This window comes from Novosphingobium ovatum (genome assembly GCF_009909235.1).
GTDB lineage: Bacteria > Pseudomonadota > Alphaproteobacteria > Sphingomonadales > Sphingomonadaceae > Novosphingobium > Novosphingobium ovatum.
Genome location: NZ_JAAAPO010000002.1, coordinates 229,616 through 344,690 on the forward strand (window position 1 = coordinate 229,616; position 115,075 = coordinate 344,690).

The 115,075-nt window shown below is 65.1% G+C and carries 100 protein-coding genes (2 of these 100 cut by a window edge); 49 read left to right on the forward strand and 51 right to left on the reverse strand.

Going from position 1 to position 115,075, the window contains the following annotated elements:
- Positions 1–850, forward strand: the 3' portion of a protein-coding gene (locus GTZ99_RS05280) for an alpha/beta fold hydrolase (RefSeq protein ID WP_161717243.1). It extends 140 nt beyond the left edge of the window; 850 of the gene's 990 nt are visible here — the last part of the coding sequence; the start codon falls outside the window, past its left edge; the stop codon is at positions 848–850.
- A 29-nt stretch (positions 851–879) separates the two neighbouring features.
- On the opposite strand, the gene GTZ99_RS05285 is transcribed toward GTZ99_RS05280, so the two are convergent.
- Positions 880–1,317 carry a cupin domain-containing protein gene (locus GTZ99_RS05285; RefSeq protein ID WP_161717244.1) on the reverse strand — a complete coding sequence of 146 codons (438 nt, stop codon included), beginning with the start codon at positions 1,315–1,317 and terminating at the stop codon, positions 880–882.
- 287 nt (positions 1,318–1,604) lie between these two features.
- Between GTZ99_RS05285 and GTZ99_RS05290 the strand changes: the two genes are divergently transcribed.
- The 7 genes from GTZ99_RS05290 to GTZ99_RS05320 all read left to right on the forward strand — a co-directional run bounded on the left by GTZ99_RS05290 (position 1,605) and on the right by GTZ99_RS05320 (position 11,881).
- Entirely contained in the window at positions 1,605–1,994 is a 390-nt protein-coding gene (locus GTZ99_RS05290) for a c-type cytochrome (RefSeq protein ID WP_227711114.1), read from the forward strand.
- Positions 1,995–2,403: 409 nt separating this feature from the next.
- Complete coding sequence (locus GTZ99_RS05295) at positions 2,404–4,812, forward strand: TonB-dependent receptor (protein WP_161717246.1); 2,409 nt, start codon at positions 2,404–2,406, stop codon at positions 4,810–4,812.
- A 470-nt stretch (positions 4,813–5,282) separates the two neighbouring features.
- Complete coding sequence (locus GTZ99_RS05300) at positions 5,283–7,805, forward strand: TonB-dependent receptor (RefSeq protein WP_161717247.1); 2,523 nt, start codon at positions 5,283–5,285, stop codon at positions 7,803–7,805.
- 192 nt (positions 7,806–7,997) lie between these two features.
- Positions 7,998–8,288: a DUF1330 domain-containing protein gene (locus GTZ99_RS05305; RefSeq protein ID WP_161717248.1), complete on the forward strand. Its 291-nt coding sequence runs from the start codon at positions 7,998–8,000 to the stop codon at positions 8,286–8,288.
- Between the two features lie 157 nt (positions 8,289–8,445).
- Complete coding sequence (locus GTZ99_RS05310; protein WP_161717249.1) at positions 8,446–9,876, forward strand: MFS transporter; 1,431 nt, start codon at positions 8,446–8,448, stop codon at positions 9,874–9,876.
- Positions 9,877–9,902: 26 nt separating this feature from the next.
- Complete coding sequence (locus GTZ99_RS05315; protein ID WP_161717250.1) at positions 9,903–10,997, forward strand: LLM class flavin-dependent oxidoreductase; 1,095 nt, start codon at positions 9,903–9,905, stop codon at positions 10,995–10,997.
- 23 nt (positions 10,998–11,020) lie between these two features.
- A complete protein-coding gene (locus GTZ99_RS05320) occupies positions 11,021–11,881 on the forward strand; it encodes a DUF1838 family protein (RefSeq protein ID WP_161717251.1) in 861 nt (286 codons plus the stop codon).
- A gap of 19 nt (positions 11,882–11,900) precedes the next feature.
- Here GTZ99_RS05320 and GTZ99_RS05325 read toward each other — a convergent pair whose 3' ends face one another.
- From GTZ99_RS05325 to GTZ99_RS05335, 3 genes are read right to left on the reverse strand one after another with little or no spacing between them, the layout of a single operon-like run.
- Positions 11,901–13,283 carry an MFS transporter gene (locus GTZ99_RS05325; RefSeq protein WP_161717252.1) on the reverse strand — a complete coding sequence of 461 codons (1,383 nt, stop codon included), beginning with the start codon at positions 13,281–13,283 and terminating at the stop codon, positions 11,901–11,903.
- 10 nt (positions 13,284–13,293) lie between these two features.
- Positions 13,294–14,298, reverse strand: a complete 1,005-nt coding sequence (locus GTZ99_RS05330) for a phosphotransferase enzyme family protein (RefSeq protein WP_320076639.1) — start codon at positions 14,296–14,298, stop codon at positions 13,294–13,296.
- A complete protein-coding gene (locus GTZ99_RS05335; RefSeq protein WP_161717254.1) occupies positions 14,282–15,145 on the reverse strand; it encodes an alpha/beta fold hydrolase in 864 nt (287 codons plus the stop codon). The genes GTZ99_RS05330 and GTZ99_RS05335 overlap by 17 nt, the downstream gene beginning before the upstream one ends.
- A 248-nt stretch (positions 15,146–15,393) precedes the next feature.
- Between GTZ99_RS05335 and GTZ99_RS05340 the strand changes: the two genes are divergently transcribed.
- The 3 genes from GTZ99_RS05340 to GTZ99_RS05350 are packed head-to-tail and all read left to right on the forward strand — an operon-like array spanning position 15,394 to position 18,856.
- A complete protein-coding gene (locus tag GTZ99_RS05340) occupies positions 15,394–16,812 on the forward strand; it encodes an MFS transporter (RefSeq protein ID WP_161717255.1) in 1,419 nt (472 codons plus the stop codon).
- Positions 16,809–17,912, forward strand: coding sequence for a Gfo/Idh/MocA family protein (locus tag GTZ99_RS05345; protein ID WP_161717256.1), 1,104 nt, complete (start codon positions 16,809–16,811; stop codon positions 17,910–17,912). The genes GTZ99_RS05340 and GTZ99_RS05345 overlap by 4 nt, the downstream gene beginning before the upstream one ends.
- Positions 17,912–18,856: a formylglycine-generating enzyme family protein gene (locus GTZ99_RS05350; protein WP_201742384.1), complete on the forward strand. Its 945-nt coding sequence runs from the start codon at positions 17,912–17,914 to the stop codon at positions 18,854–18,856. Before GTZ99_RS05345 ends, GTZ99_RS05350 begins: the two co-directional genes overlap by 1 nt.
- Before the next feature lie 38 nt (positions 18,857–18,894).
- Here GTZ99_RS05350 and GTZ99_RS05355 read toward each other — a convergent pair whose 3' ends face one another.
- Entirely contained in the window at positions 18,895–19,830 is a 936-nt protein-coding gene (locus tag GTZ99_RS05355; RefSeq protein WP_161717257.1) for a DUF1838 family protein, read from the reverse strand.
- Between the two features lie 40 nt (positions 19,831–19,870).
- Positions 19,871–20,680 carry an SDR family NAD(P)-dependent oxidoreductase gene (locus GTZ99_RS05360; protein WP_161717258.1) on the reverse strand — a complete coding sequence of 270 codons (810 nt, stop codon included), beginning with the start codon at positions 20,678–20,680 and terminating at the stop codon, positions 19,871–19,873.
- Positions 20,681–20,797: 117 nt separating this feature from the next.
- Between GTZ99_RS05360 and GTZ99_RS05365 the strand changes: the two genes are divergently transcribed.
- Positions 20,798–21,763: a VOC family protein gene (locus GTZ99_RS05365; RefSeq protein ID WP_161717259.1), complete on the forward strand. Its 966-nt coding sequence runs from the start codon at positions 20,798–20,800 to the stop codon at positions 21,761–21,763.
- 27 nt (positions 21,764–21,790) lie between these two features.
- Here GTZ99_RS05365 and GTZ99_RS05370 read toward each other — a convergent pair whose 3' ends face one another.
- From GTZ99_RS05370 to GTZ99_RS05385, 4 genes are read right to left on the reverse strand one after another with little or no spacing between them, the layout of a single operon-like run.
- Entirely contained in the window at positions 21,791–22,426 is a 636-nt protein-coding gene (locus GTZ99_RS05370) for an isochorismatase family protein (RefSeq protein ID WP_161717260.1), read from the reverse strand.
- Positions 22,423–23,055: a 3-isopropylmalate dehydratase small subunit gene (leuD, locus tag GTZ99_RS05375; RefSeq protein ID WP_161717261.1), complete on the reverse strand. Its 633-nt coding sequence runs from the start codon at positions 23,053–23,055 to the stop codon at positions 22,423–22,425. The genes GTZ99_RS05370 and leuD (GTZ99_RS05375) overlap by 4 nt, the downstream gene beginning before the upstream one ends.
- On the reverse strand, positions 23,052–24,476 hold the full coding sequence (gene leuC / locus GTZ99_RS05380) for a 3-isopropylmalate dehydratase large subunit (protein WP_161717262.1): 1,425 nt from the start codon (positions 24,474–24,476) through the stop codon (positions 23,052–23,054). The genes leuD (GTZ99_RS05375) and leuC overlap by 4 nt, the downstream gene beginning before the upstream one ends.
- Positions 24,477–24,511: 35 nt before the next feature.
- Positions 24,512–25,588 carry an alpha/beta fold hydrolase gene (locus GTZ99_RS05385; protein WP_201742385.1) on the reverse strand — a complete coding sequence of 359 codons (1,077 nt, stop codon included), beginning with the start codon at positions 25,586–25,588 and terminating at the stop codon, positions 24,512–24,514.
- A 357-nt stretch (positions 25,589–25,945) separates the two neighbouring features.
- Between GTZ99_RS05385 and GTZ99_RS05390 the strand changes: the two genes are divergently transcribed.
- From GTZ99_RS05390 to GTZ99_RS05405, 4 genes are all read left to right on the forward strand, one after another.
- The gene (locus GTZ99_RS05390; protein ID WP_161717263.1) at positions 25,946–27,400 is read left to right on the forward strand and encodes a flavin monoamine oxidase family protein; all 1,455 of its coding nucleotides are present in this window, start codon (positions 25,946–25,948) and stop codon (positions 27,398–27,400) included.
- A gap of 121 nt (positions 27,401–27,521) precedes the next feature.
- The gene (locus GTZ99_RS05395; protein WP_161717264.1) at positions 27,522–28,436 is read left to right on the forward strand and encodes a polysaccharide deacetylase family protein; all 915 of its coding nucleotides are present in this window, start codon (positions 27,522–27,524) and stop codon (positions 28,434–28,436) included.
- An 11-nt stretch (positions 28,437–28,447) separates the two neighbouring features.
- Positions 28,448–29,599 (forward strand): FAD-dependent oxidoreductase, encoded by a 1,152-nt coding sequence (locus tag GTZ99_RS05400; protein WP_161717265.1) that lies wholly within the window; start codon positions 28,448–28,450, stop codon positions 29,597–29,599.
- On the forward strand, positions 29,596–31,098 hold the full coding sequence (locus tag GTZ99_RS05405) for an aldehyde dehydrogenase family protein (RefSeq protein ID WP_161717266.1): 1,503 nt from the start codon (positions 29,596–29,598) through the stop codon (positions 31,096–31,098). The genes GTZ99_RS05400 and GTZ99_RS05405 overlap by 4 nt, the downstream gene beginning before the upstream one ends.
- 149 nt (positions 31,099–31,247) lie before the next feature.
- Here the strand turns inward: GTZ99_RS05405 and GTZ99_RS05410 are convergent, their stop codons facing one another.
- The 5 genes from GTZ99_RS05410 to GTZ99_RS05430 all read right to left on the reverse strand — a co-directional run bounded on the left by GTZ99_RS05410 (position 31,248) and on the right by GTZ99_RS05430 (position 38,275).
- Positions 31,248–32,030 (reverse strand): IclR family transcriptional regulator domain-containing protein, encoded by a 783-nt coding sequence (locus GTZ99_RS05410; RefSeq protein ID WP_161717267.1) that lies wholly within the window; start codon positions 32,028–32,030, stop codon positions 31,248–31,250.
- Between the two features lie 195 nt (positions 32,031–32,225).
- Complete coding sequence (locus tag GTZ99_RS05415; RefSeq protein WP_161717268.1) at positions 32,226–33,344, reverse strand: zinc-binding dehydrogenase; 1,119 nt, start codon at positions 33,342–33,344, stop codon at positions 32,226–32,228.
- A 15-nt stretch (positions 33,345–33,359) separates the two neighbouring features.
- Positions 33,360–34,214, reverse strand: a complete 855-nt coding sequence (locus GTZ99_RS05420) for an isocitrate lyase/PEP mutase family protein (protein ID WP_161717269.1) — start codon at positions 34,212–34,214, stop codon at positions 33,360–33,362.
- 112 nt (positions 34,215–34,326) lie between these two features.
- Entirely contained in the window at positions 34,327–36,210 is a 1,884-nt protein-coding gene (locus tag GTZ99_RS05425; RefSeq protein WP_161717270.1) for a hydantoinase B/oxoprolinase family protein, read from the reverse strand.
- Positions 36,211–36,226: 16 nt separating this feature from the next.
- Positions 36,227–38,275, reverse strand: a complete 2,049-nt coding sequence (locus tag GTZ99_RS05430; RefSeq protein ID WP_161717271.1) for a hydantoinase/oxoprolinase family protein — start codon at positions 38,273–38,275, stop codon at positions 36,227–36,229.
- 227 nt (positions 38,276–38,502) lie between these two features.
- Here GTZ99_RS05430 and GTZ99_RS05435 point away from each other — a divergent pair, with 227 nt between their 5' ends.
- Positions 38,503–40,008 (forward strand): aldehyde dehydrogenase family protein, encoded by a 1,506-nt coding sequence (locus GTZ99_RS05435; RefSeq protein WP_161717272.1) that lies wholly within the window; start codon positions 38,503–38,505, stop codon positions 40,006–40,008.
- Positions 40,009–40,102: 94 nt separating this feature from the next.
- Here the strand turns inward: GTZ99_RS05435 and GTZ99_RS05440 are convergent, their stop codons facing one another.
- On the reverse strand, positions 40,103–41,500 hold the full coding sequence (locus GTZ99_RS05440) for an MFS transporter (RefSeq protein ID WP_161717273.1): 1,398 nt from the start codon (positions 41,498–41,500) through the stop codon (positions 40,103–40,105).
- Positions 41,497–42,411, reverse strand: coding sequence for an alpha/beta fold hydrolase (locus tag GTZ99_RS05445; RefSeq protein ID WP_161717274.1), 915 nt, complete (start codon positions 42,409–42,411; stop codon positions 41,497–41,499). The genes GTZ99_RS05440 and GTZ99_RS05445 overlap by 4 nt, the downstream gene beginning before the upstream one ends.
- A gap of 107 nt (positions 42,412–42,518) precedes the next feature.
- On the opposite strand from GTZ99_RS05445, the gene GTZ99_RS05450 reads away from it, so the two are divergent.
- Genes GTZ99_RS05450 through GTZ99_RS05465 form a run of 4 tightly spaced genes read left to right on the forward strand, consistent with a single transcriptional unit; the run spans position 42,519 to position 46,981 of the window.
- Positions 42,519–43,865: a M24 family metallopeptidase gene (locus GTZ99_RS05450; protein ID WP_227711115.1), complete on the forward strand. Its 1,347-nt coding sequence runs from the start codon at positions 42,519–42,521 to the stop codon at positions 43,863–43,865.
- Entirely contained in the window at positions 43,862–44,695 is an 834-nt protein-coding gene (locus GTZ99_RS05455) for an LLM class oxidoreductase (protein ID WP_161717275.1), read from the forward strand. Before GTZ99_RS05450 ends, GTZ99_RS05455 begins: the two co-directional genes overlap by 4 nt.
- A gap of 1 nt (position 44,696) precedes the next feature.
- Positions 44,697–45,953, forward strand: a complete 1,257-nt coding sequence (locus GTZ99_RS05460; protein ID WP_161717276.1) for an LLM class flavin-dependent oxidoreductase — start codon at positions 44,697–44,699, stop codon at positions 45,951–45,953.
- Positions 45,953–46,981, forward strand: coding sequence for an alpha/beta fold hydrolase (locus tag GTZ99_RS05465; RefSeq protein WP_227711116.1), 1,029 nt, complete (start codon positions 45,953–45,955; stop codon positions 46,979–46,981). Before GTZ99_RS05460 ends, GTZ99_RS05465 begins: the two co-directional genes overlap by 1 nt.
- 78 nt (positions 46,982–47,059) lie before the next feature.
- On the opposite strand, the gene GTZ99_RS05470 is transcribed toward GTZ99_RS05465, so the two are convergent.
- Positions 47,060–48,355 carry a serine hydrolase domain-containing protein gene (locus GTZ99_RS05470; RefSeq protein WP_161717277.1) on the reverse strand — a complete coding sequence of 432 codons (1,296 nt, stop codon included), beginning with the start codon at positions 48,353–48,355 and terminating at the stop codon, positions 47,060–47,062.
- Positions 48,356–48,642: 287 nt separating this feature from the next.
- Between GTZ99_RS05470 and GTZ99_RS05475 the strand changes: the two genes are divergently transcribed.
- The 5 genes from GTZ99_RS05475 to GTZ99_RS05495 all read left to right on the forward strand — a co-directional run bounded on the left by GTZ99_RS05475 (position 48,643) and on the right by GTZ99_RS05495 (position 53,116).
- Positions 48,643–49,848: an FAD-dependent oxidoreductase gene (locus GTZ99_RS05475; protein ID WP_161717278.1), complete on the forward strand. Its 1,206-nt coding sequence runs from the start codon at positions 48,643–48,645 to the stop codon at positions 49,846–49,848.
- Positions 49,849–49,882: 34 nt separating this feature from the next.
- Entirely contained in the window at positions 49,883–50,629 is a 747-nt protein-coding gene (locus GTZ99_RS05480; protein WP_161717279.1) for a maleate cis-trans isomerase family protein, read from the forward strand.
- Between the two features lie 211 nt (positions 50,630–50,840).
- Entirely contained in the window at positions 50,841–52,055 is a 1,215-nt protein-coding gene (locus GTZ99_RS05485) for a class I SAM-dependent methyltransferase (protein ID WP_161717280.1), read from the forward strand.
- Positions 52,052–52,411 carry a hypothetical protein gene (locus GTZ99_RS05490; RefSeq protein WP_161717281.1) on the forward strand — a complete coding sequence of 120 codons (360 nt, stop codon included), beginning with the start codon at positions 52,052–52,054 and terminating at the stop codon, positions 52,409–52,411. Before GTZ99_RS05485 ends, GTZ99_RS05490 begins: the two co-directional genes overlap by 4 nt.
- Before the next feature lie 27 nt (positions 52,412–52,438).
- On the forward strand, positions 52,439–53,116 hold the full coding sequence (locus tag GTZ99_RS05495; RefSeq protein ID WP_320076640.1) for a hypothetical protein: 678 nt from the start codon (positions 52,439–52,441) through the stop codon (positions 53,114–53,116).
- A 225-nt stretch (positions 53,117–53,341) separates the two neighbouring features.
- Here GTZ99_RS05495 and GTZ99_RS05500 read toward each other — a convergent pair whose 3' ends face one another.
- From GTZ99_RS05500 to GTZ99_RS05540, 9 genes are all read right to left on the reverse strand, one after another.
- Positions 53,342–54,535 carry a CaiB/BaiF CoA transferase family protein gene (locus GTZ99_RS05500; protein ID WP_161717282.1) on the reverse strand — a complete coding sequence of 398 codons (1,194 nt, stop codon included), beginning with the start codon at positions 54,533–54,535 and terminating at the stop codon, positions 53,342–53,344.
- Positions 54,532–55,449, reverse strand: a complete 918-nt coding sequence (locus GTZ99_RS05505) for a hydroxymethylglutaryl-CoA lyase (protein WP_161717283.1) — start codon at positions 55,447–55,449, stop codon at positions 54,532–54,534. Before GTZ99_RS05505 ends, GTZ99_RS05500 begins: the two co-directional genes overlap by 4 nt.
- The gene (leuD, locus tag GTZ99_RS05510) at positions 55,446–56,057 is read right to left on the reverse strand and encodes a 3-isopropylmalate dehydratase small subunit (protein ID WP_161717284.1); all 612 of its coding nucleotides are present in this window, start codon (positions 56,055–56,057) and stop codon (positions 55,446–55,448) included. Before leuD (GTZ99_RS05510) ends, GTZ99_RS05505 begins: the two co-directional genes overlap by 4 nt.
- Positions 56,054–57,439 (reverse strand): 3-isopropylmalate dehydratase large subunit, encoded by a 1,386-nt coding sequence (locus tag GTZ99_RS05515; protein ID WP_320076641.1) that lies wholly within the window; start codon positions 57,437–57,439, stop codon positions 56,054–56,056. The genes leuD (GTZ99_RS05510) and GTZ99_RS05515 overlap by 4 nt, the downstream gene beginning before the upstream one ends.
- On the reverse strand, positions 57,436–58,458 hold the full coding sequence (locus GTZ99_RS05520) for a zinc-binding dehydrogenase (protein WP_161717285.1): 1,023 nt from the start codon (positions 58,456–58,458) through the stop codon (positions 57,436–57,438). Before GTZ99_RS05520 ends, GTZ99_RS05515 begins: the two co-directional genes overlap by 4 nt.
- Positions 58,455–60,089 (reverse strand): FAD-binding oxidoreductase, encoded by a 1,635-nt coding sequence (locus GTZ99_RS05525; protein ID WP_161717286.1) that lies wholly within the window; start codon positions 60,087–60,089, stop codon positions 58,455–58,457. The genes GTZ99_RS05520 and GTZ99_RS05525 overlap by 4 nt, the downstream gene beginning before the upstream one ends.
- 127 nt (positions 60,090–60,216) lie before the next feature.
- Entirely contained in the window at positions 60,217–61,632 is a 1,416-nt protein-coding gene (locus tag GTZ99_RS05530; protein WP_161717287.1) for an FAD-dependent oxidoreductase, read from the reverse strand.
- 7 nt (positions 61,633–61,639) lie between these two features.
- Positions 61,640–61,996, reverse strand: a complete 357-nt coding sequence (locus GTZ99_RS05535) for a hypothetical protein (RefSeq protein WP_161717288.1) — start codon at positions 61,994–61,996, stop codon at positions 61,640–61,642.
- Positions 61,993–63,237, reverse strand: a complete 1,245-nt coding sequence (locus tag GTZ99_RS05540; protein ID WP_201742386.1) for a class I SAM-dependent methyltransferase — start codon at positions 63,235–63,237, stop codon at positions 61,993–61,995. The genes GTZ99_RS05535 and GTZ99_RS05540 overlap by 4 nt, the downstream gene beginning before the upstream one ends.
- Positions 63,238–63,465: 228 nt before the next feature.
- Between GTZ99_RS05540 and GTZ99_RS05545 the strand changes: the two genes are divergently transcribed.
- From GTZ99_RS05545 to GTZ99_RS05575, 7 genes are all read left to right on the forward strand, one after another.
- Positions 63,466–63,774, forward strand: a complete 309-nt coding sequence (locus GTZ99_RS05545; RefSeq protein WP_161717289.1) for an REDY-like protein HapK — start codon at positions 63,466–63,468, stop codon at positions 63,772–63,774.
- Complete coding sequence (locus GTZ99_RS05550; protein ID WP_161717290.1) at positions 63,771–64,598, forward strand: SDR family NAD(P)-dependent oxidoreductase; 828 nt, start codon at positions 63,771–63,773, stop codon at positions 64,596–64,598. The genes GTZ99_RS05545 and GTZ99_RS05550 overlap by 4 nt, the downstream gene beginning before the upstream one ends.
- Positions 64,598–65,959, forward strand: a complete 1,362-nt coding sequence (locus GTZ99_RS05555) for an MmgE/PrpD family protein (protein ID WP_161717291.1) — start codon at positions 64,598–64,600, stop codon at positions 65,957–65,959. The genes GTZ99_RS05550 and GTZ99_RS05555 overlap by 1 nt, the downstream gene beginning before the upstream one ends.
- A gap of 141 nt (positions 65,960–66,100) precedes the next feature.
- Positions 66,101–66,991 (forward strand): VOC family protein, encoded by an 891-nt coding sequence (locus tag GTZ99_RS05560; RefSeq protein ID WP_161717292.1) that lies wholly within the window; start codon positions 66,101–66,103, stop codon positions 66,989–66,991.
- The gene (locus GTZ99_RS05565) at positions 66,988–67,854 is read left to right on the forward strand and encodes an alpha/beta fold hydrolase (protein WP_161717293.1); all 867 of its coding nucleotides are present in this window, start codon (positions 66,988–66,990) and stop codon (positions 67,852–67,854) included. The genes GTZ99_RS05560 and GTZ99_RS05565 overlap by 4 nt, the downstream gene beginning before the upstream one ends.
- Positions 67,855–67,857: 3 nt before the next feature.
- Positions 67,858–68,514: a hypothetical protein gene (locus GTZ99_RS05570; protein WP_161717294.1), complete on the forward strand. Its 657-nt coding sequence runs from the start codon at positions 67,858–67,860 to the stop codon at positions 68,512–68,514.
- 26 nt (positions 68,515–68,540) lie between these two features.
- Positions 68,541–69,266, forward strand: a complete 726-nt coding sequence (locus tag GTZ99_RS05575) for a DUF3108 domain-containing protein (protein WP_161717295.1) — start codon at positions 68,541–68,543, stop codon at positions 69,264–69,266.
- Positions 69,267–69,286: 20 nt separating this feature from the next.
- Here GTZ99_RS05575 and GTZ99_RS05580 read toward each other — a convergent pair whose 3' ends face one another.
- From GTZ99_RS05580 to GTZ99_RS05595, 4 genes are read right to left on the reverse strand one after another with little or no spacing between them, the layout of a single operon-like run.
- On the reverse strand, positions 69,287–70,090 hold the full coding sequence (locus tag GTZ99_RS05580; protein ID WP_161717296.1) for a cupin domain-containing protein: 804 nt from the start codon (positions 70,088–70,090) through the stop codon (positions 69,287–69,289).
- Positions 70,091–70,095: 5 nt separating this feature from the next.
- Positions 70,096–71,673 (reverse strand): FAD-binding oxidoreductase, encoded by a 1,578-nt coding sequence (locus GTZ99_RS05585; RefSeq protein ID WP_161717297.1) that lies wholly within the window; start codon positions 71,671–71,673, stop codon positions 70,096–70,098.
- 1 nt (position 71,674) lies between these two features.
- Positions 71,675–73,009: an MFS transporter gene (locus GTZ99_RS05590; RefSeq protein WP_161717298.1), complete on the reverse strand. Its 1,335-nt coding sequence runs from the start codon at positions 73,007–73,009 to the stop codon at positions 71,675–71,677.
- Positions 73,006–74,769, reverse strand: a complete 1,764-nt coding sequence (locus GTZ99_RS05595) for an alpha/beta hydrolase (RefSeq protein WP_161717299.1) — start codon at positions 74,767–74,769, stop codon at positions 73,006–73,008. The genes GTZ99_RS05590 and GTZ99_RS05595 overlap by 4 nt, the downstream gene beginning before the upstream one ends.
- A gap of 223 nt (positions 74,770–74,992) precedes the next feature.
- Here GTZ99_RS05595 and GTZ99_RS05600 point away from each other — a divergent pair, with 223 nt between their 5' ends.
- On the forward strand, positions 74,993–76,270 hold the full coding sequence (locus tag GTZ99_RS05600; RefSeq protein ID WP_227711117.1) for an MFS transporter: 1,278 nt from the start codon (positions 74,993–74,995) through the stop codon (positions 76,268–76,270).
- A 197-nt stretch (positions 76,271–76,467) separates the two neighbouring features.
- Positions 76,468–77,205 carry a GntR family transcriptional regulator gene (locus GTZ99_RS05605; RefSeq protein WP_227711118.1) on the forward strand — a complete coding sequence of 246 codons (738 nt, stop codon included), beginning with the start codon at positions 76,468–76,470 and terminating at the stop codon, positions 77,203–77,205.
- Between the two features lie 23 nt (positions 77,206–77,228).
- Here GTZ99_RS05605 and GTZ99_RS05610 read toward each other — a convergent pair whose 3' ends face one another.
- The 7 genes from GTZ99_RS05610 to GTZ99_RS05640 all read right to left on the reverse strand — a co-directional run bounded on the left by GTZ99_RS05610 (position 77,229) and on the right by GTZ99_RS05640 (position 83,864).
- A complete protein-coding gene (locus GTZ99_RS05610; RefSeq protein ID WP_227711119.1) occupies positions 77,229–77,408 on the reverse strand; it encodes a hypothetical protein in 180 nt (59 codons plus the stop codon).
- Between the two features lie 169 nt (positions 77,409–77,577).
- The gene (locus GTZ99_RS05615; protein ID WP_161717301.1) at positions 77,578–78,597 is read right to left on the reverse strand and encodes a zinc-dependent alcohol dehydrogenase family protein; all 1,020 of its coding nucleotides are present in this window, start codon (positions 78,595–78,597) and stop codon (positions 77,578–77,580) included.
- 12 nt (positions 78,598–78,609) lie between these two features.
- The gene (locus GTZ99_RS05620; RefSeq protein WP_161717302.1) at positions 78,610–79,524 is read right to left on the reverse strand and encodes a polysaccharide deacetylase family protein; all 915 of its coding nucleotides are present in this window, start codon (positions 79,522–79,524) and stop codon (positions 78,610–78,612) included.
- Positions 79,521–80,420 carry a polysaccharide deacetylase family protein gene (locus GTZ99_RS05625; RefSeq protein ID WP_161717303.1) on the reverse strand — a complete coding sequence of 300 codons (900 nt, stop codon included), beginning with the start codon at positions 80,418–80,420 and terminating at the stop codon, positions 79,521–79,523. Before GTZ99_RS05625 ends, GTZ99_RS05620 begins: the two co-directional genes overlap by 4 nt.
- On the reverse strand, positions 80,413–81,105 hold the full coding sequence (locus GTZ99_RS05630; protein WP_201742387.1) for an isochorismatase family protein: 693 nt from the start codon (positions 81,103–81,105) through the stop codon (positions 80,413–80,415). The genes GTZ99_RS05625 and GTZ99_RS05630 overlap by 8 nt, the downstream gene beginning before the upstream one ends.
- 261 nt (positions 81,106–81,366) lie before the next feature.
- Positions 81,367–83,574 carry a TonB-dependent receptor gene (locus GTZ99_RS05635; RefSeq protein WP_161717304.1) on the reverse strand — a complete coding sequence of 736 codons (2,208 nt, stop codon included), beginning with the start codon at positions 83,572–83,574 and terminating at the stop codon, positions 81,367–81,369.
- 11 nt (positions 83,575–83,585) lie between these two features.
- Positions 83,586–83,864: a hypothetical protein gene (locus tag GTZ99_RS05640; RefSeq protein WP_161717305.1), complete on the reverse strand. Its 279-nt coding sequence runs from the start codon at positions 83,862–83,864 to the stop codon at positions 83,586–83,588.
- Between the two features lie 272 nt (positions 83,865–84,136).
- On the opposite strand from GTZ99_RS05640, the gene GTZ99_RS05645 reads away from it, so the two are divergent.
- The 7 genes from GTZ99_RS05645 (at position 84,137) to GTZ99_RS05675 (ending at position 91,989) form a co-directional block, all read left to right on the forward strand.
- Positions 84,137–84,826 carry a FadR/GntR family transcriptional regulator gene (locus GTZ99_RS05645; protein ID WP_227711120.1) on the forward strand — a complete coding sequence of 230 codons (690 nt, stop codon included), beginning with the start codon at positions 84,137–84,139 and terminating at the stop codon, positions 84,824–84,826.
- Between the two features lie 124 nt (positions 84,827–84,950).
- The gene (locus GTZ99_RS05650) at positions 84,951–86,282 is read left to right on the forward strand and encodes a DUF6351 family protein (RefSeq protein WP_161717307.1); all 1,332 of its coding nucleotides are present in this window, start codon (positions 84,951–84,953) and stop codon (positions 86,280–86,282) included.
- Between the two features lie 135 nt (positions 86,283–86,417).
- A complete protein-coding gene (locus GTZ99_RS05655) occupies positions 86,418–87,533 on the forward strand; it encodes a CapA family protein (RefSeq protein WP_161717308.1) in 1,116 nt (371 codons plus the stop codon).
- A complete protein-coding gene (locus GTZ99_RS05660; RefSeq protein ID WP_161717309.1) occupies positions 87,530–88,558 on the forward strand; it encodes a hypothetical protein in 1,029 nt (342 codons plus the stop codon). Before GTZ99_RS05655 ends, GTZ99_RS05660 begins: the two co-directional genes overlap by 4 nt.
- 64 nt (positions 88,559–88,622) lie before the next feature.
- Entirely contained in the window at positions 88,623–90,023 is a 1,401-nt protein-coding gene (locus GTZ99_RS05665; protein ID WP_161717310.1) for an aldehyde dehydrogenase, read from the forward strand.
- An 11-nt stretch (positions 90,024–90,034) separates the two neighbouring features.
- Positions 90,035–90,616, forward strand: coding sequence for a DUF3237 domain-containing protein (locus GTZ99_RS05670; protein ID WP_227711121.1), 582 nt, complete (start codon positions 90,035–90,037; stop codon positions 90,614–90,616).
- Entirely contained in the window at positions 90,616–91,989 is a 1,374-nt protein-coding gene (locus tag GTZ99_RS05675; RefSeq protein ID WP_161717311.1) for an MmgE/PrpD family protein, read from the forward strand. The genes GTZ99_RS05670 and GTZ99_RS05675 overlap by 1 nt, the downstream gene beginning before the upstream one ends.
- Positions 91,990–92,003: 14 nt before the next feature.
- Here the strand turns inward: GTZ99_RS05675 and GTZ99_RS05680 are convergent, their stop codons facing one another.
- The 5 genes from GTZ99_RS05680 to GTZ99_RS05700 all read right to left on the reverse strand — a co-directional run bounded on the left by GTZ99_RS05680 (position 92,004) and on the right by GTZ99_RS05700 (position 99,236).
- Positions 92,004–92,780: a hypothetical protein gene (locus GTZ99_RS05680; protein ID WP_227711122.1), complete on the reverse strand. Its 777-nt coding sequence runs from the start codon at positions 92,778–92,780 to the stop codon at positions 92,004–92,006.
- Positions 92,780–94,291, reverse strand: coding sequence for a hypothetical protein (locus GTZ99_RS05685; protein WP_227711123.1), 1,512 nt, complete (start codon positions 94,289–94,291; stop codon positions 92,780–92,782). Before GTZ99_RS05685 ends, GTZ99_RS05680 begins: the two co-directional genes overlap by 1 nt.
- Positions 94,292–94,343: 52 nt before the next feature.
- The gene (locus GTZ99_RS05690; RefSeq protein ID WP_161717312.1) at positions 94,344–96,524 is read right to left on the reverse strand and encodes a TonB-dependent receptor; all 2,181 of its coding nucleotides are present in this window, start codon (positions 96,522–96,524) and stop codon (positions 94,344–94,346) included.
- 169 nt (positions 96,525–96,693) lie between these two features.
- Positions 96,694–97,923 carry an MFS transporter gene (locus tag GTZ99_RS05695; protein WP_161717313.1) on the reverse strand — a complete coding sequence of 410 codons (1,230 nt, stop codon included), beginning with the start codon at positions 97,921–97,923 and terminating at the stop codon, positions 96,694–96,696.
- A complete protein-coding gene (locus GTZ99_RS05700) occupies positions 97,920–99,236 on the reverse strand; it encodes an MFS transporter (protein ID WP_161717314.1) in 1,317 nt (438 codons plus the stop codon). The genes GTZ99_RS05695 and GTZ99_RS05700 overlap by 4 nt, the downstream gene beginning before the upstream one ends.
- A gap of 114 nt (positions 99,237–99,350) precedes the next feature.
- Between GTZ99_RS05700 and GTZ99_RS05705 the strand changes: the two genes are divergently transcribed.
- Both GTZ99_RS05705 and GTZ99_RS05710 read left to right on the forward strand, forming a co-directional pair.
- Positions 99,351–100,532 carry a cytochrome P450 gene (locus tag GTZ99_RS05705; protein ID WP_161717315.1) on the forward strand — a complete coding sequence of 394 codons (1,182 nt, stop codon included), beginning with the start codon at positions 99,351–99,353 and terminating at the stop codon, positions 100,530–100,532.
- 67 nt (positions 100,533–100,599) lie between these two features.
- On the forward strand, positions 100,600–101,601 hold the full coding sequence (locus tag GTZ99_RS05710; RefSeq protein WP_161717316.1) for a LacI family DNA-binding transcriptional regulator: 1,002 nt from the start codon (positions 100,600–100,602) through the stop codon (positions 101,599–101,601).
- 43 nt (positions 101,602–101,644) lie between these two features.
- Here GTZ99_RS05710 and GTZ99_RS05715 read toward each other — a convergent pair whose 3' ends face one another.
- Positions 101,645–102,841 (reverse strand): cytochrome P450, encoded by a 1,197-nt coding sequence (locus GTZ99_RS05715; RefSeq protein ID WP_161717317.1) that lies wholly within the window; start codon positions 102,839–102,841, stop codon positions 101,645–101,647.
- A 141-nt stretch (positions 102,842–102,982) separates the two neighbouring features.
- Between GTZ99_RS05715 and GTZ99_RS05720 the strand changes: the two genes are divergently transcribed.
- Positions 102,983–103,903, forward strand: a complete 921-nt coding sequence (locus GTZ99_RS05720) for a helix-turn-helix domain-containing protein (protein WP_161717318.1) — start codon at positions 102,983–102,985, stop codon at positions 103,901–103,903.
- Between the two features lie 19 nt (positions 103,904–103,922).
- Here GTZ99_RS05720 and GTZ99_RS05725 read toward each other — a convergent pair whose 3' ends face one another.
- The gene (locus GTZ99_RS05725; RefSeq protein ID WP_161717319.1) at positions 103,923–104,375 is read right to left on the reverse strand and encodes a MarR family winged helix-turn-helix transcriptional regulator; all 453 of its coding nucleotides are present in this window, start codon (positions 104,373–104,375) and stop codon (positions 103,923–103,925) included.
- A 174-nt stretch (positions 104,376–104,549) separates the two neighbouring features.
- Between GTZ99_RS05725 and GTZ99_RS05730 the strand changes: the two genes are divergently transcribed.
- Positions 104,550–105,401: a p-hydroxycinnamoyl CoA hydratase/lyase gene (locus tag GTZ99_RS05730; RefSeq protein WP_161717320.1), complete on the forward strand. Its 852-nt coding sequence runs from the start codon at positions 104,550–104,552 to the stop codon at positions 105,399–105,401.
- Positions 105,402–105,437: 36 nt separating this feature from the next.
- The gene (locus GTZ99_RS05735) at positions 105,438–107,549 is read left to right on the forward strand and encodes an acetate--CoA ligase family protein (protein WP_161717321.1); all 2,112 of its coding nucleotides are present in this window, start codon (positions 105,438–105,440) and stop codon (positions 107,547–107,549) included.
- A gap of 70 nt (positions 107,550–107,619) precedes the next feature.
- On the opposite strand, the gene GTZ99_RS05740 is transcribed toward GTZ99_RS05735, so the two are convergent.
- Entirely contained in the window at positions 107,620–108,519 is a 900-nt protein-coding gene (locus tag GTZ99_RS05740) for a helix-turn-helix domain-containing protein (protein ID WP_227711124.1), read from the reverse strand.
- A gap of 93 nt (positions 108,520–108,612) precedes the next feature.
- On the opposite strand from GTZ99_RS05740, the gene pobA reads away from it, so the two are divergent.
- On the forward strand, positions 108,613–109,782 hold the full coding sequence (gene pobA, locus GTZ99_RS05745) for a 4-hydroxybenzoate 3-monooxygenase (RefSeq protein ID WP_161717322.1): 1,170 nt from the start codon (positions 108,613–108,615) through the stop codon (positions 109,780–109,782).
- A 48-nt stretch (positions 109,783–109,830) separates the two neighbouring features.
- Here the strand turns inward: pobA and GTZ99_RS05750 are convergent, their stop codons facing one another.
- Both GTZ99_RS05750 and GTZ99_RS05755 read right to left on the reverse strand, forming a co-directional pair.
- A complete protein-coding gene (locus GTZ99_RS05750) occupies positions 109,831–110,706 on the reverse strand; it encodes an alpha/beta fold hydrolase (protein ID WP_161717323.1) in 876 nt (291 codons plus the stop codon).
- 53 nt (positions 110,707–110,759) lie between these two features.
- On the reverse strand, positions 110,760–111,500 hold the full coding sequence (locus tag GTZ99_RS05755) for a hypothetical protein (protein ID WP_161717324.1): 741 nt from the start codon (positions 111,498–111,500) through the stop codon (positions 110,760–110,762).
- 128 nt (positions 111,501–111,628) lie between these two features.
- On the opposite strand from GTZ99_RS05755, the gene trxB reads away from it, so the two are divergent.
- Positions 111,629–112,591 (forward strand): thioredoxin-disulfide reductase, encoded by a 963-nt coding sequence (gene trxB / locus GTZ99_RS05760; protein WP_161717325.1) that lies wholly within the window; start codon positions 111,629–111,631, stop codon positions 112,589–112,591.
- A 96-nt stretch (positions 112,592–112,687) separates the two neighbouring features.
- Here the strand turns inward: trxB and GTZ99_RS05765 are convergent, their stop codons facing one another.
- The 3 genes from GTZ99_RS05765 to GTZ99_RS05775 all read right to left on the reverse strand — a co-directional run.
- A complete protein-coding gene (locus tag GTZ99_RS05765) occupies positions 112,688–113,464 on the reverse strand; it encodes a hypothetical protein (RefSeq protein ID WP_161717326.1) in 777 nt (258 codons plus the stop codon).
- A 238-nt stretch (positions 113,465–113,702) separates the two neighbouring features.
- Positions 113,703–114,527 carry a hydrolase 1, exosortase A system-associated gene (locus tag GTZ99_RS05770; protein ID WP_227711125.1) on the reverse strand — a complete coding sequence of 275 codons (825 nt, stop codon included), beginning with the start codon at positions 114,525–114,527 and terminating at the stop codon, positions 113,703–113,705.
- A protein-coding gene (locus GTZ99_RS05775) for an alpha/beta hydrolase family protein (RefSeq protein ID WP_320076642.1) crosses the window boundary here: on the reverse strand, positions 114,524–115,075 show its 3' portion. 186 nt of this gene lie beyond the right edge of the window; 552 of the gene's 738 nt are visible here — the last part of the coding sequence; the start codon falls outside the window, past its right edge — the gene reads right to left on this strand; the stop codon is at positions 114,524–114,526. Before GTZ99_RS05775 ends, GTZ99_RS05770 begins: the two co-directional genes overlap by 4 nt.

Here is a 115,075-nt window from a genome sequence, read left to right on the forward strand (position 1 = left end):
ATATATCACGGTGGGCGATCAGGCGCTGCATCTGGTGGACGAAGGGCAGGGGCCGGTGGTGGTGCTGGTCCATGGCTCGTTTGCCTCGGTGCATATGTGGGATGGCTGGGCCGAGGCGCTGAAAGGCCATTACCGCGTCATCCGTTTTGACCGGCCCGGCATGGGGCTGTCGGGGCCAAACCCGCAGGGGCTGTACACGGGCGCGGCTGAGGCCGACTTGATCGCGCGGCTGGCCGATCAGCTCAAGCTGGACAGGTTCACCATCGTTGGCACCAGCAGCGGCGGCGAGGGTGTGGCACATTATGCCGCCACCCATCCCGAACGCCTGACGGGCGTGATCCTGTCGAACATCGCGGCCGGGCCGATCGTCATGCGCCCGCCCCATTACGGCCCGTGGTTCCGCGCGGTGCTGGCCACCGATCCGTGGTTCAAGGGCTGGCACACGCAGGCGTTGTGGCGCGGCGTGTTGACCAGCAATTTTGCCGACCCGGCCAAGGTATCTGACGATCTGGTGCGTGAATGGACCGAGTTGAACAACCGCGCCCAAGGCTGGCCGCGTCAGTTCAAGGTGGGGGGGGCGCCGCCCTTTGCCGGCACGCCCGCTGATCTGGCGGCGATCCGCGCGCCCGCACTGGTGCTGTGGTCGGACAAGGACCCGGAGGTCCCGCTGGAAAAGGACGGTCAGGCTACGCTCAGGACATTGGGCAGCGCGGACAAGGCGTTGGTGGTGATGGCCAATTGCGGCCACATGATGCCCGAGGAATGCAGCGCTCCCAGCGCCACGGCGGCCAAGGCGTTTCTGGACCGCATCACGGCGGCTGCGCCGGGCACGGCCGGGGGCGGACGCTGAGCCACGCCCCGGCCTGGATCACGCGGCGGTCACAACCCGCCCGCCGCGTTGCGCAGGCTTGCGGCGACCTCCTCGGTCAGCCAGACGCCCAGACTGGTACAGGGACCATCCAGCGTGCGCGAGCGGTGGCCGCGCCCGGTGTTGTCCAGCGTCACCAGCACTTCGCCGGGGGTGAATTGGCGCGTCATGCCGTCGGTTGTCTCGATCTCCCAGCCGCCCGCCAGCACGATCGACAGCGCGGGCAGGGTGGAGACATGCCAATCGCCAAATGCGGTGGCGGCGCCATGGGCGATGCCCCACATGCTGGCGGGGTGGACGCCGTGCCATTGCGCCTTGCCATCGGCATCGGTGTCTTTGCGCGCCAGCGGCAGGGCCACCGGTACCAAGGTCGATCCGCCATCCGCTGTGGTGATCACCGCCGTGGCGGGCGCGCCGTCCAGATCGATGGGCAGGGGGGCTATGGTCATGGTGTGGCTCCGTGGATGGGATGTGTCGGGGCGCAGGCTGGCAGCATGGGGCCGCACGGCAACGCGATGCGCCGCGCGCCTCCGACAGGTGGACAGGACGCGATTTCGCTCTGTGCAATTGGCCGGGCAAGCTGTGGTTCATCCGGCAGAATGCAGGATGCATGCGACAGGCAGAGCGATCGGCTGTTTGGAATCGCATTCGCTTTGGGCTATGCGCCCGGGCACAGGTTTTTATGACGCGCGCGCCAGTCAAATGGCGCCGCGCAGGTACGGGGATGAAAGCTGACATGCGTATTGCTGCGATGATTGTGATGGGTGCCGCCGGTTTGCTGGCCGCTTCGCCCGCCATGGCTCAGGGTAAGGCTTCGCCGGCCGATGTGGCCGCCGGCAAGAAGGCGTTCATGAAGTGCATGGCCTGCCATGCGACCACCGCTGGCGCGCCGGCCAAGGTTGGCCCGACGCTGTTTGGCGTGGTGGGCAAGGCTGCGGCCAGCCAGCCGGGTTATCGTTATTCGGCCGCGCTGGCCGGGGCCAAGCTGACTTGGAACAACGCCAATCTGGACAAGTGGCTGGCACGTCCGATGACCATGGTGCCGGGCACGGCGATGGCCTTTGCCGGCGTGTCGGACGCGGCCGAGCGCAAGGCGATCATCGCCTATCTCTCGACGCTGAAGTAAGGCGCGGGCCGCCGCCTCACGGTTGGCGGACGATGACAAAAAGGGCGGTCCCGCGCGGGGCCGCCCTTTTTCGTGCGCCCGGAGCCGTGGTTGCCCGGCACACGTGTTCATGCGCGACATAGGTATTGTTGTCCGACAGTCGATGAGAATGTTGATGTTACAATTTTCCCGCCGGGCGTCTGGCATTTGTCTCACGCTGTCAAATGTGGATGCATGCGTGGCCCGATCATAGTGCAGACGGTCCGCGCATTACGCCTAACCGCGTATGGTGTTTACTGAATTGGCAGCGCCATAGATGGGTCAGCGGCACAATAAATATAAAAAACAATATGTTAAGTAACGCAGGAGGCGCTGGCGCGTCTTTTGGGGTTGCTTTGTCATGTCAACTTTTCACGTGAGGGATACTAACATGGAGCTTCGTTCGTCTTTGACGGCGCTGACCGCGCTGAGCCTTGCCACGGCTTTGGCCTCTGGCACGATTACCCCGGCAGCGGCGCAGACCGCCCCTGCGCCTTCCCCCGCCGCCGATGCGCCCGAACCGGGCACCATCACCGTCACCGCCCGCAAGCGCGGCGAGGACATCCTGAAAGTCCCCGTCACCGTCACGGCCATCACCAGCGAGGCGATCGAGCAGCGCGGTATCGTCTCGATGAACGACATGGCCAACGCGACGCCGGGCATCAACATCAACAACAACTCGTCCGGCCATGCCGACCGCTCGTTCCAGGAAGTGTCGCTGCGCGGCTTTACCCCCTATGGCGTGTTGGGTACCACCACCTCGATGTTCATCGACGGCGTGCCGGTGGGCTCGCCCTCGGCGCTGACCTCGATTTCCGACCCTGAACGGATCGAGGTACTCAAAGGTCCGCAAAGCGCCTATTTCGGCCGCAACACCTTTGCCGGGGCGATCAATCTGGTCAACAAGGAGCCGCGGTCGGGCTGGCACGGCAGCCTGAGTGTGATGGGCGGTACCCATGCCAACTGGCGCGTACAGGGCAGCCTCGAAGGCACGCTGATCGAGGACGTGCTCAGCTTCCGCGCCACCGGCGACCGCTTTTCCAAATCGGGCAGCTGGGTCAATGCCGCCAATCCCTCGCAGACGCTGGGCGATCAGTCGAGCAGCAACTTCTCCTTGTTGGTGGTGGCCAAGCCCGTCAGTGGCCTGACGATCAAGCTGTTTGGCATGCATGTCACCGACCGTGATGGTCCGGCCGCGCAAACCCGTCTGGTGACGCGCAATGTGTACAACAGCAATGGCTCGCTGGCGCTGGCCGGCCAGTCGAACTGCACCACGGCGGCGGGCTATTCGTGGATTTGCGGCACCGCGCCCAATCTGGTCAATGCGGTCAGCGCCAACACCACCGTCAATGCCAATATGCGCAGCTGGATGTCGGGCCTGACCCGCAACCTGTCGGGCAGTGATGCGATCACCGACTACGGCCTGTTGCGCCACACCAAGCACGCCCACGCCAACATCGAATACAAGCTGAGCCCCGAAGTGAGCGCCACGCTTCTGGCGGGCTTCAACGAAGAAAGCTGGTCGACGATGATCGACCTCGACGGCTTTGACACCAGCGGCATCGCCGATCCGGGCATGGCCTCGTTGCAGCCCTATTATGACTGGGCCTATCTGGTTGACCAAAAGAACCGCGATGCCTCGGTTGAGGGGCGGGTTAACCTTACCCATGGCCCGCTGCGCGGCGTGGTGGGTGCCAGCTACATCTTCCAAAAGGCCAATCAGGGGCTGGGTGGCTCGCTGTTTGGGGGTTCCTATTCGATCTATGGTCCCAGCACGTCCAAGACGCTGGGCGCCTATTTCGGCCTGACTTATGACATCACCGATCAGCTCTCGGCCAGCTTTGAAGGGCGGTATCAGGTCGATACCATGGCGACCTATACCTATGGCGTGGCAACCCCCAGCGCGGAAAAGAGCTTCCGCAAGTTCCTGCCGCGCGCCATCGTCAACTATCAGATCGACCCCGACACGATGGTCTATGCCTCGTTCGCGCAGGGCGTGAACCCGTCGACCTTCAACAACATCAGCAGCTGGGACGCGGCCACGCAGACCAAGGCCGCCACGCTGGGGCTGAAGGCCGCCGTCGATCCCGAACGTGTCACCAACTACGAACTGGGTCTCAAGGGCAAGCTGTTGAACGGGGCGATCCGCTATACCGCGGCGGCCTATTATGCCCAGTGGCGCAACCAGGTCGCCTCGATCTCGTTCGTCAGCAATGGCGGGCTTTACAGCGGTAACGCCAATTCCGGCTCGGTCGATCTGTATGGCATCGAGGGGCAGGTGTTCTGGAAGGTCAACGACCTGATCACCATCGATGCGGCCGGTGCGGTCAACGCCTCGCGCTATAATTATTACGCGGTGAACGGCGCGATCACGGCGGCGGGTGTCTATTCGGGCATCACCGATTTCCGTGGCAAGGAAATGCCCAATACCTCGAAGTATTCGTCGAACATCGGCATCACGCTGGGCGGCGATGTCAAGCAGCTGGGCGATGCGAAGTGGTTCTGGCGCACGGACTGGACGTACAAGTCGGGGATGTGGTCGGATCAGGCCAATACCGTCCAGACCCGCGACCTGCACCTGTTCAACACCCGCGTTGGGGTGGATCGTGGTCCGGTCTCGGTCAACGTGTTCGTGAACAACATCTTCAACAACCACACCTATACCAGCATCAGCGGTAACTGGATTCTGGACCCGGCCGGGGTGTTCGGCCTGTTCGCCGGGGCCAATCAGTACTCCTCCACCTTTGTCGGCCTGCCCGATCTGCGGACAATCGGTGTGCAGGTGAAGCTGAAGATCTGATCGGCTTTTTCACCGGATCGAGGGGCTGGCGGCGGCCGGCCCCTCGATTTCCGCCATTTGGCCGATGTTTATGACATAATATGGGGCGGAACCCGGAATTTAGCCGATTACGGGCAGCCGGGACAGGAATCCGACAGGCGAATACGCCGTATTTCCTACGCCAACATGACAAATGAAAGCGCACTTTCTCATGGCCGGTTCACAAAGCGGAATCGTTCGAGGCAACAGGGGAGTACATCATCATCGATCACACGCCGGGGATGGCTGCGGATCAGATGGATCGCACATGTGGCTGTAACGGTCATGGTGGGGCACAGCGGTCGTGGTTGGACGTTCAAGGCGTTGGGATTTTGCACTGCCACTGAAGCCAAAAGATAAAAATCAAAACAAAATCAAACCCAAATCCAGCAGCAGGGACAAATCAGGCGCGGTGAATCCACCCGTCTGGATTCTACACAGTGAGGGATCGTATGAAAATTCGCGAAACCAAGGCTTTCGTTACGGCATCGGCTTCGGCCATCGCCGTTGTTGCCGCCATGACTCTGGCAACGCCCGCCTTTGCCGCCGAACCGGCTGCTCCGGCTGCCGACGATGCCCAGGGTGGCATCGTCGTGACCGCCCGTAAGCGTGGCGAAGACATTCTGAAGGTGCCGGTCACCGTCACCGCCATGACCAGCGAAGCGCTGGAGCAGCGCGGCATCGTTTCGATGCAGGACGTGGCCTCGGCAACGCCGGGCGTCAACATCAACAACAGCTCGTCCGGTCACGCCGACCGCTCGTTCCAGCAGGTCGTGCTGCGCGGCTTCACGCCTTCGACGACGCTGGCGACCACCACCTCGCTGTTCATCGACGGCACGCCGGTTGCCTCGCCCTCGGCCTTCACCGCGATTTCGAACCCGGAGCGCGTCGAAGTTCTGAAGGGCCCGCAGAGCGCCTATTTCGGCCGTAACACCTTTGCTGGCGCCATCAACGTCGTCAACAAGAACCCCAGCAGCACCTGGACGGGCACGCTGACCGGCATGGTCGGCACGCACGACAACTGGCGCCTGTCGGGTTCGGTCGAAGGCCCGATCATCGGCGACGTGCTGACCTTCCGCATCACCGGCGACAAGTTCTCGAAGTCGGGTTCGTGGATCAACGCCAATGGCGGCCAGACGCTGGGCGATCAGGCCTCGGTCACCGCCACCGCGCTGATCGTGTACAAGCCCAGCCCGGCCTTCACCCTGAAGGTGTTCGGCATGCGCGGCGAGGACAATGACGGTCCTGCGGCGCAGGCTCGCCTGTACGCCACCAGCGTGTACAGCAACGGCGGTGTGCCCTCGACCACGACTGGCACGCAGATCGTTCAGGGTCAGTCGAACTGCTCGTTCACCGGCTACAGCAATGGTTCGGGCACCAACGGTACCTCGGTCACCAATCCGTATATCTGCGGCATCACGCCTTCGCTGATCAACCCGGTCTCGATGAACGTGACGACCACCGATGCTGTGCGTTCTTTCCTGAACCAGTCGGCCAACCGCATCGTTTCGCCCAACGAGAGCGTGCAGGGTTATGGCCTGCGCCGTATCACGCACCACGCCCACGCCACGGCCGATTACAAGATCACCAGCGATCTGACGGCTTCGGTGCTGGCGGGTTACAACCGCGAAGTGTGGTCGACCTTCATCGATCTGGACTCGACCAATCTGAACTCGATCACCCAGTCGGCGACCGGTACGGTTTATACGGGCGGCTATGACTTCCCCTACCTGATCGAGCGCAAGACGCTGGACTGGTCGGTCGAAGGCCGTCTGAGCTATGCCCATGGTCCGATCCACGCGATGGCTGGCGTCAGCTTCCTTGACGCGCGCCAGTATTCCGGCGGTGGCGGCAACGTGGCCACGCTCAGCTCGGCGACGCTGATTGCCGGTGGCAAGAGCGAGAACAAGACGACCGGTATCTTCTTCGGTCTGACCTATGACATCACGTCGCAGTTCTCGGCCAGCTTCGAAGGGCGTTACCAGATCGACGCGCTGGGTGCCTATGCCCGCGCTTCGGGTCAGACGATCGCAGCCAGCACGTTCATTCCGGCCGGCACCTATGCCCCCGGTGCGCTGCTGACCTCGGCGACCTATCGCAACTTCACGCCGCGCGCGATCCTGAACTATCAGATCACGCCGCGCCTGATGGTCTATGCTTCGTGGGCCAAGGGTGTGAACCCGGCGCAGTTCAACACCTCGATCCTGTCGCAGAGCGCCACGGTTCAGGCGGCTGCCGCTGCGGCAGGTGGTGTGCTGGCGGTGCAGCCCGAAAAGCTGACCAACTGGGAACTCGGCATCAAGGGTAAGGCGCTGGACGGCCGTCTGCGTTACACGGCTGCGGCCTATTACTCGCAATGGCGCAACGAAATCAACGCGGTGACCATCATCGCAGCGGTTCCGGTCACGCCCACCACGCCCACCGGCTACAGCTTTGTGACCGCTTCGGCCAACGCCGGTTCGGTGGACCTGTATGGTGTTGAAGGCGAGTTCGCCCTGAAGGTGAACGACCTGATCACCATCGACGGCGCCGCCGCGATCAACGCCAGCCGCATTCTGGACTACCGCGCGCCGACCATCAGCCAGCTGACGGGTGTCTTTAATTTCCGTGGCAAGGAAATGAAGAACACCTCGAAGTATTCGGCCACCATGGGCATCACCTTTGGCGGTGAAGTCGCTGGTCTGACCGACAGCAAGTGGTTCTGGCGCACCGACTGGATCTACAAGTCGGGCGTGTGGTCGAACGAGGCGAACGTGGTTCGCACCCCCGACCTGCACCTGTTCAACATGCGTGCTGGCATCACCAAGGGCAACGTGAGCCTGGAAGTGTTCGCCAACAACCTGTTCAACAACCACACCTACAACAGCATTTCGGACAACTACACCTTCCCGACCGGCCTGGCCTATTACTCGGCCGTTCTGGTGGGTCTGCCCGAACTGCGCACGCTGGGCATCCAGGCCAAGGTCAAGTTCTGATCTGACGCCTGTATCCACAGGGTACAAGGGAAAGGCCGGGGGGAAACCTCCGGCCTTTTTCGTGTGTCCGTGGGTGCCGCCATGACCGCAGAGCGAACAATGCCGCCGCGCCCCATGCCGCGCCCGCCCGCGCTGCGGCACCCAAGGCGGGCTATTCCATCGGGCGCACCGCCGCCCCAACCGGAGAGAGACATGGCCGCCTATATCATCGCCACCGTGCGCATCGACGATCCCGCCAAATTCGGCCCCTATGCCAAGGCCGCCGCCGAGGTGGCCGCCAGCATGGGCGGCGAATATATCATTCGTGGCAAGGTGCTGGAGGTGTTCGAGGGCGAGGCGCTGGAGAACGAGGTAATCGTCGTGATCCGTTTCTCCGATGCCGACACGGCGCGCGCCTATATCGCATCGGACGGCTATCAAAACGCCAAGGCGATGCGCATCGGCGCGGGCGTGGTGAACTCGCGCTTGGTCGACATCCCCTGATCCTGATCCGCGCGGGCAGGGGGTGTCCTTCTGCCCGCGCGCGGCAAAAGTGCCACCGCTATCCGCTGTGCGGTGAGAGCCAAAGCGCCATCCCGGACCGGCCCATCTCGCGACATTCTTGATCCATATCAAGAATCCCGGAGGGCAAGGATCGGCCATGGCCAGTACGCATACCGCAACCGGCGCAGACGCGTCCTCGCCCGCTCTCCCGCCCTCCAGCAGCCTGTGGCGCATCCGCTGTGGCTCGCTGTTGATCCCGCTGGGCCATGCGGCGGCACAGAACATCGTCACCGTGCTGGGCCTGCGTTTCCTGACCGACAATATGGGTCTGGCCGCGGGGATTGCCGGCATCATCTTTGCCGTGGTCAAGATCTATGACGGCCTGCTGGACCCGGCGGTCGGCGCGTGGAGCGACAATCTGCGCGATGGGCCGGTGCGGCGGACCTGGGGGCGGCGGCTGCCGTTCCTGTTCGCGGGCGGGTTGGCGATGCCTTTAGGCGTGGCGATGGTGTTTGGCGCGCCCGATTTCGGCAGTGTGTTGATGGCGCAGGCCTTTGTCACGCTGGCGCTGGTCATTCATGCCACCGGTTACACATTGCTGACCATCCCGGGCTTTGCCATGGTGGTCGAGGCCTCCAGCGACCATCATGAACGCACCCGGCTGATGGCGTGGCGCGTACTGGGTAATTCGCTGGGCATGTTGGTGGGGTCTGTCCTGCCGACCAAGCTGTTGGCGGTGTGGGGCACCAGCCGCGCGGCGCATCTGCATATGGCGTTGGTGATTGCCGGGATCGTGCTGGTGGTGTGCCTGTTGGCGGTGTGGCTGTTGCGCGATGCGCCGCGCACGCTGCCAGACCCTGCCGCCGCCCGCCAACGCTATTCGCTGGGCCGACAGGCGGTTCTGGCATGGGCCAACCGGCCGTTCCGCACACTGGCGATGGCGCATGTGCTGTTGCTGCTGGGGACGGCGATCGGGTCGTCCGCCATGGCCTATTTCAGCCGCTATGTGCTGTTCCCCGGCAATGGGCGGGCGGCCGATGGCTGGCTTGCGGGCTATTTCTTCATTGCCACCATCGCCACGGTTGGATCGATGCCATTGTGGGTGCGCGCCACCGCGATCATCGGCAAAAAGGCGGGCTATATGGGGGCGATGAGCGTCTATGCCCTGATGCAACTGGCCTGGCTGACCGCCTCCCCGACCGAGGGCTATGCCGTGCTGGTGGCGCGCGGGGTGATTGTCGGGCTGGCCTCGGGGGGGATGATCCTGTGCGCCTATGCCATGCTGTCGGATGCGGTGCGGTATGATTATATCCAAAGCGGCGAGCGCCGAGAAGGCGCCTTTGCCGGGTTCACCACGCTGTTTGACAAGCTGTCCTCGGCGTTGGCGCTGGCGCTGATGGGGTGGATACTGGCCGCCATGGGCTATGCTCCCAGCGTGGCGGGGGGCGGCGTCGCCCAATCGGCCAGCGCGATCTGGGGGATCAAGCTCTGCCTGGCGGTCATTCCGGCGGGTGCACTGCTGGGGGCGGTGCTGATCGTGGCAGGCTATGATCTGGACCCGGCCCAATTGCACGAAGACGCGGCCTGAGCCGCCGTTAGAGGGGATCACATGCGATGAATACCATCGGCCCGATCGAGATCGTCGGCCTGATCGCCACCACCCGTGGCAGCGAGGCCAGCGTGGGCAATGAACCGCGCTATGACCCCGGCTTTGTCGCGGAACTGGCCCGCGCCTATGAGGCGGCAGGCTATGACCGGGTGCTGGTGGGACAGAACGCGCGCTCGTCCGACAGTCTGGTCAACGCCACATGGGTGGCCGCCGCGACGCAGCGGTTGAAACTGATGGTGGCGCACCGCCCCGGCTTCATCGCGCCGACGATGGCGGGCCGCGCGCTGGCCACGCTGGACCAATTGTCCGGCGGGCGGGCGGGGGTGCATATCATTACCGCCTTTTCCGATCTGGAAACGCGCAACGATGGCGACTGGCTGACCAAGGATCAGCGCTATGAGCGCAGCCAGGAATATATCCGCATCCTGCGCCGGATGTGGGCGGCCGATGCGCCATTTGACCACACCGGTCCCTATTACCGCATCGAACAGGCCTTTACCGAGGTGCAGCCCGTCCGGCGCGATATCCCGGTGTTCTGGGCGGGCACGTCACCACTGGCGCTGAAATATGGCGCGGAACTGGCCGATGTCTATGCGCTGGGGCCGGGCAGCGTGGCGCAGACCGCCGCGCAGGTCGCAACGATCGAGGCCGAGGCGCGCAGGCATGACCGCCGCCCGCGTTTCTCGATGTCGATGCGTCTGGTGGTGGGCGATACCGATGCCGCCGCATGGGACCGCGCCACCGACCTGTTGCGCGGCGTCGAGGCGCGGCAGGCCGCGCAAGGCCTGCTGGGCCGCGAGCTTGGCGCGGCCGCGCTGGACGTGGCGCAAAAGGCCGCGCAGGCCGATGCGGCGGGCGATGATCCCTGCCTGTGGACGGGCCTGACTGCGGCGACACAGGGCCGCATTCAGGTGATGTGTCTGGTCGGCAGCCCCGACACGCTGGCCGCCGCGCTGTTGCGTTACTATCACGCGGGGATCGACAATTTCCTGATCACCGGATTTGACTGGTTGCCCGACACCGCGCGCATCGGCACCGAGGTGGGGGCTCGCCTGCGCGCGCTGACCGCCGCCGCGCCGCGCCCTGGCACCATCGCCTGACCGCCAACCAAAGGATGATCGTGATGCAATTACCCCGTCGTTCGCTGATGGGCCTGATGGCAGCGGCCGGGGCAGGGGCGGCCTTGCCCCGCGCCCTGTCGGCCGCGCCCGCGCCGCTGGATCTGACCAGCCCTGCTGGCCGCTTGCGCCATTTCCAGATGGTACGTGGATCACTGGATGACCGGCTGATCTCCAGCTGGTGCGCGGCGCGCTATTACGCTGTGATCGAGGGCGCGCTGACGCCAATCTTCAACGTCCATTCGGCCGTTTTTGCCCGCCACCGCCCAATTACCAGCGGGGCTTATGCGGGCGGGTTTGAAATGGTCAGCGGCGAGATCGCCTGGTTCACCGATATCGAAACCGGTAAGGCGCTGGAAACATGGGCCAACCCCTTCAACGGCAAGGTGATCAAGGTGCCAATGGGTGGCCTGCCGCCCAGCCGCGCCTTCTTTGGCCCGGATCTGGAATTGCATATCGCCCGCGCCATCCCCGGCATGACCCTGAACCACGAGATCATGCCCTTTGTCGTGCGCGGCAATGACGTCTGGATTACCGAGCGCAGCCGCACCGCGATGCAGGCCCCCGGCGCGCCCAAGCCGTTCCGCTATTCGGAAAGCAACACCTTCCGCACCAGCCTGTCGGCACTGGGGGCCAAGGGGGCGCGGCATGTGACATCGGACGTCAATTTCACCAATGTGTGCAGTTGGCGCCCTTGGCTGGAGATGGGCGACCATCCCGGCCACATGATGGCCATCGGCTATGGCCAGCAGGGTGCCAGCTTTGCCAGCATTCCAGAGCCTTGGCATGCCGCAACCAAGCAATACCGTCCCGAAGTCCACCGCGATCCGGCCGCCCTGTTGGCGCCGGTGTGGAACGCGGCCTGATGCGCGTGCGCCAGCGGGGTTATGCCCCGCTGGCCGCCTTGAGCAACAGGGCCGGTTCGCTTTCGCGCGTCAGGGCGCGGGCCATCGCCACCGCCCCCATCGCATAGCTGATCGCGCCCAGCACCAGCGCGGGCACCGCCACCAGCGCGATCGACAGCCCCACCCGCGCCGGATCACCCAGCACATTGTCGGTAATCGCGCCGACCATCAGCGGGCCCAGCGACGCCCCGATCAGCGTGTTGAACACCAGCGTCAGCGCCACCGCCGTACCGCGCATCCGGGGCGGGACGATGGCCTGCAATGTGGCCAGCATCACCGTGCCCAGCACCGCGTAAATGGCATTGCCAGAGGCCACCAGCACCGCCGCCACGCGCGGATCGCCCACCGCCACGGCCAGCGCCGAGGGCAGCGCCAACAGCGGCACCACCCGCAGGATGGCATGGCGCGAGAGCACCCGGCCGCTGCGCGCGGCGCGATCCACCAGCCATCCGCCGATCAGCGGGCCAGCGGCGGAAAACGCCATGGAGGTGGGCGCCAGCCACGCGGCGACAAAGCCGGGCGTTTGATGGAATCCGCGCATCAGCATCGCCGGTTGCCAACTGGCCGCGCCATAGGCCGCGACAAACACCAGCGCAAAGCCCAGATAGAGCGGCAGCATCACGCTCCGGTTTTGCCAGAACCACGCGCCGCATTCGGCCAATGTGGGTTGAGCCACGGTGACGCCCGATTGCCGCCGCGCCGGTTCGCGCGCCATGGCAAATCCGGCGACCACCACCAGCCCCAGCACACCCGCCAGCACAAAGGCCGTGCGCCACGGGGCCAGTCCCGCCAGCACCGGCCATCCGGCAAAATCGCCCGCCGCCGACATCGCCAGCACGCGCCCGGTGAACCAGATGGCAATGCCCGCCGCCAGTGACTGGCCCATCATGAACAGGCTGATCGGGCGGCCTCGGCGGTCGGGGGCGAACAGGTCGGCGATCAGCGAGATCGCGCATGGCCCCAGCGCCGCCTCGCCCAGCCCGACCAGCAGCCTTGCGGCAAAGATCTGGCCGAAGCTGTGGGCAAGGCCGCTGGCGATGGTGGCGATGCTCCATAGGCCGATGCCCGCCATCAACAGGCGGCGGCGTTGTACCCGGTCGGCCAACAGGCCCATCGGAACACCCATGCAGGCATAGAACAGCCCAAAGGCCAGCCCCTGCAACAGGCCTATGCGGGCATCGGATATGCCCAGATCGGCCCGCACCGGATCGACCACCATGTTCAGGATGGCGCGGTCCACCACCGAGAACACGCCTGCCAGGAACAGCAGGCCCACCATGCCCCAGGCCGCCGCAGGGGCAGGCCAGGGCGTGGTGTCAGTAGCGGCGGTGGGCGCGTCAGGCGCGGATGCGGGGGCGTGCATGGAACTGACCTTACAGCAAGCCGCAGCCGCGCGCGCGGGTTTTCACATAATCGCCCAGCCAGTCCAGATTGCGGAAGCGCAGCGTGCCACGCCCCACCGCCTTGCTGGATTCGGCCATGCCGGCGACCAGCCGCAGCGCCTTGGCCATCAGGAACAGCTCCTTGTTGGCGATTTCCTCGGGCGTGAAGGGGCGGACGGTCTGATAGCCTTCCTCGAACGCCACGCCATAGGCATCCGAGAAGCCATAGAACAGGTTGCCCCAGACGTAGTTCTGCACGTCCTGCATCAGGAAATCCTCACCCGCCGCGTCAAAGTCCAGCAGGGTGATCGTGCCAGCATCGTCCACATGGACATTGCTGGGGTGGAAATCGCGGTGGCACACGCCCAGCGGCACGCCAGCAGCGGCCAGCTCGTCCAGACGCTTGTCCAGATTGGCGGCGATGATCGGATAGTCGCGCAGATCATCGGGGCGGTCATAGACGAAATCGACCAGCGCGGGCATGCAGATGTTGTAATCCTTGGCCGTCTTGGTGGTGAACTGGTGACCTTCACCCGCCCATTCATTGCCCAGCAGGTGCATGCGGGCCAGCGCCGCGCCGATCTTGTGGGCGCTGTCCTCGCTCAGGCATTCGCCAAACTTCTTGCCCGGCGCCCAGTCATACATGGCGATGGCGCGGGGGCCTTCGGGGGTGGCGGCCTTCCAATAGAGTGATCCGTCATGCTGGGGCACGGCAACGCTGGCGGGGAACTGGCGGCTCTTCATGAACGCCAGAAAGTTCAACTCATAGGCCACGTCATCGACATCGCGATACGTCTTGCGCCAGACGCGCAGGGCAAAGCGCGTGGTCGCGTCCTTGACCAGATATACGTCATTCATGCCGCGATAGAGCAGCCACGCCTCGACCGTGCCGGTGACGGGATAGCGCTTGGCCACCTCGGCGGCGATGAAATCGGGGTGCAGCACCGAATGCGAGATCTGCGCCACCGGCAGGTCAGTCTCAAGCAAAGAAGTCACATAGTTCACGGGAAAGCCTTTCGGGAGCGGAATCAAAGATTTCTCGGGTCAGATCGGGCAGATCGCGCCATAGGGTGTCGGCTGGGTCGCGCCCCGGCGCCGCGCGCAGCAGGGCAAAGGCCTCTCGACTGGGGGGCGTCAGCGGTTCGTCGGGTTGCAGCACCAGCACCGGCTGGGTCAGGGCAGACAGGCGGGCGTAATCATACCCCCACACCCCGCGATAGACCCATGTGTAGCGGTCCAGAATGGCGGATTTGTCGGCAAAATGGGCGATGGCGCGGTCCAGCGGGATGCCGGGGGCGCGCTGCTCCACCACATAGGCCCACAGCTTTTTCAGCAGGCCCAGCAACACCTCGCCCTGCGCATCGGGCGCGGGAAAGGTGAGCGCATCGTGCAACAGCGCGGCGCGCTTGTCCTGCGGATACATGGGGATGCCGGTCAGCGCGATGCGGCGCACCTGCGCAGGGCGCGCCAGTGCCAGTTCCACCGCCAGCAAAGTGCCCGAGTGAAAGCCATAGAGATCCACCGGGCCGTTAATTTCCAGCGCGTCCAGCGCATCGGCAAAGGCCGCGGCATAGCCCGCGATCCCCGGTGGCGCTGGCGGCGGATCGGACATGCCATGGCCCGGCGTGTCCAGCGCGATCACCCGGCGCGAGAGGCCCAATTGCGCGATCAGCGGTTCAAATTCAAACCCCGACGAGGGGTTCTGGTGCAGCATCACCACCGGGGGATGGGTGGCGTCATGGTCCCACCCGGCCTCACGGTAATGCATGTGGCCATAGCGGCATTGCGTATAGGCTCGCCGGATCGGCGCGCCGTCATGGGCAAGGGGCGGAGATGGCGGCATCGGCGGGGCGTTTCCGTTGCGAGAGGGGCGGGGGCAGGAAAATGTGCCACCGGTTGCACTCCTTTCACCGCAAGGCGTGGCCGCGCAACAGGCAAAGCCGTCAGACTGTTCGCAGGTCGGTCAAAAATGCGCGGGGGTGGGGCGGTGGGACGATGGGTGGCATTCTGCCCGTCAACGGCATTGCCTGTGGGGGTGGCCTTGATCGCTGCGCCCGCACCAAAACCCCGGCAAGCCCTGGAGAAAGACCCGTGACCAGCGCGCCCGCGCCTGTTGCCGCCATACCCGAAACCGGGGCGGCGGCACCCATGATTCCCGCCGCCCCGCGCCGCCATGGCCTGCGTTGGCAAACCAAAGCCGGTTTCGGCATCGCCCAGATCGCCGGACAGTTGTTCAGAGACGCTCCAAGCCTGCTCTTATTGTTTTACCTGACAACAATTTTGGGTCTGCGGCCCGACATCGCCGGGCTGGCGATCTTTGTGCCAAAGGTGTTCTTTGGCGCGGCGTTCGATATGGGCGTGGGCATGCTGTCCGATCGTCTGGCGGGGCGCTTTGCCCGGCGGGGGTGGTTGCTGATCGGCGGGATTGCGGCGCCCTTTGCGATGCTGGCCTCCTTTGCCATTCCCCAGATGGAGACGGGCGCGATGGTCGTCTGGGTGTTCGCGTCCTTCAGCATCTACATGGCGGTATTCTCCACCTTTTCAGTGCCTTATCTAGCCCAATTCGCCAGCATGACCGAAGACCCCGCCGAACGGACGGAACTGATGGGCTGGCGCCACGGCTTTACCGGGGTGGGGGTGCTGCTTGGCTCGGCCGGGGTGCCGGTGTTGATCCATGCGCTGGGCGGCGGGCGTTTTGCCTATGTCACGGCGGCGGCGGTGCTGGGGGCGATCTGTTCGGCCACGCTGGTGGTGGGGTGGTGGCACGCCCGCGCCATCCCCGAACCGCGCACCATCGCCCGCCCACTGGCGCTGGCAGATCTGCCCAAAGTATTGAAAGATCGTCGCTATATGGCTCTGTGCGCCAGCGCGGTGGTGATGACGATCGCGGCGGGCATCTCCTATGCCAGCTTTGCCTTCTTCGTAACCTACGCGATGAAACGCGCCGATGCCTTTGTTCAGATTGGCATTTTGTCCACCATCATGGCCGCCGTGGTGATGGCCGGATCGCCGTTCTGGGTGGGCGTGGCCAATCGTTTGGGCAAGAAGAACACCTATCTGCTCGCCGCCATCGGCCATGGCGCGGTGATGATGTTGTGGAGCTTTGCCGTCGATCTGCCGATGTGGGGGGCCTATGTCCTGGCCGCCGGGCTGGGGCTGTGTAACACCGGCTGGGGGGTGATGGTGCTCTCGATGCTGTCGGACGCCATCGCCAACGCCCGCGACACCATGGGCGAGGACCGCGCGGGCACCTATTCGGCCATCTGGTCGATCATCGAAAAGGCCGGAATCGCCTTTGGCGGGACGCTGGTGGTGGGCAATATTCTGGCCTGGTCAGGCTTTGACGCGGCGGCGGCCAAGGCGGGCGTGCCCCAGTCGCAGGCCGCGATCAACGGCATCATCTTTGCCTATACCGTGCTGCCCGGCGTTGCCAAATGGTGCGCGGCGGCATTGGTGTGGTTTTGCATTCCGGCTGACAAGCCACGGATTTCACAGGAGATTGAAGCATGAGCGAGCAGCCTGTCGGGCTGTGTCTGGTTGGGTGCGGGCGGATTTCGCGCGCGCATCTGGCCGCGGTGCAGGCTTTGGCCGGGACGGTCCGGCTGGTGGCGACGGTCGATCGCACGTTACCGGCTGCGCAGGCCGCTGCTGCGCCGTTTGGGGCGCAGGCGTTTGACGATCTGGCCACGGCGCTGGCCCTGCCAGAGGTCGAGGCGGTGCTGATCGCCAGCCCTAATGGCCTGCACGCGCAGCAGGGGTTGGCCGCGATCGCGGCGGGCAAACACGCCCTGATCGAAAAACCATTGGCCGAAAGCGGCGCGGTCGCGCGGCAAATGGCGCAGGCGGCGGACGCGGCGGGCGTGGTGCTGGCCGTGGGGCATACTTTCCGTCAAGGTCCGGCCTTCCATTACCTGACCGACCATTGGGCCGATTTCGGCACGCTGCGCGCGGTCGAGGTCAGCAGCTGCGTCCGCTGGGAAGGCCCGCAGGCGCCGTGGTGGGCGACAAAGCCGCGCGAGGAAGGCCTGATCCTCTCGCTGTTCGCGCCCCATTCGCTGGATTTTGTCCAGCTGTGCATGGGGGCGGACGACCCCATCCGCGTTCATGTCGAGGCCGCCCGCTGGCAATCGGGCTGGCAGGGCGAGGACGAGGCGATGATCATCATGGCCTATCCGGGGCGGCGTCTGGCCAGCATCCACATCAGCTACAACCAGCCCAGCATCATCGACCGCAAGGTGCTGCATTTCTCGAACGGCGTGGTCGAGATCGAGGATGGCGAGTTCCTGCGCTTCAACCGCGAATTGCTGGTGCAGCCCGAACCCGGCGTGGTGCGCGATGGCCGGGTGATGGGCGGGCGCAGCCTGGGGCATTATTTCACCAACCAGCTGGCCGAATTCGCCGCTGCCGTGCGGGGGCGTCCGCACCGCTGTGTGACGGGGCATGACGCGGCGCGCACCATCGACCTGATGGACCGGCTGATCGCTAGCGCGCGCGCCAATTCGGCCGCCGATCTGATCGATCCGGCCCCGCCGGTGGACCCCAATGCGGCCGCCGCCCCGGTGGTTGATCCCAACGCCTTTGGCCCCGGACCTGTGGAGGAGAAAGCCTGATGACCAAGATGTTCAAGCAACTGGCCATGGCCGGTGGTGCCGCGATGGCGGTTCTGGGCGCGTCAGCCGCCATGGCCGCCGGAGGCGCACCGGGCAAACTCGTGCCCAAGTCCACCCATGGCCCCGCCATCGGCCCCGACGGCATCCCCATCATCGAGGCCCGCCCCCTGCCGCCGTTTCCGGCGCTGCGCCCCGGATCGGTGTTTGCCGATGGCGCGGACCTGCCCGAAATGGTGGTGATCCCGGCCGGCAGCTTCATCATGGGATCAACCCCGGCGCTGAACCGTTCGGCGGGTGTGTGGAAGATGTTCGACGCGATGGAAGGGCCCCAGCGCCGCGTCACCATCGCCAAGCCCTTTGCCGTGGGGCGTTATTCGGTGACCTTTGCCCAATGGGATGCCTGTGTGGCCGATGGCGGCTGCAATGGCTATCGGCCGGATGACAATGGCTGGGGCCGCGGCCGCCGCCCGGTGATCAATGTCAACTATACCGACGCGATGGCCTATGTCGCGTGGATCAGCAAAAAGACCGGCCAGCGCTATCGCCTGTTGTCCGAGGCCGAGTGGGAATATGCCGCCCGCGCGGGCACCAATACGGTGTTCTGGTGGGGGGCAAAGGTGTCGCCCGATTATGCCAATTACGGCAATGTCTATGACCGCACGACCGAGGTGGGGGCATATCCGGCCAACCGTTTCGGCCTGCACGACATGTCTGGCAACACCGCGCAATGGGTGGCCGATTGCCATCACGCCACGCTTAAGGGCGGGCCGACCGATGGATCGGCATGGGACGCCGATCAGGACTGCAAACTGCGCAATGTGCGTGGCGGCGGGTGGAGCCTGATGGACTGGACGATGCATGTCGCCCAGCGCATCGGCGACCCGATTGCGGCGCGCAACAACCATCTGGGTTTCCGCGTGGCGCGCGATCTGGCGGCCAAGTAATCGGTTTGGGGGGAGGGCGCGAACCCTCCCCCATCGGTTCACCGGGCCAGCGGGCTTTTCAGATATTCGGCCGCGTCGCGGCGCGGGGCGGTCCAGTTTTTGTAGTCAAAGATCTCGGGCGTCAGCTTGTCCAGCGAGCGGCGGGCGGGGGCGGGGATATCGTCCAGCGACTTCAGCTTGGCCCCATAGGCGCGGCCCCATGTCCGGCCCGAACCGCTGTCGGCGCGGCCGCCCATGCCCAGCCACGGATGCCAGCTGGCAAAGTTCTGGAACTGGCAAAAGGCGGGGGCGGAGGTCAGGCTCTCGTTGAACGCGTCCTCGGCCTTGGCGAAATAGCAGGCGTGGCTGTCCCAGAAGGTGGTGGGACCAGACGAGAGATGCGGGTATTTGTCGGGCGTGGCGACATTGGGATAGGACACGCCCGAAGCGGTTGGCACGATCACCATCCCGCCCATGTTCTCGATCGGCATCAGATCGGGCTTCAGGTCGGCGCCTGCCGTGCTGATGCCATCGGCGCCTACATTGACCACAAACGGCCCGCCATAGAACTGCCATACCTTGCGCTTTTCGCCGGTGATGGGGTTGACCCATTCCTCCAGCGGATCATCGCTGTTGAACCGGCAATAGGCCCCGCATTCATAGGTTTTCGATTGGAACGTGGCCGCGCCAGTGGGCCGCCATTCGGAAATGTTCAGATGGTTCATGGTGAAGAACGGCACCAGATTGCCCGCCCCGTTATAGCCATAGATGTGCAGGCGATAGAACATGTAGGTCGTTTCAGTGCCCACCGAGCCCAGAATGCGGGCGCGCACACGGGCGCGGGTGGTGGGATCGGCCAGATTGCCTGTCACGGGCGTTGCGGCCATCGCGGGGGCGGCGCTCAACATCTCTGCACCCAGCAGGCCCGCGCCCATCAGGCCTGCGCTCATCATCGGCATACCGGTCAGCATGCCCCGGCGGGAAAGATCTTCCATGCTCGCTTTCTCCTGTGTTTGCGGGCGCTTGCTGCCCCGCTTAACGTCCTCCGGCAACGTCGATTGTGGCGCCGGTGATATAGCTGGCCTCGTCACTGGACAGGAACAGGATGGCGTCGGCCACCTCGCGCGATGTGCCCAGACGGTGCATTGGCACCATGCGCACCGGGCTGTATTCCAGCCCCTTGTCATGCATGGCCGACAGGTATGGCCCGGCCAGTTCGGTGTCGATCGGCCCCGGTGCAACGGCGTTGATGGTGATGCCATGATCGCCCAGCTCAATCGCCAGATCGCGGACAAAGCCGATGACGCCCGCCTTGGCCGTGGCATAGGCGGCGGCGCCGGTGTAGAATGCGTTCCACACAGTGCCATGTCGCGCGCCCGATGACAGGCAGACGATACGCCCGGTCCCGCGCGCCATCATGCCGGGCAGGGCGGCGCGGGTACACAGAAACATCGAGCGCAAGGACACGGCCATGGTCAGGTCCCAATCCTCGACCGACATGTCCCAGATGCGGCCCGACCGGCCCCCGCCCACATTGTTCACCAGAATGTCCAGCGGGGCGAAATCCTGTGCCGCGGCGAACAGGGCGGCAACGCTGGCCTGTTCGGTGACGTCGCAGGGGACGGCCAGATGGCGGGCGCCCATGGCGTCCAGCAGGGCGGCACTTTCGCTCAGGCGGTCCTCGTCGCGGTCGGCGAGAATCACGGCGGCGCCTTCTTCGGCCATACGGATGGTGGTGGCGCGGCCAATGCCCAATCCCGCGCCGGTGATCAGCGCTGTTTTGCCGCGCAGGCGGATACCGGTGGCAACAGAAGGGGCGGGGAAGGGATTGGGGGGCTGGCTCATGGGGGGCAGGCTATCGTCTGGGGCCGCGCGGTGGAGCGGCGCGGCGGTGCTATCCGCCCAGCGGAAAGCGGTGGCAGGCGCATGGCGGGGCGGGCGGGGCGGGCGCATCCCCTTGGCATGACCGAACAACTGACCTCTATCGACGCCGGCTTTCAGGAAGCCGTGGCGATTGTTGCCGACCCCCATGCCAGCGCGCGGCGGATTTGCGCGGCCACCGGCTATGTCACTGTGGCGCAGGGGGCGGTGGACGCGGGCGCGCTGGCGCTGATGGAGGCGCAGGGGCGCAAGGCCAGCGAGGTGCTGATCGGCCACCCCAGTGTGCCGCGTGGCCGCATCCGCCTGATCGGGTTCGAAGGCACCCCCGCGCCGCTGATGCGCGATGGCGGGCAGGCGTGGGACACCGGCGGCATCTTCGACATCAACCTGCGCAGTCTGCCCAGTATCGAGACGCTGCATCGTGGCCTGTCCGATCAGGGCTTTGTTGCGCAGGCGCCGATCACCGATTGGGATTTCGGCCCGCTGGAAGTGCGTGAGGTGGTGGACAAGGACGCCGATGGCGTATGCATCGCCCTGATGGAGCGCGTCCGCCCGCCGTTGGCCGGTTATAACGGTGTGGCCGGCCCGGCGAGTCAGGTGTTTAATTCAACCCAGGTGGTGCCCGATTTCGACGCGGCGCGGCATCTGTACCACGACTGTCTGGGCTGGAAACCGGTGCAGGAAACCGATGGCCCGGCCGCGCGCGCCGATGGCGCCAATTGCATGGGCTTTCCGGTGGAGATCGCCGCCAAATTGCGCGCCCGCATCGGCATCTATCAGGCACAGGGCGCGATGATGGGCTCGGTCGAGGTGATCCAGTTTGGGGTACGCGGATTGGATTTTTCGCACAGCGCTCCGCCGCAGCGCGGGTGGGCCAGTGTGCGTCTGCCGGTGTCGGATGTGGGCGATTTTGCTGCACGCGCGGCGCGCGGTGGGTGCCGGATCGTTGGGCCCGTGGCGGTGGACTGGCGCCCGCATGGCCGGTTCCGGGCGGTCGCCGCGATCACCCCATGGGGCGCGCGGCTGGAGGCCTATCAGGCGGTGTGATCCACCGACAGGCCCCCTCGCGTCAGATCAGCCCTTCAGCCCGTTCAGGAAGGCGATGGTCTCGTCCTCGCTGACGACATCGGCGTATTTCGCGTTCATGTCGAACAGGTTGGCCTCATGCGGGGCGCTGTGGCGATCGCCGCAGGCTTCGGCGATGACGGCGGTCTTGAACCCGTGGCTCATCGCGTCAACGCAGGATGCGCGCACGCAACCGCTGGTGGTCAGGCCCGTCAACAGCACGCTGTCCACGCCCATCGCCGTCAGCGTGCTGGCCAGCGAAGTGCCGAAAAACGCGCTGGGATATTGCTTCGACACGACGATCTCGTCCTCGAAGGGCTCAAGGCCAGGGCCCCACGCGCTCATCGGGTGGCCCTTGACGAAATAGCGCAGCGGCGCGGCCTTTTCAAAGAAGCGCCCGCCGTCCACGCCGCCCGGATGATAGACGACATTGGTCAGGAACACCGGCACGCCAGCGGCACGGGCCGCCTCACGTACACGCAGGGCGGATTTCAGCGAGGCCTCGATCGGGTCGCCGCCATACAGGTCGCACGAAGGGTCGAAATAGCCGAGGCAGAAGTCGATCAGGATCAGCGCGGGCTTTTTGCCAAAGCCGACGCGGGTGTTATAGGCGCGCTTGTAGTTTTCGAGCAGGTCGTCGCTCATGCTGCGGTGTCCTCGGGATAGAGCCAGGGCTGGGTGGCGCGCTGGGCGCGTTCAAAGGCGGTAATGTCGGCGCCGTATTGGTTCAAGACCACGGCGGTCTCGTCCCAACCGTTCAGCAGGGCCAGTTTGGCCCCCGGCGCGATGTCAAAATGGATCGGCGCGGCGGCGTTGCCCATGGTCAGTGTTTGCGTTTCCAGATCCACGGCAAAACCGGTGCCAGCCTGCGCGGCGGCCATGACATCGGCCATTTGCTCTGCGGGCAGGGTGATCGGCAGGATGCCGTTGCGCTGGCAATTGGCGTGGAAAATCTCGCCAAAGCCGGGCGCGATGACACAGCGCACCCCCGCGCCATGGATCGCCCACACGGCCTGTTCACGGCTGGACCCGCTGCCGAAATTCGCCCCCGCGACGATGAAGGGCGCCTCGCGCCAGCCCTCGCGGTTCATCACGTAATCAGGAACTTCCGCGCCATCGGCGGTATAGCGGCGGTCGTGAAAGGCATATTTGCCCAGCCCCGCCTTGTTGGTCAGCAACAGGAAACGGGCGGGAAAGATGATGTCGGTGTCGATATTGTCCTCGGCCATGGGGATGGCCGGGCCCGACAGGGTGGTAAAGGCTTGCGCGCTCATGCAAGGAACTTTCGAACATCGGCGATATGGCCGGAAATGGCGGAGGCGGCGGCCATGGCGGGGCTCATCAGATGGGTGCGCCCGCCGGGGCCTTGGCGGCCTTCGAAATTGCGGTTGGAGGTGCTGGCGCAGCGTTCGCCCGGCGCCAGACGGTCATCGTTCATCGCCACGCACATGCTGCAACCGGCCAGACGCCATTCAAACCCGGCCTCGACAAAGATTTTGTCCAGCCCTTCGGCCTCGGCCAGATCGCGGGTGGCGGCGCTGCCGGGGACGACGATGGCGCGCACGCCCGATGCCACCTTGCGGCCATAGGCGATGCCGGCGGCGGCGCGCAGGTCCTCGATCCGGCCATTGGTGCAACTGCCGATAAAGGCGTGGGTGATGGCGATGCTGTCCAGCGATTGCCCGGCGGTCAGGCCCATATAGGCAATCGCCTTTTCCGCCTGACGCGCGGCGGTGGCATCGGCAATCTGGGCCGGATCGGGCACCACGCCATCAATCGGCAGAGTCTGATCGGGCGTGGTCCCCCAACTGACCTGCGGGGCCAGAGCCGACACGTCGATGGTGACGGTACGGTCATAGGTCGCGCCCGGATCGCTGGCCAGCGACCGCCAATAGGCTACCGCCTGATCCCATTGCGCGCCCTTGGGCGCCAGACGGCGGCCCTTGATATAGGCAAAGGTGGTGTCATCAGGCGCGATCAGACCAACGCGGCTGCCCGCCTCGATCATCATGTTGCACAGCGTCATGCGCTCGGCCATGGACATGGTGGCGATCACTTCGCCGGTGAATTCCACCGCGTGCCCCGCCGCGCCATGCGCCCCAATCTGGCCGATGATGGCCAGCGCGATATCCTTGGCAAAGACAAAGGGGTGGCGCGTGCCGGTCAGGTGGATCCGCATCGTCCGGGCCGGCTTTTGCCGCAGCGATTGCGCCGCCATCACCGTGCCCTGTTCCGAAGCCCCAATGCCAAAGGCCAGCGCCCCAAACGCGCCATGCGTCGTGGTGTGGCTGTCACCGCACACGATGGTGGTGCCGGGCAGCGTAAAGCCGCTTTCGGGCCCGATCACATGGACGATGCCCTGTTCCGGCCCGTCCAATTGCGCATAGGGCACGGCGAACTCGGCGACATTGGCCTCCAGCTCGGCAATCTGGGCGGCGGCCTGCGCATCGGCAATCGTGCCCAGACGCACGCCATCGGCGCGCGGGCTGCGGGTGGGGACGGCATGGTCCACCACCGCGTAATGTGTGCCGGGGCGGCGCAATGGGCGGCCCGCCTCACGCATGGCGACAAAGGCCTGCGGGCTGGAGACTTCATGCACCAGATGGCGGTCGATATACAGCAACGCCTCGCCGTCACCCAATTGGGTGACAACGTGGCTGTTCCACAGTTTTTCGTACAGGGTTTGCGCAGTCACGCTGAAAATATCCGTCTATTGTAATGGCGTATGGATCAGTGGCGGCGCGGGGCGGCCCAAGTGGGGGCAGGGGTGGCGCCTGCCTTGGGCGTGCCCGCCACGACATAGGTGTCGATCCAGGCGGCAAAGCGTTCGCCCACCTCCAGCGGCGGATAGTGCCCGACATCGGGCATCAGCATCCGGTTGATCTGGGCGTTCTTCAGGTAACGGGCGATGGCGTTGGCCGCGCTTTCGGGCAGCAACGGATCGGCCGCGCCCCAGACCAGGAAGGTGGGCGCCTTGACCTTGGCCATCTCGATCGTGGCCTGTTGGCCGTCGCCAATGCGGGCGACCAGCGCGACGGGGTGCTTTTCGGGCTCGCGGCGGTTGAAGTCGTAATATTCATCGCGCGTCCGCTTGGAAATGCGCGCGGCTTCCCCGGCGAAAAAGCCCAGATATTCGTCCCAATAGGCCCGGTCGTTGTAACCGCCACGGACCTTGGCCAGCGCGATGCCATCGGTAAAGGCCTTGGGCATGACCAGATGGCTGGTGTCGACCGGGTCCGATGGGGTGTTTGACAGGATCAGGCGTTCGACCATATCGGGGCGCTTGGCCGCCAGATACATGCACATCGTGCCCCCGGACGACACGCCCACGGCGGTCACCTTTTTCACGCCCAGCCGGGTCAGCAGTTCCTCGGCAATGTCGACGGGCTGAACGGTGGCGGCCACCTGATCGGAAATGCGCCCCGACAGGCCATAGCCGGGGATGTCATAGCGGATGATGCGATAGCGCCCCTTGAGCCGGGCGGTGATCACATCCCACGTGCGCAGCGTGGAAAGCGAGCCATGCACCATGAACAGCACCGGGGCATTGCGCGGGCCCTCGTCTTTGTAGTGCACCTCGACGCCACGGATCGTCATGTACCGGCTTTGCGCATCGGCATAACGCTTGCGCAGTTCGGCCACCGACAGCCACGGCGCGACGAATGGCTTTGCCGCAGCGGGCGCGGCGGCGGCAGGGGCTGTGGCCGGGGCGGGCGCAACCGGCGCGGTTTGGGCCATCGCCGGGGCGGCCATCCCCGCGCACAACAGGGCCAGCAGCGGACGGTTGGCAAGGGCGCTCAGCTTCATGTCGGGCTTTCTCCACCAAGGTCATGGGTTCGGGCAAGGGGCGGTTGGCACCCCCGGCCGTGAATACGTTGCGATCGGTTCTTATGGGGCCGCTGCCCCGCCCCGCCACGCCGCTTAGGCACGGTTGGGCCATCGGGCAGTACGCCGTTTGACGCAGCCACCCTATGGCCTGTTCGCCGCGCTTTTCAAATTGGCGCAGGGCCTATCCGACAGGTGGTGAGCAAGGGGTCGATTGATCGACACAAGGGGGGCGGGTGTGGCGATTGGCGGTGGATTATCGACAGGTCCGGCATGGACAGGGCGGCGCTTTGGTCGCAGCCAATGCCATCGGGCGCATCAAGGGCGGAGTGAATGGGCATGGGCATCGACAGGCGGGGCTTTACGCTGGGCATGGCAGGCGCCGGTATGGCGGCGCTGTTGCCGCAGGCGGCGTTGGCCAAAAAGCGCAAGGCCGCACCCGCTCCGGCGGCGACCGTGCCGCATATCCTGATTTTGGGCGCGGGCATTTCGGGCCTGAACGCGGCGTGGCTGCTGGAGCAGCAGGGCGCCAAGGTGACCATTCTGGAAGCGCGCGGCCGGGTGGGCGGGCGCATCCACACGCTGCTGGATCAGCCGGGCTATCCCGAAATGGGCTTCAACTCGATGGCCGAAGGCTATGGCCGCGGGCTGGACGCGGCGGCCCGGGCGGGCGTGCAGATGGAAGAAGTGGGCGCGCGGTACCGCATCGGCGGCGGGCCGGGCCTGTTCCTGAACGGTCAGTATTTCACTCGCGAGGATTGGGCCAAGTTCCCCGGCAACCCGTTCCCCGATCAGCTGAAGATGCTGATGCCGGGCGAACTGGTCGGCGCGCTGATGGCGAAAAAGACCCGTCTGGCCGATTGGACCCAATGGTGCGATCCGGCCAACGCGGCCAAGGACATCTCGCTGTATCAGTGGCTGAAGGAGCAGGGCCTGTCGGATCAGGCGATCCATCTGGCCAATGACGTTTCGCCCTATTACGGCACCAATGCGTGGGATGTGTCTGCGCTGATGCTCGAATATAACGACGGTTTCGTAAAGGCGCAGGCCGTGACCGGGCCCAAGTCGCTGGCGGTGAAGGGGGGCAATATCCATTTGCCCAACGCCATGGCCAAGATGGTCAAGGGCGACCTGATCCTGAACAAGGAAGTCGTGGCGATCGATGCCAGCGCCACCCAGGCCAGCGTGCGTTGCGCCGATGGCTCGGTGTTCAGCGCCGACCGGGTGATCTGTACCCTGCCGTTTGCAACGCTGCGCAATGTGGCGATCACCCCCGGCCTGTCGGGCGTGCAGGCGCGCGCGGTCACCACCATGCCGTATCAGCCGCTCTCGATCGCCTTCCTGACGGCGTCCTCGCCGTTCTGGCTGGAGGACAAGCTGCCCGCGGGCATGTGGACCGACAGCCCCGCCGGTGCGATCACGCCCCAGCGTTTTGGCGCCACACCCGAGGAGATCAGCGGCTTTACCGTGCAGGCGCGCGGGCAATTGGCGCATTACTGGGACAGCATGGGCAAGGATGCCGCGCTGGCGATGATCATCGCCCAGATCGAGGCGTTGCGTCCCGCCGCCAAGGGCAAGCTGCAGGGCCGCGCCTATTTCAGCTGGTGTCAGGAGCGCTTCAATCAGGGCGACTGGGCCTATTTCAGCCCCGGCCAGGTGGCGGGCGTGATGACCGAAATCTCCAAGCCGGTGGGCCGCCTGCATTTCGCCGGCGAGCACACGGCGGTGGGCGCGCGCGGGCTGGAAGGCGCGCTGGAATCGTCCGAACGGGCGGTGCTGGAGGTGCTGGCCTGATCCGCCTGTCGGATAAGGCTATTCGCAGGATGAATAACCGCGCCATCCGGCTGGGCGGCGCGGCGCGGGCGGCGCAATCTGCCTGCTGAACGTGATTTGATGCAAAGGGTGAGTTGAGCACATGGAATATGATTACATTCCCCTGCCCAAGCGGCAGCCGCTGAAGTGGCCCAATGGCGCGCGTGTGGCCCTGATCCTCACCTTCAATCTGGAAACCTGGGACCTGACCAAGGACACCGACAAGCCCTATTACGCGGGCGGTCCGGCGATCCTGCCCGATGTTCTGCCGGGCAACACGGCCGACTTCCCCAACTTTACCTGGCGCGAATATGGCCAGCGTGTGGGCATCTGGCGCCTGTATGACCTGTTCGACGAATTGGGCGTCAAGGCCAGCTGCACCACCAATGCCGTGACGTTTGAGCGTCGCCGCGAGATGACCGACGCCTGTCTGGAGCGCGGCTGGGAACTGCTGACCCACAATTGGGAGCAGGGCGAGCTGTTGTCCTCCTTTGCCCATGACCCGGCCAAGGAGCGCGACATCATCCTGCGCAGCCTCGACCAGTTCGAAAAATACACGGGCCGCAAGTCCAAGGGCTGGCTGTCGTCCAGCTTGCGTGGGACGATGCAGACCGCCGACATTCTGGCGGAATATGGCTGCACCTTCTACTGCGACATCATGAACGATGATCAGCCCTATCTGCTGAAAACGCCCCACGGGCCCATCGTTTCGACGCCCTATTCGAACGAGATCAATGACTTCACCTTTATCACGCGCAAGAACTTCACCACGGACCAATTCCGTGACGCGCTGATCGAGGAACTGGATGTGTTGTACGCCGAAGGCGCCAAGACCGGCCGCATCATGAACGTGGGTCTGCACCCGCATGTGTCGGGCCGTGCGCATCGCGTCCGCGCCCTGCGCGAATTCATCGAGCACGCCAAGAGCCTGCCCGGTGTGTGGTGGGCCACGCGCGAGGAAATCGCCGATTGGTACCTTGCCAACCATGAAACCCATATTCCGGGGCAACTCGGCTAAGGAGAGTGGCCATGAGCCGTTCTGAAAAGATCCTGATTGTTGGTGGCGGCATTGCGGGCATGACCGCGGCCGCCGCTTTGGCCCAGCAGGGCTTTGCCGTGACGCTGCTGGAAAGCGCGCCCCAGTTTGGCGAGATTGGCGCAGGCCTGACCCTGACGCCCAACGCCATGAAGGGGCTGGACTATATCGGCGTGATGGAAGAGGCGGCCGCCGTTGGCGTCGAGCCGACCAAGCAGCGCATCCAGCACTGGCAGGATGGCCGCACGCTGGTGGGTTTTGACCGCAGCGGTCAGCGGGCCAAATATGGCGCGCCCTATATCACCGTCCACCGCGCAGATATCCATGAGGTGATCATGGGCGCCGCGCGTAAGGCCGGCGTTGACATGCGCGAAGGCGCGGCCGTGGTGTCGAGCGAAGGCACCACCGTCACGCTGGCCGATGGCAGCACCGTTTCGGGCGATGTGCTGATCGGTGCCGATGGCGTCAAATCGGTCATCCGCAAGCGGTTTGAGAGTGCCGAGCCGCATTTCACCGGCCACGTCGCATGGCGCTGTCTGGTGCCGGTGACGCCGGACCTGCAGGACCTGTCGGACGTTCCCGGCCTGATCATTGGCCCGGGCGGCATGGTCAACCGCTATAACGTGCGCGGGTCCAAGGTGATGAACTTTGTGTTCTTTGCCCGGCAGGATGGCTGGCATCAGGAAGGCTGGACCACGCCGGTCGACCCCGAGGAAATCCGCGCCGTCTATGCCGGGTGGTGCGATGACGCGCAGCGCCTGATCAACGCTGCGTGCCAGCAAAAGATGTTCAAGTGGGCGATCAATGCCCGCAAGCCCATCGAGAACTGGGTGCTGGACGGCAATGTCACGCTGTTGGGCGATGCGGCCCATGCGATGACGCCGTTCCTGGGCCATGGCGCGGCATGCGGGATCGAGGATGCGGTCGTGCTGACCCGCGCCCTGCTGGCCAGCGACACCGCCGCCGAAGGTCTGGCCCGCTATCAGGCGGCCCGCCACGAGCGTGCGACCTTTATCCAGCAGGAATCGAACGCCAACGCCGACCGCATGCAGGGCCAGAACACCGACCTGTTCGGGCTGGAGGGCATGAAGGACGAGGAATCGCTGGGCCTGTTCTGGTACGATCCGCGGACCTGTGAGGTATGAGCGTGACGCCTTTTGACGGCCATGCCATCGCGCCCGAAACCGCCGCCTTTCTGGCCAAAGAGCACAAGCTGCTGATTGGCAATGAATGGGTGGAGGGCACCGGCACGATGGCCTCGCGCGATCCGGCGACGGGGCTGGAACTGACGCGCTTTGCCATTGGCGGGGCGGCACAGGTGGACCGGGCGGTGGCCGCCGCCCGTGCCGCCTTCCGTGGGCCGTGGCGCAAGATGACGGTGGCCGACCGCACCGCCATCCTGTTCCGTCTGGCCCGCATCATGGAGGCGAACGCCACCCTGTTGACGCAGTTGGACATTCTGGACAATGGCATGCCGGGCTTCATCGCCGGGCTGACCACCGCCAATTGTGTCGAGATGGTCGATTATTACGCCGGGGCCGTGATGCGGATCGAGGGGACGACCATCGCCCCCCCCCGCCACATCGCCGCCGAGACCGAGGCGCTGACCTATACCCTGCGTGAGCCGATTGGCGTAGCGGGTCTGATCGTGCCGTGGAACGTGCCTTTGTCCACTGCGATCCTGAAACTGGCGCCCGCGTTGGCCGCCGGTTGCACGGTGGTGATGAAGCCGTCCGAGGAGACGCCGCTCTCGGTGCTGGCGCTGGGCCAGATGATCATCGATGCTGGCTTTCCGGCGGGTGTGGTCAACATCGTCAACGGTCTGGGCGCAGAGGCGGGGCAGGCGCTGGCCGAGCATCCCCATGTCGACAAGGTCAGCTTCACCGGCTCGACCTTTACCGGCAAGAAGATCGTGCAGGCCGCGCTAGGCAACCTGAAGAAGGTCAGTCTGGAACTGGGCGGCAAGTCGCCTGTGGTGGTCATGCCCGACGCTGATCTGGAACTGGCGGTGCCGGGGGTGGCCTTGGCCACCTACTTCCTGCAGGGCCAGAACTGCATGGCGGGCACGCGCATCTTTCTGCATGAATCGATCCACGATCAGATGGTCGAGGGGCTGAAGGCCTTTGCCGGCGGAATGTCGCTGGGCCACGGCCTGAACCCGGCCAGTTTTCAGGGGCCGATGATTTCCGACGCGCACACGGCCAAGGTGATGTCCTATATCGCCAAGGGTCAGGCAGAGGGCGCCACGCTGGTCTGCGGCGGGCAAAAGCTGGACCGGCCGGGCAATTTCATCACGCCCGCGATCTTTACCGATTGCACCCCCGACATGGCCATCGTGCGCGAGGAGATTTTTGGCCCGGTGATGGCCGTGCAAAAGTTCAGCACGACCGATCTGGACGAGATCGCCGACATGGCCAACGACACGCCCTATGGCCTGTCGGGCAGCGTGTGGACGCGCGACCTGTCGACCGCGCACCGTCTGGTGTCGCGCATCCGGTCGGGCCATGTGTCGATCAACTGCCACGGGGCGGTGGGTACCAATATCCCGTTCGGCGGCTTTGGCCAGTCGGGCTGGGGGCGCGAATTTGGTCAGGAAGGTCTGGACGCCTATCTGGAGACCAAGGCGGTCACCGCGCGGCTGTAATCGCGGCCTAACGCATCATGGGGCGGGCGCGGGGCAGGGGCCTTGCGCCCGCCCTTTTTTCTGCGCGCCGCCTGCCTGCCCCCACATGCGAAAGGCGCCGGGCCGCGTGGACCCAGCGCCTTCCCTCGCAAAAGGTGTGAACAGGCCGGTCAGCTCGGCTCGTTCGACAATTCGTGGCTGATGGCGGCCGCGGTTGCCTTCAGGTCGTCCAGATACTTTTCCAGCGCATGGCTCAGCTTCATCGCCGCGACAAAGAACACCATGGTCATGGCGGCTTCGAAATGGCCGTTCTTGAAGATCGGCACGGCGATCGAGCTGGTCTTGCCGGGCGTCAGGTTGAAGTGGTTGCGGCCCTGCACGGCGTAACCCTCGGCGCGGATGCGCTCGACGTCCAGGCTGACCTCGGCGGTGGCCAGATAGTTCAGGTCGATGTCCTGAGACACACGCATGAAGCGCAGGATCATCTCGCGCTCTTCATCGGGGGCAAACGCCATCGACACCTTGCCCGAGGCCGAGTCCAGAATGGGCAGCGTAAAGCCGGGATAGTAATGCTCAAACGTCAGCGACGAGTTGGCATGGGTGGAATCGCGCAGCATCATGTCGCGGCCCACGCGGATGGCGACCGACACCGGCCAGCCCACACGCTTGGTCAGGGCGACGATATGCGGGCGCGCGATACGCACCAGTTCGTCGTCATGCTGGAACCCGGTGGCCAGCGTCTGCACCAGCGCGGTCGGGCGGTAACGCTTGCGCGAGGGTTCCTGTTCGATCAGGCCCTCGTACAACAGCGTCTGCACAATCCGACAGGCGGTCGGGTATGGCACCTGGCTGGCTTTGGCAATCTCCATCATCGACAGTGACCCATGGCGGTTGATCGCCTTGAGCGCGGCTATCGAACGGGTGATCGAGCGAATCGGAACCCCTTTTTCCATTCACGTTCTCCCTTTTTTTCTTCGCGACCGAAGAGTGTCAGGAGATTGTCATCTTTCCGAAAAACAGGGAAGACTATCCGCTAGGCGGATACGCACTTTGGCGTATGCTCTCCAGACAACCGGTTATATGTGCGGGCCGGCCCCCTTTTATCATGGCGGCAGAGCGCGGATTTCCGCGCCCTGCCGGTAGTCATCTCACCACGCAGGCACGATCACCTGACGCACTGCCTTACCGGCAGCAAGCTTATCCATCGCTTCGTTGATTTCGTCCAGCGGCCCGACCGAGGTCAGCAGTTTTTCCACCGGCAAGCGGCCCGCGCGCCACAGGGCGATGTACCTAGGAATATCGCGCGAGGGGATCGAGGAGCCCATGTAGCTGCCCATCAGCACCTTGCCATCGGCGACCAGCGACAGGGCGTTGATCTCCAGATTTTCGGACGGGTTGGGCAGGCCAACGGTGACGATGCGGCCACCCCGGCGCGCGGCGCGATAGGCGGTGGCCAGAACGACCGCCTTGCCCACCGTTTCGATCACCACATCGGTGCCGGTGAACGCCGCCTCATCGCCCGGAGCCACGGCCGCAGCCGCGCCCAGTTCCAGCGCCAGCGCCCGCTTTTCCGGGCTGGGATCAACGGCATAGACCGGCTGCGCCCCGGCGGCCAAAGCCCCCAGCAGCGCGGCCAGACCAACCCCGCCCAGACCATAGATCAGCACGCTTTCCCCCGGACGCACAGCGGCGGTGTTCATCACCGCGCCCACGCCCGTCAGCACCGCACAGCCAAACAGCGCGGCGGTTTCGGGCGGGATGTCGCCGGGGATTTTGACCAGCGAGCGGCGATCGACCACTGCCTGCGTTGCAAAGGCCGACACGCCCAGATGGTGATGCACCGTTTCGCCATTGCACGACAGGCGCGAGCCGCCGTGCATCAGTTCACCCTTGCCATTGGCGGCCGCGCCATTGGGGCACAGATAGCCTTCGCCCGACTGACACTGCACACATTGGCCACAAGAAGGCAGGAACACCAGCACCACCCGGTCCCCCACCGCCAGATCGCGCGTATCGGGATCACCCAGCGCCAGCACCGTGCCGGCAGCCTCGTGACCCAGCGCCATCGGCATGGGGCGGGGGCGGTCACCATTGATGACCGACAGATCGGAATGGCAAATGCCCGCCGCATCGATCCGCACCAGCACTTCACCCGGCTTGGGATCGGCCAGTTGCAGCGTCTTGACGTCCAGCGGCTTGTTGTCGGCATAGGGTGCGGGGTTGTTCCCGCTTTGCGACAACACGGCCGCGGCGATGTCCCTGCTCATTGTGTCATCCGCCTCTTACTTGGCCCACTTCTTCTCGAAATCCCACACGTCCTGAAAACCGATCAGGCCGCAGAATTCCTTGAAGTTGAAGATGCCATCGGGTTCGCCGATGCCATCGTTCTTCAGGTCGATCAGCGCCTTTTCCATGGCGGTGGCCGCCACCAGCGAGGTCAGCGAGGGGTAGATGGCATAGGCATAGCCGATTTCGGCCAGCACGCTGGCCTTGGGGATCGGGGTCGAACCGCCATTGGCCATGTTGGCCATCACTGGCTTGCCCAGGATCGAGCAGGCCTTGGCCATTTCCTCTTCGCTTTCCAGCGCTTCGGGGAACAGCACGTGGGCGCCCGCCTTGTCATAGGCTTCCATGCGGCGCATCAGGCTGTCAAAGCCTTCGCTCTGGCGCGCATCGCTGCGGGCGATGACCAGGAAGTCCTCGCTCTCGCGCGCCTCGACGGCGACCTTGATCTTCTCGACCATGTCTTCCAGCGGGATGCAGCGGCGGAAGGGCGTGTGACCGCACTTCTTGGGGAATTCCTGATCCTCGATCTGGATGCAGGTGACGCCCGCGGCTTCATAGCCCTTGACGGTGTGGTGGACGTTCAACAGCCCGCCGTAACCGGTGTCGCCATCGGCGATGACCGCGCTGTTGCTGGTGCGGACCAGCGTTTCCATGCGGTTCTTCATCTCGGTATAGGTGGCGATGCCGGCGTCGGGCAGGCCCCACGCGCTGGCCGTCAGCCAATAGCCGGTGCCATAGACGATGTCGAAGCCGACCTTGTTGGCGATGACGGCGGCGATCATGTCCTGAATGCCGGGGACGACGAAGAACTCGCCCTTGGCCAGCTTTTCGCGCAGGATCGGATTAGCCATGATGTTCAATTCCTTGGATCATAACCCCGGGGAGGGGGAAATTCCGGGCCCGCGCCGCGTCTGGAGAGGTTGACGCAACAGGGCGCAGGCCCGGAAATGTTGGCGCGGTGGCTTATTCGGCCGCTTGCGCCAACGGCAGGTTCCACTTGGGCGCGGTGGGCGCCGGCAGGCCGGTTTCGGCCAGACAGTTGGCGCGCAGCGTTTCCAGATCCGGGCCAAAGTTGAAGGTGCTGATCTCGCCACGCTCGGCGCGCAGCTTGGCGCGCAAAGCTTCGGTGGCGGCGGTGTCAACGCTGGTGCCGTCCTCGCTCAGCACCACGCCGTAACGCAGCGCGCCCTTCACGGTGACCAGACCCTGCGCCACTTCCTTGACCAGCAGAGCGGGATCGCGATCATAGGGATCGCCCCAGCCGCCGCCGCCCCAGGTGATGAAGTGCAGGCGGTCGCCAGCTTCAACCGGATAGTCTTCCAGCTTGTTGCCGACGACGACTTCGGTGCCGTCCTTCTTCACCAGGATCTTCTTGGCGCGCATGCCCGGCTCACCACCGTTCACACCCCACGGCGGCACGAACCAGCGGTCGTCGTGGATGGCGATCACGCCGTCTTCCAGGAAGCGATAGACCATGTCGATGCCGTTGCCGCCACGGTGCAGACCCGCGCCGCCCGAGTCCGCAACCGTCTCGTAACGCTCGATGATCAGCGGGAAGTAGCGCTCGAGGAACTCGTTCGGCACGTTGGTAAAGCCGGGGAACAGCGAGTGGCCGTCCGGACCATCGCCCATCGGGCGACCAGGAATGCCGCCAAAGCCGATCTGGAACAGCTGGAACCACTTACCGTTCTTGTCCGTACCGGCATAGAACAGGTGGGGGCTGGACGAGAAACCGGCCGCGTTCAGGAATTCCGGCGTTTTTTGCCCCAGCAGACCGCCCAGAATGTCGAACAGGCGACCCAGCACGTGGGTACGGCCCGACAATGCGGCGGGGAACTTGGGCTTGAGCAACGAGCCTTCGGGGATGCGGACATCGATCAGGTCGTAATAGCCGTCGTTGAACAGGATCTGCGGGTCAAAGACCATGATCATGTAGATGCCAAAGAACATGCGCATCATGTTCTCGTTCAGGAACATGTTGATCGATGCCTTCGACTGCGGATCGGTGCCGTCGAAATCCAGAATGACGCGGCCATTCTCGCGCCACATCGTGCACTTGATCTTGTACGGGCCGTAACCCATGCCATCGTCGCAGATGTAGTCCTCGAAGCTGACCTTCTCTTCACCGATCGAGCTTTCGACCAGCTGCTTCATCGCGCGATAGTTGCGGTCCAGCAGCAGGTCGGTGGCCGAGGTGAACATGTCGTCGCCAAAGCGCTTGGCCATTTCGACCACGCGGGTGGCGGCCACGCGGCACGAGGCGATCAGCGCGTTCAAGTCCGCCTTGCACCAGTCGGCCGTGCGGCTCTGATGCATGACCAGCTTGATCAGGTCTTCGTTATAGACGCCCTTCTTCCAGATCTTGACGGGCGGGATGCGCACGCCTTCCTGGAAGATGCTGGTGGCGTGGATCGGCATCGAGCCGGGAACCATGCCGCCGATGTCGCTCTGGTGGCCGAACATCGAGGTATAGGCGATCAGGCGCCCATCCTTGAAAACCGGCAACAGCACCAGCCAGTCGTTGCAGTGCGAGATCGCGCCGCCCACCGAATAGGGGTCCGACAGGAAGATCAGGTCGCCGTCTTCGACCGTGCCTTCATATCCTTCAAGGAAGGGGCCGATATACGAGCCGAACTGACCCACGATCATGCGACCCTTGTAGTCGGCGATCAGCGGGAAGGCGTCACCTTGTTCGCGGATGCCGGGCGACATGGCGGTGCGCACCAGCGTGGCGTCCATTTCGATGCGGGCATTACGCAGGGCGTTTTCGATGATGTCCAGCGTGACCGGATCGACCGGCACCGTCTGGAAAGGCGTTTCATTGGCCTGAATGATCTGTGCGGGCATGTTGGTTGCCTCCTTCTCAGGCGAGGTTGATCAGGATGTTGCCGACGTGGTCGACGGTGCCGACGCAGTCCGCTTCGATCAGCGTGGTCGAGTCCATTTCGACGACGATGGCGGGTCCGGGGATGACATCGCCCGCCTGCAACAGGGCGCGGTCATAGATCACGGCCGGAACCATGGCGCCATCGGCCCACAGCTGGTGGTCGCGGATCTTGGCACGGGCGACATTGCCGTCCGATTGGGCCAGCGGCGGGGCGGGCAGGTCCAGAGCCGGACCCATCGCGACCGCGCGCAGGTTCACCAGTTCGTGGGCGCTGTCCATGTTGAAGGTGAACAGACGCAGATGCTCGGCATCAAAGCGGTCGGTCACAGCCTTCAGGCCATCACGCTTGAGCGTTTCGGGATCGATCGAGAGCGGCACTTCAAAGGCCTGGCCTTCATAGCGCACGTCCAGTTCGAACTGGCTGGTGATGTCCGCGTCGGCGATGCCTTCGGCGCGCAGTTCGGCGCGGGTCTGTTCGGCCATTTCCGACAGGATGGCGATCACCGCGTCCTCGGCGGTGTCCGCGATCCGCTTGGAGAACGAGCGGGCCGTTTCGGTGCGCATCCGGGTGGTCGCATCGCCCAAGGCGCACAGCACGCCCGGCGAAACGGGCGAGACGGCGGGCCACGAACCGGTCAGGCGGGCCACCGCGTTGACATGCAGCGGGCCAGCGCCGCCAAAGCCCATCAGGGCAAAGTCGCGCGGGTCATACCCCTGCTGCACCGAGATCATGCGCAGCGCGCCGAACATGTTCTCGTTCACAATGTCGATGATGCCGCGCGCGGCTTCCATCAACCCGATGCCCAGCGCGTCAGCGATGGTCTGCACCGCCACCTTGGCGCCTTCGCGGTCCAGCTTGAACGTGCCGCCCAGCAGGTTTTCGGGCAGATAGCCCAGCACAACGTTGGCATCGGTCACGGTCGGCAGCGTGCCGCCCTTTTGATAGGCGACGGGGCCGGGGACGGCGCCTGCCGACTGCGGGCCCACGCGCAACGCCTTGGTCAGTTCGGGCACATAGGCGATCGAGCCGCCGCCCGCGCCCACGGTCTTGACGTCCAGCGCCGAGGCGCGAACCTTCAAATGGCCGACTTCGGTGTCACGCTGGCGGCGGGCCTCAAGGCCCTCGATCAGCGCCACGTCGGTCGAGGTACCGCCCACGTCCAGCGTCAGGATGTTCTTGATGCCCGCATTGCGGCCAACCCAGATCGCGCCGGTCACGCCGCCGGCCGGACCCGACATCAGCAGCGATACGGGATGCTCTTCCGACTTTTCCGACGACATCAACCCGCCGTCCGAACGCAGCAGCGAGAGCGAACCAGCCATGCCCGCGCCGCGCAGCTTGTCGCGCAGGTTGCGGATATAGCGGCGCATCACTGGACGCACGCTGGCGTTGGCAACGGTGGTCAGCGTGCGCTCATATTCCTGCATTTCGGGCAGGACTTCATGGGACAGCGAGAGGGGAACGTCCGGCATGATTTCCGCCGCCAGTTCGCCAATGCGCTTTTCATGCGCGCCGTTCAGATAGGCGTTGACCAGGCTGATGGTCAGCGCCTCGACGCCCGCGTCCTTCAGCTTGGTCAGCGCGGCGCGGATTTCGGCCTCATCGATCGGCTCGATCTCGTTGCCATCGGCATCGACGCGGCCCTTGACCTCGATCGTGTCCTGCAGGGCTGCCAGCGGCTCGGGCTTGGGCCACACGATCCAGCCAGCCAGACCGCCCGGTACAAACGAGCGCGCGATCTGCATCACCTGACGATAGCCATCGGTGGTGATTAGACCCACGCGGGCGCCCTTGCCCTCCAGCACGGCGTTGGTGGCGACCGTGGTGCCATGCAGGAAGAATTCGACGTCGGACGGCACGATGCCGGCCTTTTCGCAGATGGCGGTGACGCCGTTCAGAATGCCTTCCGAGCTGTCATGCGGCGTCGAGGGCGTCTTGTGGCGCCAGAATTTGCCGCTGCTTTGATCGAAAAGCAGGAGGTCGGTAAAGGTACCGCCAACGTCTACACCCAATCGATAGGTCATGTGATCCCCAGGTGGTTAGGCCAAAGCCGGGTGCCAAAACGGCCCCGGATGGACACAGATTATGAAAACGTTATCATTTTGCAAGCGCTGATATCGTATGGGTAGCTTTTTCGCGTATGTGTTCCGCATGGATGCCCAGATTATCCGATATGCGACTTTTTGGCGGCGCCGCGTGGTCGCCTCGCGCGCAGGGGGGCAGACAGGGGGCAACTATGGAGGTTGTATAAATGGCCGTTGATCTGTCTGTGCTGTGCGCCGATGCGCGCGCGTTCCTTGACCGCCGCGCGCGTGGGCAGGGGCTGTTCGTGGGTGGCCAGTGGCAATCGGCCGAGGGCGGCCGCACGCTGGACACGGTCGATCCCGCCACCGGCGCGGTCACCGGCCAGATCGCGGCGGCCAGCGCGGGTGATGTGGATGCGGCGGTGCAGGCGGCAGCGGCCGCTTTGCCCGCGTGGCGCGCCACGGTGCCGGTTGAGCGCGCCCGCATCCTGTGGAAGATCGCCGATCTGATCGAAGCCCATATCGACGAGCTGTCGCAACTGGAGACGCTGGATCAGGGCAAGCCGTTCTATGTTGGCCGCTGGGCCGAAATCCCCGGCGCCATCAACCAGTTCCGCTTTTTCGCCGGGCAGGCGATGACGATCGAGGGCAACACGATCGAAAGCTCGATCAACTATCAGCCCGCGGGCAAGCAGATGCGCTCGTGGACCGTGCGCGAGGCGGTGGGCGTGGTGGCGGCCATCGTACCGTGGAACTCGCCGCTGGTGCTGACCGCGATGAAGCTGGCCCCGGCGCTGGCCGCTGGCTGCACCATCGTCTTGAAGCCTGCCGAGGACACCAGCCTGACCGCGCTGCGTCTGGCCGAACTGATGGCCGAGGCTGGCCTGCCCGCGGGCGTGCTGAACGTGGTGACGGGTCTGGGGTCGGAAACCGGCTCGGCGCTCTCGACCCATCCGCTGGTGGACAAGGTGGCCTTTACCGGGTCGACCGCCACGGGCCGGGCCATTCTGGATGCGGCCAAGACCAATTTCAAGCGCGTGACGCTGGAACTGGGCGGCAAGTCGCCCAGCATCGTGATGCCCGACGCCGATCTGAACATGGCGATTCCGGGCGTGGCCAACGCGATCTTCTTCAACGCCGGGCAGGTGTGCATCGCGGGCAGCCGCCTCTATGTCCACCGTTCGAACTATGATCAGGTGGTCGAGGGCGTCGCTGCCTATGCCAAGAGCCTGAAGCTGGGCCATGGCCTGTTGCCCGACACGCAGATGGGCCCGGTCGTCTCGGCCCGCCATGCCGAGCGCGTTGAGGGTTTCCTGACCCGCGCCAAGGCGCAGGGCGCCACCATGCTGACTGGCGGCGAGCGCACCGGCGAGGCGGGCACCTTTATCACTCCGACCGTGGTGGTCGATGTGAAGCCCGACTTTGAGATCGTGAACGAGGAAGTGTTCGGCCCGGTGCTGGTCGCGCAGGCCTATGACGATGTCGAAGAGGTCATCGCGGCCGCCAACGCCACCGAATATGGTCTGGCCGCCAGCGTCTGGACCGAAGGGTTGAGCAACGCCCACCGCATGACCAGCGCCATCCGCGCCGGCACCGTGTGGATCAACTGCCACGCGATGTATGACGCGGCGCTGGCCATTGGCGGGGTCAAGGCCTCGGGCTGGGGCCGGGACAGCGGCAAGCAGGCGATGGACAATTATCTGGAATGGAAGACCGTCTGCGCGGTCCTGTGACCGAGGCAGGGGCGGCCTTCGTGCCGCCCCATCTGGCCAAACAAAAGGGCGCTTGGGATCCTCTCCCAAGCGCCCTTTTTGTATCAGCGCGGTCTTATTCGCCCAGCGCGGCCTTGCGCGCGGCGTCCAGCTTGTTCGCGTCCAGATCGTACAGATAAAGGAAAAAGCCGTTCGCCAGGAACATGGCCATCGGGATCACCGAATAGCCGATCTGCAAGGCGAACAGCGCGCTTTCAGGCTGTTGCACCAGCTTGCCCCCCATGGTCGGGACAAAGTGGAACCAGGCCAGGAACACGCCCAAGAGCCCCGCGCCAATCGCCGAGCTGGCCTTTTCCACCACGGCCACGGTGGACGACATCAAGCCTTCGCGCGCGATGCCGGTGGTGAAACGGTCATAGGCCATCGCATCGCCCAGCATGGCGATCGACATCAGGATGATCGCGCCCGAACCAGCGCCCGACAGCACGCCGCGCCAGATCAGGCCTTCGACCGCGATGCCCTTGGACGCCAGCATCCAGCTGCCGCTGGCCGCGCAGAACATCAGCACGCCGATCAGATAGGTCCGGCGCTTGCCGATCCGCCGCCCGATCCGCACCCACAGCGGCATCGACAGCGCCGAAACCACATTCTGCGTCATCGACAGCCAGATCTGCCCTTCGTACCCCACGCCCAGCACGTTCAGCATGAACAACAGCGCGCAGGCCCCCATGCTGGCAAAGGCGAAGAACTGGAACACCTTGGCCCCCAGCAGCAGCATATAGGGGCGGTTCTTGGTCAGCAATTTGACCTGACCCCACAGCGGGGGATGGTCGGTGGGCGCTTCGCCGGCGGCGTTGCGCGGCGCGTGCAGGCGCGGCACCGACAGCGTGCAGGCCGTCATCGCGCCAAAGATGATCAGCGCCATGATCACCCCCATCAAGCCATAGGCATGGGCGTCCTTGCCATTGGCGTTGATCACGGCGGCGGTGCCAGCGGTCGCCAGCATCTGCCCGATCGAGACAAACACCGTCCGCCAGCCCAGCAATTTGGTGCGTTCGTGATAGCCATGCGTCAGTTCGGCGGGCATCGCGATATAGGGCACGTTGAACAGTGAATAGGCCGTGGAATAGATGATCTGCCCGGCGATCATGTACCAGATCAGCGCGGTTTGATCCAATTTGGGCGGCGAAAACAGCATGAAGAAGCTGATCGCCGAGAGCAGCGCGCCCACCGCCATGAAGGGCTTGCGGCGGCCCCAGGCGCTGCGGTGGCGGTCGGACAGATGGCCGATCACCACGTCCGCGATGGCGTCATACAGTTTGGCGCCCATCATGATCAGGCCGACAATGGCGGGCGACACGCCCATCACCGTCGACATGAACGCCGGGAAATAGGCGGTGACGGTATTGAGCATGATCGACACGCCCACCGTCCCCACGCCAAACCCCAGACAGGTGGCGGTGGACAGCGGCGCGTCGGCGCTGTGCGTTTGGGTGTGGGCTTGGGCGCTCATGCGGCGGCTCCTGTGAGAAAGGCGGTGATGACGGCGGCCTTGGCGGCATCGCCTGCGGGCACGGTGGCTTCCTGCCCGTCGGCCAGAATCTCCAGCGCCCGCGCGACCGAGGCGTTGAGCAAGGCCAGCTCGTTCTCGGGTTTGAGCAGCAGGGTGGGGGCGGCGACATGGGCCATGCGGTCAAACGCGGCATATTCAAACGCGGCGATGTATGGCTTGGAATAGGTGTCCATGGCTTTCAGCACGTCCAGCGTGATGCGGTGCAGCACCTGTGGCGGGGGCATCGGCACGGCCAGACGGCGGTCGGGCACTTGCATGAAATGCGGGAAAAACAACGCCTGATCGCGGCAGAAATTGAACGCCCAGATCAGGTGGCGGCCATATTGGTCGGGCTCGACCACGGGGGCGTAATTGGCGATCACCTGTTGGCGCAGGTCGTCGGGGTATTCGGTGATGCCGTCCAGAATGACTTTGCCGGTGCGGGCCGGGAACAGGGCGGCAAATTCGCAGGCAATCCGCGCGCCGGTATGGGTGCCATAGATGTGCACCCGGTCAAAACCCAGCCCGTCCAGCATCCGCGCCACCGAGTCGGCGAAATAGGCGATGTCGGGGTGGTCGCCCGCCGGCGCGCAGGAATCGCCATTGCCCAGCGTGTCGGGGGCGATAATGGCACCGGTATGCCCGGCGGCGCGAATGGCGCGCATCAGCCCCTGCGAAAACCACGATGACGCGGGTGAGGCATGGCAGATCACCAGCGGCAGATCGGTGGTGTCGGGGCTGGCGGCGGGCAGAATGCGCAGGTGCATCTGCCCTTCGGACAACCGCACAAAAGCGCGCTCGACAAAGGGTTCGGGGGGGGAGGGCGCGGTCGTTGGCGCGGCGGGCTTGGCATCGGGATTGATCTGGGTCATGGACAGGCAGGCTAACCCCATACCGGCGGGGTGCCGGTGTCATCGCGGGCCTGTTCATCAGGCGGATATTTGCGCCAATGAGGGCATTGAATGTGCCGCCGCCGCGCATGATCATCCCCATGAATGCCACCGGTTCCCCTTTGTTGTCGTCGCTGACCGCCAATCCGGCGGATGCGGCGCTGTATGATGCCCTCTCGCAAGGCGCCCCGATCAATGTCGAGGAAGCCGCGCGGGTGATGGATAGGCACGATCTGGATGCGATCCTGATCGGTGAGCCGGTGAGCGTGTTTCACGCGCTGGGCCACTGGCCGCAGATTGCCCGCACCCGGTTGGGCCAACCGCCCGGAACCTTTGCAATTTTGCGGCGTTCGGCGCCCGACAGGCCGGTGCTGATCACCAGCCGTTTCCTGCATTATTACACCTGGGCCGATGGCCGGGTGAGGCCTGACGTCGATTGCTGGCTGTATGATGACCTGGCCGATGATGATGGCCCGGTCGAAGGCTCGGCGCTGCCCGGCGATATCCCGCTGTGTCCCGATAGGGGTGCGGTAGCACTTTCGCCGCTGGAGGCGCATCGGCTGAGCACCAGCAGGGCCGCGCTCAACCACCGCCACGCCTATCGCAATGCGGGTGGGGCGATCACGGCGGCGCTGCGTGAATTGGGGCTGTGGCAGGGGCGTCTGGCCTGTGACCACCCCGTCTTTGCCGAGGTCCTGGCGCGGCATAACCACGCTGGTTTTGCTATCATTGACTACAATATCATGCGCGAAATCCGCCTGATCAAGTCGCCTTTGGAGATCGCGCTGATGTCCCGCGCGGCCGAGGCCAATGTGCAGGCGCTGGAGGCGGTGGGACATGCCGCGCGCGCCGGGGCGACCTATCGCGACATGCACGCCCTGTTCCGGGCCGAGGCGGCGGCGCGGGGCAATACCGCCGTGTTCCTGAACATCGACCGCGCCAGCAGCGAACTGGTGCCCTTTGCCCTGCGCGATGGCCAGGCGCTGTTTCTGGACGCGGTCAGCCATTTTCAGCATTATCACGGCGATTTTGCCCGCACGGTGTTCATCGGCGATCCGCCCGCCGCCGCCCGCCGTGCCGCTGACGCTGCCGCTTTCGCATGGAACGCGGTGCGCGAGGCGTTGAAACCGGGCCTGAAATATTCCGATATCGTCCGCATTGGTCAGGAGGCCCTGAAAAAGGGCGGGCATGACGCGATCATCGGATTTGGCCCGCATTCCTGCGGGTTGGCCCATACCGACGAGCCGGGCGAAGACGCGGGCGGGTTCTGGCGCAAGCCCGATATCACGCTGCGCCCCGGCATGATCCTTTCGGTCGATTGCCCGGTGCTGGACAGCGGCATTGGCGGCTCGGCCCATTGCGAGGATCTGGTGCTGATTACCCCCGACGGGTGCGAACCCATTCATTCCCTTCATGAACCGGTGATCGTTGTATGACACATCCCTTTATCCTCTCCGCCTCGGTGACGCAGGCGGAATTGTCTGATCCGGCATGGGCCGCGCCCGTGCTGGCTCAGGCGCAAAGCCTTGGTCTGGATATGCTTTTGCTGGGCCGCGCGGGGGCGCCGCTGGCCTTTGACGCGCAGGTGATTGCCGCGTGGGCCGCCTCGCAACTGACCACGATGGGTGTGGTGCCGGTGGTGGGCACGGGGCTGGGCCATCCGTTCCATACGGCGCGCGGGCTCTCGGCGGTGGACTGGCTGGCGGGCGGCATGCTGGGCTGGAACCCGGCCGGGCCGGACGCGGCGCAGGTGGCCGACATGGCGCGTGCCGCCAATGCGTTGTGGGACGGGTGGAGCGATGACACGCTGATCATCGACAAGGATTCCGGCCGCTATCTGGACACGACCAAGGTGATCGTGCCCGACTATCGCGGCAGCCATTACCGCACGCGCGGGCCAGTGAACGCGATGCGCCCGCGTCAGGGCAATCCGGTGCTGGTGGCCGATGCTGACGCGCCGTTTGATTTGGCGCAAACCGATATTTCCATTGCCGCACAGGGGCAAAGCGCGCCCAGCGCCCGGCTGCGCCTGATCCGCGTGGGGCTGGACGCGGATGTGGCGATGCTGGCCGCCGCCCATGCCGCAGGTGAAATCGCCGGCGCGCATGTGGATCTGGACGATGCCGTGGCGCAATTGCCGCAACTGGCCGCCGCCTTTGCCCCGGTGATTGAGGGCCGCGCCCGCGCCACCACCGGCACGCTGCGTCAACGTCTGGGCCTGCCGACGCCCTTTGTTTCCCATTCCGCTACCGAGGAGGCCGCCTGACATGGCCAAGCAACTGCATCTGTGGGCCTTTCTTCAGGGTATCGGCCATTATCCCAGCGGTTGGCGCCATGCGGGCGCGCGTCCGGCGGATGTGTGGTCGATGGATTACTACCGCCATGTCGGCCAGTTGGTCGAGCGTGGGCGGTTTGACGCCATCGTCTTTGGCGATCAGCTTCAGTCGCGCAAAGGCGGCGATCGCACGCCTGAACGTCTGGCGATGCCCACGCTGGACCCGATGGCGCTGCTGTCCGCGATTGCGTCGGTCACCAGCCATGTGGGCTTGGTCAACACGTTGTCGACCACCTATTGGACGCCGGAATCGCTGGCGGAACGGTTCTGGACGATGGACCGCATGACCGGCGGGCGCGTGGGCTGGAACATCGTTACCAGCGCGCACCCGGACACGGCGTGGAACTTTGGCGACGAACCGATGCCCGAAAAATCCGCGCGTTACCGCAACGCGCGCGAAACGGTGGCTGCCGCGCAGGCCATCTGGCGCCGTCTGAACGCCGAGCGGGGCACCAGCCCGCAGCAGCGCCCGGTGTTCGTGCAGGCGGGCCAGTCGGGCGACGGCCGCGATTTTGCCGCCCACACTGCCGAGGCGATTTTCTGCCCCGCCGCGACGATGGAGGATGGCATCGCCTTCCGTTCGGACCTGCGCGCCCGTGTGGCCGCCGCCGGGCGCGATCCCGATGGGGTCAAGATCATGCCGGGCCTCTCGTTCATTCTGGCCGACACGCAGGAAGCCGCGATGGCCAAGGACGCCGCGCTGATCGCGCTGGCCGATGATGACCTGTGCATCGAATATCTGTCGGAAAGCCTGTGTTGTGACCTGACGGTGTTTGACCGCAACGCGCCCGTGCCCGCCGAGGCCATTCTGGAGGCCACAATCCTCCCGCGCGAGGACATCGCCAAGGTGCTGGAGCGCCCGGTGTCGTCGGGGATGAGCCTGTTGCAGTTCGCCACCACCTATGTCCGCACGCCGCGCGGCCACAACGTGTTCCGTGGCACGCCGGAACAGATGGCCGAGATGATGATCTCCTGGATCAACGCCGGGGCAAGCGATGGGTTCACCATGCAGCCGGCCTATATGCCCGGCGAGCTGGAGATCTTTGTCGACCAGGTGGTGCCGATCCTGCAGGCGCGCGGCGCGTTGCGGGAGGAATATCCCGGCACGACGCTGCGCGAATCGATGGGCCTGCCGCGTTGGCCTGCGGATATGGGGCCAGCGGATATGGCGCAGGCGGAAGCCGTTTGATGGCACGCGGCCATCGCATGTTCCGGGCCGCCGCTGTTACCGGCGCGGCGGCCCTGCTGGCGGCGGCGGTGTGCACCCCGCTGACCGCCAGCGAGGCGCCCCTGGCGGTCACGCCTTCGCCTTTGCCGCCGCCGTCGGGCACGGTCCCCACATTGGCGCAGGCGCGGGCGCGCTGGGCCGGGGCGCCTTCACGCTTTGTCACGGTGGACGGCGTGCCGATCCATGTGCGCGAGGAAGGGCGCAAGGGCGCGCCGGTGGTGGTCCTGCTGCATGGCTCGATCGCCAATCTGCACGAATGGGATCTGGTGGTGCCGCTGTTGGCCGACCGCTATCGCGTGGTGCGGTTTGACTGGTCGCCGTATGGCCTGTCGGGGCCGGACCCCAGCGGCGTCTATTCCACCCCGCGCGCCGCCCAGTTGATGGACGGGCTGATGCGGGCGCTGGGCCATGACCGCTTTGCCGTGGTGGCGACCTCCAATGGGGCCAATGTCGCGCTGGAATATAACCGGGCCTATCCGGGCCATGCGGTGGCGATGGCGTTTTCGATGCTGCCGCTGGAACGGCCCAGCCAGACCCGCCAGATCGGCGCAAGGATGAGGGCGCTGGTGGCAGATCCGCGCCACAACAGCCCGCAATACCGCAGCCGCGAATTCTATCGCGAGGTGTTGCAGGACACCACGCCGCCCACTTTCCGCGCAAAGGACTGGATGGTTGACAGCATCCATGACGCCAATGCGCAGCCGGGCGCGCTGGCGCGGCAGGCCGACTATATCGCGGCCAATGTGCGGTTGTTCCAGACCACCGATGTGGGCGCCGTGGCCGAGGCGGTGCATGTGCCGGTGCTGTTGCAATGGTGCACCTATGACACGGTGATCAGCCAAAGCGCGCAGGCCTCCGTCCGGCGGTTCAAGAACGCGCAGGTGCGCCTGATCAACTACCCCACCTTGGGCCATTTTCCGTTCTGGGAAAACCCGCGCCTGTTCACCCGCGATCTGAAGCGGTGGCTGGGACAGGTGATGACGCGCTGATCGGCTTTTGCGCGTTGGAGAGGGAAGGGGGCGTGTCCAGCAATGGGCGCGCCCCCTTCTTGGGTTATTTGGCTTGGGTTATTTGGCGGCAGGGGCGGGTTTCAGCCCCAGTGCGCCCAGCAGCAGGTTGGGCAGATAGGCGTTGTCCCATTCGGGCTGCGTCGCCGATGGGGCGGGCGGGGCCGCGCCCAGACGCATGACGATCAGATCCGCCTTGGGCGAGATCCACACCACCTGATTGCCATTGCCGTCAAACATGAACAGCTTTGGATCAAGGAAAGGCGCGGAGTGCAGCACCTTTGGCCCAGCCGCTCCTTGCGCGCCAAAGCCGCGCCGTTGCAGATAGGGCTCGCCAATCCAGATGCCCAGACCGAAATTGGGGTTCTGTGGCGTGCCTTTGCGCATTTCGCTGACGTAACCTGTGGGCAGCAGGCGCCGTTTTTGACCATTGGGGCCGCCCCACACGCCATCCTTCAGCAACAGGATGCCCATGCGCAGATAGGTCTCGGTCGGCAGATAGGTGCAGCAGCCCGAATGGGCCAGCCCGCCGGGGCGATCGACCCAGATGCTGCCGCCTTGCGCGCCGATCGGGCGCAGCACTTCGTTGCTGATGAATTCGCCATAGCGGCGGCCGGTGGCGCGCTCGATCACATAGGCGACCATGTCGGAGGGCGCATTGGCATATCCATAGCGCGCGCCCGGTTCTGCGATCATCGGGTAATGCGCCATGGTGTATGGCCCGTGGTCCAGCTCCAGATAGGCGCGGTTGAGCGGGTGGGCGGGATCCATGGTGAACCCCTGATCCAGCATGCCCGAACGCATGTCCAGCAGGTGACGCACCAGAATGCGGCCCTGCGGCTTACCGGCGGTTTCGGGCAGGATCTGCGAGAGCGGCGTGTCCAGCGAGGGGATATAGCCCAGCGCGATCGCCCGGCCCACGGCAATGCCGGTCAGCGGCTTGGACAGCGATTTCGACACCATCTGTGTCGCCGTGCCCATGCCGGGGGCGTACCATGATTTGACCACCACGCCCTTGTGCCAGACCAGCATCGCGCGCGATCCCATCTGGGCGGCATAGGCGGCGGCCTGATCCAGCACCTTTGCGGGCAAGGCGCGGCTGGTGGCGGTGGGCAGGGCGCGATAGGTCTCGACGCCGGGCATCGCCTCCATCGGGTTGTAAGGGAAATCGCCGGGCGTCTTCATGTAGTCGCGATAGCGCTGCATGTAGATCGCTTCGGCATTGGCCGGGATTGGGGCAGGCGTCAGGGGTGTGACGACCGGGCGGGCCGGTTGGGCGGCGGGGCGGGCCGGTGCCGCTGCCGCGCCACCCAGCGCCAGCCCTGCCGCGCCAGCGCTCAGCAGGGCGCTGCGCAACAGCCTCCGACAGGCGGATAGAGACGGGGCGGGGGTCGCGCGGGGGGCGGTTCCGCAAGGTGTGGGCGCATGTATCCATGCCGTAATACGCATGACTTTCTCCCTGTATTTGCGCCCTATTCGCGCGGGGGTAAGGACTTTCCAGAGCCAACTTGCGGTGCGCGCGGCAATTCGCCCATTTTGCCCCATTCAATCACCGCTACGTGGATAGTTCCACCACATCGCGCACCGCCTTTGCATCATCGCGCCATACCACAGGCCACACGAGAGTTTGGAGGTCTTGCGTTATGTCAGGGGTAGAACGGTGCCAGGTTGCGATCGTGGGGGCAGGTCCCGTTGGCACGACAATGGCGACGCTTTTGGCCAAGGCCGGCTATGACGTGGTGGTGTTCGAGGCGGGGCTGGATTGCGCGCAGGATCTGCGCGCTTCGACCTTCCACCCCTCGACGCTGGAGATGCTCGACGAGATCGACATCACCCCGCTGCTGATCGAGCGCGGCTTGAAGGCCCCGGTGTATCACTGGCGTGATCGCACCAGCGGCGAAGTCATCGATTTTGATCTGTCGGAAATTTCGGACGTGACGAAGTATCCCTTCCGCGTCCAGTGCGAACAGTACCACCTGTCGCGCGGTCTGGCCGAAGGTCTGGAAAAATATTCGAACGCCAAGGTGCTGTTCGGCCACCGTCTGCTGACGGTTGAGCAGGATGACAATGGCGTTGACCTGTGTCTGGAAACGATGACCGACATCGTGCGCTATCGCTGCGACTATCTGATTGGTTGCGACGGCGCGAACTCGGTGGTGCGCAAGTGGCTGGGCATCGAATTCGACGGCTTCACTTACCCTGAGCGTTTCCTGACGCTCTCGACTAAGCTGGAGCTGGCCGATTACCTGCCCAACCTGTCCTATGTGAACTATGTCTCGGACCCGTCGGAGTGGCTGGTGCTGCTGCGCGTGCCTTCGGTGTGGCGCGTTCTGGTGCCGACCGATGCCTCGCTGGGCGATGACTATCTCAAGTCGGACGAGATCAAGGATGGCATCTTCCAGCGCCTGCTGGGCACCGACCTGCATGTCGAAACCGGCCACCGCACACTGTACCGCGTCCACCAGCGCGTTGCCAAGTCGTTCGGCAAGGGCCGCGTGATGCTGGCGGGCGATGCCTGCCACCTGAACAATCCGCTGGGTGGTTTTGGCATGAACTCGGGCGTGCATGACGCGTTCAACCTGTTCGAAAAGCTGGAACCGGCGTTGAAGGCTGGCAAGCCCAACGGCAGCCTGGAACTGTACGACCGTCAGCGTCGCACCGTGACCCACAGCTTTACCCAGTCGCAGACGATTGAAAACATGGCCTATATCAAGGGCGGTTCGGACGACGCGCATGCGCGCCGTCGCGAGGCAATGCTGGCCATCAAGGGCAATGACGAGAAGCGTCGCGCCTATCTGATGCGTCAGGCGATGTATGAAAGCCTCGCTCAGGCCGCCGCTATCCAGTGATCGCAGCACCCTTCAAGTAAAAGGAGAATGATCGATGGGTGACGTATTGGGATGGCGCAAGTTGATGGGGGTGATCGCCCCCTCAACCAACACCACCGTCCAACCCGACATGGAACGGATGCGCCCGGTGGGCGTGACCAACCATTTCAGCCGCATCTTTGTCGAAGACCCGCTGGCGCTGTCGAACGAGGATTTCCTTGCCGGCACGCAACTGATCTCGGACGCGACGATGGACGCGGTCCGTTCGGTCATGACGGCCAAGGTGGATTACCTGGTGCTGGGCATGTCGGCGGTCACGTTCTATGGCGGCGTCGAAGGCGGCCGCAAGTGGAAGGCCAATGTCGAGGAAGTCGCGGGCGTTGGCGCCAGCACGGGCGCCGAAAGCGTCGTGGCGGCCCTGAACGCCTTTGGTGGCATCAAGAACGTCAGCTTTGTTTCGCCCTATTACCCGGTCGCGAACGCCGAAGTGCGCCGCTATTTCGAGGAATCGGGCTTTACGGTCAAGCGTGACAAGCCGTTGCAGTGCAAGCGCTGGACCGACATCGCCAAGGTGACGCCGGAAGAACTGCGCCCCGTGCTGGACGAGCTGGACGGCGATGACGTCGATGCCGTTGTGCAGGTTGGCACCAACCTGTCGATCATCGATTTGGCCGCGGAATATGAGCAAAAGCGTGCCAAGCCGTTCATCGCGATCAACACCGCGACCTATTGGCATGGCCTGCGCGCTTGCGGCATCCATGACAAGATTGAAGGCGTTGGCCGTCTGATGGCGGAATTCTGACGCTTTTGCCCTGTGCGTCACGCCAAAGGCGGGCGGATGGGATGGAATGACCGACGGGCGATATCGGACCTTATCGCCAAATATGTTATACGATTGATACATATCAACGTATCGCGATGCCACTTATGGTGGGGAGAACATCGGCCACAACGCCAACGGCGGGAACACAACAGGCGCAGATCAGCGCCCCCGCCCGGACTGGAGGACCAAGATGACTTCCGACCTGCCACCGCCCTATACGGCTTTGACCCGCCATCCGATGATGGCCGTGACCAGCCATGACGAAGCCGCGCGCTTCAACTTCCTTACCCTGATGAACCGCTACATCTCCGGCACGCTGGGCAAGGGCAACGCCCTGGCCTATGAGAGCCGGGTGCTGCCCGCCTTCAAGGCGGTGCATGGCCGCGAGCCGGAAAACCGCGAAGAAGTTCGCGTGGCGATGAACCAGGACACCTTCCATCGCATGTGGTCGGCGCTCAAGCGCAACACGATGGAAATGCGCCAGCACAACGGCCGCCAATGCGTGCTGCGTCAGCTGGACCAGCTGGACGCCATGGCCCGTCAGTTCAACGAGCATTCCGGTCTGCTGCATCTGGACCCGTCGGTCGAGCAGCCGATCTATAACACCTGCGTCGACATCCACTGTCAGCCGGGCGGTTATCACGGCGGCGAACGCCCCGATGACGTGACCGTGGGCGCCAATTATGACGTGGGGCTGTTTGCCACCACGGGCGGCGCGCTGGGCAGTCTGAACGATGGCGGCGGTCAGGCCGTGGTGGCCCATATCAAGGCGAACATGCCCGATTTCGCCCCCAAGCGCATTCTGGATATCGGCGCGACCGTGGGGCACAACGCCGTGCCGATCGCGCAGGGCTTCCCCGATGCCGAGGTCTATGCCATCGACACCGCCGGCGCCTCGCTGCGCTATGGGGCGGCCCGTGCGGCCAGCCTGGGCGTCAAGAACATCAAGTTCGTCCAGTGCAGCGGCGAGGACCTCTCGCGCTATCCCGACAATTATTTCGACTGGGTGCAGACCACGATGTTCCTGCACGAATTGTCGGCGGACTCGATGCCCCGCATTCTGGCCGAGGCACACCGCGTGCTGCGTCCGGGCGGGCTGATCCTGCATGTCGAACAGCCCCAGTACAGCGACAAGATGCCGTTGCTGGAACAGATGCTGCGCGATTGGGATGCGTACAACAACAACGAACCGTTCTGGTCGGCCATGCATGGGCTGGACCTGATCGAGGAGATGGAAAAGGCCGGCTTTGCCCGTGACGCCCAGTTTGTGGCGGGCGTGCGCGCGGTGGCCGATTCCAAGCTGTTCCCGCCTTCGCCCGATGGCGCCCAGGAAGACTATGGCCGCGCGGCCATCTGGAACGCCTATGGCGCGATCAAGACTGTTGCAGAGGAGAAGGTGGCATGACCGAAGGTATCGACTGGATCGCCCGCAGCGGTCTGCGCGCCAAGGGCGGCCGCCCTGTGTTCTTTGACGAGCCGGCGGTGGACCGTCTGACCTCGATGTGCATGGCGCTGGCGGCCGAATTGTCGGCCACACGTGACCGTCTGGACACGGTGGAACGCCTGTTGGCGCAGTCCGGTTCTCTGAACATCGGACAAATCGAAGCTTATACCCCCGATTATCAGGCGGGTGTGGAAAGAGGTGAATCTACCCGGGCCTACATCGCCCGTGTGATGCGCGGCTTCCAGCAGGAGGTAGAAGCTATGGAATACCCGGATCCGCCGGTAACGGACTGGGTGGACAAGCTCTCCCGCCGGTAAGCCCCGTCCAGATCCGAGGGGAAAGACGTGATACAGGAAGTTCTCGTACTGCGCTGGGTGCACATCATCTGCATGGTCTATTGGCTGGGCGGTGAGTGGGGCGTGTTCCAGACCAGCTACAACATTTTGAACCGCAATCTGTCGATGGAAGAACGCCGCCGCCACATGGAGACGGCCTATCGTATCGACATTCTGGCGCGCACGGGCATCATCACCCTGCTGCCGCTGGGCCTGCACATGGGCCATATCTATGGGCTTCAGCCTTTGGGCGGCGCATGGCTGGTGGGCATGTGGATTGCGGTGGCGGCATGGCTGGGCCTGTGCTGGAGCGCGTTCATCTTCCGCGAGAGCGATCTGGGCATCCGTCTGACCAAGATCGACGAGGCAGTGCGTTATGTGCTGATCCCGACGATCTTTGTGGTGGGCATCGGCTCGCTGCTGGGTAAGGACTGGCTGGTGGCGACCGAAGGCAGCCGCTGGTACGCGACCAAGCTGACGCTCTACGGCTTTGCGCTGTGCATCGGTCTGGGTCTGCGCTGGATCATGCGCCGCTGGACCACCGCGTTCCGCATTCTGGCGCAGGGCCCCAACGCCCAGATCGAAGCCACGCTGACGCGCGACTTCTTCCTGGGCCGCTGCATGGCCTATGTCTACTGGATCACCATCTCGGGGATCTGCTTCCTGGGCACGGTCAAGCCGTTCTGATCGTTCCGCAAGGGGCTGGAAACAAAGGGGGCAGGGGGCTTTGGCTTCCTGCCCTTTTTCCGTTGGTGCCGCGGCCCTTGGTGGGTCAGAGGGCGTGGGCAGAGGGCGGGGGCGTGGGCGCGGGCGCGGGCGCATCACCACCTGTCTGCTGCGTTGCACAGCAAAAACCCCCGCCAGCGCCGGGCTGACGGGGGGTTTGGTGGTGTCGGCCTTGCGGCGGGAGGATCAGCTTTCCGCCACCGCTCCGCCAGAGATCAGCGCGTCGATCTGGCCTGCGTCATAGCCCAGCCCCGCCAGCACATCGCGCGCGTCCTTGCCCGGCGTGGGCAATACCGCGCCGCCACCGGGGCGCAGGCCCGCCATCTCCAGCGGGATCGTCGGCAATTGCGTTTGCGCGCCCGTGTCCAGCGTCACCGGCTCCAGCCCACCGGCGGCCAGTTGCGGATCGTCGAACAGCTCCTCGGGCTTGCTGACGGGGGCAAAGGGGATGCCGGTGCCTTCCAGCCGGGCGATGATTTCCGCGCGGGTAAAGGTGGCAACCTTTTCCCGCACCGTGGGCAGGATGCGGTCACGCGCCAGCACGCGCTGGTTGTTGGCGCGGATGCTCTCGTCCGCCCACAGCTCGTCAAAGCCCAGCAGCGCGCAGAACTTTTCCCACAAGCTGTCGGAAACCACGCCGATGAACACCGGCAGATCCTGCGTTTCGAACACGTCATAGATCGCCCATGCCGAAATGCGCGCGGGCATCGGGGCGGCCGGCTTTCCGGTGACGGCAAACTGCGCCATGTGCTGACCCACCAGATAGGCGGTGGTTTCAAACAGGCTGGCGACGACCTTCTGGCCCTTGCCGGTGCGGTGGCGTTCCTCCAGCGCGGCCAGAATGCCGATCACGCCGAACATCGCGCCGGTGACGTCGATCACGCTGGAGCCAGCCCGCAGCGGGCGCCCCGGAGGCCCGGTCATATAGGCCAGACCGCCCATCATCTGCGCGACCTCGTCCAGCGCGGTGCGGTTTTCATAGGGGCCGGGCAGGAACCCCTTTTCGCTGCAATAGATCAGCCGGGGGTTGACCGCGCTCAGCGCCTCATAGGACAGGCCCAGCCGGTCCAGCGCGCCGGGGCGGAAGTTTTCGACCAGAATGTCGGCCTTGGCGGCGATGTCCTTGGCCACGGCCAGCCCTTCGGGGCTCTTCAGGTCCAGACAGATCGACTGCTTGCCCCGGTTGTACATCGGGAAATAGCCCGAACCCGAGCCCAGCAGACGGCGCGTCGGATCGCCACCGATCGGCTCGATGCGGATGACTTCGGCGCCCAGACCCGCCAGAATATGACCCACCGCCGGGCCCATCACCATGTGGGTGAATTCAGCGATGCGGATGCCCGCCAACGGGGCGGGCGTTGCGGCTACAGGCTCGCTCAACGCGTGGTCCTTTCATGATAGTCAAGCATCACGCCCGCGTCCGGGGTAAAGCCATAAAGCGGCTCGTCCGGCAGGGCTTGGGTCAGGATGGAACGGACCTGCAACAGCTTTTCCAGATCGATTCCGGTGTCATAGCCCATGCTGTTCAGCATCAGCACAAGGTCTTCGGTCACCAGATTGCCCGACGCGCCCGGCGCATAGGGGCAGCCGCCAAGACCCCCCAGCGAGCTGTCGAGCGTGGTAATCCCTTCGTCCAGACCCGCCAGCGCATTGGCCAGACCCAGCCCGCGCGTGTTGTGCAGGTGGAGCGTTGTCAGCACATCGCCCACCTCTGCCCGGACGGCGCGGACCAGTTGGCGCACCTGACGCGGATCGGCATAGCCGGTGGTGTCGGACAGCGACAGCTCCTTGGCCCCGGCCTCGACACTGGCCACCGCCTGACGCACCACGGTCGCCTGGGGCACGGCGCCCTCAATCGTACAGCCGAACGCCGTCGACAGGCCAACGGCGAAGTGGACGCCCGCATCGCTGGCGATGGCCGCCATCGCGCGGATTTCCTCGATCATCTGCGCGTGGTCCTTGCGGACGTTGCGGATCGAATGGGTCTCGCTCATCGAAAAGGGCGCGGAAAAGCCATGCACGCCCGCCTCAACCGCGCGCGCCGCGCCCTTGGCATTGGGGACCAGCGCGACAACGTTTAGCCCCTCGATCGTGCGGGCAAAGGCCACCAGTTCGGCGGTATCGGCCATTTGCGGCAACAGGCTGGGCGGGACAAAACTGCCCACCTCAATCTCCCGTACGCCACAGGCGGCCTCGGCGGCGATCCATGCCTTCTTGGCCTCCAGTGGCATGACCGGCTTGATCGATTGCAGCCCATCGCGCGGGCCGACTTCGGATATGGTAATGAAAGTCATAGGTAAATCCATGGGCGCGCGGCGCGGTCGGCGGCGGTCCACGCGCCGATCGAGTCTTGCGACTTCAACGTCAGGTCGATGGCGTCCAGCCCCTCCAGCAACATCTCCTTGGGCTCGGCGTCGATGGCAAAGCCATAGGTCGCATCGCCGCAAGTGACCGTCTGCGTGGCCAGATCAATGGTGACTTCGCGGCCCGCCAGCGCCTCCACCGCGCCACGCGGCAGGACCACCGGCAACAGCCCGTTGCGGATGCAATTGGCGGCAAAAATCGGGGCAAAGGCCGGCGCGATCACGGCGCGGATGCCATATTCGGCCAACGCCCACACCGCATGTTCGCGTGACGAGCCGCAGCCGAAATTGTGTCCGCCCGCGATGATCCGCGCGCCCGCATATTCGGGCAGGTTCAGCACGAAATCGGGGTTGGGCAGGCGGGTGCCATCGTCCGTTGGCACATAGCGCCATGGGGCAAACAGCCCTTCGGCAAGGCCGGTGCGGCCGGTGGATTTCATCTCGCGGCTGGGGATGATGGCGTCGGTGTCGACATTGTCGGCCAACGCGCCGGGGTTCAACGGCGCGGCAACGGCGGTCAGCGTGGTGAACGGCGTCATTGGGCGGCCTCCGCCATCAGATCGCGCGGATCGGTGATCGCCCCCATCACGGCGCTGGCGGCCACCACTTCGGGGCTGGCGATATGGGTGCGGATGCCGGGACCTTGGCGGCCTTCGAAATTGCGGTTGGTGCTGCTGATCGTGCGGCTTCCAGCGGGGAAGCTTTCGCCGCCTGCAAAGAAGCACAGCGAGCAGCCGCTCATCCGCCATTCGAAACCGGCGGCCTCGAACACCTTGTCCAGCCCCTCGCCCTCGGCGGCGCGTTTGACGGCCATGCTGCCGGGGACGACCAGCGCGGTCTTGATCGAGGGGGCGATGTGACGCCCGCGCAGAATGTCCGCCGCGCGGCGCAGATCGGACAGGCGCGCGTTGGTGCAGGACCCGATAAAGGCAACATCGATCGGCGTGCCCGCCATCGTCGCCCCCGGTTCCAGCCCGATATAGTCATGCGCGCGCTGCGGCCCCTGCGGCACCGCGGCGCCCACGGGCACAGCATGTTCGGGGCTGGTGCCCCATGTTACCATCGGGCGGATTTCGCTGGCATCGATGACGATTTCAGCGTCAAATACCGCGCCATCGTCGGTCTTCAGATCGGCCCAATAGGGCGCATCGAACGCGGCAGGCGCATAGCGCCGCCCTGCCAGATAGGCATAGGTTTTGGCGTCAGGTGCCACAAAGCCTGCCATGGCGGCAAATTCGGTCGCCATGTTGCACAAGGTCATGCGCGCCTCGATGTCCAGCGCCTCGACCGCCGGGCCGGCGAATTCCACTGCATGGCCCGCGCCGCCGCCCGCGCCATGGCGCGCCAGCAGCGTCAGCGCCATGTCCTTGGCCGTGACGCCTTTGGGCAGCGTACCGGTAAAGGTCACGCGCATCGTCTTTGGCCGCATCAGGCGCAACACGCCGGTGGCCATGGCGTGCTCGGCCTCGGAGCTGCCGATGCCCCATGCCAGCGCGCCTAGCGCGCCCTGTGTGCAGGTGTGGCTGTCGGGCGCGACCAGCGTGCAGCCGGGCAGCACAATGCCCAGTTCGGGCGAGACGACATGGGTGATGCCCTGATCCGCATCGGTCACGTCAAACAGCGTGATTCCGGCGGCCAGCGCGGCGGCGCGGGTTTCGGTGATGAAACCCTGACCGCCCTGCATCAGCGTCTGATCCCCCCGGCCCGGACGGGTGTCGACGATGTGGTCCATCACCGCGAACACGCGCGCCGGATCAATCACCGGGCGGCCTGACGCGGCCATGCTTTTCAACGCCGAAGCGCCGGTGCGTTCGTGCAGGAACACCCGGTCGATCGCCACCAGATCGGCGCCCGCCGCCGTGGTGGCGGTGACATGGGCGTCCCAGATCTTGGCAAACAGGGTACGAGGCGCGGTGCTCACTGGCTGGCGCCTCCGGCGATGTCGACGATCACCTTGCCCATGGACCTGCCCGACAACAGCCGTTCGACCGCGTCATACACGCCCGCAAGGCCGGTGTGGTGTTCGCTATCGAACGTCACCTTGATCCGGCCCTGTTGGTACATCGGGAACAGGCGGGCGCGGGCTTCGGGCCAATGTGCGGTCAGCAGACCGTTCATGAAGCCGCGCACGCTGGCGCCCTTGTAATAGATGTCATTGGCGATGCGCGGGGCGCTGACGATCTCGGGTTTGCCATTCAGGTCGGCGGCGGCGCCTCCCACGACCAGACGGCCATGGTTGGCCAGATTGGCCAGAAACGCGTCATAGATGCTGCCCGACACGGTATCGACCGCCACGTTCAGCTTGTTTTTGTATTCGGCGGCCAGCACCGCGCCCACGTCCTCGCTGCGATAGTCGATGACGCGGGCGGCGCCCAGCGAGCGGACGAAATCGCACTTGTCCTTGCCACCGCACACCGCGACAACGTGGCAGCCCATGTCGACCGCGATCTGCACCATCAGATGGCCCAGACCACCCGCAGCCGCCGAAATCGCCACCGTCTCGCCATGCTTCAACTCACCGATCACCGTCAGCGCGACCATGGCCGAAACACCCGTGCTGGCCAGTGCCAGCCATTCGGGGGCGGCCTCTGGCACCTTCAGGAAATTGGCGGCGGGGCCGGTGTTTTCCTCACGATATCCGCCGGTAAAGCGCGTGGTCACCACCGCGTCGCCCACCGCCAGATCGGTCACGCCTTCGCCCACGGCCAGCACGCGGCCCAAGGCCTCGACGCCGGTAAAGGTGGGCAGGCCGATCTTGACATAATCCACCGCGTTGCGGGCGATCTGGGTGTCAAAGATGCCGTTGACGCCGCACCACAGGTTCTGCACCCGCACCTCGCCCGGGCCGGGCTGGGCAACGGGCAGGTCGACGATGTCGCAGCCTTCACGGAACGAGGGCGCGAAACGGGTCAGGCGGATGGCGCGATAGGTGTCGCTCACTGTGCGTCCCCCTTGGCCGGCGGGAAGCCCAGACAGCCGGGGTTGAACTGGCCCTTGGGATCGACGGTCGCCTTGACCGCGTCCAGCACGCGCAGGAAGGCCGGGTTGCGGCTCTCGCGGTATTTATAGCTGCGGCCGATCTGGAAGTGGGCGCAACCGTACTTCTCGCAGATCCGCTTGACCATCTCGCGCCCGGCGGTGACGAAAGCGGTCGCTTCCTCGGCATCGCCCAGCTTCTTCAGCTTGGCCAGATGGGCCGGTTCCACCATGCTTTCATGGATCGGGCGATAGCCCTTGGGCCAGAAGAACACCGGCTCCATCACGATCGCATTGTTGTGCAGCGTCGAGAACAGGAAGCCGTTGTGGATGCCCAGACGGTCATAGTCGGCCTGCATGCTGTCGAAATAGGCCTTGATCTCGGCGAACATCTTGGGCGCGTTCGACAGGCTGACCTGACCATGCACCGGGATCCAGCTTTCGCCCTCGGGCCCCAGGATCGAGTTGGGCGGCGGGAAGGGCATCGCGCGGATCACCTTGGCGATGGTGTTGGCGATCTCGACGCCGTCATATTTCTTGGCGATCTCGCGCGCCTTGGCCAGATCGGCGGCGACGGCCTCGGCGCAGCGGCCCTCGGCGGTGATGTGGAGGGGGTATTCCTCCTCCTCGATGAAGCTGCGACCGGCCTTGGCGATCTTGAACGCGGCCAGCAGCGACTTGAAGATGTTCTTTTCCTTGAGCATCACCGCGCCCAAGGCCTTCACATCGGCGGTCATGCCCATGCGCTTCATGCGCACCTTGGTCAGGCCGGGGTCAAAGCCGCAGGTTTCAGCGGCGATTCCCGCGCGCGCCATCTCGCCCAGCGCCTGCAACATGATCGGCCCGGTCTTGAAGCTGAAGCTGGCCGAGTCCTCGAACGCGGGGCGCTGCATCAGGCGGAAGGTGATCTCGGCCTTGATGCCCAGCGTGCCAGCGTCGCCCATGAACAGGCCCGCCAGATCGGGGCCATAGTGGCGATAGAACGGCGTGTCGCCATCAGGGCCACGCGCGCCGGTTTTCAGCACGCTGCCATCGGCCAGCACCATGGTGATGGCGATCACGCTTTCCGAAGATGTGCCGTAATGGCCGCAACCAAACATCGCGTTCAGGTTCGACAGGCCGCCACCGATGGTTGACCAGATGCCGCTCATCGGGCCCCAGAACGGCAGGCGCAGGCCCATCGGGGCCAGCGTGTCATCAATCGTCTTCCACGAGGCGCCCGCCTCGACCGTGATGGTCATGTCGTCCGGGCTGACCTTGAGGACGCGGTTCATCCGGCTGGTGTCGAGGCTGATGGTGTGCGCGTCGGCCGGGTAATAGCCGCCGGTATAGCTCATGCCCGCCCCGCGCGGCGCGATCGAGACGCCAGCGTCCGCCGCCGCCTTGACCACCGCAGCCAGTTCGGTGGTGTTGGCGGGGGAGACGATCAGCATCGTGGTGAACGCGCTCTTGTCCCAGATGTCTTCGGAAAACAGCGCGCGCGAGGCGTCATCGTCACGGATGTTCTCGGCGCCGACAATGCCGCCGAGCACGCCCTTCAGCGCGGTCAGGCTGTTACTGATGGACGGCGTTGCGGTGATGGTGGCCTCGCTCATGGTGAACTCCAGTGGATCCTGTCGGAAAACGTATAGATTTATGACAATGTCGCGCGGGGGTGGGGGTGGCTATCCAACTGTCGGAGAAAACACCGGGAAATTGGACAGATGGGGGCGGGAATGGGTGTCAGGCCGGAGCGGGGGCCGGGGCGGACAGGGCCTGACGCGCGGCCGACAGGCCGGCCATGCGGCCCAGCGTGACCGCCGTGCACAGGCCCATCGCAGGCAAATAGCCCCAATGCGCCGGGCCAGAGACTGAACGCGCCGCGCCGCCACCGGCGAACAGGTTGGGCAGGGGGCTGCCATCGCCGCGTAGCACGCGGGCCTGTCCATCGATCTGCAAACCGCCCTGTGTGTGATAGATCGCGCCCACCACCTTATATGCCAGCAGTGCGCCGGAGGGCGGGGTGTCATCGCCGGTCCAGCCACGGCCCTGCGCATCGGCGCGGCCCTGCGCACGTGCCTCGTGCGCCTCGGTCAGGGCGGCGGTCAGCGCGTCGGCGGGGACGCCAATGGTGGCGGCCAGTGCGGCGGCATCGGCCCCGCGCTTGGCGGCGTTCAACTCGGCCAATTGGCGCATTTCGGGCGTATAGGCCTGATTGGCGGCGATGCGCTCGTCCAGAATGACCCAGCACGCGCCGCCTTGGGCCATGACCGGGTGCACCATCCCGGCGATGTCCTCGCTTTCGTCGCAAAAGCGTTCACCGCGGCCGTTGACGATGATGCCGCCATCAACAATCACCCCCGGCACCACCGAAATCCCCTGCGGATCGGTCAGCATGGCATAGCCCTGATAGGCCCCCATGTCGCCCACACCCGCGCCCAGTTTCTGACCCAGCACGACGGCGGTGCCGTCATTGCCCTCGTGGCCGTTGTTGCGGGCGTAGCCGGCCTCGGCGGCGTGGGCCATGACGGGGATGTGCTGCGCGATCAGGGCCTCGTTCGCGGCATAACCACCGCTGGCCAGGATCAGCGTGTCGCAACCCACCTGCTCGATCGCGCCATCGGGGCGGGCCAGCGATACGCCCAGCACGCGGCCCGTGTCATCGGCGTGGATCTCGACCAGCTTGGCCCCCAGCAGCACGTCGATGCCTTCGTCCTGCAGCTTTTTGTGCAGCAGATCGACCATGTCCTGACCGTCGTGCCCGTGCCAGCCATGCATGCGATAGGTCGACAGGCCATAGGAGGGGCGGAACCCCATATCCAGTTCCCATGGCATGCCCAACCGATCGGCCATCCAGTCCAGCGTCGGGCCGGAATTGTCGGCCAGCGTGCGGGCGATCACCGGATCGGTCTGGCCCTTGGTCTTGGCGATGATGTCATCATACAGCGATTGCGCGCTGTCATGGATGCCCTTGGCGGCCTGCGCCTTGGTGCCCGCCGCACAGATCAGCCCCATCGACATGCCGGTTGTGCCCATCGGCCGCTCGTCCGCCTCGACCAACAGGACATCGGCGCCAGCATCCTTGGCGGCCAGAGCCGCGATACAGCCACAGGCCGCGCCGCCCACCACCAGAACCGGTATGGTGAATTCAAATTCCATGGCGCGCTCAGCCCTCCGCCAGTTCGTCGGCCATTTCGCCGCTGGCCACATCGCCCGACGCGGCGGCGGCCTCGTTCTCCTGCTGCACGATGCGCAGGATGCGGGCGATGAATTCCTGATTCCACATCTGGCGCTCGGCCGCTGCGGCCTTGTCCGGGACAAAGGTGTCGACCTCGCCTTCGGCCAGAATGCCCTTGGCTTTCAGCAGGCGTTCCAGCGTGTCGTTGCGCTGCCGCGCCACGGCCAGTTCCTGCGCAAGGCTCATGGTGATGGCCAGCACCTTCTCGACCTGCGCGTCCAGAAAATAGGGGCGCTTGCCCGCAGGCTTGGCGCCCGCGTCCTTCAAAGCATCGGCAAAGCTCATGCCACGGCTCCAATCACATGCCATGCCGCCTTGCGGCCGTAATCCTCGGTGTCGTCCTCGGCAGCGTCGGGGAACAATTCGCGGTCCACCACGCCATAGACCCCGCCATGGATGATGGCATCGCGGGCAAAGCCGGCGGCCTCCATCTCGGCGTCCAGGTCCATCTCGTGCATGTGGCTCCAGAACGGCTCGTTGTTATAGAACGCGTCCCAGTCACGCATCGCCTGTTCAAACAGGGGCATGTCGGGGGTGTATTGCGGCTGCTCGACATGCAGGACGATGCCGCCCGGGCGCAGCAAACGCTTGCTCTCGCGCATGATGTTGCGCAGCGCGGGCGTCGACAGTTCGTGCAGGAACATCGTGGTCTGCACCCAGTCAAAGCTGCCATCGGCAAAGATGCCGCGCAGGTCCTCGCCACTGGCCTGCACAAAGCGGACGTTCTCCACGCCCAGCGATTTGGCCCGCGCCAGACCATAGCGCAGCACAGGCGCGCCAAGGTCAACAATGGTCAGCTCCGCCTCGGGGAAGGCCAGCGCCAGCGGCAGGCTGGAATGGCCCACCGTGCCGCCGATTTCCAGAATGCGCTTGGGCGCGAAATCGGGCAGGTTCTTCTTCACCCATTTGACCACGGCATGGCCGCCGCCGTCCGAGAACTTGCCCAGCAGGCCGCCGGTGGTGACAAAACCCGCGTGGTCGTAATTGGCGCCGTTGGTGACATCGCCCGGCACATATTCACTATGATAGCTGCCCGGCATGCAGTGGTGGTCCACCGCCGAGACATAGCGCGGAATTTTGAGCGCCGGGTTCAGCGACAGGCGCGGATCGCCATCGATCAGCGCGGCCGCGCGGGCGTTCAGCGCCTCGCGCTGGCGGATGGCGGTCCAGCGGCCAGCCTGTTGGCGCTGTTCCATGGTCATGCGGCGCAGCGCCGACCACGTGCAGAACGCGGGGTCCTCCAGCATCGCCTTGCGCGCTTCGTGGCGGGTGGCGATGGGGCGGCCATGCTTGGCCTCGAAGGCGGGGACGACGCGCGCGTCATAGGCGGCCTTGACGCCGGGGACGACTCGCGCCGCCAGATGGCGGTTCATCTGCGCCAGAAAATTGATGCGCTCGATCTCGTCATGGCTGGTGTCGGGGAACACGCCATGGCGGCCGATCACGCGGTAATCGGGCGGGCCGTCATACTGGGCGGCGGGATCATTGGGTACGGGCTGGCTGACAGCCGGGGTGGGGGTGGGCAAGGCGCTTTCCTCACTTGTTATATTTATAGGGTATATTATCAGGGTGACCGCCGCAAGGGAGCGCGGGGCGCCCGCTGTTCGAAATACGCCATCTGGCTGACCGACTGTCGGACAGCGCAGGAAACAAGCCCCCATCGCGCGATCCTGTGGCAAAACCGGATATCTTTTCCGCGCGGCCTGTCGGTGCACGCTGGCCGCGCCTCACACATTGTCAAAAGGGACCTGCCCATGCGCCTGATCGCTTTGTTCAACCTCAAGCCCGGTGTGGACCCGCAAGCCTATACGCAGTGGGCCAAGACGGTGGACCTGCCGACGGTGAACGGTCTGGCCTCGGTCGACTCCTTCCGCGTGTTCAAGTCGACCGGCGTGTTGGGCAGCGATGCCACGCCGCCCTATCAGTATGTTGAAATCATTGACGTGGCTGACATGGATCAGTTCGGCGCGGATGTCTCGACCGAGCTGATGCAAAAGGTCGCCGCCCAGTTTGGCGAGATGGTCGATGTGACCTTCCTGACGACCGAGGAAATCTGCGCGTGAGCGGGCGTTTTGCCGGCAAGGTTGCCGTCATCACCGGGTCTGGCCGCCGCGCTGGTCTGGGTGAGGCCATCGCCCGCCGCCTGTCCGAGGAAGGCGCCACCGTGGTCATTTCTGACATCGGCGCGAGCCGTGACGCCGCCACGCCGGACAGCATGATCGGCGGCACGCAGGAAATGCAGGACATCGCCGCCAGCATGCCCAACGCGGCCAGCACCTGCGTGTGCGACGTGCGCGATCCCGACAGTGTGCGGGCGCTGGCCCAGCATGCGGTGGACACCCACGGCAGTCTGGACATCTGGGTGAACAACGCGGGCATCGGCTATATCATGAAGCCGTTGTTTGACGTGTCGGCCGATGATTGGCGCGCGGTGATCGACGTCAACCTGACGGGGGCGTGGTTTGGCCTGCAGGCCGCCGCCGAGGTCATGGTCAAGCAGGGCCGTGGTGGCCGCATCATCAACATCGCCAGCCAGGCGGCCAAGTCGGGCTTCCCCCATGCGCAGGCCTATACCGCGTCCAAGCATGGTCTGGTGGGCCTGACCCGCAGCGCCGCGATCGAGCTGGGTGAGCATGGCATCACCGTCAACAACGTCTGCCCCAACCACGTCACCACCGGGCTGGGCGCATGGCAGAACGCCCACTTTGCCGAAGCACAGGGCATCACCGTCGAGGAATACCGCAAGCGCATGGCCGCCCGCATCCCGCTGGGCCGTCCGGGGCTGCCGACCGATACGGCGGGGGCTGTTGCCTTCCTGTGTTCAGACGATGCGGTGTATATCACCGGCGAAAGCATGAACGTGTCGGGCGGCGAGGAGCCGCATTGATGGCTAATCCCGCTGAGCGGTTGGTTGATCATGCACTGAACCTGCGGTGGGACAACCTGCCGCAGGCGGTGCGGGACAAGGCGGCGATCTTCCTGCATGACTCGCTGGCCGTGGGCGTGGCGGGGGCCAATGCCGCCCATGCCGACGGCGTGCTGGCCATGGCGCAGGGCTGGGGGGCTGGCGATACGGCGGGTGTGCTGGGGCGTCCCGGCGTGCGCCTGCCAGCGCCTTCGGCGGCGTTCGTCAACGGGTTCCAGATCCATGGGCAAGAGTTTGACTGCGTCCATGAACCCGCCGTGCTGCACCCGATGGCCACCGTTCTGTCGGCCGTTTTGGCAGAGGCGGAACGCGGCGATCCTGTCAGCGGCACCGAATTCCTGACCGCGATCGTTGCGGGCGTGGATGTGGCGGTGACGCTGGGTCTGGCCGCGCCGGGGCCGCTGAAATTCTTCCGCCCGGCAACGGCGGGGATCTTTGGTTGTGTGGCCGCCATTGCCCGTTTGCGCAACCTGCCGCGCGAGATGGCGCTGGACGCCTTTGGTCATGCGCTGGCGCTGGTGTCGGGCACGATGCAGGCCCATCTGGAGGGCAAGCCCGCCCTGCCGGTGCAAGTGGCCAATGCCGCGCGCAACGCGCTGGTGGCGGTGGATCTGGCGCGGGCAGGCATGCCCGGCGTGCGTGATCCGCTGGCCGGGCCGTTTGGCTATTTCGCGCTGATGGAAGTGCGCGAGGAGCTGGAGGCCGCGATCGCCCTGCTGGCCACCGGCCACCGCATTCCAGAGGTCAGCTGGAAGCCGTTTCCCACGGGCCGCGCGGGCCATGGCGGGATCATGGCGGTCACCGGCCTGATGCGCGATCAGGGGCTGACGGCCGAAGGGCTGGACCATCTGGAATATCACGCCCCGCCGCTGATCCACCGCCTGTTGGGCCGTCCGGCCAAACCGGGGATGGAGCCGGGCTATGCGCGGTTGTGTCTGGCCTATCTGGCGGCGGTGGTGCTGTTGCGCGGAGAGGTCGGGCTGGGCGATTTTGGCCGCGACCGGCTGGATGATCCGGCGATTCTGGCGCTGGCCGCGCGGATCTGTGTGGTGGCTGATGACAATCCCGATGCGGCGGCCTTTGTCCCGGCGCAGGCGCGGGCGCATCTGACCGATGGGCGTGTGTTGACGGCCGATGTCACGGCGCAGTTCGGTTCGCCGCAATGGCCTTTGTCCGATGCGCAGCACCGGGCCAAGGCGCTGGATTGCCTGCGTTTTGCCGGACTGGAGGGCGCCAATGACGCGCTGGCCGATGCGGGGCTGGGAATGGCAGGGCATGGTGATGCCATCGCCGCGATCCGCGCCGCTGGCGTGCTGGGATAGGGGCGCGGGGCGATATACGCCAAATAGCGCTTGATATGTATTAAATCTAAGCCATAATTTGGCGCGACATGCACGCAAAGGGGGCCCCGCCATCTGGCCTTGCCCCCTTTGCCTTGCGCCACAGGATCATAAGGGGTTGGCATGACTTTGCTGAAATGCGCCACGCATGTGGTGGGCGATCTGGCCGATGCCATCGCGCGCTATACGCAATGGATGGACTATCGCGTGGTCGAACAGGGCACGGTTGATGCCGATCTGGCCGCCTTGTGGCTGGCTCCGGCCAGTGCGGGCAAGGGCTATGCCGTGTTGCAGCCCGCCTCTGGCGCGCAAACCTTCCTGCGCTTTGTCGAAGGCACGCCGGTGCCCGATTACGCGCCCATCCGCAGCTATGGCTGGGCGGCAATCGAATTGTGCGTCACCGATGTCGAGGCGGTAAACAGCCGCATGATCGCCTCTCCGTTCGAGGTGATCGGCAGCCCCAAGCCGCTGGACGGCTTTGCCACAGTCAAGCCGATGCAGGTCAAGGGCGCCGATCAGGAGATCGTCTATCTGACCGAGATCCTGGTGCCCGGCCCCGAACACGGCCTGCCTGCGCCGCAATCACTGATCGACCGGCCGTTCATTCTGGTGCTGGCCTGCCCTGATCTGCGCAAGACCGCGCAATGGGGGCGTGAAGTGCTGGGGCTGGGCGTGATTGACCCGGTGGCGATCAAATATTCGATGATCAACAATGCCTTTGGTCTGGACCCTGACACCAAGCATGAGCTGGTGACCGGCAAGTGGGAAGGCGACACCTTTCTGGAGTTCGACCAGTACCCCGAAGGCACGGTGGAACGTCCGCGTGTTCCGGGCGAATTGCCGCCGGGGGTGGCAATCACCTCCATGGCGCATCCCGATTTCGCCCGGCTGGACGGGCATTGGGCGGTCGAACCCATCACCCGCGATGGGCCGCTCTATGCTGGGCGCCGGGTGGGCATGTTGCTGACGCCCGAAGGCGCCTTGCTGGAAGTGATCGAGGGAGAACCCGCATGACCGCGCCAGCCATCCGCCGTGGTTTCGTCGATGTGCCCCATGGTCAGACCCACTACCGCCGTGCCGGTGAGGGCAGTCTGACCGCAGATGGCGCGCCGCTGTTGATCATCCATGCCTCGCCCGGATCATCGCGCCAACAGGTGCGGTTGATCGGCGATTTTGCCGGTGTGACCCGCGTGCTGGCCCCCGATACGCCGGGCAATGGTGACAGCGATCCGCTGCCTTGCGCGCTGGCGGGGGAAGAGCCGACGATCCCCGATCTGGCCGCCGCCGTGAACGCCTTCCTTGACGGGTTGGGCGTGGCGCGGGTGAATGTCTATGGCTCGCACACGGGGGCATCGATCGCCGCCGAGCTGGCCATTCTGGCCCCGGAAAAGGTCAATCGGCTGGTGCTGGACGGCGTCAGCCTGATGGTGGGAGAGGAACTGGCCGAGATCCTCGAAAAATACGCCCACCCGTTCAATCCCGATCTGGAAGGCGCCTATCTGATCCGCATCTTCCAGTTCTGCCGCGATCAGTACATGTTCTTTCCGTGGTACAACCGCACACGTGCGGGCCGCCGCGATGGCGGGCTGCCCGCGCCCGGCGATCTGCACGCATGGGTGCTGGAGGTGATGAAGGCGTGCCAGTCCTATCACCTGAATTACCGCGCCGCGTTCAAGTGGGACGCGCCCGCGCGCATGGCCTTGATCACCTGTCCGACCTTGGTCATCGCGGCGGAAAATGACCCGCTGTATGATTGCAGCGTGGATCTGACCGATAGCCTGCGCGATGGCCGTTTCCTGCGCCTGCCGCGGCTGGACGCGCCCGATTTCGCGCCCACGCGCGCGGCGGCAATGACCGCCTTTTTTCAGGAGGCTTGAGCCATGACGCTGGCTGTTTCCCTGCTGACGCTGCTGCATCTGCTGATCCCGATCTATTGGCTGGGCGGCGATCTGGGGGCGTTTTATGGCGCGACCTTCCTGACCGATTCCTCCCGCCCGGTGGGTGAGCGGATGATGTCGCTCAAGATCCTCAACAACATCGACATGGCCCCGCGCACGACGCTGATCTTGGCTTTCCCGACCGGCTTTTCGCTGGCGGTGGTCAAGGGCTGGGTGCCGCTGTCGCATGGCTGGCTGGGGCTGGTTTGGGTGGCCGCGCTGGCGTGGCTGGCGCTGGCGTGGGTCGTGCATCTCAAGCATGGCGCCACCGGGTATAAGCGTATCGATATCGTCATCCGTTACATCGTGCTGGCCGGTCTGCTGGCGGCGGGCATTGGCGGGCTGGCGGGGGCCATCACGTTGCCGCTGTTCATCGCGGGCAAGATGCTGGCGCTGGCCGCCTGTATCGCGCTGGGCCTGTTGGTGCGGGTGCAACTGGTGCCGCTGTTCCCGGCGATCATTGCCATGAAAAACAACGGCGCCACGCCGCAAACCGATGCCGCCATCGTGGGCGTCCTGTCCAAAACCCGCCCCACCGTGATGGTGCTGTGGGTGGTGGTGCTGGCCGCCTGCCTGCTGGGCATTGCCACGCCTGTTTGATCCATTCCCACCAAAGGAGCCACAACTTGCAGCAACACCGCACCATCACCGGCAGCATCCTTTACACCTCGAAGAAACCGGGGCGTGAGGGCCAGGAGCGTGGCCGTGAATATTTCACCTGGACCCACCACACCGACGGCAAGAAGACGCTGCGCGCGCGTTGCGAGATTGACGAGCCGGCGCCCACCGTCCACCGCGATGTGACCTATAGCATCGATGCCAACGACATGCCGATGGACTGTTTTGTCCGTTTGGTGATCGGGGACAAGTTCATGGGCGCGGGCCTGTTCATCATGGGCCCCGACAGCATTGAATGCGAAAGCTATGGCCCCTCGATCGGGCGCATTTCGCAGACCATGCCGATCAACGGCGAATATGACGGTTTCGGCACGCACCCGATTGTGGCTGACGCCTATATCACGCGCAAGATCGACCGCAGCACGACGACCCCGCGCAAGTTCCGCACCTTCCTGCCTTCGCCCGACCACCGCGGCGCGACCCCGCCGGTGATCGCCGAAAGCGTGATCCAGCTGGGCTATGTCGGGACCGAGACGGTGACGGTCAAGGCCGGCACGTTTGAATGCTACCACTATCAGTTCAGCGATCCCGATGGCGGCATGATCGGCCTGTCGGGCGAAGCGCACCCGCCCTATGACGTGTGGGTGACGGCGGATGATGACGCCATCTTTGTTCAGGGTGGCGTTGGCGGTTACATGCAGACCTGGTATGAACTGGTCGAGCTGAAGCGCTGAGGCAACGGGGAAGGGGCGGCCTAGCAGGCGGCCCCTTCTGCATATGGCGCGGCCCATTCGGGCGGCACCCCGCGCGGGGCATAGGGCGCGCCGATGGGCAGCGGCTCCAGCCTGTCCTGCCAATGGGTGACGATGCGGTTGGCGCCCGGTGATCGCATGATCTGCAAAAACCCGGCGGGCGAGACATGCGGCCCGTGGATGATGCCGGGCGGGCGATAGAAATAGGCCCCCGCGCACATCAAGCCTTCGGGCGCCCACATGCTGCCCGACAGCATGAACATTTCCTCGGCGTGGGTATGCATTTCGGGGCGCAGATGGGTTTCGGGCGGAATGCCATGCGGCAGGCCGGTCAGCAGGAACGTGCGTCCGCTGTCGTTTGGCCCCAACCGCAAGACTTTGCGCGCCAGACGCAGGTGAGACAGCGCCGGGTCATAGGTGGAGGTGTCCCACGCCATGCGCGGCGTGTCGATGGCCACAGGTTCAGCCACCCCCGCCACGCTGTCGGCGCATGCCCACCCGTGGCGAAAGATCAGCACCGTTGCGCCCGTCACGCTGCCCCGCACCGCCGATCCCCCGCGCGGGGCAAAGGCATAGGCGTGCCAGCCCAGCGCCTGCTCGCCCAGCGTCAAGGCGCCCTCCAGCACGAACAGCTCTTCACCCCGGTCCAGCACGCCGCCTGCCGTAAAACCCGCCGGATAGCGGACGATCAGCGTTTGCGCGCCCGTATCGGGATCGCCATTCAACAGCTTGGTCGCGGTGCCGTCGGGGTGCTGCGCCCATGGCACGTTTTGCGTCTGGACAAATTCGATATGCGGGCGGGCCATGGGCGTTACAGCTCCAGCGCGCCGGGGTTCATGCGGCCATCGGGATCGACATGGGCCTTGATCGCGCGGATCAGCCCCAGCGTTTCGGGGCGCAGCACGCTGGCATAGCGGTATGTGCGGCCGATCTGGTTGGACGCCGCACCATGTTCGGCAAAGGTCTGGATGATCCGCGCCCGCAGTTCCATCACCAGCGCGCGGGTGTCTGGGGCGGGGGCCGGTTCGCTAAAGCGGTCGGTTGCGCCCACCATAGCCAATGTCGCGTGGTGCATCGGCAGCCATTCATCGCGCCAGTTGAACACAGGCTCATAGGAAAAGGCGTGGGTGCCGATCACCGTCAACAAGCGCGAGACCATCACGCCGGCCGCGTCCAGCCGGGGCTGATATTGCGCGATCAACGCCTCCACCGCCGCCGACAGGGCCTGCGCCTGCCCATGCGAGACCTTGGCGTTCAGCGCCAGCCAGCGGTCGGATTGCGGGCCCAGCACCATGTGCAGCGGGCTGAACATCTCGGCGCGGGTGGCCTTGGGGATGGAGTTGGGCAGTTCCTTGCCCCCCAGCCGCGCGGCAATGTCGCGCGCCGCCGCCATATCAGCGTCAACGCCCGCCCGGCTGCGGCCCGCCAGCACCAGATGCAGCGAATGGCACCCGGCTTCGATAAAGTCGCGGCCCGCCATGGCCAGCTGCGCGCCCGCCTTCAGCCCGCGCAACAGGCCCTTTTCCTGCCGCACCACCTTGGCCAAGGTCTTGATGTCGCTGGCCAGATCGGATGGGCTGGACAGCGCCAGACGCGTCTTGTCGGCGTCCATGACATAGGCGTCCTCGGCCAGATCATTCCGGCCAATCTCGCAAATGGCCTCAATCGCTTCGGCCTGCGTGGCAAAGCCGAAGGAGAGGAAATCGGTGACCTCTGGCGCGCGGATCAGGCGCAAGGTTGCCCGTGACTTGATGCCAAAGGCGCCCGCGTCATGGGTGAACATCGCGGTGGTGTCCGGCCCGAAAGTGCGGAAAAACGGATCGGGCGCAAGGGCCACGCCGCGCTGGCCAGTGTGCAGCACATCGCCATTGGCCAGCACCACCTCCAGCCCGACGACCGCCTCTGCCGCCGTGCCATGTCGCGCCGTGCCCAGAAACAGCGCGCCATTCGACAGCCCGCCGCCCACCGTTGCCCCGCGCCCTGAAAAGGTGCCGAAAAACGGCAGGCGCAGGCCCAAGGGCTTGAGCGCCTCGTAAATCTGCTGCCACGTCACCCCCGCCTCTACGGTGATGGTCATGTTGGTGGGGCTGATCTCGACGATGCGGTTCATGCGGCGCAGGTCCACCGCCACATGCCCGCCCGCGCCATGGGTATAGCCCGACACATAGGTCAGCCCACCCCCGCGCGGGGTGATGGCCAGACCCGCCTGCGCGATCACTTTGACCGCCGCGACCAGCTGGTCAGGATCGGCGGGGCGCACCACGGCAACGCACAGCCCGCCCTGGCCAAACAGGTCGCCGGAGTGCAGGCGGCGCTCGGCCTCGTCGGTCAACAGCCCGTCCGGGCCAAGCACGAGCGCCAGTTCGCGCAGCATGTCACTGTGGGTCATCTCAATCCTCCTGAACCTGCGCCGCGCTGGCCGCGCGGAAATGCGGCCGCACCGCCGCAAACACCGCCATCGAGGCCAGCCCGCAGCCAAAGAACACCACCCCCAGCGACCATGCGATCCCCGCCTTCCACGCAAAGACATAATCGGACAGGAAGCCGACAATCGCGTTCCCCGCCGTCAGCGCGACAAGGCCCGACAGGATGGTGTGAACGCTCATCATCTGGGCGCGCAGGTGGTTGGGGGTGATCTGCGCCAGCCCGGCGTAGACGGCCGAGGTATTCCAGTTCACAAACAGGGCATTGAGCACATAGAACACCAGCGCGATCGTTGCCGTGGGCGCCAGACAGGCCGCCGTGCCCAGCACCACCATCGAGGCCGCGCAAGTGCCCGCCACCAGCACCGGTGCGTCCGAATGCCCACGCCGCGCCAGCCACACAATCACCCAGCCCGAATTGACCGCGGCAAAGATCGACACCGGCAGGCTGACCAGCCCCAGCATCTTGCCCGTTGCCGCCGCCGTCCAGTCATGCACGCGGATGAACAGCGCCGGAAACCAGCCGACAATCGCGTACACGCACACCAGATTGAGCACCGAGCCCAGCAGAAACCCGCCATAGGCCATCGGGCGGCTGGCGATCAGGCCGACAATCGGGCGCAGGCTGAACGGGCCGGGAGCGTCCGCTTCGGCCACCACGGGGGCGTCGCGGCGGGGCGGTTCACGCACCGTCAACAGGCACACCAGCGCCAGCACCACGCCGGGCGCGCCGCACAGGATGAACACGATCTGCCATGGCTGCATATGGCCAAACAGCCCCGGCATCCCCGCGATCAGCCCATCGGCCCAGCCCAGAAACAGCCCCGACAGCCCCAGCGCCGCCGCCGTGCCGAACGTGCTGCCGGTGGTGAACACGCCATAGGCCTTGGGCCGCATACCGGGCAGGAACAGATCGGCAATCAGCGATGTCGCCACCGGCACCAGCGCGGCCTCGCCCACGCCCACCATCATGCGCGCGGCAAACAGGTGCCAGAACGTGTCAGCCAGCGAACAGGCGGCGGTGGCGATGCTCCACACCGTCAGGCCGATCAACAGGATCGGCACCCGCCGCCAGCGGTCGACCAGCATCCCCATCGGCAGGCCCAGCACGCTATAGACGATCGAGAAGGCCATGCCCTGTAACAGGCCGAATTGCGTGTCATTGATATGCAGCGACTTTTGCAGCGGCACGATCAACAGGCTGATCGACACGCGATCCAGAATGGCCAGCGCATAGGCCAGCGTCAGCAGCGCGACGACATACCACGCATAGCCGTAACGGGAGGGGGCAGGAGCGGTCATGCGGCACCTTGGGTAGCGAGGGCGGGGATGGCCTGTGGATCCGCGAAACAGCGTAGCGCCAGCGCAGCGGCCTCGCTCAGCGCGTCGGGGCGGGGCAGGGTGGTGCCTTGCGGGGCCAGCGCGGCGACGGCGGCGGCATCGGCATGGGCGGGATCGGCATGGGCCAAGACGCGCAATGGACAAGGCACCGCCCGCCACAAGCCCGCCGGATCAGGCACGGCCAACGCCGCCAGCGCCGCGTCCGCCCAATGGAGGCGCTGACGCAACACCGCGTTCAGCGCGTCATGCAACGCCGCCCCATCCAGCACCGGCGGCAGGCGGCGCATCGCCGACAGGTCATGGGCAAACCACGGCCATTGCGCCTGACTATCGCGCAACATATGCCAGATGCGGTGCAAATGCCCGCCCGCCTGTGCGTCATAGGCGATGGGCGGGGCCAGCCCTGCGGCCATCGCGGCGGCGGCATCGGTGTCCAGCGGAGCCGCGCCATCGATCAACAGGCTGGCCACCAGATCGGGCGCGCGCGCGGCCAGCGCCGCCGCAATCCCCGCGCCCAGCCCGATGCCCAGCACCGGCACCGCGCCCACGCCCAACGCGCGCAGCATGTTGGCCAGCGCATCGGCATAGGCCTCCAGCGAGGGTGCGGACAGGGGATCACTGTCGCCTAGACCCGGCAGTTCGGGCACGATCACCGGCATGGTTTGGGCCAGCGCGCTGGCCCATGCGCGGGCGTTCAGCGTGGTGGGGGCCTCGATCACCAGCGCCGGCGTGCCGGTGGCGGGGCCATGGCGGAACAGGTGGATCTGTCCGCCCGCACCATTGCCCACATAGGCCCGCGCGCCATCGCTGGGCGCTGTGGGCAGGGTAACGGGATCGCAGACTGTTTCCGCCATGATCGCGCCCAGCCATGCCAGCCATTCGCCACGATCGGCGCTCAGGCTTTGCGTCGTGACCTGCGCGCTGCCCACCGCCGCCGCGCGGGGCAAATAGCCGATCAACACGTCATCCGCCTTGGCCGCGACCAGTGTGGGCACCGCCACCCGCCCCAAGGCCGGCGCCGGATCATAGCGCATCGCCGCGGCATAGGCGCCCGAATAGGACGGTCCGGCGGCAAACAGGTCGATGCCATAATCCTCGATCCAGGCCGCATCAGGGGCCTGCATCGGGATGCGCGTTTGTGCATTGCGGGAGAACCACGGGAACCAGCGCAGCATGTCGCGCGTGCGCCCCCATTCCGCCGCCAGATAGGCCCCCGCGTCATCTACCACAAACGGCCGCATATAGGCCGCGACAAATTCCGCAGACGCCAGCGTTTCGGGCATCGACAGCCCGTCCAGTACCAGACGGCACGGGCGCGCGTCTGGGGCGGCGGCATCGACATGGGCCAGCGCGATCTTGGCACTGGTATGCGTCGCGTACAGCGGCGCGCGCGACAGGCCCAGCGTCGTCAGCGCCGCGCCCAAGGCGGCGGCAAAATCGGCGATTTCAGGTTGATCCAGCGTCAGGCTATCGGAATTGCCATATCCGGCCGTGTCCAGCGCGACGATCCGCCATGTGGGGTGCGCGGCCGACAGGGCCACCATCGCATCGCGGTGCAGCCGTGACGAGCGCGGCGAATCATGCAGCATCACCAGCGTGCGCGCGGCCCCGGTCACCGGCCCAGCCACGCGGTAATGCACCAGCCCCTGCGGCGTTGCGACATATTGGCGCGGCAGATCGGCGGGCGTGCCGGGAAGGGGGTTTTTCCGCTGCTCGGTCATGCGGGGAAATCCTTGGCCGCTGGACGCATCATCGCTCCACTTTGCTGCATTGCCGCATCGCCCGGTGTGCCCATGGCTGATGGCAAATATGATATAGGAATATGGGTATTTGTGTGGCATCAATCGGCACTTGTCCAGTGCCAAGCGCGCGGATGTGCCACCGTTTTTCCCGCTGGGTGGACACCGGCCCGCCCGGTCCCCGACAATTGAAAGGAATGCCCGTTTGGCCAGCCTGAAGACCGCATCGCCCGCCATCGCACCGGCCGATGATTATCGCGACAGCGCAAAGGGTTGGACGGTGGTGGCCGCCGGTATGGTGGGGGTGGCGCTGGGGCTGTCGCCCTTGCCGTTTTACACCATCGGCATGTTCGCCCCCGAACTGGCCAAGGCGTTCGGCTGGAGCTTTACCGCGCTGATGGGGAGCGTGGGGGTGCAATCGCTGGTGGTGATGGCGTCGGGCCCTGCGGCGGGGTTCCTGCTGGACCGCTGGGGCGCGCGGCGGGTGGCGCTGTGGTCGCTGGGGCTGTTTGGCCTGTGTTTTATGTCGCTGGGGTTGGCGACGGGCAATCTGTGGTTCTATTACGGCCAATGGGTGGTGATGAGCATCGTGGGCGCGGGCACCCTGTCGGCCACATGGACGCGGGTGGTCAACGGCTGGTTCGACCGCCATCGCGGGTTGGCGCTGGGCGTGGCCAGTACGGGGACGGGGCTGACAGGCTTTTTGATCAAGCCCTTCTCCGCATGGCTGATTGGTGAGTTTGGTTGGCGCGTGGCCTTTGGCGTGGTGGGCGCTTTGCCGATCATCATCGGCATTCCCATCGTTGCGTGGCTGTTGCGTGAACCGCCGGTGGCGGGCGTGGCGGGGGCGGATGTTGATGCCGCGCCTGCCGATGACACGGGGCTGACACTGGCACAGGCGGTGCGTTCGCGCGGGTTCTGGGTGATGGCCGGGGCGTTCCTGCTGATCGCCTTTGCCCTGACGGCGCCCACGCCCAATATGGAAAACATCCTGAAAACCAAAGGTTTCGCGCGGATGGACATCGCCAGCATTACCGCCGCTTTTGGTCTGGCGGTGATTGCCGGGCGGTTGATCGGGGGGTGGCTGCTGGATCGGTTCTGGGCGCCGGGCTGCGCGCTGGCGGTGCTGATGGTGCCGGCACTGGGCAGTTTCCTGCTCTCGCACACGGGCGTTACCCATCCGCAGGCGCTGTTTGCGGTGGTCTGTCTGGGGCTGGGCGCGGGGTTTGAATTCGATCTGCTGGCCTATTTGATCGCCCGTTACTTTGGCCGGCGCAATTACGGCACGATTTACGGTTGCTTTTATACCGTCATCGCGCTGGGCGGCGGTCTTGGCCCGGTGGTTTATGGCCGCGCGTTTGACGTGACCGGCGGCTATGGGGCGGTGCTGCTGGGCGGCGTTGGGTGCCTGATCCTGGGCGGATTGCTGTTGCTGCCGTTGGGACCCTATCCCCGGTTTGGCGGGGAGGGCGAGGCCGATTGAACGCCACACCATCGCCAACGCCATAAAAATCACATGGAAATCGATCGTATTTCCTGACAGAGGGACACTATTGGCCGAAAGTTACATTGTCAGCCTGCACGACAACGCCTAAGGCCCCTGCCCGAAAAGCTGTCGATACAGGCCTTGGCGCTGCGCCTTGCGCCCGGCTGCCGCCATTTGGTGAAGGGATTTGGGAATTGGTCGATCGTGACGCTGCGGTGCCGCTGTACCACCAGATCTTTCTGCAATTGCGCGACGAGATCCTGAGCGGTGAACGTCCCTATGGCAGTGCCCTGCCGACCGAGCAGGAACTGGCCGAGATGTACAGCGTCAGCCGCATCACGGCGCGCCGCGTGCTGGGCGATCTGGCGCTGAACCACTATGTCGAGCGCAAGCGGCGGCTGGGCACCCGCGTGACGTTCCGCTCGCCCGCCAAGCCGATCGAGGCGAATATCGATCAGGCGGTGGATTCGCTGTTGGCGCTGGGGCAGGGCACGACCGTCAACGTGATCGAGGTGGCGACCGAAAACCCGCCCCATACCGTGGCCAGCGCGTTGCAACTGGCGGCGGGGCAACAGGTGGTGCGCGCGGTGCGTGTGCGCTGTCTGGATGGCGAACCGCTGGGCTATGTCGTGTCCTATGTCTCGGCCGAGTTGGAGGGCGTGGTTACGCAAAAGACGCTGGTGCGCGCGCCCATCCTGCGCCTGCTGGACGAGGCCGGGTTCCACGCCAAGCACGCCGAGCAGACCATCGGCGCGATCCTGGCCGACACCCAATTGGCCGAGGCGTTGGACATCGAGCCGCGCGCCGCGATCCTGCGCATCAGCCGCACGGTCTATGACGAAAACGACCGGCCTTTCCTGATCACCCATGCGCATTATCGGTCGGACCGGTTCAACATCCGCATGGATCTGAACGTCCCCCGTCCGGTTTGATCCGCCCGGTTTGATCGGGGGCGTCAGTCGCCGTAACGGCGGGCCATATATTCGTCCTGCTGGCGCATCTTGCGGCCCCGGTTGCGGTCGGCTTCGGCCTGGCTTGTGGTGGCCGTGTCCCACACGACGCTGGTGACCTTGAACGGTGCCTTGGCCACGGCGGTCACCGCGTCCCCGACACAGCCAGACAACAGAACGGCCATCCCGGCGGCCATCACGACAGCGGACAGGCGGCGGGCAAAAGGCTGAGGCAAGGCGACGACTCCGGTGCAAGACAAAGGGCGCGGGCGGTGTGTGTCACCATCCCGCGCCCCTGTGCTTAACCGCGATTGCTTGCCTTTCGCTTACCATCCGGCATGCGGATGGCAGGCGTTATTCGGCCACCTTGATCAGGATCTTGCCCACATGGCTGCCCGACTTCAGATGGGCATAGGCCGCAGGCGCTTCGTCAAAGGCAAAGGTGCTGTCGATCACCGGCTGGATATTGTGCTGGGCAATCGCGCGCAGCAGGCGCTGCAACATGGCGCGGCTGCCTTCGGCAATGCCCTTGAGGATCAGGTTTTTATAGATCACCAGACCGATGTTCATCGCCGGCGCGCCTTCACGCGGGGCGACCGAGACGAAGACGATGCGGCCATTGGCAGCGGCCGCCAGTACCGATTTGGCCTGCGTGTCATAGCCGCCCGTTTCGACCACAATGTCGGCGCCCGCCCCATTGGTGGCCTTCAGCACCTCGGCCTCCCAATCGGGGTGGGTGCGGTAATTGATGGTGATGTCCGCGCCCAGCTTGCGCGCCAGTTCCAGCTTGTCGTCGCTGGACGAGGTGATGATCACCTTGGCGCCCGCCGCCTTGGCGATCTGCAACGCCCAGATGGCGACGCCGCCTGTGCCCAGCGCCAGCACGATGTCACCAGCCTTGACCTTGCCCACTTCGACCACGGCGTTCCACGCGGTCAGAGCGCTCGACGCCAGCGGGGCGACCTGCTCGTCCGACAGGCCTTCGGGCACCTTGACCAGCGCGCTGCCGGGCACCTTGATATATTCGGCCAGCCAGCCGTCATCGGTGATGCCCAGATCCTTGGTGAAATAGGTAGGCGCGAAATCGCCATCCAGCCAGTTGACGAAATGGGCAAACACGGCGCGGTCACCCACGGCCACGGTCGAAACACCCGCGCCCACCTCGATCACTTCGCCCACGCCTTCCGACACGGGGATGCGGGTTTCGGCCTTCTTGGCGCCATAACGGCCCTCGAGCACCTGAATGTCGCGGTTGTTCAGGCACACCAGACGCACCTTCATCACCACTTCGCCATGGCCAGCGGTGGGGGTGGGGCGGGTGACGGCTGTCAGGCTGTCCAGGCCCGTCTGCGGGCCAACTTCATAGGCTTTCATGGGAAATGTCCTTTATGCGGCGCGAAACGCGTCCAGAATGTCACTGCCACGGGCAAACCACGTGTCGGGGCGGGCGGCCAGCTCGGCCAGCAACGCCTCGAACGCGTCCATGCGATAGGGCAGGCCGATGATATAGGGCGTGATGTGCAGCGGCAGCATGCGCGCGGTGTTCAGCGCCTCGCCCTCGGCCTTCAGCCAGTCATAGGCGTCCAGGACCTGCTGGGCATAGCTGTCGATCGACTGTTGCTGCACATTGATGATCTGGCGGTCGGACAGCTCATGGTTCAGCGGCAGGTTGTACAAGCCATTGTTGAACGCATAGGGCATCTCGTCGTTCACCCAGTCAACGCAATAGTCCAGCCCGGCCTCTTTCAGCAGGTCCAGCGTGGCAAAGGACTGCGACCGCGCGATCGAGTGCCAGCCACGCGGGCGGGTGCCGCTGACGCGCTCCAGCGTGGCGAGGCTCTGCGTGATCAGGGCGCGCTCGTCTTCCACCGGCAGAGTGCTGGCGATGGTGCCGTTCATGTCGGTGGAATGGGCGATGATCTCATGCCCTGCCGCCACGATGTCGGCGATCACCTGCGGGTAACGCTCGGCAATGGCGGCGTTGGTGGCGACCGATACCTTTGCCCCCACCCGGTCAAACGCGTCCAGCAACCGGTAAAAGCCGACCCGCGTGCCATATTCGCGCGACGTGTAATGGCGATAGTCGGGATATGCGGTCTGCATATGGCCCGGCGCGCGGAATGGTGTGTCCGAAGGCGTAATCGGGAACCATTCCAGGCTGAGCGTGAACCACACCGCCACCCGTTTGCCCTGCGGCCATTGCACGGCGGGGCGGCTGGGCAGGGTGCTGTACGGATAGAGCGCGTGGTCGTAACCCTGCGCGCGCTTGGGATATTCCAGATAGGTCGGGTCGAGGCTCATTGTCCGTCCTCCTGCGCGGCGTGCCCATTTGCCTGATGCCAAGCATCGGCAATGTCGCCCGCGCGCGTAATCCATGCGCGGTCATCGGCGGCGATGTGGCGCAACACTTCCTCAAACGGGCCGATGCGGTGCGGCTGACCGATCAGGTACGAATGCAGCGGGATGCACATCACCGTGCCACTTTCCTCCGCGGCCAGACGCTCATACTGACGGATCAGCGTCTGGGCATATTCGCGCGGGCTCATGTTATAGACAAAGAAGCCGTAGTGGTCGTTGACCTCCAGACTGTACGGCATCGAAATCAGCCGCCCGCTGGCCGTTTTGACCGGGAAGGGCTGATCGTCGTGATACAGGTCGCAGGTGTAATCCATGCCATATTCGGCAATCAGATCCAGCGTGCGCGGCGTATGGGTCAGCGCGGGCGCCAGCCAGCCTCGGATCGTCTGGCCGGTGGCCTCGCGCACGGTGCGGATCGAATCCTCGATGATGGCGCGCTCTTGGCGCTCGTCCATGCCATAGGAATAGCGGGTGTTATAAATGCCGTGGGAGAAAAACTCCCAGCCGCGCGCGTTGGCGTCGGCCACCACCTCTGGGTGATGCTGGCACAACGCCACCGACAGCGACACCGAGCCGGGGAAGCCATGCTTGGTCATCACATCGGCCATGCGCCAGTGCGACACACGGTTGGCGTGGTCGCGGTGGGCGTAACCCACGACATCGGGGTGCGGCTTGGCCCAGCTTTTGCGGTGCGGGTTGGCGGGGGGATCGATCTCGTAATATTCCAGATTGGGCGAGACCCAGACCGCTACCTTCTTGCCGCCGGGCCACGCGATGGGCTTGCGCGCGTGGTAACGCTGAAAATCATAGAGTTCGGGATCGGGCGCTCCTTCACGCATCGGGGCGGCCCTCCAGCCAGTCGATCACGGTCTGCACCGGTTCGACATCGGCATATTTCAGCTGCAAATCGGTCAGATTGGCAAAGTGATAGCTCTCATGCTTGTCGGCGCAGCATTCGATCGGCACGATCGTGCGATAGCCGCGCGACAGGCTGTCAACCGCGCCCGCCCGCACACAGCCCGAGGTCGATCCGCCGGTGATGATCACCGTGTCCACCTTGTGCCAGACCAGCAGGCTTTGCAGCGGCGTCTCGAAGAACGGCGAGGGCATGCGCTTGGTGTACACTGTGTCGCCGGGCAGGATTTCGCAGCGCTCATCAAAGGCGTGGCGGTCGCTGTCATATTTGATGTTTTGCAAGCTGTCGGGCGTATCGGTGCGCGTGCCCCACACGCCCGCGTCCGAGGCATCGTCCGCATAGGCCACATGCGTCCAGATCACCGGCATGCCCTTTTTGCGGGCCAGCGCGCTGATCGTGTTCACATATTCGATCTGGCGCGGGTCGGTCTCATAGGCGGTCTTGTAGCGGTCGATCCGGGTATAGGCGTTCTGGAAGTCGATGTTGACGATCGCAAGCCTTTCGCCAAAGCCGAATTTGGTGCGGGCGGGATTGGCCATCACGTCCTCGAAAATCTGGCGGGCGGTCTTGCCATCGCTGACCATTCTTGTGCCGACGATCGTGCTCATCTGCTCGAAGCTTCCTTGCAAACGGGGTGTGCGCGCCCGCAACAGGCGCAATTTCAGCCATCAGGTGTGGCGGGATGTGGCGGCCATGGCCATTTTGCCCGGCCATTTGTCCGACAGGTGGAATTGTGAACCGGGCGCCGCGCCGGGGCAAGCGGCCCGCGACAGGCATTTGTGCAAGAAAGGGCCACCATTGCTGGCAGCCCTCGCTTGCAAACAGGGAAAGACGGCCGGGCTCCCTCATAAGCCCGGCCGCCCCCTTCCTCAGATCTTCAGCTTCAGCCGCGCGGTAAAGCGCTGCGGATCGCCAGGGAACAGGGAGAGGAAGTTGGCCGTGATCGTCTTTTGCTTGGTCAGGTTCGACACGTCGAAACCAATGCTGATCTTGTCGTCGGCGGTGCGATAGGTCACGCCCATGTCGACATAATCTTCGGTCAGGGTGTGCGTGGTGTTCAGCACCGCGACCCAGTACGGCGAGTTGTGGCGCCATGCCACATTCGCCCCGATCGTGCCCTTGAGCGCGTCCACGGCCTTTTCATAGGCCACGCCGCCGCTGAACTGGAAGGTGGGCGTGCGCACCGGGCTGAGCGCGGTGGTCAGCGCGGTGGTGGCGGGCGTGATATAGGTGTATTTGGCCTGCATGAACGAGGGGTTGGCAAACAGGGTGAAGTCACCCAGCTTGGCCGAAGTCTCGATCTCGACGCCCTTGACCACCTGCGTGCCCGCGTTGAACGGCAGCGAGGCGGTCACGCCGGTCACCGGGCTGATCACGGCCGCGGTCGCCTGCAGGTCCTGCGTGCGGGCGATATAGCCGGTGATGTTGACGCGCAGCTTGTGGTTGAAGAACTCGGACTTGACGCCCGCTTCATACGACCACGTCTTTTCCGGGCGGAAGGTCACGGCCGAGCTGGCCACCGCCGCGGTGCCGTTCCAGCCGCCCGACTTGAAGCCATTGGTGGCCGAGGCGAACAGCATCACATCGGGATCAACCTTGTACGACACGGCAAAGCGCGGCGTGAACTTGTTGATCGACTGCGCCAGCGGGATGCCATAGCCCAGCACCGTCGCATCGCTGTAACCCAGCCCCGCGAACTGGCTGGAGGGCGTGAAGTGCAGCGTCTTCTTTTCCCAGGTGAAGCGGCCGCCCAGCGTCACGGTCAGCGCGTCGGTCACCTTGACATCGCCCTGGGCATAGCCTGCGGCGGTCTCGGCCTTGAAGCGGTAGATCGAGTCCTGAATGGCGCGGAACGCCGTGGTGCCGCCATTGAAGGTGGTCTGACGGTCGTTGCTGATTTCCTGCAGATAGAACAGGCCGGCGGTCAGGTGCAGACGGTTGTCGAACAGGCTGGTGTTATACTTCACCTCCTGCGACCACTGATCATTGGTGCCGTTGTCCACCAGAATATACGCCGCATAAGGGTTGGTGGTATTGGCGTCGTACTGGTTGATATAGCCCTGATTGAGGTGGCGATAGCCGGCGATATACTCGATCGAGCCATTGCCCAGATCATAGGCGCCCTTGAACATCAGCGCGGTGTTCATCGACAGGTTGCAATTGCCCTTGCCCAGCAGTTGCAGGGTATAGACATTGTTCTGGGTGCATTCGGTCTTGTACAGGCCGGTGGCGGTTTCATAGAACACCGGCACGGTGGCGCCGTTCACGACATAGGGGCTGGCGCCCGCCACCGAGCGCATACCCGAATAGGTGCTGGCGTTGCGGGTGAATTCAGCCGACATGTCCAGCTTGAGGTTGCTGCTGGCCAGCACGCGCAGGTCGCCGCGCATGCCCCAGCTGGTCTCGCCGTTCAGCTTTTCACCCGTGGTGATCGAGCGCAGATAGCCCTTGTCCGAGACATAGAAGGCCGACAGCTTGGACAGCACGCTGGTCGAGATCGGCATGTCAACCGAGGCCTTGGCGGTGTAGCGGTCGTAGGAACCGGCCGTCACTTCCATCGTGGCGGCGAAATGGTCCTTGGGGCGCTTCATGATAACGTTGATCGCGCCGCCGGTGGTGTTGCGGCCAAACAGCGTACCCTGCGGCCCGCGCAGCACTTCGACGCGCTCGGTGTCGAAGAAGGCATAGTTGTTGGCGTTCTGACGCGCGACATAGACGTCGTCGACATAGGTCGTGACGGGGGCGTCAAAGGTGGCGGTCGACTGGCTGTTGCCCAGGCCGCGCAGGTAATAGGCGTTGGCCGAGGCCAGACCCGCGTTGTGCTGCGAGATCATGCCCGGCACGAACTTCGACGTCTGGATCGCGTCGTTCAGGCGCAGCTGGGCAATGGTGGCCTGCGCAAAGGCGGTCACGGCCACCGGCACGTCCTGCAGCTTTTGCTCGCGGCGTTGCGCGGTGACGACAATTTCGCCCAAACCCTGCTCGGCGGCGGGTTGCGCCTCTTCGGCAAAGGCGGGGGCGCTGAACATCCCCAGCGACAGGATACAGGTGGAAAGCAGCAGATTTTTCTTGGTCATCGTCGTGGCCCTCATGCAGCGTCGATGTCCGAATTTGTATATTGGTATATCAATATGTCAAAAAAAATCCGCCGCCAACGCCGCTGCTGCGCCGCAATATCGCTGACGCAAAAATACCCGGCGGTCGGGGAAATGGCGGTATAACAGGGCCTGTGGCGCCGTTCAGGATTGGCTTTCGCGCCCGATTTTGCACCTGCGTATTTCGGCGTATTGTCGCCTTTGTCGGGTTTTGTGTCACATAAATCAGTCAATTCGTACAGGGTAAGGGGTGGTGGCTGATTGTCAGCCAATGCGAATCGCGCCTCCGCCCAAAAACGCGTCCGGCTGGCCCTTGTTTCGCGGAGGGAACTGGCAAAACCCCGAAATATTGTTTGCCATGTTCGCCCGATTGTGAAGTGGGTTTTTCAATGCCGATTTGTTCTATTTTGCCATTTCTGAATTTAGGCAAATTGAATAATTGGGTTGAAAAAAATTAACCGTGACGTAAGAGTGCGCAAAATAATTGCAAACGAGGTCGCTAGTGGTTTCGGGTCAACTCCGTTCGACGGGTTCGGGCCTGCGCTTGCATCAATCTATCGCGCAGGACATCGGTACTCGCATTCTGCAAAAGCAACTGTTGCCCGGCCAATCGTTGGGCGGCGAAGTGGATGCTTCGGAGCGGATGGGCGTGTCGCGCACCGCCTATCGCGAGGCGATCCGCATCCTGATTGCCAAGGGCATGGTTGAGAGCAAGCCCAAGGCGGGCACCCATGTGTTGCCGCGCCGGTCGTGGAACCTGCTGGATCCGGACGTGCTGCGCTGGGCTTTTTCTGATGGGCCGGACCTGTCGCTGGTGGTGCATCTTTTCGAACTGCGCGCCGTGGTTGAGCCCGAGGCGGCGGCTTTGGCTGCTGAGCGACGCACCCCCGCGCATATCGAGGCCATGACGAACGCGCTGGAGGGCATGCGCAAATTTGGCTTGGCGCATGCGGCCGGGCAGGCTGCCGATCAGGAGTTCCATCTGGCGATTCTGGATGCGACGGGCAATGATCCGCTGTGCACGTTGGGGGTGTCAGTGGGGGCAGCGGTGCGGCTAACCACGGAATTCAAACAGAAATTAAGCGCCAATCCGCGCGATCCCATGCGTGAGCACGAAGCGGTGTATGACGCCATCGTCGCCGGCGATGTCGAGGCCGCGCGCGCCGCGATGCGCTATTTGCTGCGTCAGGCGCGGTTGGACACATCGCGCGACGCACCGCTGAACGTGCTGTAACTGGCCCGGCTCATCGTTGGATGTCAAAAGCGAATTGACAGGCGGGGCGCTTCCGCGTCATCCGTCTGCAAGCGCTTGCTGTGCGGATACGCGCGGCGGCAGGGCGAGAGCGGGAGAGCATCAGGTGAGCGGCAAGAACGGGCGCGCGCAGCGTCATATTGGTGGCATGGCGGCATGGGGGGCGGCGCTGGGCTTGGTGCTGACGCCGCTGGGAGGCTGGGCGCAACCGGCCTCGGCTCCGGCCGCGCGCGAAACGCTGCGGGCCAGCCTGTCTGATCCGGCCCAGTCGCAGGTGCGCTGGTCGGCGGTGGTGCCGGCAGGCTGGAACGGCACTTTGTTGCTGTGGAGCCGTGGCTATTCCCCCCGCATCGGCGATCCCGAAGTGATCCCGCCCCGCGCGCGTGAGGCTTTGCTGGCGCAGGGCTATGCGCTGGCGGCGTCCGACTATGGCGCGGGTGGTTGGGCTTTGGCGCAGGCGGTGCCCGCGCAACAGGCCACTATCCGCGCTTTTGCAGCGCAATATGGTGCGCCCAAACGGGTGATCGCCTGGGGCAATTCGATGGGCGGTCTGGTCACCACCGCGCTGGCCGAGGACAGGCGGAGCGGGATCGACGGCGCGATCGCCATGTGTCCGTCGATCGGCGGCGCGGTGGGGATGATGAACATGGTGCTGGACGGTGCCTTTGTTTTCAAAACCTTGGCCGCGCCGGACGCGGGGCTGCTGCTAACGGGGATCAGCGATGACCGCGCCAATGGCGCGCGGGCGCAGGCGGCGGTGGACGCCGCGATGCAGACGCCGCAGGGCCGGGCGCGGGTGGCGCTGGCCGGGGTTCTGGGCGGATTGCCGGGGTGGACGCGGGGCGATCGCCCGCAACCGGGGGCAACTGATTATGCTGCGCAAACTGACGAGATCGGGGCGGTGTTCACCGGCGCGCTGTTCCCGCCCCGCGCCGATCAGGAAGCGCGGGCGGGGGGCGTGTATTCATGGAACGAACGCATTGATTACGCGGCCCAATTGCGCCTGTCGGGGCGCTATGCCCATGTCGCGGCGATGTACCGGGCGGCAGGGCTTAACCTGCGGGCGGACTTGGCAAAATTGGCTTCGGCGCCGCGGGTCAAGGCTGATCGCGCGGCGGTGCGCTATATGATGGCGCATTATACGCCGACAGCGCGCCCGGTGGTGCCGATCCTGTCGTTGCAGGCGGTGGGGGACGGGTTGACCTCGCCTTCGTTGCAGCGGGCCTATGTCGATGCCGCCGGGCCGCGCATGGCGCAGGCTATGTGGTTGAAACAAGCGGGACATTGCGTTGCCACCGCCGACCAGATGGTGATGGCGCTGCGCCATCTGGAGGCGCGGATCACCATGGGGCGCTGGCCCGCAAGGCCTGCTGGCGCGGTGGCGCATACCCCGCCGCCGATGCTGCGCCCCTGTTTGCGCGGGCGGGTGTGTCGCTGATCTTACGCGCTTTGCAAGCCCTTGCAAAGCGCGTCCGGATTGTTGTACATGATAGCTAAATCACGCGCGTAACAGGCCATCAACGCCGCACGCGCCGTATGCCCGCCCGTGGGCGCGCATTTTCGGGGAGGAACCATGGCGCATATCTTTCTGGCAACCGGCGATCTGGCCCCGGACCGCGACAATTACGATGACAGCTATGTCGCGACGCGCGATGTGCTGCGCGCCGCCGACATCACCTTTGGTCAATTGGAAACCAGCTTTGCCCAAAGCGGCGTGCGCCTGCCGCAGGCGCGCCATGCTGTGCTGGCCCGGCCCGATGGCGCGGCGGCGCTGGGGCGGGCGGGGTTTGATGTCATCTCGATGGCGGGCAACCATTGCATGGATTGGGGCAGCAACGCCTTTTTCGAAACGCGGCAGAACCTGTTGGCCAATGGCATGGATGTCGTCGGCGCGGGCGCCAATATTGCGCAGGCGCGTCAGCCGGTTATCCGCACTTTGGGTGATGGGACGCGGGTGGCGGTGCTGGCCTATTCCAGCATTCTGCCGCATTCCTATTGGGCGGATGAGCGCCGCCCCGGCTGTGCCCCGATGCGCGCCCACACGATCTATGAACAGATCGAGCATGACCAGCCCGGCACGCCGCCCCGCACCCACACCTATCCCCATCGTGAGGATCTGGCCGCGATGGAGGCCGACATCCGCGCCGCCAAGGCACAGGCCGATGTGGTGATCGTCTCGCACCATTGGGGCATCCATTTCGTGCGCGCGGTGATTGCCGATTATCAGCGCGACGTGGCGCGGGCCGCGATTGCCGCCGGGGCCGACGCCATTCTGGGCGGCCACGCCCACATCCTGAAGGGGTGCGAGGTGATTGATGGCAAGCCGGTGTTCTATTCGCTGTGCAATTTCGCCACCGACCTGAAAATGGACGAGGCCCATGCCAAGTCCAAGAGTTTCAACGAAATCCGCGTTCTGGCCGAGGAGTGGGAGCCGGATTTCGAGGGGCTGTACAACTTCCCCAAGGCCGCGCGCCTGTCGATCATCGCCCGGCTGGAGATCGCGGGGGGCAAGCTGCTCCGCGCGGGATACCTGCCGGTCTATATCGGGCGGGATGCGGTGCCGCATATCGTCACCCCCGACAGTGCCGAATATGCGCAAGTGGTGGACTATATGACCGCCGTGACCCGCGAGGCGGGGCTGAACGCGCGCTATACCCCCGCTGCCGACATGGTGGAGATCAGCGCATGAGCGGCGCGTCCGCCGCGCGCTTGGCCCGGTTCCCGATGGAGGGCTGGGTGCTGGTCTATTTCCTGTCGTACCTGCCCAATGTGATGATCACGCGGGCCGTGACGGGGCTGGCCGATCCGGTGCTGGGGCGGCCGCTGACCGGGCTGGAAACGCTGCCTGCCTCGTTGATTGTCAACATGTTGCTGACCTATGGCTTTATCTGGCTGTCGGGCTGGCACCGGGACGCGCATGCGGTGATGGTGGGCCGCTGGCGCATCCCGTGCCCCACGCGCTGGACGCTGTTGTCGGGGCTGGGGACGGCGGCGATCCTGTTTACCGTGCCCTTGTCCCTGACGTTCAAGGGCGTGTCGATCCCGTTCATCCAACTGATCATGCGCGGCGACATCCTGATCATCGCGCCGCTGGTCGACATGGTGTTTGGCCGCCGCGTGCGCTGGTTCAGCTGGGTGGCGCTGGGCATGGTGGCGGTGGCGCTGGTGGTGACGCTGACCGACCGGGGCGGGCTGAAACTGCCGCCTTTGGCGATCTTTACGGTGGTGGTCTACACACTGGGCTATTTCACGCGGTTGGCGGTGATGACCCGCATTGGCAAGAATGGCGATGACGCCACGATGCGCCGCTATTTCGTCGAGGAAAAGATGATCGCGCTGCCCGCTTCGGTGGCGATGCTGGCGGCGGTGTCGGCCAGTGGGCTTGGCGGTCAGTCGGGCGAGCTGTCGGTCGGCTTTCTACAGGTGTGGAGCCTGCCCGCGATCTGGCCCTTGATCGGGATTGGCGCGACGCTGACGGTGATTTCGGTGGTGGCGATCATCATCCTGATGGACCCGCGCGAAAACGCCTATTGCGTGCCGCTGGAGCGCGCCGCCAGTCTGGTGGCGGGCGTGGGTGGCGCGATGTTGCTGGCGTGGATGTGGGGGATGAAGATGCCTCGGCCCGCCGAACTGACGGGTGCGGCGATCCTGATTGCGGCGATCGTGCTGTTGTCGGTTGCGCCGCGTCTGGGTGGCCGCTTGCGCCGCGCGTGAATTGCGAATATTGCTATCAGTGATAGCGAAAACTTGTTCTGGGATGCATCTGGAGGCTCTGACCATGGAATTTACCCGTTTGAACCCGCTGACCGGCGAGGTGGCTTCCAGCGCCACCGCGATGCAGGCCGGTGACATGGCCGCAATTGCCGCGCGTGCCGCCGCCGCACAGCCCGCATGGGGCGGCATGGGGCCGAACGCCCGCCGCGCCGTGCTGAACAAGGCCGCCGATGCTCTGGCCGCGAAAAAGGATGATTTCGTCGCCGCGATGATGGGCGAAATCGGCGCGACCGCCGGTTGGGCGATGTTCAACCTGATGCTGGCCGTGGGCATGGTGCGTGAGGCCGCTTCGCTGACGACGCAGATCGCGGGCGAAGTGATCCCGTCCGACAAGCCGGGCTGTCTGGCCATGGCGCTCAAGGAACCGGTGGGCGTCATTCTGGGCATCGCGCCGTGGAACGCGCCGATCATTCTGGGCGTGCGCGCGATTGCCGTGCCGCTGGCCTGTGGCAATGCCGTGATCCTGAAGGCGTCGGAACAGTGCCCGCGCACCCACGCCCTGATCATCGAGGCCTTTGCCGAAGCAGGCTTCCCCGAAGGTGTGGTGAATGTCGTCACCAATGCGCCGCAGGACGCCGCCGATGTGGTGGGCGCGCTGATCGACGCGCCGCAGGTCAAGCGCATCAATTTCACCGGCAGCACCGCCGTTGGCCGCATCATCGCCAAGCGCGCCGCCGAGCATCTCAAGCCCTGCCTGCTGGAGCTGGGCGGCAAGGCGCCGATGGTGATCTGCGCCGATGCCGATCTGGACGAGGCGGTCAAGGCCGCGGCCTTTGGCGCCTATATGAACCAGGGCCAGATCTGCATGTCGACCGAGCGGATCATCGTGGTCGAGGCGGTGGCCGATGCCTTTGCCGCCAAGTTCGCCGAGAAGGTCAAGACGCTGGCCGCGGGCGATCCGCGTCAGGGCAACACGCCGCTGGGCGGGGTGGTGGACGCCAAGACGGTGGCGCATTGCCTGTCGCTGGTTGACGATGCCGTGGCCAAGGGCGCGGTGCTGTTGACCGGGGGCGAAACCAGCCTGAACGTTGTCATGCCCGCCCATCTGGTGGACAAGGTGACGCCCGACATGAAGCTGTTCCGCGACGAAAGCTTTGGCCCGGTGGTCGGCATCATCCGCGCCCGTGACGAGGCGCATGCGATCGAGCTGGCCAATGACACCGAATATGGCCTGTCGGCGGCGGTCTTTACCACCGACATCGCCAAGGGCCTGACCATGGCCAAGCAGATCAAGAGCGGCATCTGCCACGTCAATGGTCCCACCGTCCATGACGAGGCCCAAATGCCGTTTGGCGGCGTGGGCGCATCGGGCTATGGCCGTTTTGGTGGCCGTCAGGGCATTGACAGCTTTACCGAAACCCGCTGGATCACGGTGGAAACCCAGCCGGGCCATTTCCCGATCTGATGAAAGGGCTGATGATGCGTCGTTTTCTGACTGTCGTGGCGGTGGGGCTGTGCCTCGCCGCCCAGCCTGTTCTGGCGGCAACGCCTGCGCCTTCGCCCGCCCCGGTGTCGGCAGCTGTGCCGCTATTGCCCAATGCTCCTCCGCCCACGCTCGAATATGCCTTTTCCGTGCAGGCCACGCTGGCCCCGCCGGTTGAGGCGGGCAATCTGGACGGTGGCCGCCGCCGCTTCATTCAGGTGACGGGCGGCGCGGCCTATGGGCCTATGTTGTCTGGCACGGTGCTGGGCGGCGGGGGCGATTGGCAGACGATCCGCCCCGGTGGGCTGACCGATGTCGAGGCGCATTACTTTATCAAGGCCGCCGATGGCACGGTGATCGAGGTGACCAATGTCGGTGTGCGCGTCGCCAGCGCCGAAGTCACCGACAAGATCGCCCGTGGCGAGGCGGTGGACCCGTCCGCCTATTACTTCCGCACGACAACGCGGTTTGGCGTGGTGGACGGGCCGCTGGGCTGGATGCGGCGGGCGGTGTTTGTCGCGCGCGGCATTCGCAAGCCGGATTCGGTGGTGATCGACTTTTACGTTGTGCGCTGATGCGCGGCGTTTCTGATGTGGTGGCGGCGCATGTCGCCGCCACCCGCTTTGCCGATCTGCCGCCGGGTGCGGTGGCGGCGGCGCGGCATGTGTTGCTGGACGCGTTGGGCGTGATGCTGGGCGCCAGCGGGATGAGCGCGGAAAGCGCAGCCTTTGTCCGGGTGGCCGTGGGTAACGGGCCGGGGCCTTGCGCGGTGCTGGGCACGGGGCTGCGCGCCGCCGCACCGATGGCGGCGCTGGCCAATGGCGGCTTTGCCCATGCGCTGGATTACGAGGACGCCTTTGACCGGGCGCCGGGCCATCCCAATGCTTCGCTGGTGCCTGCGCTGATCGCGCTGGCGCAGGCAGAGGGTGCGGCCGGGCGACCGGTCGACGGGCGGCGGTTCCTGACGGCGCTGGCGGTGGGCGGGGATCTGTCGTGCCGCATGGGACTGGCCTTGCGCCGCCAGATGGAGGCGGGCGGATGGTATCCGCCGCCCATTCTGGCGGGCATGGGTGCGGCCGCTGGGGCGGCGGCCTTGTTGGGTCTGGACGCGGGGGCAGTGCGTGACGCGCTATCGCTGATGATGTGCCAGAATGTCATTCCCGGAGAGATCAAATACAGCCAGGGCACCGTCATCCGCGCCGTGCGCGAAGGGTTTCCGGCGCAGGCGGCGGTGCTCTCGGCGCAATTGGCGCGCGAGGGGGTGGCCGGGTTCGAACAGCCGATCGAGGGGCGCAGCGGTTTTTACGCGGTGTTTGCGGGCGGTCAGTTTGACGCGGACGACCTGACCGGCGATCTGGGCGCGCGCTACTGGATTGACGAACTGACGTACAAGCGCTGGCCATCCTGCCGGGGGACGCATCCGTTTATCGAAATGGCGCTGGCCCTGCGTGGCCAGATCGGCGCGGCGGCGGTCACGGCGGTTGCGGTGGGGATTGATGATGTCCAGACCATGCTGACCGAGCCTTTGCCGCGCAAACAGGCGCCCGCCACCGCGATCGATGCCAAGTTCTCGATCCCCTTTACCACCGCACTGGCGCTGGTGCGGGGCCGTGTGGGGCTGGATGACTTTGGGCCGGACAGTCTGGCCGATCCCGATGTGCTGGCCATGGCGGCGCGTGTCACGCCGGTGCAGGCCACAGGCGCGGGCTGGCAGCGCGGGTCGGGCGGGCGATTGGTGTTTAACCTGTCGGACGGCCGCGTGCTGACCGCCGAACAGGCCGATGCCGCGGGCAGCCCGGAGCGTCCGTTGGGGCAGGCGGCGCTGGTGGCCAAATTCATCGATTGTGCGGGCCGCGCGGCGGTGCCGGTGGGCGATCCGGCGGCGCTGGCCGGGGCAATCCTGAACTTGCAGGATTGCGCGGATGTGGGGGCGTTGCTGGCGGTGTAACCCACCGCCAGCCCTTACAATACCGCGCGGATTTCCACCCGGCGTTGCGCTTGCCCCGGAATGCCATCGGCCTCGGCATCGCTGGTGCCGGTGGTGGAGGGATCGGCGCGGGTTTCAATCGCAATCCCCGGCAACAGGCGCGCCATGGTGGTGGCGACCGTTTGCGCCCGTTGCAGCGCCAGATCGGCCGGTTCAGCCATCACCCGGCCCGACACGGTTTCGGGCGCGCTGGCGGCAAATCCGGTGATGATCAGCTTCTTTGGTTTGGCCGAGAGCATCCAGTAATAGGCCTGCTGGATCAACCAGTCGCTGTATTGATAGACGAGGAAGTCGTTGCCGAATTCGAAATAGACGGTGAAGCTGCGGTCCACGAACGGCCCGGCAAAGCTGGGCGCGGGCACGCTGGTCGGCTGTGGATTGCGGCGCGGCAGGACGAAACGGCGGCCCGGATAGCCTTCTGCCGGCAGGATGTGGCGCGTGCAGGGGATGTCGTACAAGCGGCTGGTGCGCACCGCGTCCAGCACCGGCGCCCCGCAGGGCGTTTCGGGCTGCGCGGTGGTCCGCCCCTCGACCAAGACAGCATAGTTCCAGTCCGGCTTGTGCGGGCTGAGCGAGACGTCATAGCGGATGCCGGTGGCCGGGTCCTCGGCCAGCCAGCAGCCCGACTTCTTGCCGCTGTCGGCGTCGCGGTACACCGGGCAGGTGATGAACCGCAGCAGCGATCCGGTATCGGCCGCCGCCGCCGACAAAGGCGCGGCCAAAGCCGCAAGGGTCAGGACAGAACGCAGCATCACAGCACACTCATCAGATTGACCAGATCCTGCTTTTCCTGCTCGGTATAACCGATGCTATAGCGGCGGTCGTAATAGTCGACGATGCCGCGCAGGTCACGGGCCAGGCCGTTCGAGAAAAAGGGCGCGCGGGCCGACAGCCCCCGCATCGATTGCAGCGTGATCTTGCCCACGTCCGCGCATTTGCCGCTGGTCATCGCAAAGCCGGGGTCCATCGTATAGATGACGCGGCCGTAATGCGGATGCGGGCGGCCTCGGCAGGTGATGCGGAACAGCGGCAGATCGGGCATGCTGTCGGCAAAGGGCATGGTGGTGGTGCCAAGGTCCACCTGACCCGGTGCCACATCATTGCCCATCTGGCTCATGTTGTGACAGAACACGCAGGAATTGCGCACCGGATTGCCAAAGCCGATGCGCGAGTTGATCCCGGCGCTGTCGGTGATCAGGAACATCTTTTCCCGGAACACCCGCGCGCCACGCGCCACCGACTTGCGGAATTCCAATTGCTTGGGGGTCAGCGTCGCGGCCTGTTCGGGGCTCAGCTTTTCCCATGCGGCAAATTCGCTCCACACCGGCGTGCCGATCGCGCCCAGCGCGCCCGGCGCCGAGACGCGCAGGTGGTTGGGGCCGCCGTTCGCGCCCATGCTGCTCAGGTCATTGCCATGGGCATCGGTCTGTTGCGCGGTGAACACGCGCATTTCGAAATCGGTGATCTGGCGCACTTGGGCATCGGTCAGGGGCTTGCCAGCCTGCAAATGGCCGTGGGCGGCGTCCTGCATCTGGATGCGCAGCGTGCCCGCGCGGTTGTCGGCCATGATATTGCCCGACATCATCCGCCCGTCTTCTGGCGACAGGGGCAGGGCGAAACCCTGTTTGGGGTCAAACACAAAGCCAACCGCCAACAGATATTTCATATTGGCCACCGGACGCGGGCGGCGATAGACCGAGATGTTCCCCGCCTTTGGCCCATAGCCGGGCGCGCTGTTGCAGCCGTTGGGATCGCGCACCACCTCAATATCGAAATCGGGGGTGACGGGGCGGCCGTTCCACGCGGTCATCGGCCAAGGCAGTTGCACGCGGAACAATCCGCGTTCCAGCAACAGCGAATGGGACGCGCGCTGATCCTGCGGCAGGATCGGGCAGTTGGAGCCATCGATCGCGGCAAACAGCGGGTCATGGCCGTTGCTGGCGGTCCAGCGCTGTTGCGCGGTGGCGGCCGACAGGCTCATCGCGTCGGCGGGCTGATGGCAGGTGACGCAGGCGCGGCCATTGGCGCCCAATGGTTCAAAAAAGGCGTGGCCACGGGTTTTGACCGCGCCGCCCTCGACCTGGACGCGCAGGGTGCCTTGGGCGTTGGGATAGTCCTGGCTGGCGGCAAAGGTCTTGCCACTGCCGGGATACCACCATGTGTCGGGCGCGCCGCCCTGTGCGGCGATCGCGCCTGCGCCCATCGCCAATGCGCCCAAGGCGGGCGCAACCATCGCCGCCATGCGAAAACCAGAGACCGACATGCGTTCCTGCCTGTATGCCCCGCCGCCATGGTGGCGACGGGGCGAGCTGTCGTTACTTGCCAAAGGTGAACTTGACGCGGGCGCCATAGGTGCGCGGCGCGCCATAGATGATGCCGCCATCGGCCGTCGAGCTGCCCTGCAGCTGCGAGGCGATGTAGACCTTGTTCGTCAGGTTCTGGACAAAGGCTTCCAGCTGGATGCGCTTGCCCAGATCAAAGGTGACGCGCGCGTCGATCAGGTCGCGCCCCGGCACAAAGGTGTTGGTGTAGGGGAAGGGCGTCGACCACTGGCTCGAGGTGTGGCTCCACTGGACGCGCGGGGTGATGTCCAGGCTGCCGGCGGTGAAGGTGTATTGCAACCCTGCGTTCAGCGTCAGCTCGGGGCTGAAGGGCAGGGCGCGGCCCTGCGGCACAAAGCGCAGGTTGGTGGCGCAGCCCACGTCCGTGCCCGGCGCGTTGGTGTCCGAAATGCACGCCGAGTTCGAGAACTTTGCATCCAGATAACCCACGCCGATGTTGAAGCCCAGAGCGCCGAACTGGCCGGTCACTTCCAGTTCGCCACCCTTGGAATGGCCGCCCAGCGCGTTCTGCGTGGTGGGCAGGCCGCCAACCTGGCTGGACAGCTGCATGTCCTTGTACACCGAATAGAACAAGTCGCCGTTGACGCGCAGGTGGCGGTCCAGCAGCTCGGTCTTGAAGCCGACTTCATACACGAAATTGCGTTCCGGCGTGAAGTTGGGCGTGCCCGGCGTCAGGTTCACACCGCCCGCCTTGTAGCCCTTGGACGCGGTGGCATAGATCAGCGAGCGGCCCAGGTGATAGTTCAGGCCCAGCTTGCCGGTCAGCTGGTTGGTCTGGATGTCGCTGACATAGGGCGTGGCCAGCACGGTGGTCACGGCATAGCGGGTGTATTCCTGCTTGTCCCAGCTGTAGCGGCCGCCCACGATCACTTCGAGCGCCGGGGTCAGGTAATAGTTCACCTGGCCAAACAGCGAATAGGTGGTGTTCTTGGCCGTCGTGGTGATGTTCGAGGTGGCGCTGACGTAATCGACCACGTGGAAGTTGTCGCGCAGCAGCTCGACCGGAATCGTCTCGTTCATCATGAAGCCGCCAAAGACCCACTGCAACGGGCCCTTCTTGGTCGACAGGATGTTGAATTCGTTGATCAGCGTGCGGAATTCGGTGCTGCTGGTCGACACGCGGCCGGTGTTGGCGGTGACCGGGCGGGGCAGGGCGGTGTCCGAACGGTCGCCGTCAACCTGATCGACGGTAAACCCATCCTGCCACGAGACCAGATAGCGGGCCTGCACCGCCTCGCTCAGGTCATAGCGCGCGTCCAGACCCAGACGATAGCCGTACTGGTTCATGTACGAACGGGCGTCTTCCTCGATCTCGAACGGGTTGGTCGAGACGGTGTCATTGCGGCGCTTGATCGCGATGCCATCGCTGCGCGAATTGAAATATTCGGCGTTGACCTGCACGTTCAGGCGGCTGTCGCTGCTGCGCATGGCCATCGTCAGGCGCACCGAGTCCATCAGCATGTTGCCCGGCTGCACCACCGCCTTGGAGCTGATGTTGCGGGTATAGCTGTCACGCTCGTCATGGACATAGGCCAGACGCACCGCGACCGAATCCCCGCCGTAATTGGCCGTCAGCACCGTGCGGAAACGGTTGTAATTGCCACCAGTCGTGTCCAGCGAGCCGTTCACCGCGTTATATTCCGGCTTGGGCGTGCGGACATAGATCGCGCCGCCGGTCGAGTTCTGACCGGTCAGCGTGCCCTGCGGGCCGCGAAGCACTTCGATCGAGCCGATGTCATAGAAGGACATGCCGATGAACTGTTCGTGCGGGATAAGCACGCCGTCGATGTAATAGGCCACGCCCGGGTTCGAGGTAGGGGCCGACTGTGCGATGCCGATGCCGCGGATGTTGACAAAAGTCGAGCGGTTGACCGTGTTGATCGCGATCGAGGGGGCCACCTGCTGGATGTCGGACAGGTTGCTCACGCCCTTCTTTTGCAGGTCGGCGCCGGTCAGCACGGTGGCCGAAATTGGCACCTGCTGCAGGTTCTGGGCGCGGCGCTCGGCCGTCACCACGATTTCGCCCAGCGCGCCGGCGGCAGGGGCCGGGGCGGGCGCTTCGGTCTGGGCCAGAGCGGGCGTTGAAACAGTGGCCAGCAGCACAGCGGCGGCCGACAGCGAGCGACGCGCGGTGGCGCGGGAAATCCGGGTCATGGTGTCCTCCTCCCATCCTCATGGGGTACATTAGCTTGGCCGATGCCTTATGAAAGCCCTTGCATCGTGTCAATGTGGGCGATGACTTCGTATGTTTGTAATCAGCGATATCAATTCGGAATTGATCGGGGTGTGGCCAAATTTCCACACCTGATGCGCGGATGTGGCATTATGCGCGCGGCGTGAGGCCCCGCGCCGGGGTGGCCAGACGCCAGCGCAGCCCCGCCGCCGTTGCCGAAACCGCCGCCGCCAGCACCAGCGCCAGCGCCAGTCGCAGCGGGGTCATCGGGCTGACAAAGCCCAGCGCCATGGTGCATAGCGCGCTGGCCAGCATCTGGAACGCCCCTGCCAGACTGGCGGCGGTCCCGGCCAATCCTTCTTCGGCAAAAACGATGATCGCCATGGCCGAAGGCCCGGCCAGCCCTGCGCCCACGCCCACCAGCAGCATCGGCGCGACCAGTGCCACCGGCCCGTGCCATCCGGCCAGCTCCACCGCCAGTTCAATCCCCGCGCCAGCCAGCACCAGCGCCGTTCCCGCCAGCAGCCCACAGCCGCGCTTTTGCACCGGGCGCACCAGCCTTGTGCCAAAGATGCTGACCGCCGCAATGGCCAGCAAACACAGGCCCGTGTCGCGTTCCGTCAGGCCCATGTCGCGCACCAGCAGAAACACCGCATTGGCCAGAAACATGTACAAAACACTGGTCGCGCCCGCCATCGCCAGCGCCGTCAGCGCCAGTTGCCGGTTGCGCGCCACGCGCCGCGCGTCTTGCCACAGCGAGCGTTGCTCCACCCTGCCCACAGGTGTCGCGCCGGTCGGCAGCCGGCGCAGCACCACCGTTGCAGCGATCACACCGCCTGCCGCCAGCACCAGCGGGATAGAGCGCCACCCCGGCCCTTGCGCCAGAAAACCGCCCAGCACCGGCGCCAGCGCGGGCGAGATCAGGATTACCATCATCAGCGTGGCCTGACGTTCGGCCGCGCGTTCCTTGCCAAAAATGTCGCCCACCAGCACGCGTGAGGTGACCACACCGGCCGCGCCGCCGCTGGCCTGAATGGCGCGGCCGATCAGCAATACCCACAGTACCGGCGCGGCGGCACAGATCAGCGCGCCCAGCACGTACAGGGCAATGCCCGCGATCAGCACGGGCCGCCGCCCCAGCCGGTCGGCCGCCGGGCCAGCCACCAATTGCCCACCGCCCAGCGCGATCATGTAGATGCTGACCGCCAATTGCGCCGCCCCAACCGACACCGCAAACTGACCTGCCATGGCGGGCAAAGCGGGCACCAGCATATGGATCGCCATCGACCCCAGTGCGGCAATCACCGCCAGCCCGATCAGGATGCCGGTGCCGGGCGCCTTGCCGGGTGCTGTTGTGGGGGCGGTTGCGGGGCCATTCATGCCGGGTTCTGCGCCCGCGCCATCTGTGCCCGCGCCACCAGACACAGCGCCCCACAAGTCACCGCAATGCCCAGCAGCAACAGCGTGGGCGGCAGGAACGAGCCGGTCGATTGCTTCAGGCTGCCCATCAGCGCGGGCACAGTGGCGCCCGCCAGACTGCCCGCCATGTTCACCACCACGATGCCCATCGCCAGACTGCCCGGCGCCAGCATCCGCGTGGGGATGGCCCAGAACGCGGCCACGGTGCAGCCGGTGCAGGCGCCGCCCAAAATCAGGCAGATCAGCCCCAGCGGCCCCGCGCCCAACAGCCACGCGCACAGCAACAGCACGCCGCCCAGCGTGGCGGGGATGGCCACATGCAGGAACCGCTCGCCGGTTTTATCGGAATGGCGCGCGTTCAGGATCAGGCCGATGCCGCTGGCCACATTGGGCAGGGCGACAATCAACCCGATGGCCGTGGCCGACAGCCCGCCCAACCCTTTGACCACCTGCGGCAGCCAAAAGGTGATGCCGTAATTGCTGGCCAGAATGCAGTACCAGATCCCGGCGCAGGTCCAGCCCACCGGGCTGCGCAACACGGCCCAGCGCTCGCCGGTGTCGGGCGCGGCCTTTTTCGCGCCGCGCACATTGGCGGCCATCCACGCGCGTTCCTCGTCATTCAGCCATGCCGCGTCGCGCGGCGTATCGGGGAACCACAGATAGGCGAACACCGCCAGAAACAGCGCCGGGGTGGCCTCTGCCAGGAACATGAACCGCCAGCTTTCCATGCCAAAGGGGGCATGCATGTCCAAGAGCCAGCCCGACAGTGGCGCGCCAAAGATCTGTGCCAGCGAGATCGAGGCGATCGGCACCGCCAGCACCGTCGCGCGATAACGTTCCGGCGCCCAGAGCGAGAGGTAGAGCATCAACCCAGAGGATAACCCGCCTTCGGCAAAACCGATCGCGATGCGCAGGGCATAGAGCTGCCATTCGTTCTGTACGCAAGCCATCAGCCCCGAACAGATCCCCCACGCCAGCGACACCAGCGTCAGCCAGCGCCGCAGCGCCAGGGCTTCGTACAGCAGGACCGAGGGGTATTTGGCCAGCATGTAGCCGATGAACAGCACGCTGGCGCCGATGCCATATTGCGTGGGCGAGAGGCCCAGCGCCTTGTTCATGTGCAGTGCGGCAAAGGCGACGTTGGTGCGGTCGATCGCGCCGATCAGGATATACAGCGCGCAGGGGATCACCAGACGGAGGATGACCTTGGTCCCGATGGCCTGCTCGATCGGGCTGGCAGGCGCCAAGGGGGGCGCGGAAACTGGGCTGGACATGACTTCTCCCGGTATTTGGCGGTCGCGCGCAGGCGTGTGTCTGTGTTTGCACGTTGATACAATAACGCATGATAGCGCTTGCATCGTCACGCGTCGATACTTATGCAGGCCGTCATGAGCAAGCATCCAGAAGATTTCAACCCCGAAGCTCCCGAAACCTTTGACAGCCCGCATGTCGAATATGCGCGGCTGCGGCGGGAATGTCCGGTGGCCCATACGCAAGGGTTGGGCGGCTTTTGGGCGCTGACCAAGTATGAGGACGTCAAGACGGCGGCCTCGGACTATCGCCGGTTCAGCACGTCGGTGCAGAATGTGGTGCCCAAGGTGGCGTTTACCGGCCGCCGTCCCCCGCTGCATCTGGATCCGCCCGAACACACCCCCTATCGCAAGGCGCTGAACCCTCTGTTGGGCAAGGACCGCGCCGACGCATTGGAGGAGAAGGCCCGCCAGTACACTCGTGAGGCGCTGGCCCCGCTGGTGGCCAAGGGCGGTGGCGACATCTGCATGGAATTCTCCAGCTTCCTGCCGGTGCGGGTGTTTGGCGAATGGATGAACATGCCGCCCGAATGGCTGGAAACGCTGCATGAGGCGGGCCGGGCCTTTGTCCTGTCGGTCCACATGAACGACCCCGAGACGATGAAGTCGACCAGCATGCGGCTGTATGACATGGCCAAGGCCCTGATCGCCGAGCGTCGCGAGCGGCCGATGGACCCGGCGATCGACCCGACCTGCGCCCTGCTGGAGGCGCGGCACGAGGGGCAGGCGCTGCCCGACGAGCTGGTGGTGGGCAGCGTGCGCCAGATCCTGGTGGTGGGCATTGTCGCGCCGATGGTGATGGTGGGCAATATCTGCGTCCACCTGTCGCGCGACCGCGCTTTGCAGGACCAGTTGCGCGCCGATCCCTCGCTGATCCCGGCCGCGATCGAGGAATTCCTGCGCCTGTACACGCCCTATCGCGGCTTCGCCCGAACCACGACCGAGGATGTGGAATTTCAGGGCCGCACCATCCCGCAAGGTGATCCCATCGCGTTGCTGTATTGTTCCGCCAACCGGGACGAGGATGTGTTCGCCAACCCCGACGAGTTCATCCTGAACCGCCCGAACATTGCCGAGCATCTGGCCTTTGGCCGGGGGCCGCACAATTGTCCGGGGCTGCACATTGGCCGCATGGAGCTGCGCCTGTGTCTGGAGGAACTGCTGGCCGTGACGCCCAACGGGTTCGCGGTCACGGGCGAAGTGACGATGAGCCGCTGGCCCGAAGTGGGCGCGCTGTCGGTGCCGCTGACCTTCCTGTAATGCCCATGCGTCCCCTTTGTGCGCAAGCGATTGCGCGCAAGGGGGCACAGGCGCTAGGCTGCGCGGCATGAGTGATCAGCCCAACCGCAATCCGACGCTGGACGATGTGGCCGTTCTGGCCGGCGTGTCGACCGCCACCGTCAGCCGTTTCCTGAACAATCCCAAGGTGGTGGCCGCCGCCACCGCCGAACGCATTCAGGCCGCCGTGGCCCAGACCGGCTATATCCCCAACCTGTTGGCGGGCGGGCTGGCCAGTTCGAAATCGCGGATGGTGGCGGTGCTGATCCCGCATCTGACCGATTCGATCTTCAACGACACCATTCAGGCCATGGCCGAGGAGCTGGCCAATTCAGGCACCACGGTGATGATGGGGCTGACCGGCATCACGCCCGAACGCACCGATGAGCTGATACAGGCCGCCATCGGGAGGCGGGTGGATGCGATCATCTCGACCGCGCCACTTTCGTCCCGCACGGCCGAACTGGTCAAACGCTTTCCGGGGTTGTTCATCCAGATCTGGGAATTGCCCGAGGATCCGCCGGGCATCGCGGTGGGCTTTTCGCATCGGGACGCGGGGCGCGATGTGGCGCGGTTTCTGCAATCGCGCGGCTATCGGCGGCCTTTGCTGGTGACGGCGCAGGGGACGCGCGCGGGGATGCGCCGCGATGGCTTTGTCGAGGAATGGCAGGCGCTGGGCGGCGGCGATGTGCAGGAAACCATGGTCGACATCCCCAGCCGCTTTGGCCATGGCCGCCGCATCTTTGCCGAGATGCGCCGGTTGGACGAACAGCCCGATGTGGTGGTGTGCGGGTCGGACTATCTGGCACAGGGCGTGATTGTCGAGGCGCAGGCGGCAGGGCTACGCGTGCCGGACCAGTTGGCGGTGGTGGGCTTTGGCAATTCCAGCATCGCGGGTGATATGCGCCCAACGATCACCACGGTGGACATTGATGGCGCCCGTATCGCGCGCGAAGCCATCGCCGCCATCCGCCGCCATGCCGAAGGGCAGCCGCCGCGGGAACGCTCGGTGGATGTGGGGTTTCGCCTGATCGCGCGGGAAAGCGCGTAAGAGGGCTGGCGGCGAGATTGTTTCCCGCCGCCAGTGAGCCTGTTCAGCCGCGCCGCAGGCGCAGCACCGTCGGGCTGCGGAAGTTGGACGAAGGCACCCAGTTGAGCGTTTCATCCACGCGGGTGAATTCGGGAACGGCCCGCAGGAATTCCTCGAACACCACCTGACAGGCCACCCGCGCCAGCATCGAGCCAAGGCACGAGTGCACGCCCCCGCCAAAGCCCAGATGGCGCTTTGGCCGCCGCGTGATGTCGTAAACGTCCGCGTTGGGGAAGATCGTCTCGTCGCGGTTGGCGCTGCCATAGGCCAGGATCACCGGATCACCCGCCTTCAGCTGTTGGCCGTGCAGTTCCATGTCCTCGACCACGGTGCGCTTGAACCGCTGGGCCGAGGTGTTGAAGCGCAAGCTCTCCTCGATCGCGTCGGGCAGCAGGCTGAAGTCAGCGGTGATCGCGCGGCGCGCATCGGCAAAATCGGCCATGTTCAGCGCGAACATCCCCATAAAGCCCGAGAGCGATTCAATGCCCGCCATGATCAGCGTCGTGACGGTCAGCTGCACCTCGCGGTCCAGCAGCTTTTCACCGTCGATTTCCGCCGTGATGAAGTTCGACAGCAGGTCATCGCCCGGGTTCGCCTTGCGCTCCTGCACGAGGCGTTCGGCGTAATCGGCCATCCAGCGGAACGCGGCCAGATGCTTTTCGGTCTTTTGCCGAGTGACCGGGTCGGTCTGGACCATCAGCACGGCATTGTCGCGCACCTCGTCGGCGTTGTCCTTGGGCATGTTGAACAGGTAGAACAACAGGTCCACCGTCACCTTTGACCCAAAGTCATTGACGAAATCAAAGACATCCTTGCCTTCCAGCGCGGCCAGATGGGCACGGGCCGAGGCGCGGGCAGGCTCGATCACATGGTCCAGCGCCCGCTTGGTCATGGCCGACTGGATCAGCGCGCGCAGGCGGTCGTGGCGTGGCGGATCGCTGCTGCCCAGCGTGGCACCGGCGCGGCCGGGGAATTCGTCGACCAGATTGCCCTTGGCCGAGGAATAGAGCTTCCAGTTTTGCAGCGCGAACAGCACGTCATCATAGCGCGAAAGCACCCACATCCCGGCTTCTTCGGACCAGAAGCAGGGGTATTCCTCGCGCAGCACCTTGTACGCGGGGAAGGGATCGGCATCGATCTGCGGCGAATAGGGGTCGAAGCGGAAAGTTCGCTCCAATGTGGAAGCGTCAGTCTCTGGCATGATGCCGATCCTCTCGATTTCACGGGGGTTGTGGCCTGTTGGCCTGTTGTGCGCTGATGATGGGGGTTATGCCGTTTCGGATCGATCCCCTTTCCGTGCATTGACTTGTATTTTTCGATCAATCTGCGCAGACTGCGCGCCATGACCCGCCGCCGCAAACCCTCCGCCGAGATTGACCGCTATGCCCTGTATGGTGAGGGGAATGGCGCGATTCCCGCCGAATTCGTCCATCTGGAATCGATCTCGTCGCGGTCCAGCCAGTATGAATGGTCGATCGCGCCGCATGCGCATCCTGGTATCTTTCAATTGCTTGTGCTGGAGGCGGGGAAGGGCGAACTGATCACCGACGGGGCCAGTCTGCGCCTGTTGCCGATGGCGGTGGTGGCGGTGCCCTCGGGCGCGGTGCACGCCTTCCGCTTTGACCCTTCGGCCGAGGGGTGGGTGCTCTCGCTGGCCGATGCCTTGCTGCATGATCCGCGTCTGGCGCCCTTTGTCGCGCAGGTGGCGCTGGCCGGGGGTAAGGTGCGGTATGGGCAGGTCGCCGCCGAAGGGGCCGCGGCGGCGCGGCTGGCGTGGTTGCTGAACGATCTGGCGCGCGGGCTGGATGAGGGGCGGGCAGGCGCCTTGGCGCATCCGCTGATGGCCGAACTGGCGCTGGTGCTGACGCTGGCCGATGGGCTGGTGGAACAATCGCCGGCGCCTGGGCCACGTAGCGGGGCCGATGATCTGGTGGCGCGGTTTCGCCGTCTGGTGGATCAGCATTTCCGCGAGGGCTGGGCGGTGGAGCGCTATGTCGCGGCGCTGGTCACGACGCAGCCGACGCTGACCCGCGCGTGCCGCAAGGTGCTGGACAAGCCGCCGGGCGAGGTGGTGCTGGACCGCATCCTGCTGGAGGCGATGCGATCATTGACCTATACGGCGGCGGGCGTCAGCCAGATCGCGGCGTCATTGGGTTTTGCCGATGCGGCCTATTTCGCCCGCTTTTTCAAGGGGCGCACCGGCATGACCGCCAGCGCGTTTCGTGACAGCCGCGCATGGCTGGACGGGGAGGGTGAGGGCTGAACCGCGCCTACTGCCGCGCCTATTGCCACAGGGCGTTGAGCGCGGGCAGGAAATGGTCGCGGTGGCGGGCCGGGATGCGCGCCATCAGGTCCTCTTCGAAATCCTGAATGATGGCGCGGGCCTGTTCCAATGCCTCGGCGCCCAGCGGGGTCAGCACGACCGCGATTGATTTGCGGTCGATCGGCGCGCGCGTCACCAGCCCCAGCGATTCCATCCGCGCCAGCAGGCGGACCATGTTGGCGCGCTGAATATCCAGCGCCTTGCCGATCAGGCTGCTGGTCATGTCATTGCGTCCCTCGACCAGCAACAGGACCGAGGCGTCCCCCACCCGCAGCCCTGCGTCTGCCATCCGCGCCGAAAGTTCGGCCATCATCACATTGGCCGCCCGCCGCAGCGCATAGCCGGGCAGCACCGCCAGCGGATCTGCGGCCAGCGGGGCCTGCGCGATGTCCTGATCCGATCCGTCCTGCATTCCCAATCCCCCGGAAAAGCGCCAATGATGGCGCTTGCACAAACTTGCGTCAATTCATGTCGGTGCCTTATTGACGGCGGCAGCGAAAATGCTATGCGTGATAACAAATCCAGCCATCAACCGGCGTTGCCCGCCTGCATAATCGGGCGCGCCCCATTGCGGAAGAGGTTTGCCATGACCGAACAGAAGATCGAACGCGCCGAAGAAGATACCGTTTCCGTCAAGATCGAGAACCGGATCGCGTGGGTCAGCTATAACCGCCCTGAAAAGCGCAACTGCATGAGCCCCAAGCTGAACCGCCAGATGCTGAAGGTCATCGAGGAACTGGAATTCCGCGATGATGTGGGCGTGCTGGTGCTGACCGGTGAGGGCGAAGCCTTCTCGGCCGGTATGGACCTGAAGGAATATTTCCGCGAAAACGAAGCCAAGGGCCTGTGGGCCACGCGCAAGGCCCAGCGTGAAGCCTATGGCTGGTGGGAACGCCTGCGCTGGTATGAAAAGCCGACCATCGGCATGATCAACGGCTGGTGCTTTGGCGGCGCCTATGGCCCGCTGTACGCGGTGGACATCGCCGTGGCCTCGGATGACGCGCAGTTCGGCCTCTCGGAAATCAACTGGGGCATCCTGCCCGGCGGCGGCGCGTCCAAGGTGGCGCAGGAACTGATGCCGCTGCGCAAGGCGATGTACCACGCCATGATGGGCGAAAACCTGACCGGCAAGCAGGCCGAGGCGCAGGGTCTGGTGACCGAATCGGTCCCCGCCGACCAGCTCAAGGCCCGCGTCACCGCCATCGCCGAAGCGCTGCTGAAGAAGGACGCCAACGCCCTGCGCGCCACCAAGTGGGCGATGCGCCGCATGGTCGAGATGACCTATGAAAACGCCGAGGACTATCTGATCCGCGCGCAGGAAGCGCTGAACGGCTTTGGCGGTCTGGAAGCCCGCAAGGAAGCCACCAAGCAGTTCCTGGACGAAAAGACCTTCAAGCCGGGTCTGGGCACCTTCGACATCACCAAGATCAAGAAGTAAGCCTAAAAGCCAAAGCGTTAGAGAGAGGGCAGACAAATGGCCAATCTGAGCCACGCCATGATCGCTCGCCTGTTGCAGCCCAAGTCGGTTGCGGTGGTGGGCGCCAGTGACAAGCCGGGGGCGCTGGGCGCCACCCTGATCAGCAACCTTGATCGCGCGGGGTTCGCGGGCGAGATCTATCCGATCAACCCCAACCGCGAAAAGATCGGGGCGCGGCCTTGTCTGCCCTCTGTTGACGCATTGCCTGATGGCGTGGACGTGGCCGTGCTGGCCATTCCGCGCGTCGGCGTGCTGGACGCAGTGCGTGGCCTTGCCGCGCGTGGCGTTGGCAGCGCCATCATCTTCTCGGCCGGTTTTGCCGAGGATGGTGAGGCGGGCATGGCCGAACAGGCTGAAATCGCCCGCATCGCCGCCGAGGCGGGCATGGTGATCGAAGGCCCGAACTGTCTGGGCATGGTCAACCATGTCCATGGCGTGCCGCTGACCTTTGTTGAAACGGCGATCATTCCGCCCGCTGGGCGCCGCGCTTTGTCGGTGGTGTCGCAGTCGGGCGCGATGGCGGCGGTGCTGTGCACCACGCTGCTGGCGCGCGATCTGGCCTGTTCCTATTCGGTCAGCACCGGCAACGAGGCGGCCAGCGGCGTTGAGGATTACATTGACTGGCTGGTTGATGATGCCGACACGCAGGTCATCGCCATGATCGTCGAGCAGTTCCGCAAGCCCGCGCGCTTTATCGCCGCGGCCGAACGCGCGCGCGCGGCGGGTAAGCCGATCGTGTTGCTGCACCCCGGCAAGTCGTCGGCGGCGCGGGAATCGGCGGCCACCCACACCGGCGCGATGGCGGGCGATTACAGCCTGATGCGTGCCAAGGTGGCCCGCACCGGCGTGATCTTTGCCGAAACGTTGCAGGAATTGGGCGACATTGCCGAGATCCTGATCCGTTGCCAGCCGCTGACCAACAATTCGGCCGCCGTTCTGGGCGAATCCGGCGCGTTCAAGGCGCTGACGCTGGATCTGGCCGAGGAACTGGACCTGCCGCTGGCCCCCCTGCATGACGAGGACAGCCCGGCGCTGCGCGCGGCGTTGCCGCCTTTCGTGCCGGTGTCGAACCCGCTGGACATCACCGCGCAGGGCCTGTCGCAGCCGGTGATCTATACCCAGACGCTGACCGCGCTGCTGGAGGATGACCGCGTGGGCGCGGTGGTGGCTGGCATCATTCAGTGCGATCCCGTCACCGCCGACATCAAGGTGCCTGCGATCGTCGCCGCCGTCGATGGTCAGAGCGTGACCAAGCCGTTGATCTTTGCCGGTTTGGACGAGGGCGCCGACATGCCCGCGCATTACATCGCCGCGCTGCGCGAGCGGAACATCCCGTGGTTCCCCACCACCGAGCGCGCCTTCCGTGCGGTCGCCGCGCTGGGCAAGCGGGCCGATCTGGACCTGACCAATGCCGCGCCCGCGCCGGTTTCGGTCGCGGGGCTGGCCGCCGAACATGGCGTGATCCCCGAATATCGTTGCAAGCAATTGCTGGGCCCGCTGGGCATCAGCTTCCCGGCGGGGCAGTTCGCGGCGGACGCCGATGCGGCGGTGGCGGCGGCCAATGCGGTTGGCTATCCGGTGGCGATGAAGGCGCAGGCCGCCGCGCTGGGGCACAAGTCGGACGCGGGCGGCGTGTTGCTGAACCTGGGTGATGACGCGGCGGTGCGCGCGGCCTTTACCCAGATGTATGCCAATGTGGCCGCCTATGACGCGGCGATCACTCTGGACGGCGTGCTGATCGAAAAGATGGGCAAGCGTGGGGCAGAAATGATCGTCGGCGCCAAGAATGATCCCGAATGGGGCCCGGTGGTGCTGGCCGGTTTTGGCGGCGTGACGGCGGAAATTCTGGCCGACGTGGCGCTGATCACCCCCGACCTGTCCGAGGAGGCGATCATCGCCAAGCTGATGGGCCTGAAGCAGGCGGCCTTGCTGAAGGGCTATCGTGGCAGCCCGGCGCTGGACGTGCCCGCGCTGGCCAAGCTGATCCGTGGCATCAGCGCGGTGCTGCTGGCCGAGCCGAGCATTGCCGAAATGGACCTGAACCCGGTGATCCTGCATCCCATGGGCGAAGGCGTGGTGGCGCTGGACGCGCTGATGCTGGTGCAATAAGTCCGAACGGGTCGCGTGGCGGCAAGATGGGGGGCGGCCTTGACGGGCTGCCCCCCTTTTGCGTTGGGGCCTAATCCTCGGTCAGGGCGCTGCGTTCGGCCTGTGGGCGGCGGCCCGTCATCCGCAGGTAAAAGCGCGAGAAATAGGACGGATCGGCAAAGCCCAGTTCGGTCGAGACCTGTGCCACGGTGGCGTTGGTGTAACGCAGCAGCCGTTGTGCCTCCAGCGTACAGCGGCGGTTGATCACCTCCAGCGGGCTGCACCCCAGACGGCGGCGGCACAGCCGGCCCAGCGTGCGCTCGGTCGTGCCGATCGCATCGGCAAAGAAGGATAGCGGGCGGTGTTCCTTGAGATGGGTTTCGACCAGCAGGCGGAAATGCGCCAGCCGCCGGTCATCCTCGCTGTTGCGCGGGATCGACATGCTGCCCTGTGGCAGGGAACGCAGCAAAGCCTCGGCCAGCGCCAGTTCCAGCATGCCGCCGCCCTGCCATTCCTGCGCCAGCGACAGCATCTCCTCGGCCAGCACGCCGCAGCGCCGCGCGCTTTCGCTGTCCAGCGGGCCGTGGCCACCGGCCGACAACAGGCTGCGTAATGGATCATTCCCCCCGGTGGCGCGCGCGGCAATGTCCTGTGACAGCGTCAACACATAGCCCAGCATCCCAGGCGCAAAGCGATAGCCATGCACAGCGCCCGCCGGAATGGCGACAAAGCCGGGCTGGGGCAGGGTGAAGGACTCGCCGTCCAGCGTGACCAGCGCCTCACCGGAATGCACGATAAGTACCTGAATTCCCCGGTCATGGCGATGCGGGTTGATTTCCCAATCATGCAGTGACGAACGCACCGCGATCGTCTCGATATGGCAAAAGCCTGCGGGATTTGGCTCTTCGCCTTCGCCGTACAGGGCGAAATTGGGGATGTGGGGCGCGTCTGTCATGCTGTCCTGATAATGCCACCAGATTGACCGCCTCATCCCTTCAACCCAAGGGCAAATCCTGTCAATCCCTGCGCCACCATGGTGTGCGGACAAAATCCGCCCACCCAGAGCCAAATGGGGAGAATTCACATGAAAACGCAGGTCGCCATCATTGGCGCCGGGCCGGCGGGTTTGCTGCTGGGCCATATGTTGCGCGCCGAAGGCGTCGATTGTGTCGTGCTGGAACGGCAGACGGGTGACTATGTGCTGGGCCGCATCCGCGCGGGCGTGCTGGAAAACATCACCGTCAACCTGATGGAGCGTCTGGGTCTGGACGCCCGCCTCAAGGCCGAGGGGCTGGTTGAGGAAGGGTTCAATCTGGCCGATGGTGAGCGGCTGATCCGTATCGATGTCGCCAACCTGACCGGCAAAACCGTCGTGGTCTATGGCCAGACCGAGATCACCAAGGACCTGATGGACGCTGCCGCCCCGCGTGGGCTGGAGGTGATCTATGAGGCAGGCGATGTGGCCTTGCACGATATCGAGAGCGATGCGCCCTATGTCACCTATACCAAGGACGGCGCCGCGCAGCGCATCGACGCGCGCTTTATCGTCGGCTGCGATGGCTTCCATGGCCCCAGCCGCAAGGCGATCCCCGCCAGCGCGGCGGTGGAGTATGAGCGCGTCTATCCCTTTGGCTGGCTGGGCATTCTGGCCGATGTGCCGCCCTGCAACCACGAACTGATCTATGCCAACCACGAGCGCGGCTTTGCGCTGGCCTCGATGCGCTCGCACACCCGCAGCCGCTATTACGTCGACGTGCCCCTGACCGAAAAGGTCGAGGATTGGTCGGACGATCGCATCTGGGACGAGCTGGCGATCCGCCTTGGCCCGGATGCCGCCGCCAATATCACGCGCGGGCCCAGCATTGAAAAGTCGATCGCGCCGCTGCGCTCCTATGTGTTCGGCACGATGCGCCATGGCAGCCTGCTGCTGTGCGGGGACGCGGCCCATATCGTCCCGCCCACCGGCGCCAAGGGGCTGAATCTGGCCGCCAGCGACGTGCATTACGCCGCCGAAGCGCTGGTCGCGCATTTCAAGCGCGCCGATCAGGACGCCATCGGCCTCTATAGCGGCAAGGCGCTGGCCCGCGTGTGGAAGGGCGAACGCTTCAGCTGGTCGCTGACCAAGCTGATGCACCGCTTCCCCGAGGATGGCCCGTTCGAACGCGCGATGCAGGTGGCCGAGCTGGACTATATCGCCAGCAGCACCGCCGCGCAGACGGTGATCGCCGAAAACTACGTCGGGTTGCCGGTGTAAACAGATGGGGGGCGTGCCGGGCATTCCGGCGCGCCCCTTTGGCGCGTATCAGGCCAGAAAGGCCCGCAGATCGGTGACGAACCGGTCGAACTGGTCATGGTGCAGCCAGTGGCCGGCATCGGGATAGAAATGCACGTCCGCATCGCGGAAATGGGTGATCCGCCCGTCAATGCGCGGGTCCACGGCAAAGCTTTGCCCGCCGTAGAAGAACTGCACCGGACAGGTGATCGCGCCCCATAACCCGTGGATCTCCTCCTGCGGGAAATTGGCCACCGGCCAGACGTTCAGATAGGGATCGAACTTCCAGACATAGCTGCCATCCTCGTTGCGGTTGACACCGTGGATGGTCAGATGGCGCACCTGTTCCTCGGTCAACTGCGGGTTGGCGGCGCGCATCCGGTCGATGGCGTCCTCGATCCGGGCGTAACGGCGCGGCAGGCGGCCAGCGGCGGCATGGCGCTCGGCAATCCATTGGCGGATGCGGTCGGGGTAGGGCTTGGCGTCCCGCTCGCGCGAATGCAGCGGCGATACGCCCAACCCTTCGATATTGGCCAGACGGCGCACCTTGTCCGGGTAAAGCCCGGTAAACAGCGTGGCGATATTGCCGCCCAGCGAATGGGCGCAGATCGTCACCTGATCATAGCCCAGCGTCTGGACCAGTTGCGCCATGTCGCTGACAAAGGAAAAGCTGGTGTAATGCGCATCAGGCGACCACGCGCTGTCGCCATGGCCGCGCAGGTCGGGGCAGATGACATGCCAATCCTTGCGCAAGGCCTGCGCCACCCAGTCCCAGCTGCGGCAATGGTCGCGCCCGCCATGTTGCAGGATCAGCGGCGGCGCATCGGGGTTGCCCCAATCGACATAATGCATCCGCAATCGTTGCGAGACAAAGCTGTGCGAGGCTGGTCCGGGAATAGAGGTCATGGTCCCCGCGATGTGGCCCAGTGCAGCGCATCGCGTCAACCGTTGAAACGCGGTTACAGGCGGCGTTTCAACGTTATGCTGGCGCGCAGGCGGTTGACGGCGCTGGCGCTCGTTTCGCCCACCGGCACCGAATAATTCGTCTCGGCCGAGATTTCGCTGCGGCCCTGACGCAATTGCAGCCGGGCCATGGCGCTGGCGGTCTGGTCGGGGCGCACGGTCAGCCCGCTGGTGGAGCCCAGATCGCCGCGCGCCCGCACCCCCACCTGCAACGCGGGCAGCACGCGCATCCATGCCGCGCTGTCATAGCGCAGCGCCATCGGCGCATCGGCGGTCAGCGATTTGCTGCCCTGCATCGTCACCACCACATCCAATGGCCCGCTGGCGTGTTGCACCTTCAGGCTGGTGTCATAGCTTTTGGCGCCCAACTGTTGGCTCAACCGCAGATCGGTGCCATCGCCCAGCCCGAATTGGCCGCTGGTCAGCCTGCGCCAGTCAAAGCCGTCATCATGCGGCGTGGGCGCGGCGCGATGGGGCGCGGTGGGCAACGCCGCGGCGCGCAGGCGGCGGCCCAGAATGGCGTCTGCCATCACCGCGCTCAGGCTTTGCTCCAGATCGTCAGGTGTGGCCGCCAGCGCCATGGCCTGCAACCCGCCCCAATCCGGCCCGATGGGGATGGTCAGCGCGGGGGGCGGAGCCTGCAAAGCCTCTGGCGCATCGGCGTCCTGCGCGCGCGCCAGCGTCGGCGCGCACAACAGCGCCAAGGCGCAAACGGCAAGGGCAGGGGCATGTCGCATCACGCCGCCTTTTATACCGCCGCGCGGGTGAAGGAAAACTGTATCGCCCCCAAGAGCGGGGCACCTTTCCTTTGGCGATGGCAGCGCCTATCCCGCCGGGCAACACAGGATTTGCTACAGGGATTCGCATGACCACGCACACCACCCGCATGTTGATCATCGGTTCTGGCCCCGCCGGGCTGACGGCGGCGATCTATGGCGCGCGCGCCGGGTTGAACCCGATTGTCGTGCAGGGCCTGCAACCGGGCGGCCAGCTGACGATCACCACCGATGTCGAAAACTACCCCGGCTTCCGCGAGGCGGTGCAGGGCCCGTGGCTGGTGCAAGAGATGCAGGCGCAGGCCGAACATGTCGGCACGCGGATGATGTGGGACACGATCACCGACATCGACCTGTCCGGGCCGCCGTTCCGTGCCGTTGGCGACAGCGGCGATGTGTATGAGGGCGACACGCTGGTGATCTGCACCGGCGCGCAGGCCAAATGGCTGGGCGTGGACGGAGAGCAGGCGCTGTCGGGCAAGGGCGTGTCGGCCTGCGCCACCTGTGACGGGTTCTTCTATCGCGGGAAAAAGGTGGTGGTGATCGGCGGCGGCAACACCGCGGTCGAGGAAGCGCTGTACCTGACCAACCACAGCCAGGACGTGACGCTGATCCACCGCCGCGACAGCTTGCGCGCGGAAAAGATCCTGCAGGAACGCCTGTTCGCCCACCCCCATATCAAGGTGTTGTGGAACAAGGCGGTCGATGGTTTCGTGGGTGAGGCCGGGATTGGCGGGGCTGGCCTGACGGGCGTCGCGCTGACCGACACCGTCACCGGCGAAAAGAGCGTCGAACCGGCACAGGGCGCCTTTGTCGCCATTGGCCACGCCCCCGCGACCGACTTGTTCAAGGGCAAGCTGGAGCTGGACGCATCGGGCTATATCGTCGTGCAGCCCGGCACGCCCAAGACTGCCATCCCCGGCGTGTTTGCCGCCGGTGACGTGATGGACCACACCTATCGTCAGGCGGTGACGGCGGCGGGCACGGGCTGCATGGCGGCGCTGGACGCGGAACGCTTTGTCGGCGCACTGGATCACGCGCGCGGTCAATAATCGCGCGCGCCCAATACTCTGACGCGCAAGGGGGCAGGCGATGATCGCCCGCCCCCCAGCGGTTCTGGCGCGCGCGTCCCGCGCCAGTCGTCCGTATCAGCCCACGGCGGTATTGATGTCGTGCTGATAATTGGCGACGTTGTTCTGGTACATCGCGATCATGCTCGGCAGCTGAAAATAGGGAATGGTCGTATTGGCCGGGCTGAGCATGCCATTGTGCACATTGTCCAGCTCGTTCTGGTAATAGGTCAGCCAGTACTGGTTCCACGCCAGATGCGTCTGCAACGAGCAGGCGTTCCACGTCACCGTGCCCGCGCTCTGGTCCTGCACCCACAGCTTGCCATATTGGGCGCGGGGGAAATAGCGGCCGTTGGTCAGCACCCAGGAATCATCGGCGCCGGTCTGGAAATTGGCCTGATATTGCGAATCCTCGGACATGACGATCATTTGCAGCGTTTCAGCCCCCAGGAACGAGGCAATGCCTGACGGGTTCACGCAGGCGCTCAGATCCATATGGCTGACGTTTTGCACCTGGCCATAGGGGATGGCGATCGAGGATTGCTTGAAGGCGTCGATGGCGCGCTTGATGGCCAATTGCGTGTGATTGGCGGCCGAGCCAACGCGCCAGCCGAATTGCGCCACCGTTTTGGTAAAAGCGGCCAGATCGGCAAAGGTTTCCATCGTGGCGGGCAAGCCGTTCAGCAAACCCGACACCGCTTCGGGCAGCGCGGCCACGTCGGCCAATGCCAGCGCCAGTTCCGCGGCACTGACCAGAAAGTCGATGATTTCCCATTCGGGGGTCAATCCCACCATGACATAGGCGGTCTGGCCCATATTGTTGGCCACATTCACATTCTGAGTCAGGCTTCCCATGATGTTACCTTTTTTGGATGCAGGGCGTCCGGCCATCTGCTGTGGTCCGGGTGTCGGGCATGGGCTGCGCTGAGTAATCGCAGTAAACCAGCATTGTACAGCTAGTGTGAATATCGCTGCGTGGCAATGGAGCGTATGTATTTAAACGCGCGAATGCATATTCACGCGAGGTGCCATATTTGCGATTTTATTTGCGATTTTGTGCCAAGAATTGGAACGCTGATGGCGGATTTGGGGCCTATCCGTTCAGCGCTACCACGACTTGCGCCAGATACCAGTCGCGCGCATGGTCCTCGACAAAGCTGTGGGTGGCGCCATCGCAGGTCTGGATGCGGCGGTCGCGCTTGTCCCAATTGTCCAGAAAAGCCAAGCCCGTCCGGTCGCGCCCGGCAATCAGCAACATCGCCGGACCACCCCACGCGCTCAGCCCCTCGGCCATCGCGCGGGCCAGCGGGTTTGGCTCGGCAGGCTTGGGCCGCAGCATGGCGATCACGCTGCGGATCGCGCCGAAGATCGACACCTTGCCGGTCAACAGCCGCAACAGCATCGCCGGATTGGCCAGACGCGCGCGGTAATGGGCACGCAAGGCGGCGGTAGGCATGGCGGCCTTTTCCTCGGCCGCGCCGTCTTCGTCCTGCTCGATCGTCCAGGGGTTGGACAGCACCAGCGCCGATACGCCCTGCATCTGGGGCGCGGTCATCATCACCGCGCTGGCCGCATCGCAATTGCCCAGAACCACCAGCCGCGCCAGCCCCGGCACGGCGTCACGAAACGCCGTCAGCGCCGCCAGAATGTCCGGCCCGCTGCCGCGAAAGCCGGTGTTCATCCCTTCGCTGTCGCCCACTCCGCGCCGGTCATAGCGCATCACGGCAAAGCCTTGCGCCGCCAGACGCGCGGCCATTTGGGCCTGACCGCTCCACGCGCCCGCGCGGATTTCATTGCCGCCCGATACCAGCAGCAGCCCGGCGCGCGGCGCGCCATCGGCCGGCAGGTCCAGCGTGCCGAACAGTGCGGCGGCCTCGCAGGTAAAGGCTATCCCTTTGCGCATCGTGCTGCCGCTCATGCCGCGTCTCCTGCGGTTATGCCCATCATCACCACGGCGGCCAGCGCATCGGCCTGCGCCGCGTTTTCGCCCGGTTCGGCGCGCAGCCACAGGCCGGGGGTGGGCACCAGATCGGGCGCGATATCGCGCATCGGGCTGTCAGCGTTCACCACCAGCCCCGGAAATTCCGCCACAAATTCCGCGCCCAGACGATAGCCCACCAGTTCCAGCCCAGCCTCGCGGCCCTGCGCCATCAGGCTGTCCTGCTTTTCCTCAACGCCCAGTTCGCGCGCGGCGACAATGCGCGCGCGCAGCATCTGGCGCATCTGGCTGGCGCCGGTAACGGGCGCATAGCGCCATCCCGGCAGGCCATCGGGCGCAATCAGCGCGCCGCCACGGATGGCCAGCACATGGGTCGCGCCAAAATGCCGCGCCGCCCCCAACATGGCCAGCCGCCAATCACCCGGCGTTTGCCGCGTCAGATCGGCCAGGCTGTCGCCCAGACCTGGAATTTCGGGCAGGACCGCGCCTACGCCGCTGGCCGACAGGCGCCGCATCACCTCGACGCT

Bases quoted from the DNA above. Each gene is read 5' to 3' on its own strand.
- GTZ99_RS05670 (WP_227711121.1), top strand. From the start codon at position 90,035: ATGATGCGTCGTTTTCTGACTGTCGTGGCGGTGGGGCTGTGCCTCGCC.
- GTZ99_RS05325 (WP_161717252.1), bottom strand. From the start codon at position 13,283: ATGCACGCCCCCGCATCCGCGCCTGACGCGCCCACCGCCGCTACTGAC.
- GTZ99_RS05445 (WP_161717274.1), bottom strand. From the start codon at position 42,411: ATGACCCAGATCAATCCCGATGCCAAGCCCGCCGCGCCAACGACCGCG.
- GTZ99_RS05545 (WP_161717289.1), top strand. From the start codon at position 63,466: ATGCGCCTGATCGCTTTGTTCAACCTCAAGCCCGGTGTGGACCCGCAA.
- GTZ99_RS05425 (WP_161717270.1), bottom strand. From the start codon at position 36,210: ATGCCCGCACAGATCATTCAGGCCAATGAAACGCCTTTCCAGACGGTG.
- GTZ99_RS05655 (WP_161717308.1), top strand. From the start codon at position 86,418: ATGGCGCATATCTTTCTGGCAACCGGCGATCTGGCCCCGGACCGCGAC.
- GTZ99_RS05385 (WP_201742385.1), bottom strand. From the start codon at position 25,588: ATGAAGCTGAGCGCCCTTGCCAACCGTCCGCTGCTGGCCCTGTTGTGC.
- GTZ99_RS05620 (WP_161717302.1), bottom strand. From the start codon at position 79,524: ATGAGCCTCGACCCGACCTATCTGGAATATCCCAAGCGCGCGCAGGGT.
- GTZ99_RS05355 (WP_161717257.1), bottom strand. From the start codon at position 19,830: ATGGAAGATCTTTCCCGCCGGGGCATGCTGACCGGTATGCCGATGATG.
- GTZ99_RS05770 (WP_227711125.1), bottom strand. From the start codon at position 114,527: ATGAGCGGCAGCACGATGCGCAAAGGGATAGCCTTTACCTGCGAGGCC.
- leuD (WP_161717261.1), bottom strand. From the start codon at position 23,055: ATGAGCGCGCAAGCCTTTACCACCCTGTCGGGCCCGGCCATCCCCATG.
- GTZ99_RS05680 (WP_227711122.1), bottom strand. From the start codon at position 92,780: ATGCTGCGTTCTGTCCTGACCCTTGCGGCTTTGGCCGCGCCTTTGTCG.
- GTZ99_RS05755 (WP_161717324.1), bottom strand. From the start codon at position 111,500: ATGCGACATGCCCCTGCCCTTGCCGTTTGCGCCTTGGCGCTGTTGTGC.
- GTZ99_RS05285 (WP_161717244.1), bottom strand. From the start codon at position 1,317: ATGACCATAGCCCCCCTGCCCATCGATCTGGACGGCGCGCCCGCCACG.
- GTZ99_RS05525 (WP_161717286.1), bottom strand. From the start codon at position 60,089: ATGAGCGAGGCCACCATCACCGCAACGCCGTCCATCAGTAACAGCCTG.
- GTZ99_RS05720 (WP_161717318.1), top strand. From the start codon at position 102,983: ATGACCCGCCGCCGCAAACCCTCCGCCGAGATTGACCGCTATGCCCTG.
- leuD (WP_161717284.1), bottom strand. From the start codon at position 56,057: ATGACGCCGTTCACCACGCTGACCGCCGTTGCCGCGCCGTTGAACCCC.
- GTZ99_RS05350 (WP_201742384.1), top strand. From the start codon at position 17,912: ATGACCAAGATGTTCAAGCAACTGGCCATGGCCGGTGGTGCCGCGATG.
- GTZ99_RS05505 (WP_161717283.1), bottom strand. From the start codon at position 55,449: ATGACTTTCATTACCATATCCGAAGTCGGCCCGCGCGATGGGCTGCAA.
- trxB (WP_161717325.1), top strand. From the start codon at position 111,629: ATGACCACGCACACCACCCGCATGTTGATCATCGGTTCTGGCCCCGCC.
- GTZ99_RS05415 (WP_161717268.1), bottom strand. From the start codon at position 33,344: ATGAGCAGGGACATCGCCGCGGCCGTGTTGTCGCAAAGCGGGAACAAC.
- GTZ99_RS05440 (WP_161717273.1), bottom strand. From the start codon at position 41,500: ATGAGCGCCCAAGCCCACACCCAAACGCACAGCGCCGACGCGCCGCTG.
- GTZ99_RS05395 (WP_161717264.1), top strand. From the start codon at position 27,522: ATGGAATATGATTACATTCCCCTGCCCAAGCGGCAGCCGCTGAAGTGG.
- GTZ99_RS05635 (WP_161717304.1), bottom strand. From the start codon at position 83,574: ATGACCAAGAAAAATCTGCTGCTTTCCACCTGTATCCTGTCGCTGGGG.
- GTZ99_RS05580 (WP_161717296.1), bottom strand. From the start codon at position 70,090: ATGGCCCGCCCGCATATCGAATTTGTCCAGACGCAAAACGTGCCATGG.
- GTZ99_RS05690 (WP_161717312.1), bottom strand. From the start codon at position 96,524: ATGACCCGGATTTCCCGCGCCACCGCGCGTCGCTCGCTGTCGGCCGCC.
- GTZ99_RS05490 (WP_161717281.1), top strand. From the start codon at position 52,052: ATGACCGAAGGTATCGACTGGATCGCCCGCAGCGGTCTGCGCGCCAAG.
- GTZ99_RS05740 (WP_227711124.1), bottom strand. From the start codon at position 108,519: ATGAGGCGGTCAATCTGGTGGCATTATCAGGACAGCATGACAGACGCG.
- GTZ99_RS05305 (WP_161717248.1), top strand. From the start codon at position 7,998: ATGGCCGCCTATATCATCGCCACCGTGCGCATCGACGATCCCGCCAAA.
- GTZ99_RS05750 (WP_161717323.1), bottom strand. From the start codon at position 110,706: ATGACCTCTATTCCCGGACCAGCCTCGCACAGCTTTGTCTCGCAACGA.
- GTZ99_RS05660 (WP_161717309.1), top strand. From the start codon at position 87,530: ATGAGCGGCGCGTCCGCCGCGCGCTTGGCCCGGTTCCCGATGGAGGGC.
- GTZ99_RS05685 (WP_227711123.1), bottom strand. From the start codon at position 94,291: ATGTCGGTCTCTGGTTTTCGCATGGCGGCGATGGTTGCGCCCGCCTTG.
- GTZ99_RS05315 (WP_161717250.1), top strand. From the start codon at position 9,903: ATGAATACCATCGGCCCGATCGAGATCGTCGGCCTGATCGCCACCACC.
- GTZ99_RS05675 (WP_161717311.1), top strand. From the start codon at position 90,616: ATGCGCGGCGTTTCTGATGTGGTGGCGGCGCATGTCGCCGCCACCCGC.
- GTZ99_RS05710 (WP_161717316.1), top strand. From the start codon at position 100,600: ATGAGTGATCAGCCCAACCGCAATCCGACGCTGGACGATGTGGCCGTT.
- GTZ99_RS05300 (WP_161717247.1), top strand. From the start codon at position 5,283: ATGAAAATTCGCGAAACCAAGGCTTTCGTTACGGCATCGGCTTCGGCC.
- GTZ99_RS05585 (WP_161717297.1), bottom strand. From the start codon at position 71,673: ATGACCCACAGTGACATGCTGCGCGAACTGGCGCTCGTGCTTGGCCCG.
- GTZ99_RS05435 (WP_161717272.1), top strand. From the start codon at position 38,503: ATGGCCGTTGATCTGTCTGTGCTGTGCGCCGATGCGCGCGCGTTCCTT.
- GTZ99_RS05310 (WP_161717249.1), top strand. From the start codon at position 8,446: ATGGCCAGTACGCATACCGCAACCGGCGCAGACGCGTCCTCGCCCGCT.
- GTZ99_RS05455 (WP_161717275.1), top strand. From the start codon at position 43,862: ATGACACATCCCTTTATCCTCTCCGCCTCGGTGACGCAGGCGGAATTG.
- GTZ99_RS05700 (WP_161717314.1), bottom strand. From the start codon at position 99,236: ATGTCCAGCCCAGTTTCCGCGCCCCCCTTGGCGCCTGCCAGCCCGATC.
- GTZ99_RS05725 (WP_161717319.1), bottom strand. From the start codon at position 104,375: ATGCAGGACGGATCGGATCAGGACATCGCGCAGGCCCCGCTGGCCGCA.
- GTZ99_RS05705 (WP_161717315.1), top strand. From the start codon at position 99,351: ATGAGCAAGCATCCAGAAGATTTCAACCCCGAAGCTCCCGAAACCTTT.
- GTZ99_RS05370 (WP_161717260.1), bottom strand. From the start codon at position 22,426: ATGAGCGACGACCTGCTCGAAAACTACAAGCGCGCCTATAACACCCGC.
- GTZ99_RS05590 (WP_161717298.1), bottom strand. From the start codon at position 73,009: ATGACCGCTCCTGCCCCCTCCCGTTACGGCTATGCGTGGTATGTCGTC.
- GTZ99_RS05465 (WP_227711116.1), top strand. From the start codon at position 45,953: ATGGCACGCGGCCATCGCATGTTCCGGGCCGCCGCTGTTACCGGCGCG.
- GTZ99_RS05420 (WP_161717269.1), bottom strand. From the start codon at position 34,214: ATGGCTAATCCGATCCTGCGCGAAAAGCTGGCCAAGGGCGAGTTCTTC.
- GTZ99_RS05570 (WP_161717294.1), top strand. From the start codon at position 67,858: ATGACGCTGGCTGTTTCCCTGCTGACGCTGCTGCATCTGCTGATCCCG.
- GTZ99_RS05345 (WP_161717256.1), top strand. From the start codon at position 16,809: ATGAGCGAGCAGCCTGTCGGGCTGTGTCTGGTTGGGTGCGGGCGGATT.
- GTZ99_RS05320 (WP_161717251.1), top strand. From the start codon at position 11,021: ATGCAATTACCCCGTCGTTCGCTGATGGGCCTGATGGCAGCGGCCGGG.
- GTZ99_RS05695 (WP_161717313.1), bottom strand. From the start codon at position 97,923: ATGAATGGCCCCGCAACCGCCCCCACAACAGCACCCGGCAAGGCGCCC.
- GTZ99_RS05405 (WP_161717266.1), top strand. From the start codon at position 29,596: ATGAGCGTGACGCCTTTTGACGGCCATGCCATCGCGCCCGAAACCGCC.
- GTZ99_RS05730 (WP_161717320.1), top strand. From the start codon at position 104,550: ATGACCGAACAGAAGATCGAACGCGCCGAAGAAGATACCGTTTCCGTC.
- GTZ99_RS05735 (WP_161717321.1), top strand. From the start codon at position 105,438: ATGGCCAATCTGAGCCACGCCATGATCGCTCGCCTGTTGCAGCCCAAG.
- GTZ99_RS05390 (WP_161717263.1), top strand. From the start codon at position 25,946: ATGGGCATCGACAGGCGGGGCTTTACGCTGGGCATGGCAGGCGCCGGT.
- GTZ99_RS05565 (WP_161717293.1), top strand. From the start codon at position 66,988: ATGACCGCGCCAGCCATCCGCCGTGGTTTCGTCGATGTGCCCCATGGT.
- GTZ99_RS05365 (WP_161717259.1), top strand. From the start codon at position 20,798: ATGACCGAACAACTGACCTCTATCGACGCCGGCTTTCAGGAAGCCGTG.
- GTZ99_RS05460 (WP_161717276.1), top strand. From the start codon at position 44,697: ATGGCCAAGCAACTGCATCTGTGGGCCTTTCTTCAGGGTATCGGCCAT.
- GTZ99_RS05290 (WP_227711114.1), top strand. From the start codon at position 1,605: ATGCGTATTGCTGCGATGATTGTGATGGGTGCCGCCGGTTTGCTGGCC.
- GTZ99_RS05535 (WP_161717288.1), bottom strand. From the start codon at position 61,996: ATGAGCTTTGCCGATGCTTTGAAGGACGCGGGCGCCAAGCCTGCGGGC.
- GTZ99_RS05360 (WP_161717258.1), bottom strand. From the start codon at position 20,680: ATGAGCCAGCCCCCCAATCCCTTCCCCGCCCCTTCTGTTGCCACCGGT.
- GTZ99_RS05430 (WP_161717271.1), bottom strand. From the start codon at position 38,275: ATGACCTATCGATTGGGTGTAGACGTTGGCGGTACCTTTACCGACCTC.
- GTZ99_RS05450 (WP_227711115.1), top strand. From the start codon at position 42,519: ATGATCATCCCCATGAATGCCACCGGTTCCCCTTTGTTGTCGTCGCTG.
- GTZ99_RS05610 (WP_227711119.1), bottom strand. From the start codon at position 77,408: ATGGCCGTTCTGTTGTCTGGCTGTGTCGGGGACGCGGTGACCGCCGTG.
- GTZ99_RS05480 (WP_161717279.1), top strand. From the start codon at position 49,883: ATGGGTGACGTATTGGGATGGCGCAAGTTGATGGGGGTGATCGCCCCC.
- GTZ99_RS05765 (WP_161717326.1), bottom strand. From the start codon at position 113,464: ATGGGAAGCCTGACTCAGAATGTGAATGTGGCCAACAATATGGGCCAG.
- pobA (WP_161717322.1), top strand. From the start codon at position 108,613: ATGAAAACGCAGGTCGCCATCATTGGCGCCGGGCCGGCGGGTTTGCTG.
- GTZ99_RS05400 (WP_161717265.1), top strand. From the start codon at position 28,448: ATGAGCCGTTCTGAAAAGATCCTGATTGTTGGTGGCGGCATTGCGGGC.
- GTZ99_RS05485 (WP_161717280.1), top strand. From the start codon at position 50,841: ATGACTTCCGACCTGCCACCGCCCTATACGGCTTTGACCCGCCATCCG.
- GTZ99_RS05560 (WP_161717292.1), top strand. From the start codon at position 66,101: ATGACTTTGCTGAAATGCGCCACGCATGTGGTGGGCGATCTGGCCGAT.
- GTZ99_RS05530 (WP_161717287.1), bottom strand. From the start codon at position 61,632: ATGGAATTTGAATTCACCATACCGGTTCTGGTGGTGGGCGGCGCGGCC.
- GTZ99_RS05665 (WP_161717310.1), top strand. From the start codon at position 88,623: ATGGAATTTACCCGTTTGAACCCGCTGACCGGCGAGGTGGCTTCCAGC.
- GTZ99_RS05625 (WP_161717303.1), bottom strand. From the start codon at position 80,420: ATGCGTGAAGGAGCGCCCGATCCCGAACTCTATGATTTTCAGCGTTAC.
- GTZ99_RS05295 (WP_161717246.1), top strand. From the start codon at position 2,404: ATGGAGCTTCGTTCGTCTTTGACGGCGCTGACCGCGCTGAGCCTTGCC.
- GTZ99_RS05555 (WP_161717291.1), top strand. From the start codon at position 64,598: ATGGCTAATCCCGCTGAGCGGTTGGTTGATCATGCACTGAACCTGCGG.
- GTZ99_RS05595 (WP_161717299.1), bottom strand. From the start codon at position 74,769: ATGACCGAGCAGCGGAAAAACCCCCTTCCCGGCACGCCCGCCGATCTG.
- GTZ99_RS05475 (WP_161717278.1), top strand. From the start codon at position 48,643: ATGTCAGGGGTAGAACGGTGCCAGGTTGCGATCGTGGGGGCAGGTCCC.
- GTZ99_RS05715 (WP_161717317.1), bottom strand. From the start codon at position 102,841: ATGCCAGAGACTGACGCTTCCACATTGGAGCGAACTTTCCGCTTCGAC.
- GTZ99_RS05335 (WP_161717254.1), bottom strand. From the start codon at position 15,145: ATGCCGCCATCTCCGCCCCTTGCCCATGACGGCGCGCCGATCCGGCGA.
- GTZ99_RS05615 (WP_161717301.1), bottom strand. From the start codon at position 78,597: ATGAAAGCCTATGAAGTTGGCCCGCAGACGGGCCTGGACAGCCTGACA.
- GTZ99_RS05410 (WP_161717267.1), bottom strand. From the start codon at position 32,030: ATGGAAAAAGGGGTTCCGATTCGCTCGATCACCCGTTCGATAGCCGCG.
- GTZ99_RS05630 (WP_201742387.1), bottom strand. From the start codon at position 81,105: ATGAGCACGATCGTCGGCACAAGAATGGTCAGCGATGGCAAGACCGCC.